The sequence below is a fragment of the Rhizobium sp. Leaf311 genome (assembly GCF_001423445.1).
GTDB lineage: Bacteria > Pseudomonadota > Alphaproteobacteria > Rhizobiales > Rhizobiaceae > Agrobacterium.
On record NZ_LMNZ01000004.1, the window covers coordinates 497445 to 609062 of the forward strand.

116 protein-coding genes (1 of these 116 cut by a window edge) are annotated in these 111618 nt (G+C 58.8%); 74 read left to right on the forward strand and 42 right to left on the reverse strand.

Translation table 11 applies throughout. The features are described from left to right. Positions 1-397: 397 nt before the first annotated feature. Entirely contained in the window at positions 398-976 is a 579-nt protein-coding gene (locus ASF69_RS08135; RefSeq protein WP_062586793.1) for a type 1 glutamine amidotransferase family protein, read from the reverse strand. A 98-nt stretch (positions 977-1074) separates the two neighbouring features. Further along, complete coding sequence (locus tag ASF69_RS08140; protein WP_062586794.1) at positions 1075-1563, reverse strand: GNAT family N-acetyltransferase; 489 nt, start codon at positions 1561-1563, stop codon at positions 1075-1077. 369 nt (positions 1564-1932) lie between these two features. Here ASF69_RS08140 and ASF69_RS08145 point away from each other — a divergent pair, with 369 nt between their 5' ends. After that, complete coding sequence (locus ASF69_RS08145) at positions 1933-2376, forward strand: DUF6389 family protein (RefSeq protein ID WP_062587227.1); 444 nt, start codon at positions 1933-1935, stop codon at positions 2374-2376. A 180-nt stretch (positions 2377-2556) separates the two neighbouring features. Here the strand turns inward: ASF69_RS08145 and ASF69_RS23055 are convergent, their stop codons facing one another. After that, entirely contained in the window at positions 2557-2712 is a 156-nt protein-coding gene (locus ASF69_RS23055) for a hypothetical protein (RefSeq protein ID WP_156462012.1), read from the reverse strand. Positions 2713-2887: 175 nt separating this feature from the next. Here ASF69_RS23055 and ASF69_RS08150 point away from each other — a divergent pair, with 175 nt between their 5' ends. Continuing rightward, entirely contained in the window at positions 2888-3391 is a 504-nt protein-coding gene (locus ASF69_RS08150; RefSeq protein WP_062586795.1) for a GrpB family protein, read from the forward strand. A gap of 196 nt (positions 3392-3587) precedes the next feature. Beyond that, the gene (locus tag ASF69_RS08155; protein WP_156462013.1) at positions 3588-4157 is read left to right on the forward strand and encodes a hypothetical protein; all 570 of its coding nucleotides are present in this window, start codon (positions 3588-3590) and stop codon (positions 4155-4157) included. Between the two features lie 292 nt (positions 4158-4449). On the opposite strand, the gene ASF69_RS08160 is transcribed toward ASF69_RS08155, so the two are convergent. Continuing rightward, positions 4450-5013: a TetR/AcrR family transcriptional regulator gene (locus ASF69_RS08160; RefSeq protein WP_062586797.1), complete on the reverse strand. Its 564-nt coding sequence runs from the start codon at positions 5011-5013 to the stop codon at positions 4450-4452. Between the two features lie 131 nt (positions 5014-5144). Here ASF69_RS08160 and ASF69_RS08165 point away from each other — a divergent pair, with 131 nt between their 5' ends. From ASF69_RS08165 to ASF69_RS08180, 4 genes are all read left to right on the forward strand, one after another. Next, positions 5145-5492, forward strand: coding sequence for a DoxX family protein (locus ASF69_RS08165; RefSeq protein WP_062587228.1), 348 nt, complete (start codon positions 5145-5147; stop codon positions 5490-5492). 67 nt (positions 5493-5559) lie between these two features. Then, positions 5560-6141, forward strand: coding sequence for a flavodoxin family protein (locus ASF69_RS08170; protein WP_062586798.1), 582 nt, complete (start codon positions 5560-5562; stop codon positions 6139-6141). Positions 6142-6337: 196 nt separating this feature from the next. Beyond that, positions 6338-6772, forward strand: coding sequence for a MarR family winged helix-turn-helix transcriptional regulator (locus ASF69_RS08175; protein WP_062586799.1), 435 nt, complete (start codon positions 6338-6340; stop codon positions 6770-6772). Between the two features lie 54 nt (positions 6773-6826). Then, positions 6827-7573, forward strand: a complete 747-nt coding sequence (locus ASF69_RS08180) for an SDR family oxidoreductase (protein WP_156462014.1) — start codon at positions 6827-6829, stop codon at positions 7571-7573. A gap of 185 nt (positions 7574-7758) precedes the next feature. Here the strand turns inward: ASF69_RS08180 and ASF69_RS08185 are convergent, their stop codons facing one another. Together ASF69_RS08185 and ASF69_RS08190 are read right to left on the reverse strand one after the other, a co-directional pair. After that, entirely contained in the window at positions 7759-8172 is a 414-nt protein-coding gene (locus ASF69_RS08185) for a helix-turn-helix domain-containing protein (RefSeq protein ID WP_062586801.1), read from the reverse strand. Positions 8173-8258: 86 nt separating this feature from the next. After that, complete coding sequence (locus ASF69_RS08190) at positions 8259-8777, reverse strand: hypothetical protein (protein WP_062586802.1); 519 nt, start codon at positions 8775-8777, stop codon at positions 8259-8261. A 133-nt stretch (positions 8778-8910) separates the two neighbouring features. On the opposite strand from ASF69_RS08190, the gene dmeR reads away from it, so the two are divergent. Together dmeR and dmeF are read left to right on the forward strand one after the other, a co-directional pair. Continuing rightward, complete coding sequence (gene dmeR / locus ASF69_RS08195) at positions 8911-9183, forward strand: Ni(II)/Co(II)-sensing transcriptional repressor DmeR (protein WP_062586803.1); 273 nt, start codon at positions 8911-8913, stop codon at positions 9181-9183. Positions 9184-9192: 9 nt separating this feature from the next. Continuing rightward, entirely contained in the window at positions 9193-10221 is a 1029-nt protein-coding gene (gene dmeF, locus ASF69_RS08200) for a CDF family Co(II)/Ni(II) efflux transporter DmeF (RefSeq protein WP_062586804.1), read from the forward strand. A 142-nt stretch (positions 10222-10363) separates the two neighbouring features. Here dmeF and ASF69_RS08205 read toward each other — a convergent pair whose 3' ends face one another. The 5 genes from ASF69_RS08205 to ASF69_RS08230 all read right to left on the reverse strand — a co-directional run bounded on the left by ASF69_RS08205 (position 10364) and on the right by ASF69_RS08230 (position 16861). Next, positions 10364-10642, reverse strand: a complete 279-nt coding sequence (locus ASF69_RS08205; protein ID WP_062586805.1) for a hypothetical protein — start codon at positions 10640-10642, stop codon at positions 10364-10366. Between the two features lie 222 nt (positions 10643-10864). Then, positions 10865-11962 carry a glycine betaine/L-proline ABC transporter ATP-binding protein gene (locus ASF69_RS08210; RefSeq protein ID WP_062586806.1) on the reverse strand — a complete coding sequence of 366 codons (1098 nt, stop codon included), beginning with the start codon at positions 11960-11962 and terminating at the stop codon, positions 10865-10867. After that, positions 11955-12863 (reverse strand): proline/glycine betaine ABC transporter permease, encoded by a 909-nt coding sequence (locus ASF69_RS08215; RefSeq protein ID WP_062586807.1) that lies wholly within the window; start codon positions 12861-12863, stop codon positions 11955-11957. Before ASF69_RS08215 ends, ASF69_RS08210 begins: the two co-directional genes overlap by 8 nt. 105 nt (positions 12864-12968) lie before the next feature. Further along, positions 12969-13982: an ABC transporter substrate-binding protein gene (locus ASF69_RS08220; RefSeq protein ID WP_062586808.1), complete on the reverse strand. Its 1014-nt coding sequence runs from the start codon at positions 13980-13982 to the stop codon at positions 12969-12971. Between the two features lie 779 nt (positions 13983-14761). Next, positions 14762-16861, reverse strand: coding sequence for a S9 family peptidase (locus ASF69_RS08230; RefSeq protein ID WP_062586810.1), 2100 nt, complete (start codon positions 16859-16861; stop codon positions 14762-14764). A gap of 240 nt (positions 16862-17101) precedes the next feature. Between ASF69_RS08230 and ASF69_RS08235 the strand changes: the two genes are divergently transcribed. The 3 genes from ASF69_RS08235 to ASF69_RS08245 all read left to right on the forward strand — a co-directional run bounded on the left by ASF69_RS08235 (position 17102) and on the right by ASF69_RS08245 (position 19393). After that, positions 17102-17503 (forward strand): DUF930 domain-containing protein, encoded by a 402-nt coding sequence (locus ASF69_RS08235; RefSeq protein ID WP_062586811.1) that lies wholly within the window; start codon positions 17102-17104, stop codon positions 17501-17503. 134 nt (positions 17504-17637) lie between these two features. Beyond that, complete coding sequence (locus ASF69_RS08240; RefSeq protein WP_062586812.1) at positions 17638-18561, forward strand: dihydrodipicolinate synthase family protein; 924 nt, start codon at positions 17638-17640, stop codon at positions 18559-18561. A 106-nt stretch (positions 18562-18667) separates the two neighbouring features. Continuing rightward, positions 18668-19393, forward strand: a complete 726-nt coding sequence (locus ASF69_RS08245; protein WP_062586813.1) for a polysaccharide deacetylase family protein — start codon at positions 18668-18670, stop codon at positions 19391-19393. A gap of 24 nt (positions 19394-19417) precedes the next feature. Here ASF69_RS08245 and ASF69_RS08250 read toward each other — a convergent pair whose 3' ends face one another. Then, positions 19418-20578: an AI-2E family transporter gene (locus tag ASF69_RS08250; RefSeq protein ID WP_113171201.1), complete on the reverse strand. Its 1161-nt coding sequence runs from the start codon at positions 20576-20578 to the stop codon at positions 19418-19420. Between the two features lie 111 nt (positions 20579-20689). After that, positions 20690-21550, reverse strand: coding sequence for a VOC family protein (locus ASF69_RS08255; protein WP_062586815.1), 861 nt, complete (start codon positions 21548-21550; stop codon positions 20690-20692). Between the two features lie 229 nt (positions 21551-21779). Here ASF69_RS08255 and ASF69_RS08260 point away from each other — a divergent pair, with 229 nt between their 5' ends. From ASF69_RS08260 to ASF69_RS08270, 3 genes are all read left to right on the forward strand, one after another. Next, a complete protein-coding gene (locus ASF69_RS08260) occupies positions 21780-22190 on the forward strand; it encodes a universal stress protein (protein ID WP_062586816.1) in 411 nt (136 codons plus the stop codon). Positions 22191-22324: 134 nt separating this feature from the next. After that, entirely contained in the window at positions 22325-22993 is a 669-nt protein-coding gene (locus ASF69_RS08265; RefSeq protein WP_062586817.1) for a hemolysin III family protein, read from the forward strand. Between the two features lie 93 nt (positions 22994-23086). Beyond that, the gene (locus tag ASF69_RS08270; RefSeq protein WP_062586818.1) at positions 23087-23581 is read left to right on the forward strand and encodes a GNAT family N-acetyltransferase; all 495 of its coding nucleotides are present in this window, start codon (positions 23087-23089) and stop codon (positions 23579-23581) included. A 57-nt stretch (positions 23582-23638) separates the two neighbouring features. Here ASF69_RS08270 and ASF69_RS08275 read toward each other — a convergent pair whose 3' ends face one another. The 3 genes from ASF69_RS08275 to ftrA form a co-directional block, all read right to left on the reverse strand. Next, entirely contained in the window at positions 23639-25153 is a 1515-nt protein-coding gene (locus ASF69_RS08275; protein ID WP_062586819.1) for a glycosyltransferase family 39 protein, read from the reverse strand. Further along, complete coding sequence (locus tag ASF69_RS08280; protein ID WP_062586820.1) at positions 25144-26238, reverse strand: glycosyltransferase; 1095 nt, start codon at positions 26236-26238, stop codon at positions 25144-25146. The genes ASF69_RS08275 and ASF69_RS08280 overlap by 10 nt, the downstream gene beginning before the upstream one ends. A 126-nt stretch (positions 26239-26364) precedes the next feature. Next, on the reverse strand, positions 26365-27381 hold the full coding sequence (ftrA, locus tag ASF69_RS08285; RefSeq protein ID WP_200939049.1) for a transcriptional regulator FtrA: 1017 nt from the start codon (positions 27379-27381) through the stop codon (positions 26365-26367). Between the two features lie 69 nt (positions 27382-27450). On the opposite strand from ftrA, the gene ASF69_RS08290 reads away from it, so the two are divergent. Continuing rightward, positions 27451-27858, forward strand: coding sequence for a rhodanese-like domain-containing protein (locus ASF69_RS08290; RefSeq protein ID WP_062586821.1), 408 nt, complete (start codon positions 27451-27453; stop codon positions 27856-27858). A gap of 84 nt (positions 27859-27942) precedes the next feature. Here the strand turns inward: ASF69_RS08290 and msrB are convergent, their stop codons facing one another. Further along, positions 27943-28353, reverse strand: a complete 411-nt coding sequence (msrB, locus tag ASF69_RS08295; protein WP_062586822.1) for a peptide-methionine (R)-S-oxide reductase MsrB — start codon at positions 28351-28353, stop codon at positions 27943-27945. 200 nt (positions 28354-28553) lie between these two features. Here msrB and ASF69_RS08300 point away from each other — a divergent pair, with 200 nt between their 5' ends. The 10 genes from ASF69_RS08300 to ASF69_RS08345 all read left to right on the forward strand — a co-directional run bounded on the left by ASF69_RS08300 (position 28554) and on the right by ASF69_RS08345 (position 36764). Then, positions 28554-30914 carry a putative monovalent cation/H+ antiporter subunit A gene (locus ASF69_RS08300; protein ID WP_062586823.1) on the forward strand — a complete coding sequence of 787 codons (2361 nt, stop codon included), beginning with the start codon at positions 28554-28556 and terminating at the stop codon, positions 30912-30914. Continuing rightward, the gene (locus ASF69_RS08305; RefSeq protein WP_062586824.1) at positions 30911-31330 is read left to right on the forward strand and encodes a Na+/H+ antiporter subunit B; all 420 of its coding nucleotides are present in this window, start codon (positions 30911-30913) and stop codon (positions 31328-31330) included. The genes ASF69_RS08300 and ASF69_RS08305 overlap by 4 nt, the downstream gene beginning before the upstream one ends. Then, a complete protein-coding gene (locus tag ASF69_RS08310) occupies positions 31330-31707 on the forward strand; it encodes a Na+/H+ antiporter subunit C (RefSeq protein ID WP_062586825.1) in 378 nt (125 codons plus the stop codon). The genes ASF69_RS08305 and ASF69_RS08310 overlap by 1 nt, the downstream gene beginning before the upstream one ends. A gap of 17 nt (positions 31708-31724) precedes the next feature. After that, positions 31725-33287 carry a Na+/H+ antiporter subunit D gene (locus ASF69_RS08315; RefSeq protein ID WP_062586826.1) on the forward strand — a complete coding sequence of 521 codons (1563 nt, stop codon included), beginning with the start codon at positions 31725-31727 and terminating at the stop codon, positions 33285-33287. Then, the gene (locus ASF69_RS08320; protein WP_062586827.1) at positions 33284-33763 is read left to right on the forward strand and encodes a Na+/H+ antiporter subunit E; all 480 of its coding nucleotides are present in this window, start codon (positions 33284-33286) and stop codon (positions 33761-33763) included. The genes ASF69_RS08315 and ASF69_RS08320 overlap by 4 nt, the downstream gene beginning before the upstream one ends. Beyond that, positions 33760-34149, forward strand: coding sequence for a cation:proton antiporter (locus ASF69_RS08325; RefSeq protein ID WP_062586828.1), 390 nt, complete (start codon positions 33760-33762; stop codon positions 34147-34149). The genes ASF69_RS08320 and ASF69_RS08325 overlap by 4 nt, the downstream gene beginning before the upstream one ends. Then, positions 34146-34487 (forward strand): monovalent cation/H(+) antiporter subunit G, encoded by a 342-nt coding sequence (gene mnhG, locus ASF69_RS08330; RefSeq protein WP_062586829.1) that lies wholly within the window; start codon positions 34146-34148, stop codon positions 34485-34487. Before ASF69_RS08325 ends, mnhG begins: the two co-directional genes overlap by 4 nt. Positions 34488-34904: 417 nt before the next feature. Then, positions 34905-35333 (forward strand): MucR family transcriptional regulator, encoded by a 429-nt coding sequence (locus ASF69_RS08335; RefSeq protein WP_062586830.1) that lies wholly within the window; start codon positions 34905-34907, stop codon positions 35331-35333. A 200-nt stretch (positions 35334-35533) separates the two neighbouring features. Next, positions 35534-35947: a hypothetical protein gene (locus tag ASF69_RS22725; RefSeq protein ID WP_082469659.1), complete on the forward strand. Its 414-nt coding sequence runs from the start codon at positions 35534-35536 to the stop codon at positions 35945-35947. Continuing rightward, the gene (locus ASF69_RS08345) at positions 35940-36764 is read left to right on the forward strand and encodes a DUF6456 domain-containing protein (RefSeq protein ID WP_062586831.1); all 825 of its coding nucleotides are present in this window, start codon (positions 35940-35942) and stop codon (positions 36762-36764) included. Before ASF69_RS22725 ends, ASF69_RS08345 begins: the two co-directional genes overlap by 8 nt. 12 nt (positions 36765-36776) lie before the next feature. Here the strand turns inward: ASF69_RS08345 and ASF69_RS08350 are convergent, their stop codons facing one another. Further along, positions 36777-37193: a SufE family protein gene (locus tag ASF69_RS08350; protein WP_062587231.1), complete on the reverse strand. Its 417-nt coding sequence runs from the start codon at positions 37191-37193 to the stop codon at positions 36777-36779. Positions 37194-37448: 255 nt separating this feature from the next. After that, positions 37449-37892 carry a DUF5330 domain-containing protein gene (locus ASF69_RS08355; RefSeq protein ID WP_062586832.1) on the reverse strand — a complete coding sequence of 148 codons (444 nt, stop codon included), beginning with the start codon at positions 37890-37892 and terminating at the stop codon, positions 37449-37451. Positions 37893-38369: 477 nt separating this feature from the next. Here ASF69_RS08355 and ASF69_RS08360 point away from each other — a divergent pair, with 477 nt between their 5' ends. From ASF69_RS08360 to ASF69_RS08370, 3 genes are read left to right on the forward strand one after another with little or no spacing between them, the layout of a single operon-like run. Beyond that, entirely contained in the window at positions 38370-39902 is a 1533-nt protein-coding gene (locus tag ASF69_RS08360) for a PAS domain-containing sensor histidine kinase (RefSeq protein ID WP_062587232.1), read from the forward strand. Beyond that, complete coding sequence (locus tag ASF69_RS08365; protein WP_062586833.1) at positions 39874-40821, forward strand: peptidoglycan-binding domain-containing protein; 948 nt, start codon at positions 39874-39876, stop codon at positions 40819-40821. Before ASF69_RS08360 ends, ASF69_RS08365 begins: the two co-directional genes overlap by 29 nt. Before the next feature lie 12 nt (positions 40822-40833). Beyond that, a complete protein-coding gene (locus ASF69_RS08370) occupies positions 40834-41178 on the forward strand; it encodes a DUF1491 family protein (protein WP_062586834.1) in 345 nt (114 codons plus the stop codon). Positions 41179-41288: 110 nt separating this feature from the next. Here the strand turns inward: ASF69_RS08370 and ASF69_RS08375 are convergent, their stop codons facing one another. The 3 genes from ASF69_RS08375 to ASF69_RS08385 all read right to left on the reverse strand — a co-directional run bounded on the left by ASF69_RS08375 (position 41289) and on the right by ASF69_RS08385 (position 45068). Then, positions 41289-41774 carry a chemotaxis protein CheW gene (locus tag ASF69_RS08375; protein WP_062586835.1) on the reverse strand — a complete coding sequence of 162 codons (486 nt, stop codon included), beginning with the start codon at positions 41772-41774 and terminating at the stop codon, positions 41289-41291. Further along, positions 41774-43717, reverse strand: a complete 1944-nt coding sequence (locus ASF69_RS08380; protein ID WP_062586836.1) for a HAMP domain-containing methyl-accepting chemotaxis protein — start codon at positions 43715-43717, stop codon at positions 41774-41776. Before ASF69_RS08380 ends, ASF69_RS08375 begins: the two co-directional genes overlap by 1 nt. A 373-nt stretch (positions 43718-44090) precedes the next feature. Beyond that, the gene (locus ASF69_RS08385; protein WP_244475423.1) at positions 44091-45068 is read right to left on the reverse strand and encodes a hypothetical protein; all 978 of its coding nucleotides are present in this window, start codon (positions 45066-45068) and stop codon (positions 44091-44093) included. Between the two features lie 704 nt (positions 45069-45772). Between ASF69_RS08385 and ASF69_RS08390 the strand changes: the two genes are divergently transcribed. After that, positions 45773-45991 (forward strand): hypothetical protein, encoded by a 219-nt coding sequence (locus ASF69_RS08390; RefSeq protein ID WP_062586838.1) that lies wholly within the window; start codon positions 45773-45775, stop codon positions 45989-45991. A gap of 32 nt (positions 45992-46023) precedes the next feature. Here ASF69_RS08390 and ASF69_RS08395 read toward each other — a convergent pair whose 3' ends face one another. The 6 genes from ASF69_RS08395 to ASF69_RS08420 form a co-directional block, all read right to left on the reverse strand. After that, positions 46024-46572: a hypothetical protein gene (locus tag ASF69_RS08395; RefSeq protein ID WP_062586839.1), complete on the reverse strand. Its 549-nt coding sequence runs from the start codon at positions 46570-46572 to the stop codon at positions 46024-46026. Beyond that, on the reverse strand, positions 46565-47152 hold the full coding sequence (locus tag ASF69_RS08400; RefSeq protein ID WP_062586840.1) for a DUF1214 domain-containing protein: 588 nt from the start codon (positions 47150-47152) through the stop codon (positions 46565-46567). The genes ASF69_RS08395 and ASF69_RS08400 overlap by 8 nt, the downstream gene beginning before the upstream one ends. Positions 47153-47345: 193 nt before the next feature. Then, on the reverse strand, positions 47346-48815 hold the full coding sequence (locus ASF69_RS08405) for a sorbosone dehydrogenase family protein (RefSeq protein ID WP_062586841.1): 1470 nt from the start codon (positions 48813-48815) through the stop codon (positions 47346-47348). Next, on the reverse strand, positions 48815-49249 hold the full coding sequence (locus tag ASF69_RS08410; RefSeq protein WP_062586842.1) for a DUF2231 domain-containing protein: 435 nt from the start codon (positions 49247-49249) through the stop codon (positions 48815-48817). The genes ASF69_RS08405 and ASF69_RS08410 overlap by 1 nt, the downstream gene beginning before the upstream one ends. Positions 49250-49422: 173 nt before the next feature. Then, positions 49423-50196, reverse strand: a complete 774-nt coding sequence (locus ASF69_RS08415) for a hypothetical protein (protein ID WP_062586843.1) — start codon at positions 50194-50196, stop codon at positions 49423-49425. Positions 50197-50650: 454 nt separating this feature from the next. Next, positions 50651-52828 (reverse strand): transglycosylase domain-containing protein, encoded by a 2178-nt coding sequence (locus ASF69_RS08420; RefSeq protein WP_062586844.1) that lies wholly within the window; start codon positions 52826-52828, stop codon positions 50651-50653. A 185-nt stretch (positions 52829-53013) separates the two neighbouring features. Between ASF69_RS08420 and ASF69_RS08425 the strand changes: the two genes are divergently transcribed. Further along, the gene (locus ASF69_RS08425) at positions 53014-53499 is read left to right on the forward strand and encodes a YcgN family cysteine cluster protein (RefSeq protein ID WP_062587233.1); all 486 of its coding nucleotides are present in this window, start codon (positions 53014-53016) and stop codon (positions 53497-53499) included. Positions 53500-53677: 178 nt separating this feature from the next. Continuing rightward, positions 53678-54451, forward strand: a complete 774-nt coding sequence (blaOXA, locus tag ASF69_RS08430; RefSeq protein ID WP_348271377.1) for a class D beta-lactamase — start codon at positions 53678-53680, stop codon at positions 54449-54451. A gap of 3 nt (positions 54452-54454) precedes the next feature. On the opposite strand, the gene ASF69_RS08435 is transcribed toward blaOXA, so the two are convergent. Genes ASF69_RS08435 through ASF69_RS08445 form a run of 3 tightly spaced genes read right to left on the reverse strand, consistent with a single transcriptional unit; the run spans position 54455 to position 55738 of the window. Further along, complete coding sequence (locus ASF69_RS08435; protein WP_244475424.1) at positions 54455-54790, reverse strand: type II toxin-antitoxin system YafQ family toxin; 336 nt, start codon at positions 54788-54790, stop codon at positions 54455-54457. Next, on the reverse strand, positions 54787-55062 hold the full coding sequence (locus ASF69_RS08440; protein WP_062586846.1) for a type II toxin-antitoxin system RelB/DinJ family antitoxin: 276 nt from the start codon (positions 55060-55062) through the stop codon (positions 54787-54789). The genes ASF69_RS08435 and ASF69_RS08440 overlap by 4 nt, the downstream gene beginning before the upstream one ends. Positions 55063-55120: 58 nt before the next feature. Continuing rightward, positions 55121-55738: a DUF2799 domain-containing protein gene (locus ASF69_RS08445; protein WP_062586847.1), complete on the reverse strand. Its 618-nt coding sequence runs from the start codon at positions 55736-55738 to the stop codon at positions 55121-55123. 272 nt (positions 55739-56010) lie between these two features. Here ASF69_RS08445 and ASF69_RS08450 point away from each other — a divergent pair, with 272 nt between their 5' ends. The 3 genes from ASF69_RS08450 to ASF69_RS08460 are packed head-to-tail and all read left to right on the forward strand — an operon-like array spanning position 56011 to position 59177. After that, positions 56011-58539 (forward strand): heavy metal translocating P-type ATPase, encoded by a 2529-nt coding sequence (locus ASF69_RS08450; RefSeq protein ID WP_062586848.1) that lies wholly within the window; start codon positions 56011-56013, stop codon positions 58537-58539. Continuing rightward, entirely contained in the window at positions 58536-58967 is a 432-nt protein-coding gene (gene cueR / locus ASF69_RS08455) for a Cu(I)-responsive transcriptional regulator (RefSeq protein WP_062586849.1), read from the forward strand. Before ASF69_RS08450 ends, cueR begins: the two co-directional genes overlap by 4 nt. A gap of 12 nt (positions 58968-58979) precedes the next feature. Continuing rightward, complete coding sequence (locus ASF69_RS08460) at positions 58980-59177, forward strand: heavy-metal-associated domain-containing protein (protein ID WP_062586850.1); 198 nt, start codon at positions 58980-58982, stop codon at positions 59175-59177. Between the two features lie 69 nt (positions 59178-59246). On the opposite strand, the gene ASF69_RS08465 is transcribed toward ASF69_RS08460, so the two are convergent. From ASF69_RS08465 to ASF69_RS08470, 3 genes are all read right to left on the reverse strand, one after another. Next, a complete protein-coding gene (locus ASF69_RS08465; RefSeq protein ID WP_062586851.1) occupies positions 59247-59495 on the reverse strand; it encodes a hypothetical protein in 249 nt (82 codons plus the stop codon). Between the two features lie 42 nt (positions 59496-59537). Next, positions 59538-59708, reverse strand: a complete 171-nt coding sequence (locus ASF69_RS23345) for a hypothetical protein (RefSeq protein ID WP_200939051.1) — start codon at positions 59706-59708, stop codon at positions 59538-59540. A gap of 65 nt (positions 59709-59773) precedes the next feature. Continuing rightward, positions 59774-61492, reverse strand: a complete 1719-nt coding sequence (locus ASF69_RS08470; protein ID WP_062586852.1) for a GH32 C-terminal domain-containing protein — start codon at positions 61490-61492, stop codon at positions 59774-59776. Between the two features lie 348 nt (positions 61493-61840). Here ASF69_RS08470 and ASF69_RS08475 point away from each other — a divergent pair, with 348 nt between their 5' ends. Continuing rightward, positions 61841-62299, forward strand: coding sequence for a hypothetical protein (locus ASF69_RS08475; RefSeq protein ID WP_062586853.1), 459 nt, complete (start codon positions 61841-61843; stop codon positions 62297-62299). 91 nt (positions 62300-62390) lie between these two features. Here the strand turns inward: ASF69_RS08475 and ASF69_RS08480 are convergent, their stop codons facing one another. Beyond that, entirely contained in the window at positions 62391-64169 is a 1779-nt protein-coding gene (locus tag ASF69_RS08480; protein ID WP_244475425.1) for a di-heme-cytochrome C peroxidase, read from the reverse strand. 205 nt (positions 64170-64374) lie between these two features. On the opposite strand from ASF69_RS08480, the gene ASF69_RS08485 reads away from it, so the two are divergent. After that, complete coding sequence (locus tag ASF69_RS08485) at positions 64375-65835, forward strand: protein adenylyltransferase SelO (RefSeq protein ID WP_062587235.1); 1461 nt, start codon at positions 64375-64377, stop codon at positions 65833-65835. Positions 65836-65891: 56 nt separating this feature from the next. Here the strand turns inward: ASF69_RS08485 and ASF69_RS08490 are convergent, their stop codons facing one another. Continuing rightward, on the reverse strand, positions 65892-66992 hold the full coding sequence (locus ASF69_RS08490) for a saccharopine dehydrogenase family protein (RefSeq protein ID WP_062586855.1): 1101 nt from the start codon (positions 66990-66992) through the stop codon (positions 65892-65894). A 122-nt stretch (positions 66993-67114) separates the two neighbouring features. Here ASF69_RS08490 and ASF69_RS08495 point away from each other — a divergent pair, with 122 nt between their 5' ends. Continuing rightward, entirely contained in the window at positions 67115-67546 is a 432-nt protein-coding gene (locus tag ASF69_RS08495) for an Lrp/AsnC family transcriptional regulator (RefSeq protein ID WP_062586856.1), read from the forward strand. Positions 67547-67561: 15 nt separating this feature from the next. Here the strand turns inward: ASF69_RS08495 and ASF69_RS08500 are convergent, their stop codons facing one another. The 3 genes from ASF69_RS08500 to ASF69_RS08510 are packed head-to-tail and all read right to left on the reverse strand — an operon-like array spanning position 67562 to position 69977. Then, positions 67562-67969, reverse strand: a complete 408-nt coding sequence (locus tag ASF69_RS08500) for a type II toxin-antitoxin system MqsA family antitoxin (protein WP_062586857.1) — start codon at positions 67967-67969, stop codon at positions 67562-67564. Between the two features lie 41 nt (positions 67970-68010). Next, complete coding sequence (locus ASF69_RS08505) at positions 68011-68274, reverse strand: type II toxin-antitoxin system MqsR family toxin (RefSeq protein ID WP_062586858.1); 264 nt, start codon at positions 68272-68274, stop codon at positions 68011-68013. A gap of 59 nt (positions 68275-68333) precedes the next feature. Then, positions 68334-69977 carry an alpha/beta-hydrolase family protein gene (locus ASF69_RS08510; protein ID WP_156462031.1) on the reverse strand — a complete coding sequence of 548 codons (1644 nt, stop codon included), beginning with the start codon at positions 69975-69977 and terminating at the stop codon, positions 68334-68336. Positions 69978-70274: 297 nt separating this feature from the next. On the opposite strand from ASF69_RS08510, the gene ASF69_RS08515 reads away from it, so the two are divergent. The 33 genes from ASF69_RS08515 (at position 70275) to ASF69_RS08675 (ending at position 102152) form a co-directional block, all read left to right on the forward strand. Next, on the forward strand, positions 70275-70811 hold the full coding sequence (locus ASF69_RS08515; protein WP_062586860.1) for a hypothetical protein: 537 nt from the start codon (positions 70275-70277) through the stop codon (positions 70809-70811). A gap of 73 nt (positions 70812-70884) precedes the next feature. Next, complete coding sequence (locus ASF69_RS08520; protein WP_062587236.1) at positions 70885-72147, forward strand: terminase family protein; 1263 nt, start codon at positions 70885-70887, stop codon at positions 72145-72147. A gap of 416 nt (positions 72148-72563) precedes the next feature. After that, the gene (locus ASF69_RS08525) at positions 72564-73172 is read left to right on the forward strand and encodes a hypothetical protein (protein WP_062586861.1); all 609 of its coding nucleotides are present in this window, start codon (positions 72564-72566) and stop codon (positions 73170-73172) included. A gap of 93 nt (positions 73173-73265) precedes the next feature. Beyond that, positions 73266-73574, forward strand: a complete 309-nt coding sequence (locus tag ASF69_RS08530; RefSeq protein ID WP_062586862.1) for a Dabb family protein — start codon at positions 73266-73268, stop codon at positions 73572-73574. A gap of 82 nt (positions 73575-73656) precedes the next feature. Next, complete coding sequence (locus ASF69_RS08535; protein ID WP_062586863.1) at positions 73657-74820, forward strand: phage portal protein; 1164 nt, start codon at positions 73657-73659, stop codon at positions 74818-74820. 155 nt (positions 74821-74975) lie between these two features. Then, a complete protein-coding gene (locus ASF69_RS08540) occupies positions 74976-75296 on the forward strand; it encodes a DUF6107 family protein (protein ID WP_062586864.1) in 321 nt (106 codons plus the stop codon). A 44-nt stretch (positions 75297-75340) separates the two neighbouring features. After that, positions 75341-75913: an HK97 family phage prohead protease gene (locus tag ASF69_RS08545; RefSeq protein ID WP_062586865.1), complete on the forward strand. Its 573-nt coding sequence runs from the start codon at positions 75341-75343 to the stop codon at positions 75911-75913. Positions 75914-75959: 46 nt separating this feature from the next. Continuing rightward, positions 75960-77231: a phage major capsid protein gene (locus ASF69_RS08550; protein WP_062586866.1), complete on the forward strand. Its 1272-nt coding sequence runs from the start codon at positions 75960-75962 to the stop codon at positions 77229-77231. 106 nt (positions 77232-77337) lie between these two features. Continuing rightward, complete coding sequence (locus ASF69_RS08555; RefSeq protein ID WP_062586867.1) at positions 77338-77907, forward strand: head-tail connector protein; 570 nt, start codon at positions 77338-77340, stop codon at positions 77905-77907. A 3-nt stretch (positions 77908-77910) separates the two neighbouring features. Further along, positions 77911-78246, forward strand: a complete 336-nt coding sequence (locus ASF69_RS08560; protein ID WP_062586868.1) for a phage head closure protein — start codon at positions 77911-77913, stop codon at positions 78244-78246. Further along, positions 78243-78644: a DUF3168 domain-containing protein gene (locus ASF69_RS08565; RefSeq protein ID WP_062586869.1), complete on the forward strand. Its 402-nt coding sequence runs from the start codon at positions 78243-78245 to the stop codon at positions 78642-78644. Before ASF69_RS08560 ends, ASF69_RS08565 begins: the two co-directional genes overlap by 4 nt. 46 nt (positions 78645-78690) lie before the next feature. Beyond that, positions 78691-79098, forward strand: coding sequence for a phage major tail protein, TP901-1 family (locus tag ASF69_RS08570; RefSeq protein ID WP_062586870.1), 408 nt, complete (start codon positions 78691-78693; stop codon positions 79096-79098). Next, positions 79098-79460, forward strand: a complete 363-nt coding sequence (locus tag ASF69_RS08575; protein WP_062586871.1) for a gene transfer agent family protein — start codon at positions 79098-79100, stop codon at positions 79458-79460. Before ASF69_RS08570 ends, ASF69_RS08575 begins: the two co-directional genes overlap by 1 nt. Beyond that, positions 79460-79678 carry a rcc01693 family protein gene (locus tag ASF69_RS08580; RefSeq protein ID WP_062586872.1) on the forward strand — a complete coding sequence of 73 codons (219 nt, stop codon included), beginning with the start codon at positions 79460-79462 and terminating at the stop codon, positions 79676-79678. The genes ASF69_RS08575 and ASF69_RS08580 overlap by 1 nt, the downstream gene beginning before the upstream one ends. A gap of 96 nt (positions 79679-79774) precedes the next feature. Further along, positions 79775-80353 carry a phage tail tape measure protein gene (locus ASF69_RS08585; protein ID WP_062587237.1) on the forward strand — a complete coding sequence of 193 codons (579 nt, stop codon included), beginning with the start codon at positions 79775-79777 and terminating at the stop codon, positions 80351-80353. Between the two features lie 61 nt (positions 80354-80414). Beyond that, the gene (locus tag ASF69_RS08590; protein WP_062586873.1) at positions 80415-81053 is read left to right on the forward strand and encodes a DUF2460 domain-containing protein; all 639 of its coding nucleotides are present in this window, start codon (positions 80415-80417) and stop codon (positions 81051-81053) included. Then, on the forward strand, positions 81050-81934 hold the full coding sequence (locus ASF69_RS08595; RefSeq protein ID WP_062586874.1) for a DUF2163 domain-containing protein: 885 nt from the start codon (positions 81050-81052) through the stop codon (positions 81932-81934). Before ASF69_RS08590 ends, ASF69_RS08595 begins: the two co-directional genes overlap by 4 nt. Beyond that, entirely contained in the window at positions 81931-82362 is a 432-nt protein-coding gene (locus ASF69_RS08600; RefSeq protein ID WP_062586875.1) for an NlpC/P60 family protein, read from the forward strand. The genes ASF69_RS08595 and ASF69_RS08600 overlap by 4 nt, the downstream gene beginning before the upstream one ends. Before the next feature lie 5 nt (positions 82363-82367). After that, complete coding sequence (locus ASF69_RS08605) at positions 82368-86171, forward strand: glycoside hydrolase/phage tail family protein (protein ID WP_062586876.1); 3804 nt, start codon at positions 82368-82370, stop codon at positions 86169-86171. Positions 86172-86204: 33 nt separating this feature from the next. Further along, positions 86205-86411 (forward strand): hypothetical protein, encoded by a 207-nt coding sequence (locus tag ASF69_RS08610; protein ID WP_062586877.1) that lies wholly within the window; start codon positions 86205-86207, stop codon positions 86409-86411. Between the two features lie 165 nt (positions 86412-86576). Continuing rightward, positions 86577-86843 carry a hypothetical protein gene (locus tag ASF69_RS08615; RefSeq protein WP_062586878.1) on the forward strand — a complete coding sequence of 89 codons (267 nt, stop codon included), beginning with the start codon at positions 86577-86579 and terminating at the stop codon, positions 86841-86843. 90 nt (positions 86844-86933) lie between these two features. Beyond that, positions 86934-87605 carry a response regulator transcription factor gene (locus ASF69_RS08620; protein ID WP_062587238.1) on the forward strand — a complete coding sequence of 224 codons (672 nt, stop codon included), beginning with the start codon at positions 86934-86936 and terminating at the stop codon, positions 87603-87605. Beyond that, positions 87595-88995 carry a HAMP domain-containing sensor histidine kinase gene (locus tag ASF69_RS08625; RefSeq protein WP_062586879.1) on the forward strand — a complete coding sequence of 467 codons (1401 nt, stop codon included), beginning with the start codon at positions 87595-87597 and terminating at the stop codon, positions 88993-88995. Before ASF69_RS08620 ends, ASF69_RS08625 begins: the two co-directional genes overlap by 11 nt. 108 nt (positions 88996-89103) lie before the next feature. Further along, positions 89104-89532 (forward strand): hypothetical protein, encoded by a 429-nt coding sequence (locus ASF69_RS08630; protein WP_082469687.1) that lies wholly within the window; start codon positions 89104-89106, stop codon positions 89530-89532. A 179-nt stretch (positions 89533-89711) separates the two neighbouring features. Continuing rightward, the gene (ccmI, locus tag ASF69_RS08635) at positions 89712-90848 is read left to right on the forward strand and encodes a c-type cytochrome biogenesis protein CcmI (RefSeq protein WP_062586880.1); all 1137 of its coding nucleotides are present in this window, start codon (positions 89712-89714) and stop codon (positions 90846-90848) included. Further along, the gene (ccmE, locus tag ASF69_RS08640) at positions 90845-91315 is read left to right on the forward strand and encodes a cytochrome c maturation protein CcmE (protein WP_062586881.1); all 471 of its coding nucleotides are present in this window, start codon (positions 90845-90847) and stop codon (positions 91313-91315) included. The genes ccmI and ccmE overlap by 4 nt, the downstream gene beginning before the upstream one ends. Further along, positions 91312-93303, forward strand: coding sequence for a heme lyase CcmF/NrfE family subunit (locus tag ASF69_RS08645; protein WP_062586882.1), 1992 nt, complete (start codon positions 91312-91314; stop codon positions 93301-93303). Before ccmE ends, ASF69_RS08645 begins: the two co-directional genes overlap by 4 nt. Positions 93304-93341: 38 nt before the next feature. Next, the gene (locus ASF69_RS08650) at positions 93342-93812 is read left to right on the forward strand and encodes a cytochrome c-type biogenesis protein (RefSeq protein WP_062587240.1); all 471 of its coding nucleotides are present in this window, start codon (positions 93342-93344) and stop codon (positions 93810-93812) included. A 137-nt stretch (positions 93813-93949) separates the two neighbouring features. Continuing rightward, positions 93950-95512: a Do family serine endopeptidase gene (locus ASF69_RS08655; protein WP_062586883.1), complete on the forward strand. Its 1563-nt coding sequence runs from the start codon at positions 93950-93952 to the stop codon at positions 95510-95512. Between the two features lie 131 nt (positions 95513-95643). Next, positions 95644-96402 (forward strand): response regulator transcription factor, encoded by a 759-nt coding sequence (locus ASF69_RS08660; protein WP_112961176.1) that lies wholly within the window; start codon positions 95644-95646, stop codon positions 96400-96402. 9 nt (positions 96403-96411) lie between these two features. Continuing rightward, the gene (locus ASF69_RS08665) at positions 96412-97821 is read left to right on the forward strand and encodes an ATP-binding protein (RefSeq protein ID WP_062586884.1); all 1410 of its coding nucleotides are present in this window, start codon (positions 96412-96414) and stop codon (positions 97819-97821) included. Positions 97822-97889: 68 nt separating this feature from the next. Next, positions 97890-100859 carry a bifunctional [glutamine synthetase] adenylyltransferase/[glutamine synthetase]-adenylyl-L-tyrosine phosphorylase gene (locus tag ASF69_RS08670; protein ID WP_062586885.1) on the forward strand — a complete coding sequence of 990 codons (2970 nt, stop codon included), beginning with the start codon at positions 97890-97892 and terminating at the stop codon, positions 100857-100859. A 174-nt stretch (positions 100860-101033) separates the two neighbouring features. Continuing rightward, complete coding sequence (locus ASF69_RS08675) at positions 101034-102152, forward strand: metallophosphoesterase (RefSeq protein ID WP_062586886.1); 1119 nt, start codon at positions 101034-101036, stop codon at positions 102150-102152. A gap of 51 nt (positions 102153-102203) precedes the next feature. Here the strand turns inward: ASF69_RS08675 and ASF69_RS08680 are convergent, their stop codons facing one another. The 3 genes from ASF69_RS08680 to ASF69_RS08690 form a co-directional block, all read right to left on the reverse strand. Then, positions 102204-104543: a PAS domain-containing sensor histidine kinase gene (locus ASF69_RS08680; RefSeq protein ID WP_062586887.1), complete on the reverse strand. Its 2340-nt coding sequence runs from the start codon at positions 104541-104543 to the stop codon at positions 102204-102206. A 184-nt stretch (positions 104544-104727) separates the two neighbouring features. Beyond that, the gene (pepN, locus tag ASF69_RS08685) at positions 104728-107376 is read right to left on the reverse strand and encodes an aminopeptidase N (RefSeq protein WP_062586888.1); all 2649 of its coding nucleotides are present in this window, start codon (positions 107374-107376) and stop codon (positions 104728-104730) included. Positions 107377-107684: 308 nt separating this feature from the next. After that, a complete protein-coding gene (locus ASF69_RS08690; protein WP_062586889.1) occupies positions 107685-108794 on the reverse strand; it encodes a methyl-accepting chemotaxis protein in 1110 nt (369 codons plus the stop codon). A 383-nt stretch (positions 108795-109177) separates the two neighbouring features. Here ASF69_RS08690 and ASF69_RS08695 point away from each other — a divergent pair, with 383 nt between their 5' ends. The 3 genes from ASF69_RS08695 to ASF69_RS08710 form a co-directional block, all read left to right on the forward strand. After that, complete coding sequence (locus ASF69_RS08695) at positions 109178-110116, forward strand: DMT family transporter (RefSeq protein ID WP_062587242.1); 939 nt, start codon at positions 109178-109180, stop codon at positions 110114-110116. A gap of 278 nt (positions 110117-110394) precedes the next feature. Then, positions 110395-111231: a hypothetical protein gene (locus tag ASF69_RS08700; protein ID WP_062587243.1), complete on the forward strand. Its 837-nt coding sequence runs from the start codon at positions 110395-110397 to the stop codon at positions 111229-111231. A gap of 339 nt (positions 111232-111570) precedes the next feature. Further along, positions 111571-111618, forward strand: the 5' portion of a protein-coding gene (locus ASF69_RS08710) for an AidA/PixA family protein (protein WP_062586891.1). It continues 489 nt past the right edge of the window; the window shows 48 of its 537 coding nt (coding positions 1-48); it begins with the start codon at positions 111571-111573; its stop codon lies beyond the right edge, outside the window.

Consider the following 111618-nt stretch of genomic DNA (forward strand, 5'->3'; position numbering starts at 1 on the left):
TGCGGTCGACACCGACCGCCTTGTTAGGGGTTACGAGCCCCAAGACCAGCCCGTTACGTCCGGTCTCGATGCAACCATAGGATAAGTGGGGACGAGAGGAAATGGCAATTTTTAGTAGGGTGCAGCCCTTGTTTTACAGCAGCATCAGTTTTTAAAACGGAAGCGCCCACTCGTGGAAACGGCCTCTGGTGGCCGGGGAGTTAGAAAGCCGCCTAAGAACGACCACCCTGACCTTTAGGCGCTAGCCTTGGACATGCGTCAGGGCCTCCCCAGCCATAGGGAGGCGGATGAACCTTTCGCCGCAAGACCGAGTGGCTCATGCCGGCTGCAACCATAGGAGATGCAGTCGTCCGGGGAAATGCCAAGTTTTAGAAGGCTGGGCCCGCAGCCGGCGGCCTCACTGCTTTGGGGGCAGATGCTCCGCCGCAAAAACGCCAAGCTCTGCCTCGGCTTCCGGTCCCCAGAGGTCCAGTGCTTTCAAAACTTCCGTTGCAAAGGTTACAGGCGAGCTACCCGGCGCGGTGACAACGCCCTTGTCGCTTACGGCTTGCGGCTGGTCAAGATAATGCTCGCGGCCCTGATATTCCTCGTATTTGCTGTGCGACTCCAGCGAGTTGCCGGTATGGGAAACGGTGTTCAGCACACCGGTTCCGGCCAGTGCGCTGGCGGCGGCGCAAATGCCTGCCACCACGCGGTGCTGGGCGCGGAAGCGGTGAACGAGATCGGTCAGATCGGGCGCATTGCCCTTTTCCCAGATCAACCCGCCGGGAATGACCAGCGCGTGAACGGTCTCCGGGTCGAGTTCATCGTAGGCCATGTCAGGCGTGACATTGAGCCCGCCCATGGAGGTTACGGCTGCGCCATCCGGCGAGGCGGTGACGATATCGACGCCGAAATAACCCCGCGCCATTGCCGTCAGCACGGCGGGTTCCCAATCACCGAATTCCTCAGTCAGAGCCAAGGCGATACGAGGCATTATCTTCTCCTGCAATCAACCACGCTTGCGACATTAAACAGAAAAGCTGGTCTGCAAAAAGTCTGAAACCGTCTGAACGGTTCCGCTTCGCGGCTGATTTACGCCAGCGCCTGCATGAAGCGCATACCGGTTACGGGGCGTGGCACGAAATCCATGTTTTCGTAGAATTTATGCGCGGCGAAGTTGCCGGTGGCTGCACCGACCGAGAGAAAATCGCAGCCGCAACGCCTGGCCACATCGCGCGCACGCGCCACCAGATGCTGGCCGGTGCCATGGCCACGATGGCCATCGCGCACGAAAAGATGGTGCAGTTCCATGCCGCGGCGGCCTTCCTGTGCGCGGTACAGCGGCAACAGAATGGCGTATCCGATCAGCTCGTCATCCGCCTCGGCCACCAGCGCGGTAATCCACGGTATCTGGCCGAAAAGGTCTCGCTCCAGCTTTTCCGGCGTAATCGCCGAGGCATCGCCATGATGCGCAGCCAGAAGCATGATCATCTCGTTGAGCTGGGGCAGGTCCGCCTTGCGTGCACCTCTGATGGTGACAACCGGCGGTCTCGGCAAAGTCAGAAGGCTGTCTTCGGTCATTTTCGTGTCCTTCGGGTTCTCGTTTTTGCCGTCAGGACGTTTGAAAACAACAAAGCCGCCTGACGGCGGCTTGTTGACAAAATGATCTGTCGAGCCGCCCTTAAAGGAAGGCCCAAAAATACGTGCAGGAAATGGGTGCGCGTGCGGTGATCATGGATGTTTCAATGCGCCGGAATCGGAAAACTGTCAAGTGGGATTTCGGCTGCGTGGTAATTGCAAGGCGTCAGCGTTGCGCCAACACCGGACATTGCGGCTACAGCAAAACTCCCTATTCTGCGACGTTGCAAAAGTCAGGAAAACAATTGTCGCTTTGATTGGGAATTTTGCGACACAAGACATGGTGAAGGATTGGAAATGAGACAAGCTGGAATGACGGCGGACGAATACAAAACTGTGCTTCAAAGCATTTTACAGGTTCATTCCCAGCTGGCTTTGGAACATCTCAACGCCATAAAGCACGCCCTTCCGCAGAAAGCGCGACAGGTCATGGTGGGAGTTCATCCGGGACAAAGCGAGGAAGGGTTCTTCGATATTGTCGTCCACTTAGAGGGGCCTGACCTCTATGTGCTTGACAAGGCGATAGAGCGACACCGATTGCTATTTGAAGTTAAATGCATCGACGGTCAAATGCGGCCCGATGTTCCCATGTTCGACCCGGACGAAGCTGCCTTTTCCGTGAACGATGTCATCGTGGATATCTGCATGGAGTGGATTGAAGGCCTTTGGCAGCGCCTTGGCGGCCTCGGTCTACCAGCCTTCGTTTTTGGAGAGGAAGGATATGGAACTGTGGAGAGCAAACCGTTGCTTCCTTGAAAATCATGAAGCGTTGTCGCGGAAACCCTTGTCATCGTCGACAGATCGGCCGCATCGAATTCCAAGCGGAATTTCGGTCGCGAAACTCAGGTGCAAAAACGGGAGTTTCGCGCCCGATTTTTCCGACGGCGAATGACCGCATTGGGCCAACCGCGGACATTGTGCCCTTGATGGATTTCTTTAGCCACCGAGCTTCTGCGCGAGGTAAGTTCCCGCGAAACCTCCGCATCCCGCCGCGACGCACTGCACCCAAAAATCACCGTAGAGAGCGCCAGCAAGAAACACTGAAAGCCCGGAGACAATGCCGCCTAAAACACTTGGCAAATGCTTAGTCATTTAACCTCCAAATGCCAATTGACCTGGAAGAGCTTAGCTCAACTTTTGCTCTAAACAACTCATTTGTCCGCTTTGGGCCACTTGCAGACGTCGGCCTTGCGCCAACAACGGACTTTGCCGGCTTTGACATAGAAGTTATTTTTGCGCATGAGTTCGACGTGTCAGGGAAAATGAAATGGCACTTACCAGTCAGATAACGCCATACAACGAACAGTGGCCGTCCATGTTTCTTGCCGAAAAGCGGCTGATTGCTGACGTCTTCGGGTCCGATCTGATTGAAATCCACCATGTCGGCAGCACTGCCGTCGTAGGATTGTGGGCAAAGCCAGAGATCGACCTATTGGTCGAAGTTCGCGAGCAAACAAATCAGGTCGAGCGCGATCAGTCGATGGTTTCATTGGGATATGTTCGCGGCTCAAACCTGTCACACGGGCACCACTTCTATCGTAAGGATGTTGATGGGGTAAGAACGCACAAGGTCCATGTCTGCTTGACTGGCCATTGGCAGATCGAACGCATGATAGGCTTCCGAGACCTGTTGATCGACAATGCGAAGGTACGCCAAGAATATCAGCGATTGAAGCTTCATTTAGAGGCCTCTAATCGCGATGGCATTGCGGAGTATCTCGCAAAGAAAGCTCCCTTTATCGATGATTTGATGGGGCCAAGGCCTGAATAGTCGGGCGAGCTGAAGTCCGCCGGGCCAACTGCTGCTTCGGCAGTATCGCGCCGATCGCTGACACCTCAAACCTCTCACGCAGCCCCTGCCGACCGAATTTGGGACTAATTCGACCTTGAGATATACCGTTCAGGGCATTTCCCTTTGATACTGGATTATATCCACAAGAGTTGGAGAAGTAGGAGACGATACTTGCATGCTAAAAATGATTGCGGCGGCGGCTGGATTGCTCATGATCGCCGTCTTTTTCGTTGGCGTCGAACTGGACCATCGAGAGCATGAAACGAAGATGATGCCCTTCATCAAACAAAGTCCTTCCCCTCAGGTCATGTTCAGAAATCCATTCGCCTGTGGGGAGTGCGATGTTGAGATTTTTGAAATGGGAGCGGCAGAACGCATTGATGAAATGCGCAAATTTTGCAGTGCGCGTTTCGGCCTCAACAATCTGCGCGCCTGTCACGCAATATTTGCGGAGAGGCAGCGGCAGGTTCGCAGCCAAATGCAGTCTTTGGCAGCTATCGACATTGTCGCTGAATCATTCATAAATTCAGCGAACATAGAGAATGGCAGCAATCTGGTCGCGCTTCCCGTCGATAGAAAAGTGGCCTTGACCGAATGTGCGGTCCCCCTCAAAGCCACTTGGCGGAATGATGCTGACAATATCCGGCGCGTAAATATCCATTGCAATGATGCAGGCAAGCCGGGATCACTGCCGTGGGATATCAGCCTACCTGTTAAAGGCAATGTCGGTGCGCCCGAGAGATGAAGGATCCAGCCCGCATTGCGTCCCCCTTTTTGAACATGTCACCGTCCGACTTCTGAGTCGGGCTTCCAAAAGTCGCCGTTGCCCTTCTCGCCCATCTCAGACAATCAGGCCTCGTCCTGCAATGTCCGCAGCGGGCCAAATGCAGGCGTCGGCCCTGCGCCTGTTTTGGTGGGTGGGAGCGCCTAGCACGTCGATGGCATCTGGGAATGCAGGCGATATTCCCGCTGCGCTTTCGCCCGCAACAGTCGACATGCTTCGTGTTAGCGGCCGTCCTTGGTGTCAGGTGAATGGGTCAGCCAAACATGGCAACGACATGCCTTACTCGCTCGTCGCGGTGCGTTGCCCTGATCCGGCCATGGCGCTCGAGTTCCGCCAATCCGTGTAGCGCAGCCCAAAAGGACTCGGTTGCTATCTCAGCGTTAGCGCAAAATGGCACCACGACCGCCATCATGGCCCCGAACGTATCGCGCAGAACCTGGGGTGTATCGGACTTGGCAAACCGAAGGCCGCTCGGCAGAACGAACATGGCTTCGTATAGAGCTGGTCTTTCAAATGCGAACTGAAGGTAAGCGGTGGCAACGTCCAAAATCGCATCGGTCGGATTTGCATCTTGGCGAACCGACGCCCGCAATATCGGTCCCAGCTCTCCAAACCCTTCTAGCGCGACCGCCCCGACGATCGCGTCACGATTTACGAAATGCGTATACAGGACAGGCTGACTGTATTCGATCTCCTGTGCAAGGCGTCGGACTGTAACCGAACCCCAGCCATCTCGTTCGGCAAGCATGCGTGCAGCGGCGATGATCCGCTTCTCCCGTTCCGCTTTCTCCCGCTGTTTCCGATCACTGATACCCACTGGCTTACCTCTGCTTTGACGGCAATAACTTAGCAGCAAGATTTAATTTTAGCAAAGATTGACAATATAGCGTTGCTAGAAATATGTTCATCGCTATCGTCACATTGACGATTTCACCATTAGGATATGTCATGTTCACCCTGATATCGTTCTCGTATGAGAATCTGGCGACGCTTGCTTCCGCTTTCGCGTTCCTTGCAGGCGGCGTCATCAATGCGACAGCTCTTAAGCCGATACGAGAAGAATTTGTCCGTTACGGTTTCCCATGGTGGTGGTGCTGGGTCACTGCACTGCTGGAACTTTTGACGGCCTTTCTCCTTGTCATAGGCTCGACATTCGCAATCGGCGCAGCGCTTGGGGGCTGCATCATGGTCGCCGCAATCTTCGCTGTGATCCGGGCGCGGGACTTCCGTCGTATCCTGCCGCCAGCAATCTTCCTGCTGCTGCTACTGGTCGCGGTCGTCATCCAGATTTCATAGCCTCAACAAGAAGACGTCATTCTCAACAACGATTGAAGCATCAAAACCCACGGCCAAGGAGCCAGTCATGACCACTCACTCATCCTCGAACACCGTCGTCGTCTATCATTCAGGCTACGGACATACACACCGCATGGCAGAGGCTGTCGCCGAAGGAGCCGGAGCGGCTCTCCATGCCATTGATGCTGAGGGCAACCTTTCGGAGGACGGATGGGCGGCACTCAATGCCGCCGATGCCATCATCTTCGGCGCACCCACCTATATGGGAGGGCCGAGCTGGCAGTTTAAGAAGTTTGCGGATGCATCCTCGAAGCCTTGGTTCTCCGCGCAATGGCAGGATAAGGTCTTTGGAGGTTTTACAAACAGCGCCAGCCTTAACGGCGACAAGCTGAACACGCTGCAATACTTTGTTCTTCTCGCGGGGCAGCATGGTGGCCTGTGGGTAAGCCTGGGCATCAAACCATCAAATACCAAGGCATCCCAGAGAGATGATGCAAACCGGATGGGATCTTATATTGGCCCTATGGCGCAATCAGATGCCGACGCGGCACCGGAAGAGATGTCTGTCGGTGATCTTGAAACTGCTCGCCTCTACGGGGTCCGTGTTGCTGGTATTGCACGAAAGCACAAGTCAACCGAGTTTGCATGATATCGTGCTAACCAATCCGAAGCGCCTCCCGCGTGTTAGCGCGCGGAAGGCATGGGCTTCGGGGCCGAAAGTCCGCTGAAGGCCAGTTGCTGCCTTGGGCGCTTGGCACCACGAATGTTCATCACATACATTTATGGAATGCCAATTCCAGGGCACATGGCTTACGTCTTTCCAGCAGACATGCTTAATACCGGGAATGACAGAACCTACGCCTGAACAAATCGAAAAACTCGCCACCGCCTTTGAGCGCTTTACCCGTCGCTTCAAGGTCGCGGAGGCGGCGGCAGTCATGCAAAACTCGCTCAATCCCCTCGATATTCAGGCGCTTCTTTTCATCGATGATCATCCCGAGTGCAATCTGGGGGATGTTGCCCGCCACCTTCAGGTCGCTCTGACAACAATGTCGTCTTCGGCGGACCGGCTGGTCCGTCGGGAGATGATTGAACGGCAACGGCCGGAGGCAAACCGCAGGTCGGTGGCTTTGACGATTACAAGCAAGGGGAAGCAAGCGGTTGCAGGCTACGTCGATGGATATCGAGCATCCTGCAAAGCGATGCTGCAGGCACTCGATGCCGTTGAGCAGACCGAATTTCTGAGGCTCACCCAACAAATCGCAAAATACGAAGGTTGAATAATACGAATTTCGTAGTATGTCTCTGGCATCGAAATGATCAGGGATATCGTCATGAACAACACATCGCCCACTGCGCTCGTTACGGGAGCAAACAAGGGTATTGGCCTCGCCATAGCGCGGCAACTTGGGGCCGCCGGGCACAGGGTCTGGCTGGGATGCCGTGATATCGCACGGGGTGAGGTGGCAGCTCGCGAGCTGCGAGGAAGCGGGATCGATGCCCGTGCAGTACAACTAGACGTCACGGATGATGCGAGCGTTTCCAACGCCGCCAAAACTATCGAGCGTGAGGTTGGGCATCTCGACGTTCTCGTCAACAACGCCGGGCTGATGTTTGGTCCACCTCCCTCGCTTGCCGAGGAGTCAATCGACGAGATGCAGCGGATGTTCAACACCAACGTATTCGGCGTGATGCGCGTCACTCAAGCCTTCCTGCCGCTGTTGCGCAAATCGAAGGCGGCCCGGATCGTCATGATGAGCAGCGGCCTGAGTTCATTGACGGATGCCTTGGATATGCGCAGCGAAACATGGACGGTCGGTTTTGGCGGATACTGCGCCTCCAAGACTGCGCTGAACATGTTGACCGTCAAGCTCGCGAAGGAACTGGATCGGGAAGGGATCAAAGTCAACGCGGTAGACCCCGGCCTGACATCGACCGATATGACAGGCAACGGACCGGGTCACTCACCCGAAGATGGCGCACGTCCCGCATTCGCTCTAGCAACAACCCACGCATATGGACCTACCGCAGGCTTCTACGCTTGCGCGCCATCAGGCGAACTTGTGCAGAAGAATTGGTAATACACATTCAGCGATTACAGGATGCGGGCCGACGGGTTCCGCATCACGTCTAAACCAGCGCGACAGGCCGCAAATCGACCGTTTCAATTGTTGATTGCTTCCCGGGCGCGAGGCACGACTATTTGCAGGCCAGTTTCGATCGCGTGTTTCTGAAAGTGTCCACAAGGCCCCCCTCAGGTGCTGTGTCAGTGCTCATGCTCGCACAAATCGTGGTTGGATAGCGCCCGAATGACGTAGCAGTCCTCGATGGAATGGCCATCGCAGTGGGAGACGATGCGTTCCAGTTCGAGTTCCAGCTTTTTAAGTTTGGCGATCTTTTCGCGCACGGTTGCCAGATGGTCTGCGGCGATGCGGTCTGCGCCGTCGCAGGGCATTTCGCGGTGCTGGCTGAGGGCGATGAGTTCGCGGATGGCATCTATGGTCAGGCCAAGGTCGCGGGCGTGGCGCACGAAGGCCAGCCGTTCCAGATCCGACTTCTCATAGCGGCGCTGGTTGCCTTCCGACCGGTCGGCGGCACGCAGCAGGCCCATCTGCTCATAATAGCGGACGGTCGTCACCTTGACGCCGGTTCTTCTGGAAAGATCTCCGATAGAATACATGGTCTCTCCTCATATCTATAGCTTCTGTAGATATAGCTACGGGGAGAGAACTTCGCAATCGAGCAATTGTCGAATAACGCCCAGCCTTAGGCGGCCTGCATGGCAGTGTCCTCTTCCGCACCGCCCGGGGACCGGGCCGTCTCGTCTATGCCGAGCGCGCGTCTAATCGCTTCCTTGATTTCTTCCTCTATTTTCGCGCGCTCCTCAGGTGGTAGCGCCGCCAGTTTTTCTTCAGACAGGTCCATCTCACCCAGCAATCTGGCCCGTAGTTTCTCTGCGGGGCTCATATCCGAGAATGTCAGAAACTCTGTGACGAGCTCTTGCGATTTGACGTCGAGTGCCTTCTGCTTTTCTTCCAGGGTCTGCGGTTCGTTCTCTTTTTCCAGAGCCGTTCTGGTATCGATGTCCCACATAAGGGCTGAGATCGAGTTGGGTGTCACATATGTCGAATCGTCCAGCAGGGACACTGGCCCGCTTCTTTCGGTCGTCTGTGATGTCTGCTCTTCCAAAGCCAGCTGAAACCCTGCGCTTGAGTCCTGCTCCGCATTCTGGCCCGTGTATCCTGCATAAAAAAAGTCAGCCGAAGAGACTGGATAAATGGTCATGCTCACTCTCCCATGATTGTTTCCGGGTTGCATTATTCCAGAGTTGGCTTGCGTAAAGGTTGTGTCGCGGAGGCGTTGCATTCCTGATTAGAGCATATAGTATACCCCCCTATCCTATATTGCGGGAGGCTGCATGACGCACACCATTGAGAACAAGGACAAGCTGCTGGCGCGTATTCGCCGTCTGAAAGGGCAGATGGAGGCGGTGGAGCGGGCGCTTGAGGTTGGCAAGCCCTGTGGGGAGGTACTGCAATTGCTGGCATCCGTGCGGGGCGCTCTTTCCGGGCTGACAGGGGAGGTGATGCAGGACCACCTGCATGAACATGTGCTTCACGCCGAAAATGACGAAGACCGGGCCCGCGCTGCGCAAGAGCTGGCACAGGTTCTCAAGACCTACATCCGATAGAGGTGCTCCATGAAGGTAACGACAGGTAATCCGTGCTCTCACGGGGCCCACAGCCATGGTTTTCTGGGTCAGGATCACGCGCGAAACGAGCGCCGGGTATGGACGGTAATTGCCTTGACGACCGCGATGATGGTGGCAGAAATTGCCGCCGGGAGCTGGTTCGGCTCGATGGCGTTGACGGCGGATGGCTGGCATATGGCGACCCACGCGGGAGCGATGCTGATTTCGGCTCTCGCCTATCTCTATGCGCGCCGGCAAAGCAAAAATTCCCGGTTCACCTTCGGCACAGGCAAGATCGGCGATCTCGCGGGTTTCGCAAGTGCCATCGTGCTTGGCGTCGCAGCTGTCATGATTGCGTGGGAAAGCCTGCTGCGCTTCTTTGCGCCTGTCGCCATCGATTTCAACCAGGCCATTGCCGTCGCCGCTATCGGTCTCGTCGTCAATCTCGTCAGCGCATGGCTGTTGAAAGACGATCACCATCACGGCCATGATCATGGTCACAGTCATGGGCACGGGCACTCACATGGCAGTCACGCACATCATGGCGATCACGCCCACCACGGCGCTCACGCACATCGCGGTGCTCATGCCCATGGCGACCATGCCGGCAAGGATAACAATCTGCGCTCGGCCTATCTGCACGTCCTCGCAGATGCGTTGACGTCGGTTCTGGCAATCGTCGCCCTGCTTCTGGGCAAGTGGAATGGATGGTCCTTCCTCGATCCGGCCATGGGCATTGTCGGCGGCCTTGTCATCGCGCGCTGGTCCTTCGGGCTTGTGCGCTCCACCGGCGCCGTGCTGGTGGATGCCGTTCCGCAGGCCATGGACCTCTCCACGAAAATTCGCAGCAGCGTTGAAACGGGAGAAGAGAGGATTACCGATCTGCACGTCTGGCAGGTTGGGCCGGGGCATCATGCTGCCATTGTGGCCATCGATTCCACCGCGCCAAAGGCGGCTTCATTCTATCGGCAAAAGCTGAAGGCAATCCCGGAATTGTCGCATGTCACGGTTGAGATCAACGGACTGAGCGGGGCTTGAAGACGTTCCGAGCAGGGCCTGCAAGCGGTATTTTCGAAGGGGGGAGCCGGACGTGGCGGCGCTTCGAAAATTAATCGGATATTAACGATAAACGGTTCTGTTGACGCGGCGAAAGCAGGGATGCTTTCGGCCTGAGCAGTGATCAATGTTCGGTATAGGCCTGACGAAACCAGGCGCTGTCCGCCTCGGAGCCGATATCGATAGATGCTTGTGCCGAAGACGTTTCGGAAACCGCATCGTTCTTGACTGTCCACAGGACGTTTGCGAGCGAGGTGGATTCCAGAACGTTGACAAAGGAAATCCTGCCGCCGCCAAGGCCCGCCTGCTGTTGCTCGGGAACGACCGTTTCTGCCGTTCTCTTTTCAATATGCTGGGGGCGGCTGTGGTGAGGCGAGCCGCCAATGTTGTTGTCGATATTCATTGCGAAACCTCTTTCAGGATCGATTAACGATTTATTAACCGCCGAAGCTTGCGCGAGGCTTGCGTCTTGATGTTTTGGGCGCGTTCTACGCTTGACAGACCCAAAACCAGTGCTTCGTTTTTGCATTTTAGGGGCTTGCCAAATGCCAAAAATGCCCTGTGGGCCGATTCCCTAACGTAAATCGCCCTCCGCAACGTGAGTCGCGGAGGGCGATCGGTAGAATCAGGCGATCTTCTTTTCAGTTTCGTCCGTCAGGGCCGGTTCCGTCTCGGCTTCCGACTCCGGCCGCTCCGCATCCTGCGTGGCGGGTGTGACCATGGCGGCCACCAGTGTCTCGATACCGATGCTGCCCACCGGCTCGCCATCTTCATTCACCACATGGGCGGTGGTTTCGTTGGCGTCCGTCATGTCGCGGGCAATGGTTTCCAGCGTATCGGTTTCGGCAACCGACATGCCTTCCGGCTTGCTGGTCAGGGGTTCCATGACCGTCGTTGCCTGAAGCACACGCCCGCGGTTGACGTCGCGGACGAAGTCGCTGACATATTCATTGGCTGGATACTGGATGATGCTCTGGCCGTCCCCCTGCTGCACCATCTCGCCGTCCTTGAGGATTGCAATATGGTCACCAAGGCGCAGTGCCTCGTCCAGATCGTGCGTGATGAAGACAACCGTCTTCTTCAACTCCTGCTGAAGATCGAGCAGCATGGTCTGCATGTCCACGCGGATCAGCGGATCGAGTGCCGAATAGGCCTCGTCCATCAACAGAATGTCGGCATCGTTGGTCAGCGCACGAGCCAGGCCCACACGCTGCTGCATTCCGCCGGAAAGCTGGTTGGGATAATTCTCCTCGTAGCCATCAAGCCCGACACGGTTCAGCCAGTAGCGACCCTTTTCAAGGCTTTCCTTGCGCGAAACGCCCTGAATATCGAGGCCATAAACGCTGTTTTCCAGAACGGTGCGGTGCGGCAGCAGGCCGAATTTCTGGAACACCATTGCTGTCTTGTGGCGGCGAAATTCCCGCAGGCTGGATGTTCCCATGGAGCAGACATCCTGTTCGCCATACAGGACTTCGCCTGCGGTCGGCTCGATCAGCCGGTTGATGTGGCGGATCAGCGTCGATTTGCCGGAGCCTGAAAGACCCATGACCACCGTAATCTTGCCGCCGGGCATGGTGATGTTGATGTTGTTGAGGCCCAGCACATGGTTGTGCCTGTCGTTCAGCTCGGTCTTGCTCAAACCGTTTTTAACGGCTTCGAGGTGCTTCTCGGGATGCTTGCCGAAGATCTTGTAGAGAGACCGGATTTCAATGTCCTTAGCCATGCTGCACCTCGCGGTATTTCTGCAAACGCTTTCCGAATGCCTGGCTTGCGCGGTCGAACATGATGGCGATGGCCACCAGCGCAAAGCCGTTCAGAAAGCCGATTGTGAAGAACTGGTTGTTGATGGCCTGAAGTACGTTCTTGCCAAGCCCGCCGACGCCGACCATGGAGGCAACGACGACCATGGCGAGCGACATCATGATGGTCTGGTTGATGCCGGTCATGATGGTGGGCAGCGCCAGCGGCAGCTGCACATTGAACAGCTTCTGGGTGTTGGAAGAACCGAAGGCGTCCGCTGCTTCCAGCGTTTCCCGGTCCACCATGCGAATGCCAAGGTTGGTCAGGCGGATCATCGGCGGAATGGCATAGATCACCACTGCGATCAGCCCCGGTACCTTGCCGATGCCGAAGATGACGACGACCGGGATCAGGTAGACGAAGCTCGGCATGGTCTGCATCACATCCAGGCCCGGATTGATGAAGCGCTGCAACCGTTCGGACCGCGCCATGAGAATGCCAAGCGGCAGACCGATGGCGACTGCGATCAGCGTTGCAATCGCGACAATGGAGAGCGTCGTCATCGCATCCCGCCATAGGCCGACGGCGCCGATGAGGCACAACGAAACGGCGGTGCCAAGCGTGATGCGCAAGCTGCGTCCGGCCAGATGGACCAGCGCCAGCAGGCCGAGGAAGATGATGATCCAGGGCGTCTGCGTGAAAAAGCGTTCGGATGAATTCAAAAAAAGCTGCAGCGGGTGCGTGACGACATCGATGACATCGCCATAGCTGCGAACGATATCGCGGAATCCGTCATCGATGGACTTGCGCGCAACCCGCATGGTGCTGTTGCCAATGGCCGGAAACTTGCACAGCATATCCGGCAGAACATTACAGAGGGCCATTATTGTTTTTTTCCCTAAGGTGTTGATGGAAGGGCTTGTGGGTATGGGCATCCACAGATGGGAAGGCCGCGATGTCTCGCGGCCTCGGCTCATCTCATCTTCTGATTAGATCGAAGCCTTGATCTTCTCGGCCACTTCCGGCGAAACCCACTTCGTCCAGATATCCTCGTGGTTTTCGAGGAAATAGGCGGCACCGTCTTCGTTGGTGCCCTGGTTTTCGTCCATCCACGCCAGGATCTTGCCAAGCGTGCCATTGTCCCACTGGCGCTTCTTTACATATTCGGCAGAAGGACCTGCCTTTTCCGCAAATTCCTTGGTCACGACAGTGAAGACATCTGCGACGGGATAGGCATTCGGCTTTGGATCGGCGCAATCGGCCTTGGCGATGCAGTTGTCATAGGCCTCGCGGTCGAGTTCAACGCCATCGTCAAGCTTGACCATGTCGTATTTGCCCATGATGGCCGTTGGAGCCCAGTAATAGCCGAGCCAGCCATGCTTCTTTTCGTAGGCGTTGGAAATGGAGCCATCGAGGCCCGCAGCAGAGCCGGTATCGACAAGGGTGAAGCCCTTTTCACTGGCCTTGCGCGCCTTGAAGAGATTGGCAGTCGTTGGCTGGCAGCCCCAGCCGGGCGGGCAACCGAAGACAGCGCCCTTGCTGGCATCTTCCGGTGCCGGGAAGAGTTCGGGATGCTTCAAAGCATCTTCCACGGTCTTGATATCGGGATGTGCGTCAGCCAGATATTTCGGAATCCACCATCCCTCGATGCCGCCATCGCTGAGAATCTTGCCTTCCTGAATGAGCTTGCCGGACTTGATGGCTTCTTCATAGGGAGCACCAAGCGTATTGACCCACATTTCAGGCGCCATGTCCGGCTGGCCTTTTTCGTTCATGGAGGTGAAAGTCGGCGTCGTGTCGCCTGTCACCACCTCGACGGTGCAGTCGTAACCGTTCTCCATGATGAACTTGTCGACATACGCCGCGACGCCCGCAGACGCCCAGTTCATTTCAGCGATCGAGATATTGCCGCAGTCTTCAGCGGCGTTGGCGGTACTTGCGCCAGCAGCGGCGGCAAGTGTGAAGCCCGTGACAAGAATGGTCGAGGCGAGGAGTTTCTTCATGTGTAAGACCCCCAAGTCTAATGCAGTGTTTATGTGAGGCATACCGGGGCACTGCAAAGCCCGGCCTGCCGAAGCGTTGGCGCGACATCAAGACGATACCGCTGCCAGAACGCAGAGCTAAAGCCATGGAGCATCGACATCGCCAGCGGTTGCCTGCGAAAGCTCCAGAGCTAAATGACATGCGCGGAAAGACGAAAAAGAATTCGTCAAAGAAAAGCCGCATAGACGCAACGAAGAGTGCCGCAGTCACCGCGGCGAAAAAGCGCATAAATATGTCAACGAGTTCTATAATACGGCGAGAAGATGATATTGCAACGCAAAATGCCGCATTGCTGCCATGCAGGGTTCCGCGGAACCATTTCGAAGGTTTTGTAATACTTGTAAAATACGGAGATTTACTGAAGAAAATTACGGATAGACTGGATTAAAAATGAAAATTCAATTAATGATAAATATATATCGTAAGTAGCTATGGTGCCGATTTTTTGTGGAAAAAAATCTCAAAAAAGGCATTTCAGCGAGTATTTTTCTCCCGTGCCTCCCCGATTGCGTCATCCTCGGGCCTGTCCCGAGGATCTAACCACACGTCTGCGGATGAGACTTGGCAGATGCTTGGGTCAAGCCCGAGCATGACCACGATAGAGATCCGTCATTCCGGCGCTGAGCCTGAATCCAGTCAGCCCAAGTTCTTGTGCTGGAAGACCTCTTCTCGACGCGCAGACGCGTGTCGGATGGACCCCGCATCAAGTGCGGGGTGACGTGGGTGGGTTCAAGCAGGCTTAAACCGCCGCCTTGCCCGCCACCTTCAATGCAAACGCATATTCAAACGCAATCTCCTCAAGGCGCTGGAAGCGACCGGATTTGCCGCCATGGCCTGCCGACATATTCGTTTTTAGCAGAATGGGGGCGTCACCCGTGGTGTGCTCGCGCAGCTTCGCCACCCATTTGGTCGGCTCCCAATAGGTCACGCGCGGGTCGGTCAGGCCGGAAATGGCCAGAAGCGGCGGATAGGCTTTCGCGCCGACATTGTCATAGGGGCTGTAAGAGGCGATCCACTGATATTCCTCTTCCGATTCCAGCGGATTGCCCCATTCAGGCCATTCCGGCGGTGTCAGCGGCAGGGTGTCGTCCAGCATGGTGGTGAGAACATCCACGAAAGGAACGGCGGCGATGATGCCCGCGAATTTCTCCGGTGCCATATTGGCAACAGCGCCCATCAACATGCCGCCCGCAGAACCGCCCTCGGCAATGATGCCGGAATAGGAGGTGAAGCCCTCCTTTACCAGATGGTCGGCGGCGGCGATGAAGTCCTTGAAGGTGTTCTGCTTGTGCTCCATCTTGCCGTTTTCATACCACTCGAAGCCCTTGTCCTTGCCGCCCCGGATGTGAGCGACGGCATAGACGAAGCCGCGATCGGCCAGCGACAGATTGTTGGTGCTAAACGATGCCGGGATGGAAATGCCATAGGCACCGTAGCCATAGAGAAGGCATGGGGCAGAGCCATCCAGCGGCGTATCCTTGCGGTAGAGCAGCGAGACCGGCACAAGCGCGCCATCATGCGACGTCGCCATGACGCGGCGGGTCACATAATCTTCCGGATTGTGACCGGAGGGCACTTCCTGCGTCTTCAGCAGTACGCGTTCGCGCGTCACCATGTCGTAATCGAACAGCTGGCTTGGCGTCGTCATCGAGGAATAGCTGAAGCGGATGACATTGGTGTCGTATTCCGCCGCCCCATGCAGGCCCAGAGAATAGGCTTCCTCATCGAAGGCAACCGAATGCTCTTCGCCGCTCACGCGGTCGCGGATGACAATGCGTGGCAGCCCGTCACGGCGCTCAAGCCAGATGAGATGGCGGGCATATGCATCGATGGAGAGAATCAGGCGACCCGGCTCATGCGGTACGACTTCCGTCCAGTTTTCCTTGCCCGGCGCCGTCACCGGCGTCTGGCAGATGCGGAAATCCTTGGCGTCGCCATCATTGGTCAAGATATAGAAAACATCGCCGCCCTCACACAGCGAATATTCGATGCCTTCCTCGCGCTCGGCTACGATCTGCGGTTCTGCCGTCAGGTCTTTGGTCGAGAGAAGGCGATATTCGCTGGTTTCGTGGTCGTGGATGTCGATGAAGATGAAGTCGTCAAGCACGGATGCGCCCACACCCATGAAGAAGCCGGGGTCTTTCTCCTCATAGACCAGCCGGTCGGAGGATTGCGGCTCGCCGATGATGTGATGGAAGACCTTGGAAGGGCGGTGGTTCTCATCCTGAAGCGTATAGAAGAAGCTCTTGCCATCCGGAGCCCAGGCCCCGCCGCCGCCGGTGTTCTCGACAATGTCATCCAGATCCTTGCCTGTGGCCATCTCACGGACGCGAAGCGTATAATATTCCGACCCCTTGTCGTCATAGCCCCATATGCCGCGATTGTGATCGCTGGACTGGTCAAGGCCGGACAGGCGGAAATAATCCTTGCCCTCGGCTTCCTTGTCGCCGTCAAGAAGAACGTGCTTTTCGCCACCACCGCGCGGCGTGCGGAAGTAATGCGGCTGTTCGCCACCCGTCACGAAGAGGGTGCCATAGGCATAGGGGCCATCATTGACCGGAACGGAGGAATCGTCCTGCTTGATGCGGCCCTTCATCTCCTCGAAGAGCTTTTCCTGCAGCGGTTTGGTGTCGGCCATTGCCGCTTCCATATAGGCGTTTTCCGCCTCCAGATGGGTGCGGATGGCGGGGTCCAGCAGGGTGGGGTCCTTGAACATCGCCTGCCAGTTATCGGCCCTGAACCACGCATAGTCATCGTTGCGGGTAATGCCGTGATGCGTATCGCTCTGCGGCTTCTTTTCGGCAACGGGCGCTGCGGGCAGGTTTTTGAAAATGGACAAAGTGAAACTCGCTTTCATGAAGACATGGGTCTGCGTGAACCAAGATGTAGAGTGGCGTTCAAGGTCGATCAAGGTGGAAAACTAAGGTGGATCGACAAGGGCAGGGCACAATTTGGTCTGCTTTCGATCACATTCTCCCACTAGATCGCAAATCACACACGTAAGTGCAGATGGTGGCAGGCGGTAGCCTTGCTCCCAGCGCATCAAAACAAGAAGAAACGAAAAGCCCGACAGGATCTCATGGACAAGCTTCTCCCCGTTGCCCTTCTCGCAGCCTTCTCCGGTTTGACAATGGCCATCCCGGCCCATGCGGTCGATGCCAATATTCTGCGTCAGCTCAATGCTCTTGCTCCCGAAGAGCGCCTTGAGCAACGCTGCGATATCGAGGCCATGGAGCGCATTGCCAAGGAGCAGAAGGGAATGAAGCCGGACAAGGTCATCGCCTATGCCTTCGGCGACCCGGACGTTGCATCCGACAGTATCAAGGCAACCGGTGCCGTTTTCAGAAGCGGTGGCGAATGGTATCGGCTGCGCTACAAGTGTCAGATCACGCCCTCGACGCTCGGTATCCGCGATTTCGATTACAAGGTCGGCGACAAAGTGCCGGAATCGCAATGGGCCAAGCATTATCTCTATGATTGAAAGTTGACCGCTGCGGCGACAAAGGGTCGATGTTGCCGATAAACAACGATATCTAACTGATTTCATATTGTTATTGCCGACTGCTCATTTACTGGTAATCCTTGTTTCAGAGGGATTGAGCAGGGGCGGGGCGTATGGATCTGAGTTTTGGCGGGCTTTCGGCATTTCCGTTGACGCCGGCAGATGCCGAGGGGCATGTCGATGTCGAGGCCGTTTCGCGGCTGGTTGAAAGACTGGATGCGGCGCAGGTGGATAGTATCGGCCTGCTCGGTAGCACCGGCAGCTACGCCTATCTCTCACGCGAAGAGCGGTTGCGCACCATCAAGGCGGCGGCTGAAACCCTGCAGGGGCGCAACAGACCATTGCTTGTCGGCGTGGGTGCGTTGCGCACGAGTGATGCGGTGGCGCTGGCAAAGGATGCGGAGGCCGGTGGTGCGGACGCCCTGCTTCTGGCACCGGTTTCCTATACGCCACTGACGCAGGAAGAGGTCTATCACCATTTCGCAGCCGTTGCTGGCGCAACGAACCTGCCCCTTTGCGTCTACAACAATCCATCCACCACGCATTTTTCCTTTAGCGATGAGCTGCTGGTGCGGCTTGCCTATATTCCGCATATCCGCGCAGCGAAAATGCCGACTGTACCTGATATGGCCTTCAGCCAGGAGCTGGAGCGTCTGCGGCCAAGGCTGGGCGAGGGCTTTTCCATCGGCTATAGCGGCGATTGGGCCGCTTCCCAGGCAACCATGGAAGGTGCCGATTGCTGGTACAGCGTCATCGGCGGTCTGCTTCCGGTTCCAAGCCTTCGCCTGTTGCGTGCCGCACAGGCCAAGGACAAGGCCGAGGTCCAGCGGATCGAGCAATATTTCCAGCCGCTCTCTTCCCTTTTCAAGGAACTGGGCAGCTTTCGTGTGGTCTATGCGGCGGCCAATCTGTTGTCATTGACCCATCTTCAGCCGCCACTGCCGGTCATGCCGCTCAGCGTCAGCGATTGTGCACGGGTGGAAGAGGCGCTGGCAAAGCTTGCCGAACTGGACGGCCTGCCACCAGCCACGCCATAATTTCGGCGGTTTACGGGCAGAGTGCAACGCATTATGTGGACGTCATGCGGCGGTTTTGCGCGAGGCATCAGCGCCCTGTTTCAATGGTTCCTCGAAGGCGTCTGACATGCTGAAGATATTCACTCTCGTTCCGGTACTGGCCGCCCTCGCATCTCCGGCTCTTGCTGCATCTGGCCTTGTGGAGCCAAGCTTGAAGATGCAGCCGGGAAAGGCTGCCGCACCCCGCGTCGCCATCACGCTCGATGCCTGCATGGGAAAGACCGATTTCAGGATTCTCGATACGCTGGTCAACGAGAAGATCCCCGCGACAATCTTCGTGACGGCACGGTGGCTGGCGCATAATCCGCAGGCCCTGGCGGTGATGCTGTCGCATCCCGATTTGTTCGAGCTGGAAAACCACGGCGAAAATCACATTCCGGCGGTCGACAAGCCCGTTTCCATCTATGGAATCGCTGCGGCAGGCTCGACGGCGGCCGTTGAGCAGGAAGTGGAGGGCGGTCGTCTGGCCGTTGCCGCCGCCACCGGTCATCAGCCCCAATGGTTTCGAGGCGCAACCGCGAAATATACGGCGTCCTCCATCGCCACCATCAATGGTCTTGGCGAACGCGTCGCTGGCTATTCCGTCAATGGCGATGGCGGTTCGCTGCTGGGAGCGGGCATGACGGCAAAGCATATTGCATCGGCAAAAGACGGTGATGTGGTGATTGCCCACATCAACCAGCCAACCCATGAGGCCGGAGAGGGTGTGGTACGCGGCCTGCTGGCGCTCAAGGCGCGCGGCGTCATCTTCACAAGGCTGGATGATCCCGCCTTCAACGCCCCTTCGAACTGATCAGGCAAGCCGCCTCACAGCCCATCAGGAAGGCAGGTTCGGTACGACCTTGCGTGACGGGAAAAGCTCGCGCGCGATGGTCATGCCGATAAGAGACAGAGGCAGCGCCAGCATGGCGCCAGCGGCACCCCACATCCATGTCCAGAAGATGATCGCAACGAAAACCAGGAACGGGTTGATTTCCATGTTCTTTCCGACAACAGCCGGAAAGGCGAGGTTCTCCATCAACAGGTGGATGGTGAAGAATATGATCGCAGGTAATAGCCCCAGAAGCAGGCTGTCATGGGTCAGGATGCCGCCAATCGTCAGGGCAAGCGTCATGGCGGTGATGCCGAGAAACGGCACGAAGCTGGAAAGAAAGGCAAACAGGCCCCACAGGAACGGCATGGCGAGCCCACCGGCATAGGCGATGATGACCATGGTCACTCCGAGACCCGCATACATCAGCGACGCCGTGGCGAAATAGGAGCTCAGCACATGCTCGATCGACCCTATGGTGCGTATCGTGCGAAGACGCTGGTGACGCTGCGGAAACGCCATGATGACGGCTTTGCGCAGCCGCAAACGGCTGTAGAGAAACAGCAGCAACGCTGCAAAGAACACCAGCCCCTGGACAATGGCGGGTGTCAGATTGGCTCCCACCACGGTCAGGATATCGCCGCTTCTTGAGATCAGCGATTCCAGCGAGATCGAACTCATGCTGAAGGTTGCGGCGGAAAAATTCAGCCAGCGCAGGCTCTGCAAATAGGGCACGAACCTGTCTATCGCCTTCTCGACGATGCCCGGTCCTTCGGATGCCAGTGTGGAAAGCGGGTCGATCAGCGAATTGATGACGACGAAGAACACCAGCGCGACCGCTGATGACAGGATCAACGCCACCGCAAAGCCCGGAATCCCGTAAGAATTCAGCTTGGTGGCAGCGACACCCAGGATCATCCCCACAACAATGGCCATGACGATTGGGATAAGGATGATCGACAGCGAGTGGATGACGCCCATCAGCACGATGGCGAACAGGCCGACAATCGACCAGGCTACGGCAACATCGAGAGCCTCTCGCCCAAGCGGCTGCTGACTACGCTCGTCATCATGCGCAGAGGCTAACGCCCCGCGCAACACCGGGTCCTTATGGTCAACGGCGGCTGCGGCCGCCTGCTTTCGATTGCTGATCGTCTGGTCGTTCATCTGGCAGTCCCCCATCAGGGCGTATAACGCGCGATGTGACCGGGTGTTCCCGCCTGAAAAAGATTTAGGCGAGCACCATTTTTCAGCGCTCGCCTGACTGCCTTTGTGGGCCTATGCGGAAAGCTTTAGGCCAATGCCCCATGGGTCTTTTACCGCAATGCCGTCACTTTGCCGCTCGGTTGCTATTTCCAGCCTGTCGAGGGCGGAGACTGCGCTATCCAGTGCGGATTTTTCGTTGAATTTTAACGTGTAACCGGCAAGCCCTGTCATGTTCTCGCTGCGGGCTTGTGCCCCCTTGCTGTTCCATATGTTGGCGGCGACGTGGTGGTGATAGGCGCCGGAACCGAAAAAGCTTGCGCCCGGATATCGCGCCATGACCTTCAGGCCCAGAACGTCCTGATAGAAAGCATCGGCTTGCGGAAGATTGCCAACCTGCAGGTGGATGTGCCCGATGGCGGTTCCCTCTGCGGCCTTGGCAAAGGTTGCCTTGGGCGCGCTATCGTAAAGCTCCTGCAGGTTCAACCGCAGCGTGGACATGCTGACGGTTCCGTCTGGCTGGTAGCTCCACTCGTCCGGTGAGCGGTCGCGGTACACCTCGATGCCGTTGCCTTCGGGATCGGCAAGATAGATGGCCTCGCTGACCAGATGGTCCGAGGCACCTTGCAGCTCGACATTGTGATGCACGGCATGGGCAAGCCAGAGCGCCAGATCAGCACGGCTCGGCATCAGGAATGCGGTGTGAAACAGGCCCGCGGCCTGTCTTGGCGCGGTCATGGCATTGCCGGATGTTGTCAGCGTCAAAAGCGGCTGGCCGCCAACGCCCAGTATTTGACCGCTCGGCGATGTCTCGATGACGGAAAGACCGATGATGTTCTGGTAGAACTCCGAAACGCGGGGCAGGTCTCGCACCACCAGTCGTGCCTGGCCGACATAGGCGGGGCGCGTCAGCGCAAACAGTTTATCTTCACTCATTGCTGCACTCCAAAAAAGATTGGCCAGTCAGGCGATATTGGCCAGCACTATGCGCGCTCGCGATCGTTCAGCAAAGATAGCTGTTTGGCGATGCAGCGTGCGCTATTTGTTGACAATAAAAAAGGGGTGACACTTGACGCTGATCAACTCTCTTGCTGACGAGGAATGTCAGAAAGAGGATAATCTCGGAAGCGCAAAGGGTGTTTTCGAGTTTGAAGGGAGAATGGCGATGTACAACAAAATCCTCGTTCCAATCGATCTGAGTTCGCCGGAGAGGGCAGAGGCAATCCTGAAGAAAGCAGAGGAGTTGCTGGATGCGACGGGCCATATCGTCCTCCTCAACGTGGTGGAAGACCTGCCGATCTATCTGACAATAGACCTGCCGATGAACATCCTCGAAAACGCTGTCGAGGACGCCCGCAAGAAATTGAATTCCCTCAAATTAAAGTCTTCCCGCATAAGCGATGTGGATGTCCGCAGCGGCTCGCCGGCGCGCGAGATACTGGCGGCTGCGGAAGATTTGAAGACCGATCTCATCATCATCGCATCGCACAAGCCGGATCTGAGCAACTATTTCATCGGCGCAACTGCCGACCGCGTGGTGCGCCATGCCCGATGCCCGGTGCTGATCGATCGCTAGACCTGACAAATGCCAGTGCCGAGATAGACTTTTGCGACAGGCGTGAATGCAAAGTGATCGTCTTTCGCAACTGTTGTCTTGTTCCTGTCTGATATTAACGGCATGATCGCATTATTGATGTGCGAGAACAGATTATGAGCGAAGTTTGGCGCTTTGGCCGCCGGTATGATCTTCCAGAAATCGTGGCGGATGGCATTGTGCATGGCGTGGGCATTGTTTTTGCGCTGATCGGTGCGACCGCGCTGATCTTCTATGTCACGCTGTGGGGAAGCCTGAGCGCGATTGCGGCAGTCTGGATCTACGCGCTTGGGCTCGTCCTGTGCCTGTCGATTTCGTTCACCTACAACATCTGGCCGCACTCCAATGTGAAGTGGTTCCTGCGCAGGCTGGATCATTCGGCCATCTTCATTCTCATCGCCGCGACCTACACGCCCATTCTCCAGCGCGGCATCGAGGAGCCCCTGATTGCGGTCACGCTGGCCGGAATCTGGATTGCAGCAATCTCCGGTATCCTGTTGAAATGCTTCTTTCCCGGCCGGTTCGACCGCCTGACCATCCTGCTTTATCTCGGCATGGGCTGGAGCGGTGTCATGGTGGCGGATCGCCTGTCCTATCATCTGCCGCCGCTCAGCCTGTGGCTCATCGTCATCGGCGGCATCATCTATTCCATGGGCGTCATCTTCCATGTGTGGGAGCGTCTTCGCTTCCAGAATGCCATCTGGCACGGCTTTGTCGTGGTTGCTGCTGCCGTGCATTACACGGCTGTGATGACAAGCTTCAGCATGGCCCCCGTCACCGCGTAGACGTCACCGCATAGACGTCACCGCGTAAAACCGCTGCACAGCTTCGCGACTTGCTCTATGGTGGCCGCGATTTGATTTGCAGCGGATATCAGCATGACCATTCAACTACGCGACGCCACCGTCGAAGACCTTCCCGGCATTATGGACATCTATAACGACGCGGTGCTGAACACCACGGCGATCTGGAACGAGATCGTCGTTGATCTCGATAATCGCAAGGAATGGTTCAAGGCCCGCAAGGACCGGGGTTTTCCGGTCATCGTCGCCGCTATGGACGGTCAGGTCACGGGCTACGCATCCTACGGCGACTGGCGCGCGTTTGATGGTTATCGGCACACACGCGAACATTCCATCTATGTCCACAAGGATGCACGTGGCCTCGGTCTCGGCAAGCAGCTGATGCAGGCCCTGATCGATCACGCCAGAAGCAATGACGTGCACGTCCTCATCGGCGCCATCGAATCCGAAAACCTGGCCTCCATCCGTCTGCATGAGGCCATGGGCTTCCGCATTGCCGGTCGCTTTTCCGAGGTCGGAACGAAGTTCGGCCGGTGGCTCGACCTGACCTGCATGGAACTCAAGCTTTAGATTGCTGGATGTTCAGTCCCATGGTCGAATGGCTTGTCGTGCTCGATGGAGGGCTCGTTATGACATTCCCCGTTGCAGGAGGCGGTACTTCGATAAGCTGATGCCGGTGTCTCTGTACCCTGAGGTATCAACTTTGCAGGTGTCATCGACCAGCAGGTAGGGGCCCATTCCAGACTTGCTATCGTCAAGACTGATCTTGTGGTGGCGCTCCAGATATCCGTGGAGCGCCCAATCTTCAAAGCCAGCGCCGCAGGTCGTGACGACGTTTTCGCATGCACCATCGGAAGCGCAAACGCGGGAGGCGATTTTCGATGCGTTGGCGATGGTGTCTGCATCGACGCCGGGGCGGCCGATATTCACAGCGACAAGCAAGATGCTGAGCACAAGCAAAGTATAGAGCGAAGACAGAAGCCGCCGCCGGGACACTACATCAAGCGCGCGCAGTGCTCGCATGACAGCCGGCACTGAGACAACCGCGAATGCCGATGCGAAGTAGGCAAGCGAGGGGTTAAAGTAAAAGCTGGCGACACGCGGGCTGACAAGCAGTGGCAGCGATGCCGAGAATCCGACGAGCGCCAAAAAGACCGCGTTGCGCAGTCGCGCAGGCTTGTAGGTCTTATCTCTCACAGTCTGAGATCCCCACCGCCTGTCGCATAGAAAAATAATTAGGGCAATGACGGCAGGATAAGCGTTGACGCGCAGAAATGCGCGCACGGCGTTCCATTGACCACCGCGAGTTCCACGTTCCCCACTGAGGCTAGGCAGCAGCTGGATCGATAAATAGCGCTGGATCGCATCCCGTGCGCCGTCTAGCTGCAAGAGTAGAGCGAAGAAAGCTGCAACAGTTGCCGTTATTATTATCGTATCGAGCAACACCCGTATCAGGGTGGGTCGACGGAACACGATCCAATAGATCGCCGGTGTGGCAACTGGAAAGAGGCCGACCGGACCTTTCGTCATCAGTGCCAGTGCCACGAAGAACCCTGCCAACATCATGATGATCAAACGTGACGCAGAATTGCGATCACCAGATTGGTCGTAGGACTTGACGATGCAGTAAATGGCCAGGGACGTGAATACGATCAGAAGGTTTTCAAGCATCCCGTTGGTGAAAGCCCAACTCATGCGACCTGCAGCCAGCGCCATCGTCAAAGCCAGAGGGCCAGCGAGACGGAGCTCGGGATCGTTGGCGTGCAAGCTTTGCCAGATTTTCAGCAGGATGAAGCCGCTGGCAATCAGAGTGGCAAGTGAGAAGCACTTCTCGACGAGTATCGTATCTCCGAAAAGTCGGAAGCCGATTGATTGCAGCCACATCATCAATGGCGGATGTTCGGAGAAAACCGGGAACAGGGTCTTGGAGAATTGCAGTTCCCAAGGAGAGCCATATCCTTCAGAAAGGTTGCGCGCTATGCTTGCGTAGATTGCACCATCGAAGAAAAACGACTGGTGCACCAGCTCGCGCATGACCAGCAGGCAGACCAGAATTGCGAGAATGATCCATAAAGGCTTCGCAACCTTACGGGATGTATCGCCAGAAACGGGCCAATCTGGCCTCGCACGCCTCACTTCCATATGAACCTGCTCGCAATCACGAATTTCCAGACTGTATCAATCGCGATGCCCGCCAGCGTTGCGAGTAACACCACGTGGAAAAGGCGTTCATATGCGATGGTCGCCGCCGATACATTGGCGACGATACCAACGGATGACACGAGCAGGAACTTCACATAGCCCCAGAACTTGTTCCAGCCGCGCAGTCGCCGATCCTGAAATGTCAGCAGGTTGTTGAGCAGGAAATTGCTGGTGGCGGCAACTAGCGTCGCTACGGTCTGTGCCGCGATGAACGGCATTGAGAATGCAAGCGCAGTGTAGAGTATGGCCAGATGTACAAAGAGGCCGGACCCGCCGACGAACAGGAAGGAAATCAAACTGGCTGGCAGTATTCCGCGGGTCATCTTGCTCAGCAGGAACGTCACGAATTTCCATATGACGTAGCTATCGAGCTTCGATTCGCCGTTGAGCCGGGCACCGAAATCGAAAGGCACCTCAGCGTGCCGCAACTCCTTGTACGAGTAGAGGATGTCCAGTAGCAGCTTGAAGCCGGGATCGCCAAGGCGCGGGGCAACCTTCAGGAATGTATCGCGGCGAATGATGAAAAAGCCCGTCAAGGGATCGGCCAATTGGCGGCCGAGCACGAAGCTGCTCATCCAATTTCCGACCTCGGAAAGGGTGTTTCGCAACGGCGAAAGCGCATCTACTTGACGCTCACTGCCCAACTTGCGCGCAGCGCTGACAATATCAAACTTGCCCGTCTGCAGGCAGTCGACCATTTCCTTCACGACCTCCGGGTCGTGCTGGCCATCGACATCCATCACGCACAGCAAGTCACCCTTTGCCGATAGCATGCCTTGAATGCTCGATTTTGCCAGGCCACGATCCTGTAAGCGGGTAATGATCCGGATGCGCGGATCATCAGTCCCATAGTCAAAAATCTTCTGCGCAGTTCCGTCAGCCGAATTGTCGTCGACGAAAATGATCTCCCAATCGGCATCGCGAAGCGCTACGCGCGTGCGCTCGATGAATGGGATGACATTTCCCGCCTCGTTAAATGTCGGAGCGATAATCGAGATTCGTCCAGCTAGCACGGCGTGATCCATTCTGAAATTCTGACCGCAACTAGCAGGTCGCGGGGTCGAAATCCAGTGGTGTACAACCCCGCCGCGAACATACGACGGCGACTGCTTTATTGAATGGCAAACTCGATGCCTCACCGGGTTTTGGCGCTAAACGTAGGCCACCGCCTGCGTCCCGAATCCCTCGCGATAGGCGGCGGGCGTTGTCGAAAAATGCTGGCGGAAATGGTGGCGCAGGTTGGCTGCTGTTCCAAGGCCGGTGTTTTGCGCAATCGCGTCCATGCCGAGCCGTGATGTTTCCAGCAGGTCTTTTGCCTTCGACAGTCTTTGCAGCAGCAGCCATTTGGCGGGTGTCGTGCCCGTTGCGGCCTCGAAACGCCGCAGGAATGTGCGGCTGCTCATGCCGGCCATCCTCGACAGGGTTTCAACCGTGTAGGGCCGTGTCAACTCCGCTCGCATGGCGTCCAGCACGGGGCCAAGCCTTGCTTTTTCGTGGTTTTCGGGAACGGCCTTGTCGATGAACTGGGCCTGGCCGCCATCCCTGTGCGGTGGCACGACCAGCCGCCGGGCAACCATGTTTGCGGCCTTCGTGCCAAAATCGCGACGAATGAGGTGCAGGCACAGATCGATGCCCGCAGCGCTTCCCGCAGATGTCAGCAGACTGCCGCCATCGACATAGAGAACGTCAGGCAGAACCTCGATGGCTGGGAACCGCGCCGTCAGGGCATCGGTATAGCGCCAATGGGTCGTGGCCTGTCTGCCATCCAGAAGCCCGGCTGCGGCCAGAACGAAAACACCGGAACAGATGGATAAGAGCCTTGCGCCTTGGTCATGGGCACGACGAAGGGCCGCACAGAGTGCCGCCGGGACCGGTTCATCCATGCCGCGCCAGCCCGGCACGATAATGGTTCCGGCCTGCTCGATCAGTTCAAGCCCGCCATTGGCCACGAACCGCACACCGCCGGTGGCGCGCATTTCGCCTTCATCGATGCCCGCCACGGCAAAGCGATACCAGTCCTCGCCCATTTCCGGTCTGGCCAGTCCGAAGACCTCGACGGCCACACCGAATTCGAAGGTGCACAGCCCATCATAGGCAAGGGCAACGACAAGGCGGTTGGTTGAGTGGGTGGTGTGATCGTTTGGCATGATCTTTACGATATATGGCATTCATGCCATCTGCCAGCAGTTTCTTGAGCGCGGTAGTGTGCGTCAGTTCCAACACTCGGAGAGGCATTCATGAGCACCGTATCAGATATACAGGCCGCACCGCCGCAGGCTGTCATCGACCACTTTTCCCGCCTGCTTTCCATGGAAACGGATTGCTGGGACGTGTCCTTTGCCATGGAGCAGGGCGATCAGGATTTCGTCCTTCTCCATGTTGTCGGCTCGGCAGAGGTCTTTGCCCGCAGGCACATTCCCGGTGCCATCCATCTGCGCCATGGCGATATGACGCCAGAGCGGCTGTCGCCGTGGCCAATGGAAACCCTGTTCGTGGTCTATTGCGCAGGCCCCCATTGTAACGGCGCAGATCGCGCAGCACTTGCGCTTGCGCGCCTTGGGCGTCCGGTCAAGATCATGCTCGGCGGAATGACCGGCTGGGAGGATGAAGGCTTCGCTTTTGCGGGAAGTGCTGCCGCCGCGTAATCCTCGGCTCCTTCGGCTTTAAAAAGCGGACAGCAAAAAAGCCGCCTCGCTTTTCAGGCAGGGCGGCTTTCGTTTGGCTTCAACTCAGTCCTGCGGCTCGAACACCATGGAATGGCCGTTGATGCAGTAGCGCAGGCCCGTGGGCGGTGGGCCGTCCGGGAAGACGTGACCCAGATGGCCGCCGCAATTGGCGCAGCGGATTTCCGTGCGCACCATTCCAAAGGCGGTATCGCGATGCTCTGTCACGGCGTCGGCCTTGACCGGTTCGAAATAGCTTGGCCAACCGCAACCGGCATCGAATTTCGTGTCGGAAATAAACAGCGGCTCATCGCAGGCGGCGCAACGATAAAGCCCTTTCTCCGTGCTATTCCAATAGGGCCCGGTAAAGGGACGTTCCGTGCCATGTTCCCGCAGAATGTGAAACTGCTCTGGCGTCAGCTCTTCGCGCCACTGCGCATCGGACTTGGTGATTTTGGGAGATTTGAGATCGCTCATCGGGAGATCCTTTCGTTTGTCCCTAAGATAGGATCGTCGCCGCCCGGTTAAAAGAGGAAAGGTCTTCGAAGAGCCTGTTGTTGGGGATAAAGACCTTGTTACTGGCCGCATATTCGAAAACGGTTGAGGTATATGTCGCCTTGGCCTAATTGAAAGGCAACGAGATAAAGCCGTAACCGACGGCAGGGCTGGGAGAAAAGATGATTGCCAATGTCACGTCGCTGACATTCGTTGTGCTGTTTTTGCCGTTTATGACAGCATTGTGCGCCCCGCTGGCAGTCGCAAAACTGGGACGGAATGGCGCATGGCTTCTGGCGCTGGCCCCCGCACTGGCTTTCGTCCATTTCCTCGGCTTCGTGCCGGAAATTGCCGCAGGCGAAGTCGTCACGGGCGGCTATGCCTGGGTTCCCAGCTTTAATTTAAGCTTTTCATGGTTCCTCGATGGCCTGTCGCTGACCTTTTCCCTGCTCATTACCGGCATCGGCACGCTCATCGTGCTTTATGCCGGCGCTTATATGAACGGACATCCGCAGCAGGGACGCTTCATGGCGTTTCTCCTGCTCTTCATGGGCGCAATGCTCGGTGTTGTCGTGTCGGACAGCCTCCTGATGCTCTTTGTCTATTGGGAACTGACCTCGATCACGTCTTTCCTGCTCATCGGCTTCGATCACCGCCGCGAGGCATCCCGCCGGGCCGCTTTGCAGGCGCTTGTGGTAACAGGGGGCGGCGGTCTGGCGCTTCTGGCGGGCCTCATCTTCATCTGGAACATCAGCGGCACGACGCAGCTTTCCATGCTGGTCCACGGCGATGATATATTGCGCCAGAGCCCGTTCTACTTCGCCACACTGCTGCTGGTCCTTGGCGGTGCATTTACCAAGTCGGCGCAGTTTCCGTTTCATTTCTGGTTGCCCAATGCCATGGAGGCACCGACCCCGGTTTCGGCCTATCTTCACTCTGCCACCATGGTCAAGGCAGGCGTCTATCTGCTCATGCGGCTGAACCCGGTCATGGGCGAAACGGCTGCCTGGGAAATCCTTCTGCCCTTCTTCGGCGGGCTGACCATGCTGACGGGCGCATTCCTTGCCATCCGGCAGACGGATCTCAAGCTGATGCTGGCCTATACCACCGTGTCATCGCTCGGCCTGCTGGTCATGCTGGTCGGCTTTGGCTCGGAACATGCCATTGAAGCGGCAGTGCTTTATCTTGTGGCCCACTCGCTGTTCAAGGGCGCACTGTTCATGGTCGCAGGGATCATAGACCATGAGGCGGGCACGCGGGATGTTACGAAGCTTGGCGGTCTGCGCAAGGCCATGCCCAACACTTTCATCGCGGCATTGGCCGCCGCCCTTTCCATGGCGGGCCTGCCACCCTTCCTGGGCTTTCTGGCGAAGGAAGAAATCTATTATGCGCTGGCGCATCCCGATCCTCGCTCCATTCTCTTTACCGTTGTTGCCGTGGTTGGAAATGCGCTGATGCTGGCGGTCGCCTTTGCGGTTGCGCTAAAACCCTTTGTCGGCAAGCCCTCGAAAACGCCGAAACATGCCCATGAAGCGCCCGTTCTCATGTGGCTCGGCCCTGCCACATTGGCGTTCGGCGGCCTCATCGCTGCGCTGTTTTCCGGCGCCTTTCACGCGGTCGTCTCGGTTCCCACGGCCTCGGCCATCGCAGGCGAAAATCGTCCGATGGATATTTCTCTCATTCCGCATATCGGCGTGCCACTGGCACTGTCGCTGTTCACAGTCGCGCTGGGGGTGATGGTCTATACCAAGCTTGCCACCGCCCGCCACCATGTGACACGGGCGCTGCTGGCCGCCGGGCCGGGCCCGGATAAAGCATTCGATGCCGTCATGCGCGGCCTCGTCAGGCTGTCCTTCTCCATCACGCGGCTCTTGCAGCCGGGCAAGCTGGAATTTTACGTCACCGCCACCTTTGCCATTATCGCGCTTGTGCTGCTGGTGCCGATGTATGCCTATGACGAGTTCCCGGCCATGCCCGCCTGGCCGGGTGGCATTCAGCTGCATGAAGCCGCCTTCGTCGTCATCGCCGTCATCGGTCTTGGCGCCGTGCTCACGGCATCGAGCCGCCTGAGCGCTATCATTGCGCTTGGCATTCAGGGTTTTGCTGTCGCCGTGCTTTTCCTGCTGTTTGGCGCGCCGGATCTGTCGTTCACGCAGTTCATGGTCGAAACCCTGTCGGTCGTCATCCTGACGCTGGTCATGACGCGACTGCGGCTGTCGCCTACCGATCATCGTCACCGCGGGCAGAAGCTGCTGGATGGAACAATCGCGCTTGCCTGTGGCACGGGCTTTGCGCTTCTCTTGCTGAAAGCCACCGAGCAAACCTTCAACAACAGCCTCAGCGACTTTTTCGGTGCCTATTCGAAGGTCATCGCGCATGGCAACAATGTCGTCAACGTCATCATCGTCGATTTTCGCGGAACGGACACGCTGGGTGAGATTGCCGTGGTCATGGTCACCGGGCTTGCCATCCTCGCGCTCATCCGCATCCGCACAGGTGGCAAACCCTTGAAGGGTGAGCAAAAAGGGGAGGGCAAGGCATGAACACGGTTATCCTGCGCACCGTCGCCCCGGTCATTACCAGCCTCATGGTTCTGTTTTCCATTTTCGTGCTGTTGCGCGGCCATAATGAGCCCGGCGGCGGGTTCATCGGCGGGCTGATCGCGGTTTCGGCCTTTGCAATTTACGGCATCGCCTATGGCGTTGAGGCCGTTCGCAGGGCCATCATCTTTCATCCCCTGTCCATTTCCGCTTTCGGTCTGCTTGTGGCAACGCTTTCCGGCATGGTCTCTGCTTTCATGGGCGTGCCCTTCATGACCGGGCTCTGGATTTATCCAAGCCTGCTGGGCGTCGAAGTGCCGCTCGCCACCGTCATTTCCTTCGATATCGGGGTCTATCTGGTTGTCGTCGGCGGCTTCACCTCCATTGCGCTTGCACTGGAAGAAAGGGATCGTGACTGATGGAACCGGTTTTTTCGATCCTTGTCGGACTGTTTTTCGCAGCGGGCATCTATCTCATGCTGTCGCGCCATAGCGTGCGCCTGTTGCTGGGCATCGCAATCATGGGCAATGCCGTCAATCTGCTGCTGCTGACCGCAGGGAGGCTGACGCGCGAAGTGCCGCCCATCATCGGAGCAGGGGAGGATGTGCTGGCCGCAACCACGGCCAACCCGCTGCCTCAGGCGCTCATCCTGACAGCCATCGTCATTTCCTTCTGCTTCTTCTGTTTTCTGCTGGTGCTGGTCTGGCGGGCTTTCCAGGAATTGAAAACGGATGACACCCATGAAATGCGCGCAGCGGAGCCGGTTCGTGAGCCGCTTCCGCCGCTCGGATATTGAGAACGGATTAAATACCCATGGCCGCTTCCGGTTCTCCAGCCATCGATCTTTCCGCAGCCCTCGTTGCGCAGACGACACCGCTTGCCGACTGGCTGATCATTCTGCCCGTCGCGCTCTGCATCGGCCTTGGTGCTGTGCTGATGATGGTGCGTCACTCCACCCGGCTTCACGCAGCCATCGCCATTGCCGGGTTGCTGGCGCTGGTGGTGATCGATGCGGCCCTTCTGTGGAAGGTGGCGACAGATGGACCTTTCACCATGGTCATGGGGCGCTGGCTTCCGCCCTTCGGCATCGCATTCACGGCGGATCTTACCGGAACGGTGCTTGCGCTGGCCGGTGCGCTCGCAGCGCTTGCCTGCGCGGTACACGCCCGCGCCGAAATCGATGAAACCGGCAGACGCTACGGCTTCTATCCCTTTCTGATGCTGCTGATGGCCGGCGTCACCGGCGCGTTTCTGACCGGCGACATCTTCAACCTCTATGTCTGGTTCGAAGTGCTGCTGGTCTCTTCCTTCGGCCTCATCGTGCTGGGCTCGACCCGGGAACAGATCGACGGCGCATTGAAATATGCGGTGCTGAACCTCATCGGTACCACGCTGTTCCTCATTGCCGTCGGTTATCTCTACGCCATCTTCGGCACGCTCAACATGGCCGATATCGCAATCAAGGTCACGCAGGCGGATCAGCAGGCGCCCCTGATGACGCTGGCGTCGCTGTTTGCACTGGCATTTGCCATGAAGGCGGCGGCCTTTCCGGTCAACTTCTGGCTTCCGGCGTCCTATCACACGCCGAAGATTGTCGTTTCCGCGCTGTTCGGCGGCCTTTTGACCAAGGTTGGCGTCTATGCGTTGCTGCGGGTGATGATCATGCTCTTTCCGGTTCAGCGGGAAGAACTGAGCCTCGTCATCGCGGCCGTGGCTGTTCTGACCATGCTTTCAGGCGCGCTGGGTGCGCTTGCACAGAACGACCTGCGGCGAATGCTGGGCTATGTCGTCATCTCCGGTATCGGCACCATGATGGCCGGTGTGGCGATCGGCTCACCCTCGGCCGTGGGCGGAGCGGTGTTTTACGCTCTCAATTCCGTCGTGGTCATGACAGCGCTCTACCTCGTCATTGGTCACGCAGCCCGCATCGGCGGAGCATGGACGCTGTCGGACCTCAGCGGCCTCTATGGTAAGGCGCCATGGTTTTCCGCCATGACGCTGGCCCTGTTCTTTGCGGCCTCCGGTCTGCCGCCTTTCTCCGGCTTCTGGCCAAAGGCAATGCTGACCAAATCCGCCATCGATATCGGCGCATGGTGGCTGGCGGCGGCAATTCTGGTGTCCGGCTTCCTTTGCATGATTGCGCTCGCCCGCGCATTCCTTCTGTGTTTCTGGCGTCCGTCTCCCGCCGGCATGAAGCAGGTTCCAGCCGTCGCCAATCCGCCGGGCCTGATGCCTGTCGTTGGACTGACGCTGCTGGTCGTTCTCTTCGGCCTGTTTCCGGAAAGCATCATCACGCTCAGCCAGCGCGCCGCAGACGGCCTTGCCGACCCCGCCGCCTATATCCGCTCGGTCTTTCCGCAAGGAGCCATCCGATGAAGCTGTTTCTTCCGGGCTTGCTGTTCACCATCGTCTGGCTGGCCATATCCGGCAGTTTTACGATCCCAAACCTCATCTTCGGCATCGTGGTCGCTGCCCTGTCGCTTTCGATGGTGCGTCACCAGTGGAGCGAGAGCAGCACCTATTGGCGGCGCGCTCCGGCAATCCTCTTCCTCGCCGTGTTGTTCCTCAAGGAGCTTGCCCTGTCGGCATGGACGGTGGCCAGACTGGTGCTCACGCCTAAAATGGAACTGAAGCCCGGCATTTTTGCCTATCCGCTGAAGCTCGACACCGATTTTGAAATCACCCTGCTTGCCAATCTCATCACGCTGACGCCCGGTACCTTGTCCGTCGATGTGTCCGAAGATCGTTCGAAACTTTACGTCCACGCGCTCGATTGCAGCGATGTCGAAGCGACGAAGCGTTCGATTGCCGATGGATTCGAACGGCGAATCATGGAGGCGTTCCGCAAATGACACCCGAAACCCTTGTCTCCTTCGCCACAATTTTTGCCTCGGCCATTCTTTCCGTCGCCTTCCTGCTGACCGTTTTTCGCGTCGTCGTCGGTCCGACCTTGCCAGACAGGGTTGTGGCGCTGGATATGCTTGTGGGGATCGCCATCGGCTTTTTGGCCGTCATCGCCATCCGTACGGGTTACAAGCTGTATGTCGACATTGCCATCTCGCTTTGTCTCGTGGGCTTTCTCGCCACAGTTGCGTTTGCGCGTTTCGTTCTGTCGCGAACGCCGGGTCCCGAGCACCGGGGCAGGGAGGTTCTGGATGGCACGGATATCGTCTCCCCCAAGGCCGCTGCCAGACGCGCCAAGGCGCCAAGCAAAGCAAGAAGGAAACCTCGGTCATGACCTGGTTTACTGCCATTCCCGTGGTTTTTCTCCTTACGGCAGGCGCGTTTTTCTCACTGACTGCCGCCATTGGTATTAACCGGTTTCCAGACCTCTATACTCGGATGCACGCTGCCTCCAAGGCAGGAACTGTCGGTTCAGGACTTCTTCTTCTTGCCGTGGGTATAAACGCGCTCGACGTTTCTATTTTGGCGCGTTCTCTGGCGGGTATCTTTTTTGTTGTGTTGACCGCCCCAGTATCTGCACATTTGCTTGCGAAAGCTGCCCACAAAGTGGGATATCGCCTGGCTGATGTAACCACTTTGGATGATATGGAAGCAGACCGGAAGTTGAACTGACGTTATTTCTCACGCATCGACTTGATCAGCGATCAGACATACATCCTTATTTTGTTACCTGTGATTTTTTATAGATAGAATAGGCCGTTTTTCGTCTCAATTATTCCGAAATAATAATTGGACTTTTTTTGGTTTGGTGCTATCCACGTCAGGTAAAGTAGATGATGTTGATTTGCGTCTTACGTTATAGATATTCCGGTTGGGCATTTGAATAATGGCTAATCTAAGTTCTCGCGAGAATATCGGGATATATCTGGCGTTTCACGCAGTTGTTGCAAGAATTTTTCTCCGCATCTTTATAGATGTAATGGGGAATAAGTTTTCACAGCAGACGCAAATCAGTGGGCTGGGTTAACTTCGTTTCACGTGCAGGCGGTCTGTCCGTTGCTTGTGAAGACATGAACAGGAGACATATAAATGACGGAAACTACATACGGCGGCGCTCAAGATCTGCTGGTCGAGCTGACTGCGGATATCGTTGCTGCCTATGTTAGCCACCACGTCGTTCCGGTTACGGAGCTTCCCGGCCTTATTTCCGATGTGCACACGGCGCTCAGCGGCACCTCCACCCCAACGGTAGCTGCCGTTAGTGTCGAGAAGCAGAAGCCAGCGGTCTCCGTGCGCAAGTCGGTTCAGGATGATCAGATCATCTGCCTGGAATGTGGCGGTTCGTTCAAGTCGCTGAAGCGTCACTTGACAACGCATCACAGCATCACGCCGGAAGAATATCGCGAGAAGTGGGATCTTCCAGTGGACTATCCAATGGTCGCACCGGCCTATGCAGAAGCGCGTTCGCGCCTCGCCAAGGAAATGGGCCTGGGCCAGCGCCGCAAGTCCGGCCGTTGATCTGTCATATTGCTGCATCAAGAAAGCCGGTCCCTGTGACCGGCTTTTTTTTATGGCGTATTGCGCCAGAATAAGAAAATAATCCTTAATTCGTAGGTCATTTGGCTCGCCACCTTGTGATTTCGCGATTTCATTTGGTGGATTGCGGCAGTTAAATGCTTGGTGTATGAATTAATTCCTATTTCACCAGGAGTTACGATATGTCCCTCAGTTCAGATCCCTGCGAGAGCGCTTCCCCCCATCCCCCATATAGAATGCAAGACGGCTCTTTTTCGCCATTTGTGCCTGCTGAGCACCGGGTTGTGTGCCAGCGCGTGCGTGAAATCACCTATCAAGCCTTCGCGGAGATTGCTGGTCGCGATGCGCTTCGTCGCAACAGCCGTCACGCCATGCTGCACATCCGCCAGATCGCTCTTTACGTCTGCCATGTGACGCTGTCTCTTCCCATTGCCGATCTTGCCCTCTGCTTCGGTCGCGATCGCTCCAGCGTCAGCATTGCCTGCCAGCGCGTTGAGGATCTGAGAGACGACGAAGGATATGATGCTTTCGTCGATAGCGTGGAAGAACAGGTAAAGCCACTTCTTGAAACGTTGCGGGGAGGTGGCGATGCTTAAGGATCAGAAAACACCGAACCAGACCATCCACAACGGGCTCATCAGGCTGCTGCGGCTTCTTGGACGTCGTTCCGCAATCGTCAGGGATAGCGGCATCTATGTCGAAGTCGTCATCGATGAGAGCACAGAGGCTAGGCGGATCGAACGCCCCGTTCTGGAAGAAGGGCTATCGGCTGGCTTGCTGCGCGTTGATAATGGCAGGCTCACCGCACAGGAAACAGCCGCAGCCTTTCTGCGCCGCGCCATGGTGAAGGAGCGCGACGAAATCTTTCAGGAGCAGCATCGCCGCTGTGACGTCGCGGCGGTCGAGAGCAAAGGTGTGCGGCAGACCGTGCGCCGCAACGACCTCTCTTCTCCCTTGCTGGCGCTGGGACGGCTGAAGGATCGCGGTGGAGAAAGCTTCTTTCCTGCCGAAGCGGTGGATGCGGGCGAAAGACTGGCGCGTGATTTTCATCGCGGTCAGCTCAGTCCGCGGGTCACGGCTTCCTGGGAGCCCAGGGTCGCAAGCCGCGTCAAGGGCCACAACAACGCCGCACAGGACTTGAGCGACAGCGCCATGGCGGCGCGCCTGCGTTTCTCAAAAGCAGCCGAGGCCATGGGGCCTGAACTCTCGGGCGTCGCAATTGACGTGTGCTGCTTCGAGAAAGGTCTGGAGCTTGTGGAGCGCGAAAGGCAATGGCCGGTGCGTTCTGCCAAGCTCATGCTCAGAACCGCGCTTCTTGCGCTCGCCCGGCATTATTCGCCACCGCCACCGGCAAACGCCCATAGACGGCAGAGCCACCATTGGGGCGCGCAGGACTATCGGCCGCTGCCATGAACGGTCGAGGCCTCAGGCGGCCAGCACCTGCGCTTCGGCACGAATGCGGTTGACCATGGAGCGCAGCCCGTTGGCTCTCTGGGCCGACAGGTGCTCCACAAGGCCGATCTTGCCGAAGATCTCGATGGCGTCGAGCTTGGCAATTTCGGAGGCGTGCTTGCCGGAATAGACGGCCAGCACGATGGCGACGAGGCCGCGTACGATATGCGCGTCCGAATCGCCCTCGAACGTCAACACGGGATCGGCGGCGCCATCGCTGTGGCTCACGACCCAGACCTGGCTTGCGCAGCCCTGCACCTTGTTGTCGGCGGTCTTCTTTTCCTCGGCGAGGTCAGGCAGCGCCTTGCCCAGCTCGATCACATAGCGATAGCGATCCTCCCAATCATCGAGAAAGGCGAAGTCGTCCATGATCTTGTCGAGAGAAGTCATCGGTCCGGTATCCATTGTCAAAGCTGCGTCCATCATCGTCATGTCGTGCCCAGCATTGCCATGCAAAGGACGCCTGCGCTGCATATAGGCCAAGCGTGGTGCGAATTGAACCGTTGGAGTAACGAAAAAAAGCCCTGCAACGACGCAAATCGTGCAGGGCATGGCACTTGGCCAACGAGGTGGGCAGTGAGGCGGCCCATGATCGAGCCGCAAGGGGGGATGCAAATCCTTGAGATGGGGAAGCGGGGAGGTCGATCAGGGTGCAGGGCGGCGCTGTGGCATCGGAACGTAGGGCTGCGACTTGATAACGGTACCGGTCCTCAAATCGTCACTGTCCTGCGCCACGACGCTTTCCAGCGCCGGTGCACTCACGCTGCTTTCGACAGGTTCGGCAGCAATGGCAAGCTTTTCGTCGGGGTTGGTGCCAGCCAGCTGGGCATCGATCAGCTGATAGGCGACCTTGGCACCCTCACGCGCCCTTTCGCCCAGTGCATGAAATGTCTCTGCGCCCTTGACGCAAACATCCGGCTTTTCAACGCAGATGGCGCTGACATAACGGTAGGCTTCGCTGGCAGCCGAAACGGCGCCTGCAACGTTCATCTGTGATGTCGGGGAATTGCTGTTGTCGGAGCCGCCGAAATAGGAGAGCGCTACCAGCACCAGCGAAAAGAAGATCGATGACTTGATCAGAAACCACATTCGAAACTACCCCGTTCAATCGTCGCCCTTTTCGGGTCGTCCGTGTTGCCCTGTTCTCCGGGCTTGAAAACATCCTAGAATCGACAGACCAATAGCTCTTTGCAAAAACCGGCGAAATTTAATTCAAATTGTATCTATTTGTTCCGTCGCAGGACGAAGATCGGCATTTCACTCGAAGTTTAACGGTCCATGTTAAGCATAATTGCGGCGGCACCCCGCAATTGCAGGCGATAGCGCCGCCCACACCTGCCACAAAGATTAACGCAAAACGAAAAATATAACAAATTCCTTCGCTTACCCGCTATTAACCATGAAAGACGAAGTCTGGCTCAAATGCCCCGAAATGGGATTCCACGGTGTTTTACCCGGGGTTGCGCGGGCAGCTTTTAGCCTTTCCTTAAGCCGCACAGCCCTATTGTCGGCCATGGTTAAGGGCGCTCACGCCCACTGGAATGCGGTGTTCAAGTCTTGCGTCAGATTACGGAAAAAACGATTGCGGCGATTGATCATGCCATCGGCATGTGGCTGTCACGCATGGAGGAAGACGCCAGCGTCAGAACCGCTACGGTTCACTCGTTGCGCCGCGTCGTGGCTTTTGGCCTGACTGCGCTGTTCGTTGTCCCTGCGGTTTTCTGCTTTGCCTTTTCAGCCTCCGTCGCCCTGCCGCTGGGTGTCGCAACCGTCGTTGCTGTCTTTCTTTCTGTCGTTGCCGTCCTGCTTGCCCTTGGCAGACCACGCAAATCCGAGGATGCCGTTATCGAGCAGGCCACGCGGGATGTGGTGCCAGCCAGCCAGGTTCCGGGCCTGCTCCTGACATTTGATGAGCACGGCGTCGTCAAAGGCGTGTCGGGTCGCGATCTCAAGCAGTTTCCCAAGCATTTCCAGGACTGCACCGGCCATCTCTTCGCCGAACTCGTGCATGTCTCGGATCGCATCGCGCTGATGCAGGCATTTGACGATTTGCGTCAGGGCGGCGATTGCGCCCTTGCAGACCTTCGCTTCGAAAACGCCATTGGCGCGCGCCACACCCAGTTCATTCATGCCAGAATGGACATGACGCCAACACGCGACCAGACCGGAAGGCTCGTTGGTGTCGTGGGCCAGTTGCGCGATATTACCGAAAAGGAACTGCTGCGAAGCGAGATCGCCCGCAAGGCAGAAGAAGCCGAATCGGCCAATGATGCGAAATCGCGTTTTCTGGCTGCCGTCAGCCATGAGCTGCGCACGCCGCTCAATGCCGTGCTCGGCTTTTCGGATATCCTCGCCGGTGAATATTTCGGCAAGCTGGAAAATGACCGGCAGCGGGAATATGTCTCGCTCATCCGTCAGTCTGGCGCGCATCTTCTCTCCGTCGTCAACACCATGCTGGATATGAGCAAGCTGGAAGCGGGCCGCTATGAGCTGCAGATGGAGCCTTTCCGCATTGGCGATGCCATCGCCACCTGCGAGGGAATGCTGGGCCTTCAGGCAAAGCAGAAGGGCCTCACGCTCACAAGCCGTATCCAGCGCGATATGGGTGAAGTGGTCGCAGACCAGCGCGCCATTCAGCAGGTTCTGATCAATCTTGCCGGCAATGCCATCAAGTTTACAGAATCCGGTGGTGTAGTATCGATGGATGCGGCGCTCGAAGGCGGTATGCTGAAGCTCTCCGTCAGCGATACCGGCATCGGTATTGCCGCAGACAAGATCGCGTTTCTGGGCCAGCCTTTCATGCAGGTTCAGAACGAATATACCCGCCGCTACGAAGGAACGGGTCTCGGGCTTGCCCTCGTCAAGGGGCTGGTGGAACTGCATGGCGGAAGCTTTGCAATATCCAGCCGCGCAGGAGAGGGGACCGTGGTCACCATTCTGCTGCCAGCCGATGGCTCCGGTCGTACGCATGGTGCAGACCAGGACAACGCCATGGTCACGGCGGAATTTCCCCCGCGCCTCAAGCAGCAGCTTGGCGGTTCGGACATGAAGATGAAGGAGGATGTTGCGGATGGCCGCGCCAAAGCGAAAATCGCCTAGGAAAGCACCCGCCCGAAAGGAGCCGGGTTTCGTTTCCGTGGCGGCCCGCGCCGTCGGACAGCAGGTCTTGCGTCATCCGAAACTTGTCGGCGGCTGTGCCGCCTTTTTCGTCGTGTTCGGTTTTGTGGCAGCCAATGCGCTCTGGTACCAGCCCGGGCACCATCCCTCGCCATTTCTTCGCACGCGGGATGAGGAAAATCCAAACGGCATTCCCGGCTACCGTCTGGCAACGGGCCTTGGCGAGCATGGCAATGTCACCACCTTCCGCATTGAACGCCCGACGGACAATGCGCCAGCGCAAGCCCAGACGCCTGCTGTGGCCGCGCCTGCCCAACCTGCCGCTGCCAACAGCCAGCTTCCCGCAACGCACCAGCCAACCGAACTCGTGGCCGAAATCCAGCGGGAGCTTGCCCGTCGCGGCCTGTATGAAGGTCCGGCCGATGGCGTGCCGGGACCCTTGACCACAGCCGCCATTCTGTTTTTCGAAGAAACGGTCGGCATGGAGCAGACGGGCGAACCGACAAGCCGCGTGCTTGCGGCCATGAAGATCGACAGTGCCACCACCGTCGCGGCCATTCCAAAGGCCTTGCCGAAGGATCGCCCGGCAGAACCCAATTCGGGCGGCGTGGCCGTGGATCCTGTCGCGGCGGCCATCCGCAATGCCGAAGCTCAGACGCCGAAGGCGCAGTCCGTCTCGCTGACATCTGGGGGCAATTCCAAGCCGGCCACGAAGGACCTGGTGGCGAAGATCCAGCAGGGTCTCGTCAACATTGCCTATGCCGACGTCAAGGTAGACGGGATGGCAGGCGAGCAGACACGCACCGCCATCCGCAATTTCGAAAAGCACTATCGTTTGCCGGAAACCGGCGAGCCAAACGAAGCGGTGCTGAAAAAGCTGAAATCCATCGGCGCGCTGTGATAATGCGTAAGCATGCGCGTTAAATCCGAAATCTTCGTCTCCGCTCTTGTCCGCCGTGTTTTTTCCGCCGGTGATTTTGCCGCCATTGAGGTCAGGGGCGCGGATGCCGCTGGTGCCGTCTTCATCCGCCAGCGCCTTCGCAACGGGCTGGAAAATCTCTACGGCCCCGCACCGCAAAGCTTTTCCGATGATGGTGATGATGCGCAGGACCGGCGGTTCGAGCAGCGCCTGATGCTGGCGCAGGCGCAGGATGTCGCGGCATTGCTGGAACGGGAGCGCCGTTTCGATAGCGATTTATGGGTGGTCGAGGTGGAGACGGACAGCGTGGACGGTTTGTTCACCGTCGTTTCGCAATAGGCATCAGGGGGTGCGGATATCCGCCGGATGTCGGGCGCAAGGCCGGACGCTGAAAAGCAGGGAAGGGGGCCGGGAAACCACAGCCCAACCTTCATTCGGTCATCGAGCGATCAGGCCGCGCTTTGCGAATCCCAGTTATCGGGGTCCGAATTGGCGAAGATGGCATCGAGGTTGAGGAAGCAGATCATGGTCTTGTCACGGGCAAAAATGCCTTCGGCATAGCCGGTCGTTGCAAGACCTGCTGTGGCCGGAACCGGCTGCAGATCCGCTGCGGACACGGTCAGAATATCTGACACGCGATCCACCATCATGCCGATCGTCTTGCCCTTGACGCTCGTTACCACGATGGCGCTGCGCTCCGTGGCTTCAACCGGCGGCATTCCAAGCTTGGAGGACAGGTCGACAATCGGGATAACCGTGCCGCGCAGGTTCATGACGCCAACCACTTCTGGCGGCGTATGCGGCAGTGGCGTGACCGGAGCCCATCCGCGAATTTCGCGGATGGAGGTGGTGCGAACAGCAAATTGCTGTTCGTTCAACATGAAAGCGATGATTTCGAGCGCGTCGTCTGCGCGAAGGATAGGTCTATTATCCATCAAAACTCTTCCCAGTTCGTTTTGGAGACATCAAGCGCGGCATTGCCGGAGAAGGCAGCCGAGATTTTGCGGCCAAGTGCCCGGGCAGGGGAGGCCGATGGGCGCTCATTGTGCGAGACGGCCCGAGGTGTATTCGACGCGGCAGCATAGCCGCTATCGGACAGTTTGAACTGCGCCAGAAGCTGGTTGAGCGATTGCACTTCGCTGGCCAGTCCGTGGCTTGCCGCCGTGCTTTCTTCCACCATGGCCGCATTCTTCTGCGTATCCTGGTCCATCTGGTTGACGGCAGTATTGATCTGCTGGAGTGCGGAGGACTGTTCCTGCGCGGATTCAGCGATGGCGGCCACGTGGCGGTTGATTTCCTGCACTTCCGTCACGATGGTTTCGAGCGCCGTACCCGTCTCACCGACAAGCTGCACACCCTGTTCAACCTGCGTGTTGGAGGTTGTGATCAAGCTCTTGATATCCTTGGCCGCATTGGCGGAGCGTTGAGCCAGTTCACGCACTTCCTGGGCAACGACCGCAAAGCCCTTGCCGGCTTCACCCGCGCGGGCGGCTTCAACGCCAGCATTCAGCGCCAGAAGGTTGGTCTGGAAGGCGATTTCGTCGATCACGCCGATGATGTTGGAGATCTCGCCAGAGGACTTTTCGATCTCGTTCATGGCGGTAACCGCCTTGCGAACGACCTCGCCAGACTGTTCGGCACCCAATTTCGCACGGCTGACCAGATGACCGGCTTCCTGCGCGCGGCGTGTGGCATCCTTGACGGTGGTGGTGATCTGTTCCAGCGCCGCCGCTGTCTCTTCCACGGATGCGGCCTGCTGCTCGGTGCGCTTTGCCAGGTCGTCGGCCGCAGCGCGAATTTCATTGGCACCGGAATCAATGCCACGTGCATTCTGCGCCACGCGGGTCAGCGTCGATTGAAGCTGTTCTGCCGTGGTGTTGAAGTCATTGCGGATGCCATCAAGCGTCTGGGCGAAGGGCTGGCGCAGACGGTAGGTCGTGTCGCCTTCGGCAAGCTTGGAAAGGGCGGAGGCGAGACTGTCGACCGCAAATTGCACGGCAGCCGATTCCTTGGCCTTCTGTTCCTCGCGCTCGATCCGCTCCTGCTCCGTCAATGAGCGATTGGCCTCGGTCTCACGCTCCAGCCGGCTGCGCTCGATGGCGTTTTCGCGGAAGACCTGAACGGCGGCAGCCATCTGGCCGACTTCATCCTTGCGCTCGATGCCGTCGATGGCGGCGCCGGTGTCACCCGCCGCCAGGGAGGCCATACGCGCGCGAAGGCGGGCGATCGGTGCCGTGATGCCATGGGTTGAAATGTAGAGACCAAGCGCCACGAGAAGCGCAGACATCAGCAGGATGCCGATGAGGCCGGACATGATGGTGCTATCCGTGTTACCGCTCAGCTCACTGCTTCTATCATTGATGGTCTTGATGAGCTTTTCCGTAACCGCGGTGATTTTGGGCGAGACTTCGCCGACCTTGGCCAGCACGGCCAGTGCCGATTGCTGGGCCTGCTCACGCTGACCGGCCTGCGCCTGGGAAATGACCGTGTTGATCATAGTCTCAAGTTCGGAAGCACCCTTGAGGATGACCTGGGTGTCCTCTGCGCCCTCGGGAACGAGCTTTGCGATCTGCGACTGACGCTCGTCCATCTGCTTGAAATTGTTTTTGCTCACCTTGACCGCATCCGCAAAAGCCTCGCTTGCGGGATCAACCATCGACATGCGCAGGGTCTGCATCGCCAAGCCGTTGATGTTGCCGCTGGTGCGGGCATTCAGCACAGCCGAATAGGCGTTGTGATCGATGAAATAGCTGTAATCATTGTCGGTGTGCTTGTACTGCCAGCTGACATATCCCAGCCCGGCTATCGATGCCACGCTCATTGAGGCGATGACAGTAACAACCTTCGCTTTAATCGTAGCATTTTTCAAAAATGACATTGTGCCCTCACGGCAATATTCGTACCGCCTGGGCGGTCATCAAGACATGAATCATCATCGCGCGTAGCCATCCATCATAGGGCGCAGGCGTTCAACAGATTGCAATCCTCCAGGATGGCGCTCCTCCGCCTGGTCTACTCACTCCGTTTTGCAACCAGAGTGTGCGGTACGACAATTCTACGATTTGTCTAAATTTATTCTTACTTTTTTATGCAACTACTTGCCGTAACGTAAGCCTGTCTGGCGGGTTGGACTGAGTGACAGATGTCACCCCACGCCGCCAGGTAAAGGCAGGCGTCTCAAGCGTATGGCAGTGAGGGGCGGCGCCTTGAGACAGCTATTCTGCGTCCGTCTTTCAATGTCCCGCGGGGGATCAGCGACGGACAACCAGCTTTTCGGCGGGGATTCTTTGCTCGCGGCCTTGCCGTTCGGTATCGTCCGGGTTGACCGTATAGAGGTCCGCACGGCGCCAGCTTTCGATGCGATTTTCGCACTGAGCAGGATCGAGCTTTTCCAGCATGATTTCCGCGCCCGTCATGTCGCCATTGCGAGCCTTCAGATGCGGATAGAAGCATCCCAGCACAAAAGCCGCATCGGCGAAATCCATACCCAGGCCTATCAGTGTGGTGGCAAGCTGCTGGCCGGAAATATCCAGCATCACCCGTTCGGAAAGCAGATGGCTGGCCGAGAGGCAGTCTGAAAGTGCCTTGGCAAACTGCCGGGCATTACGCTCACGGGCAAAACGCACCAGAAGCGCTTCCTGCACCTCTGTCAGGCGCAGCGCTCCCAGGGTATCGCTGTGCGGGCGGTTGAGATGCTGCGCCATGGTGCGAAGCTGCTGGCGCAATTCTTCTTCGCGCTCGGCAATCGTCTTTTGTACCGGCTGCGAGGGGGACGCCGCCTCGCTGTCCTCTACAGCAGGCCTTGCCGGTGCCTGGCGTGAATGGCGCAGACCGACAAGAGTATCGATGACGGTGGGCGAAAGATCATCCCGGCGCACAATGGTTCTGGCATGTGCCCCACCCTGCGTCCGTGCCACGGCGATCAGGGTTTCGTCATCCAGCGCCTTGGAGGAAATGAGAAAAGGAGCCGATAGGCCGATGGGCTGGCAGGCGATGAAAAACGCGACCGCAGAAGGGACGTTGGGATTTTGCGACAGGGCCGCAACGGCTTCGCGCTTCGCTTCCGGCGTGGATGCGGCGAACAAAGGCATGAAGAGTTCCGCAAACTGGCGGAGCTCGGACTTGGACGGATGCGAGAGCCCTTCGAAACTAGACACAGTGGCCATTAACACCACATCTTTCTTCCTCTCGGCGCTCGGCCTTTCTAATTCTCGAAACCGGTCGGTCAACGCAATACCCAATGTGACGCAAAACAAAACGATCCGTTCAAGTTAGAGCAAACGTGTTGACGCCCTGTTAACCAGCAATGGCGCAAAGCGATTTTTTTCACTTACGCACAGTGAATTTTTAATAAAATAATTTTTTTGACGATTTTTGAGATCTGGCGAATTAGCACAACCACGCCGCTAGCGGGAACCCGCCGCCCATGCATAGCACGGATTGGCGAGTCCCTAACCGCTATCATGGCGGCTAAATGCCTTTAAACATGAGATAAATGTCACCCGTCAAACATGATTAAGTAGAAATTTTACCCCTGATTTCTTCGAGTTTTCAAATTTTGTTACCAAATACAACCACTTAAAATTCTTCTGAAAGTTGTATCCACAGTGCTGAAAATTTATCCTTTCAGTAATATTTCCATAAACATTTCAATTTTAACGGATTATATTTTGGCTTCAATATATTAGCATTAATATATGATTAACCTTCGCATGGTTCTAATCCGTAGGCAGGCTTCGGATTCGATGCTAGATTCAGGGTGCGACATCTTGCGTACCAGATTTCAAAGAGTCTAGCGCAGCCGCCATGTTACGTCCCCCATGCCAGTCTGTGGACTGGAGATGCACAATGTTGTGGTGATGGCATTCCCGCGTGTCGCTGATGCGTCCGCGTCTATTCAACAATCAAGCGTCATGCCTGAGAGGAGAAGACCATGGCAGACATAATCTCATTTTACGCGGCATGGCGCCGCTACAATAGCCAAGGTGATAGGCACACCAGCCACAAGGTCGTCAGTGGGCCGGCACAATTGCTGTTTTTTACCGGCGTCCGCTATGAGCGGCCCGTGATCGACATTCAGCTCGGCGCAAAGAAGAAGCCCCGAAAGCGCAAGCCGGTGTCCGTCCAGACCGATACGGCAATCGTTTCCTGACGTTATCTGCTGCGTACTAAGCGCCTGTCAGGTCACGACCAGGGCGTCTGCTCACACTTGGCTTCTCCAAGGAAACGTTCTGCTTCTTCGATAAAGCTTGGCTGCGGTACCATCGTTCGCAACACGGCATAACCCTTGTCCTGGCTCGCTTCGACGAGGATCGATTGCGAGAGACCCTCGGGCTTGGCCTTGCGGATCGCCGCCAGTTGAACCTGGTTTGCCACCAGAATATCCAGCTCCCCACCAGCCGACGTCCGGTCGTTCATGCTGAAGACCTCGTTTGAGGCGCTGTCGAAAATGGCGACGGACCAGAAGGGGACAGCCCCGAAGCCCGCCAGTCGCACCGGCTTTTCCGTGATGTCGAATGTGCAGACCGCGACGCGCATGAAGGGATCGCCGCTGCCGAGTTCGGTTTTTTCCCGCTTGTCGTCCAGAAGGTGAAACTTGTGCGCAGCGCCTTCCGCCACGGCGCGCGTATAGGCATCCCGGTTGGAAAAATGCGGTGTCGACAGCAGAATGACGAGGTGAAGCACCGCCGCTCCCACCAGGCCGACGAAAACGGCAAACAGGACCTTAAGCATCGCCGCACCCTGTCTTCTGGATGTCCGGCATCTTGATGTCGATGAGACCCGTGCTGCCCGCAACGGGCGTATCCAGCAGCGTCAGCACCAGCTTGAAATCGCCTCGCGGCGGCACGGCCAGCCAGTTGTAGGTCTGCGCGCTTGAAGCCACGCTGATATTCATGCCACCCTTCGCCCCATGCAAGAGAGTGCGGGAGTTGAGCGCGACCGGGCGACCGGTGCCGTCATCCAGCAGATTTCCCTGCTGGTCGGCTGCGTAGAGCGTCCAGAAGCGAGAGGGAGGCACCGTTCCGGAAAGCTGGTAGCGACATGCGCCCGACAGGCGCTGCCCGCCCGCATCCACCGAGGCGGTGAAGCTCAAACCTTCGGCGGTGCCATAGAGCAGCTTGCCGGAATCCGCCCTGTGCGATTTGGCATAGGGATCAGCCTCGATCGTCTGCGCCTCGGGAAATGCATCCCAAACGCCGATCCTGATCGAGCCAAATCCATCTGTCGCTTCCAGGGCCGCAAGCGTGGAAAGAATGCCGCCGCCAAAGGCGATGATAAGCGAGATTGCGACAAGAAATGGAACTCGAAACACGCTGTTTTCCCGTTTTGGAACAGGTCAGGGTTAGCATTGATTTCGATCCGGGGAAATGGGGGCTTCGCTTCCAAAGCGCAGCTATCCCAATCTCTTTGCCGCTTTTGAATGTCCTTCGTCGCACTCTGTTCAGGAAATTCAAAAGGCGCGGGTGGGGACCGCGCCTTGGCTTTTTCGTGCTCGCTTCGGGAAGCTAGGGCTGGATTGCCGGTGCCGAAGGCGCAGCCGGTACTGCCGGTTGAGAAGCGGGTGCTGATGCTGGCGCTGCGGCTGGCGAGGCCGGGCCGCTGGCAGAAACATCATCCGTCGCAACAGGTGTTGGCGTTACCGTTCCATCCGCTGCGGCGACACGCCAGACTGCGTTGCCGGCATCATCGGCGACCAGCAGCGCACCGGTTCCATCGATGCCGACGCCCACCGGACGACCGCGTGCCTTGTCGCCCTGAATGAAGCCGGTCACCACATCCTGCGTCTTGCCCGCAGGCTTGCCGTTTTCAAACGGCACATAGGTCACGCGGTAGCCATTGAAGGCGTTGCGGTTCCAGCTGCCATGCTCGCCGATAAAGGCGCCGTTGGCATAGGGGGCTGGCAGGGCGGAGTTGAGCGAGAAGGTCAGGCCGAGCGCCGCCACGTGACTGGACAGGGCGTAGTCCGGCTTGATGGCCTTTTCGACCATGTCCGGACGCGGCGGATAAACGCGGGCATCCACATGGTTGCCGTAATAGCTCCACGGCCAGCCGTAGAAGGCGTTTTCCTTCACCGATGTCATGTAATCGGGAACGAGGTTTGGCCCCAGCTCGTCACGCTCGTTGATGACGGCCCAGAGTTCCTTGCTTTCCGGGTTGAAGGCAAGGCCATTGGGATTGCGCAAGCCAGACGCAAACAGCTTGAACGCACCAGTCTGGCGGTCCACCTGAAGAATGGCCGCGCGGTTCTTCTCGGCCTCGATGCCATTTTCCACGATGTTGGAATTGGAGCCGACCGAGACGTAGAGCATCGTGCCGTCTGGGCTCAGTGCCAGATCCTTGGTCCAATGGTGGTTGATGGGGCCGCCGGGCAGCGGCGTCAGGATCTTCGGCTCAGCCGTGATCTCGTTCTGACCGAGCTCGTAGGGATAGGCCATGATGTTGGAGGAGGTGGCAACATAGAGCGTGTTGTCTGCAAAGGCGACGCCGAAGGGCGAATCCAGCTTCGTCAGAAGCTCATGGCGCTCGTCCACGGTGCCGTCGCGATTGGTGTCGCGCAGAAGCGTAATGATATTGCTCGGCTTCTGCTCGCCGGTCTCGCCATGCGCAATCGACATGATCCAGCCGCGAATGATGTCCTTTGGCCGGGATGGGGGCTCGCCAGCCGGTGCCCGCGACTGCACAACCAGAACATCGCCATTCGGCAGCGTGTGCAAGGTGCGCGGGTTGACGAGATCCTTCTGGTAGAGCGTGATCTTCAGCCCTTCCGGCACTGTTGGCGTCTCGCCATCCTTCCAGCCGATGACCTCTGCAACCTTCAGGTCTGGAATGAGATTTCTGGAGGGCTCAGGCAGCACGGGATCCGCGCCGATCTGCTGCGACGGATCGAAATTGCCGTCCTGTCCGCTGCAGGCAGGCAGAATGACGGGAACGCCGCTCAAAAGCGCGGCGGACAGAAGAATTCGCGAGCTTACCATCATACTCTCCAGGCCAGACGTGCATATTTACGGGAAGACGCCGTCACCGCCATGAGCGAAACAGCAAATGTGACCGCCGAAAGCAGCAACCCATAGGGCACGACCGCCGTCCAGCCATCACCGGCATGGACAAGGCTGTTGGCGAAAGCCAGCACCAGCATCACCAGAAACAGAATGATAGCGAGAAAAGACGACCGCATGGGCCGCGTGCGTTTCCGCAACAGATCCAGCAACCCGGCCACAACAGCCAGCCCGCCAAACACCAGCCCGGCAAACAACAACCAAGCCGAAAAATTCAGCCACATCAGGTTACCGCTCTGCCAGAAAGCAATGTCCGTACAAAGCGCCAGCGAAAAGCACACGAAGGGAAATGGTACAAAGAAGAGTTGAAATGGGTAGGCAGAGGACTCTCTGCGAGACGAAATGTCATTCATGGAGAATTCCCCGAAACTCACGACGAAAAAACGGTCGACGATGGTCGACCTCGGGAAATCAACGGTTTGAAAAGGATTTAGTTGCAGCTCAACAAATATGGCGCCAGCAACAAACAGAAGCCCGCGCGGTCATATCTCCGATCCAGCGAAGGCAAAGGGTTGGAACCTTTCTGTTAGATCCTGACCAGGGGGACGGTGCGCAGAAAATCTTGTTGCGGCGTGCAGTCGGACGGAAAGTCTCCAAACTGCCGTATTGCCAACAGCTCGAAACGCATTCCGCGTAGGCTCCAGTTGTAGGAGTTCAATTCGTTTCCAACTCTTACGAACAAAACACTGTGAAAAAACGAGACATCTGCGTCTTTGAAACCCGGCTTCGTTGTATAGATCGAAAGGCCACGCAGATCGATAAGCTGGGAGATTGCCTCGTTGTCCCCATCTCTGACGAGACAAAAAGGGTGCGTTCCTGCGATTGATGTTGCAGACATCGCCAACGCCACGGCATTCGTCAGCGACCAAATCGCGACAGCCGAAGGGCAGATCATCAGATAAAAGCCAGCACGTTGAATACGCGGCGCTTGGCGTGGGTTCACCAATAGCAACAAGGAACTGATAATTGCGGTGATCAGTGCGAACCCGTGCACAAAAGTCATACTGAAGCCACCGGCTGCAAATACCGCGGTTACGAGCGTGCCGACCGAACCAATTAACCCGGTTGCAATTGAGAGCAACGCTGCTTGCCAATACCGCAGGCTGAGAGACGTAAACCTTATAAGCAGCACAGTGCCCAAGGGCATGAGTGGAGCAAATGCGGCGCAAGCCACAAAAGCTATGAATGTCAGCTCGACCGCAGATAAGGGGGCAGTATATCCGAATACCAAAAAGGTGGAAAAATTAAAGCACCCCACCGCTATCAACAAAGCCATAGAAAAAAGCGCTATCAGCGACATCGAAAACCGTAACGAAAGAAAAGGTTCAGACAAATTAAACAGTAAAATATTGTTTATTCTCTATTGGACGACCTCAGGTCCTGTCAAGAAAGTATGGCGGCCATATCTTAGCTGCAGCTGCAGCTGAAGCAAGCAATGCTGCGAGGGACTTTCGGGTTTTTCAAGTTGGCTTTGGTGGAGTGACGGTCCCGATCCCGTGGATGAGAGAGTCCTCGTGCAGGAAAACGCCATCGTAGCCTTTGCCGTTTCCGGCAGTACCGTCGCGTCTTACCTGGGTGATAGACGGCCAAACTCCCAAAAAAATGCCGAGCCAAGACCTCGCCAAACCGCCAACAATTGCTTTCAAACGCACAGATCGAGACTTATCGAAAATCTCCTTAGGCGTTCGCTATGTGTATGTCCCAACCCATAACAGTTGGAGCTTTTCGACGATCGAGAACTTCGTCAACGGGACCTACCGCTTCACACCATCTCCACCAACATCCGCAACCTTCTGCACCGTAATCGTCGGGGCTGACGCCTCCTTCAACTTCTTGCCGATGGCGCGGATGACGCGGGTGGCTTCGGCAGAGAGGGCGCGGGGGCGGGTGAGGGCTGGCAGGGCATTGGCGTCTGTCGATGCTACTTCCGCACCGGCGGCGGGCTGTGGTCGCGAGCCGGATGGCAGCGGGTTCTGGATGCCGGGAATGGGGCGCAGTTCCATGCCCTGATGGGCATAGTCCATGAGCCGCTTGAACGTCATGGCGGGCAGGGCGCCGCCGGTCATGTTGTTCATGGAGGTGAAGTCGTCATTTCCGAACCAGACGGCGGTGGTGTAGTTGCCGGTAAAGCCGACATACCATGCGTCGCGGTAGGATTGCGATGTGCCGGTCTTGCCGCCCGAGACGATGCCATTGTCGAGTGCGCCCCGCCGCGCCGTTCCCTCAACGGGGATCGTCACCAGCATCCGGTTCATCTTGGAATTGGCCTCTTCCGAAAGAACGCGCTGCGCAGGCGGCTCATCACGGTCGAAATCGTAGAGAACCGTGCCTTCGTAATCCAGCACCTGCTCTATGCCGTGGCGACGGGCCTGCATACCGCCTGCCGGAAACACGGCATAGCCGGTGGCCTGATCCAGCACGGTCACTTCCGATGTGCCGAGCGGAATGGTCTTGTCTGTGCGAAGCGGCGTTGCAACGCCCATGGCCTTGGCCGTATCGGCAATAATCTGCGTGCCGAGCACATCCTTGGCAAGCCGCACGGGCACCGTGTTGTAGGATTTGGCGAGTGCTGTCTGCAGCGTCACCTTTCCCGCATAGGAGCGGCCGTAGTTCTGTGGCGACCAGCCGCGCCAGGTCACCGGGGCGTCGGAAATCAGCGTTTCCGGCTTGTAGCCCTTCTCCATGGCGGCGGAATAGGTATAGACCTTGAAGGACGATCCGGGCTGGCGAAGGGCGGCTGTCGCGCGGTTGAACTGGCTTTCGCCATAGTCACGACCGCCGACCATGGCGCGAATGCCGCCACGATTTTCGATCATCACCATCGCGCCCTGCTTGACCTTGTAGCCTTCACCGAATTCGCGAAGGCTGCCTTCCATGGCCTGCTCGGCAGCCTGCTGCAGGCCGGTATCGAGCGTGGTGCGAACCATGACCGTGTGGTCCTTGATCTTGCCTTCCTTGGCCAGCCGCTGCACTTCGTCAAAGGCCCAGTCGAGGAAATAATCCGGCGCCTTGACATCTTCGCGGTCGATGACGGTTGCCGGGTTGCGACGCGCGCCAACGACCTGACCTTCGGTCATCAGTCCACCCTGCACGAGGTTGGAGAGAACCGTATTGGCACGGGCGCGCGCTGCCGGAAGGTTGACGTGCGGTGCGTATTTTGCCGGTGCCTTGAACAGGCCGGCCAGAATGGCGGATTCCGCCAGCGTCACATCCGTCAGGTTCTTGCCGAAATAGAATTGCGCTGCCGCCGCCGCGCCGAAGGTGCCGCCGCCCATATAGGCGCGGTCGAGATAAAGGCTGAGGATTTCCTTCTTGGACATGTTGGCTTCCAGCCACAGCGCCAAAAAGGCTTCCTTGATCTTGCGTTCCAGCGAGCGCTCATTGGTCAAAAACAGGTTCTTCGCCAGCTGCTGGGTCAGCGTGGAGCCACCCTGCACGACGCCGCCTGCGCGGGCATTCTCGCTCATGGCGCGGGCAAGGCCGATGAAGTCTATGCCGAAATGTTCGAAAAAGCGCCGGTCTTCGGTGGCCAGGACAGCCTTGATGAAATGATCCGGCATCTGGTCGATCGGCACGGAATCTTCGTGGATAATGCCGCGATGGCCAATCGTGTTGCCGTAGCGGTCCAGAAAAGTAACAGCGAAATCACCGCGATAGCGCCAGTCCTTCTTCGTTTCCTCAAAGGCGGGCAGGGCCAGCGCCAGCATCAGCACGGTGCCGGCGGTGCCAACCGTCAACGCATCATCGGCGATGTTGATGAGAAATTTCTTCCAGCCGCGGACATGCAGTTTGCGCGAGGCAATCGTAACCTCTTCCCAGAAGTCGAAAACGCGGGATGCGGTTGTCCACAGGCCGGAATCGATCCATGAATCGATCCGCAGCAGAATATGGCGTTTGCGGCGCGCCGGTTTGTTGTTGTTGTCTTCCTGCACCTGAAACGAATTCCTGTTCGATATGGCGAGCGGATGCTTGACGCAGCAACCTTGCGCGGGTCATTCCCTCACCACCACTCTGCCAGATTTAAGGATTATCTTATAATCCGACAGATTGCGATACGACAAAACGGGCTATGCCATGTTGCAGCCCGCCGGTGCAAAATGAAATGGAAATGTTAACGATGAGTGACGCGCCATTCTGGAAAACCAAAACGCTGGCGCAAATGAGTAACAGCGAGTGGGAAAGCCTGTGCGATGGCTGCGGTCTCTGTTGTCTCAACAAGCTGGAGGATTGGGATAGCGGGGATGTGGTCTTCACCTCTGTCGCCTGCCAGTTGCTGGATGGAGACAGCTGTCAGTGTTCGGATTATCCGAACAGGCGCGACACGGTGCCCGATTGCATCCAGCTCAGCCTCAAGCTCGTCAATGAGATCGGCTGGCTGCCGCCGACCTGCGCCTATGCGCTGGTGCGCGATGGCGAGGACCTTTACTGGTGGCACCATCTCGTTTCCGGAGATCGTGAGACGGTGCATATTGCGGGCATTTCGGCGCGCGGGCGGACCGTCAGCGAGCTTGATGTCGAGGTGGACGATTTCGAAAACTACGTCGTCGACTGGCCCTTGACGGTGGGAGACGAACCTTTGGCCCAGCAACCGGAGCAGGCTTGAAGCAGGCGTGCCTGTGAGGGCGGCGGGGCAGGGTGCGACGGCGGTCCTATTCCTGCCGCATCGAGCCATTAATGCGCTCCCATCTTTTCTTATGCCCGATACCGGCTATGATGTATGGTCGGCAAGTCAAGGATCATCTATGCGCAATCGTTTCGCGCTTTTTCTGCCCATATGCCTGATGATCATGGTCGCGCCCGCGCGTGCTCAATCATTGCCGCCCTTTGAATGCACCTTCGTCACGTCGGTGGAAACAGGAGCGGTCATTACCCAGCAGGGAAGCTGCGACAAGCGGGCCTCTCCGGCCTCCACCTTCAAGGTGCCTCTGGCGCTGATCGGCTATGAGTCCGGTATACTGCTGGATGAATTCAATCCCGTCTGGGAATGGAAAAAAGGCATGGAAGCGCCGCCAGCCGCGCGCAAGAAAGTCGATCCAACGACGTGGCAGAAGGAATCCGTGCTCTGGTACTCGCGTGAAATCACCAGCCGTCTGGGGCAGGAAAAGTTTTCAGCCCTCGTCAAGAAACTGGGCTTCGGCAATGCCGATGTGGCCGGTGACGCGGGCGAAAACAACGGCCTGACCGATGCCTGGCTCGGCACCTCGCTGCAGATTTCGCCCGTCGAGCAGATCGGCTTCATGCGCAGGCTTCTTGCCAACAACCTGCCATTCTCGCGCGATGCGCAGAACAAGACCAAGGCCATCATTCCTGTTTATGATGGTGCCGAGGCCTGGAGCGCGCATGGCATAACCGGCACCGGCAACCTCAAGACCCCCGATGGCAAACCCGATCCCGACCGCCCCTTCGGATGGTTCGTTGGCTGGGCAGAACGCGAAGGCCAACACATCGTCTTCGTCCGCTTCCGCGTCAACGACAAGCCAACCGACATCCCCATGGGGCAGGTCGTCCGCGACGAATTCCTGCGCGATATACCGCGCTTCTCGGTTCATCGTTAGGCTCTATCGAAAAAGTTCGGAATGGGTGCCCGCGCGCGTAAAGACGACCAGATTGCTGGGCCCATCTAGCCTGTAGATCAGCAGAAAATCACCGCCAATGTGACATTCACGAAAGTCGCGCCATTCTCCGGTCAGTTCATGGTCGCGAAATTGTGCAGGTAGCGGCGCGTCATTGGCGATGAGAAGGATGAGGACTTCTTTCAGCTTCACCATGTCGAAGCGGCCGGAATCATTGAGCCTCTTCCAGTCTTTCAGGAACTGTTTGGTAAAGTCGCACATGCGCGGCACTGTCGTGCGCTTCTGTGCCGCCCCTGTTGCCCCATCCTTTTTGCCCTTCACTTATCCTCGCTATCCAGCGCATCGTGCAGGGCCTGCGATGTCTTGAAGCGGCCATGTTTTCTGGCGGCAATTTCGCGGGCCTCCTCCATGGCGGCCAGCGTTTCTGCATTTGGGCGCGTCAGCTCGATCGGTAAAGCCTTTTCGCGGGCAATCCGGGTCAACATCATGCGCATGACATCGGAAACTGTCAGGCCAAGGCTGTCAAGAACAGCCGTCGCATCGTCCTTCAGTTCTTGGTCTATACGCGCCCTGACATATGCATTCGCAGTCATGAGCTTACTCCTTTGTGCCCATTATGTAGCTCAATTGGGCATCACGTTCAAGCTACGCTCAATAGCCGCCACGATACATCGGCGCGTTCGGGTTCTGGCGGAAATAGGCGAGGTCGCGTTCGGCGTCCTGGAGGTCGTAGCCGAGATCATCGGCCTCGCGGCGGGCGCGGCTGCGGTCCCGCTCCAGATCGTCTATCCGGTCGCGGATGCCGCGGCGGTCCTTGTCCTCGGCCTTTTTCAGGTCTTCCGACAGGCGGTCTGCCTCCGACTCTCGCGAGCTTATGTCAGAGCGCAATGAATCGATGCGTGAACGCAGGTCGTAGACCCGCTTTCCGAGGCTGTAGCCGCGCACGAAGTCTTTTTCCATCTCGACCGGGCAGACATTGTTGTATGCACCGCCGCCTTCTCCGTGGGATGCGCCACTGAGCGGGGTGCAGAAGCGTTTGATGCCGGTCTGGTAGCCCTGATACCATTGCGTCTGGTTTGGCGTGGCACCGCTTTTGGAACAGGATCGGACATGATCTGCAAAGCGGCTCTGGGGCTCATATCCGGCTGCGCCATCCGTGTCGCCGACCACCGTCCAGTCAGCCACGCGGCATTCTTCCTTGGACATGGTGCCGCATGAAGCAAGTGTCATCATTCCGGCAGCCATGCCGGCGAACAAGAAGAAACGCATATTGAACCCCCGTTAATATTCGTTAACGGTTTTAAGCATAGATCGTTTTTTTATTCCAGATAGTCCTCGAATATATTGAAATATCTAATTTAGAATATTATTGCGACGCGATAATAAAGTATTGAATTGATTTATACAGGGATGCGGCGGCTTTCTTAGCCTTAAGGTCGCAGCTCGCACCCTCGCCAGGAGAAAAGCTCCAAAGAGCGCAAAAGCCGCTTGACCTTCCCATGATGGTAACCATTACAACGGCTCGTGAAAGGGGAAATCCCATGAACGAGACCATCAAGACGTTGACCCAGGCCGAACCGATCTCCCTGTCCGTGGACGGGATGACCTGCGCGTCCTGCGTGCGGCGCGTCGAGACTGCCGCTGGCAAGGTGCCGGGTGTCGCGACAAGCTCGGTCAATTTCGCCACCAGAAAGCTGACCGTTGAGGCTGCCGATGGCTTTTCGGCAAAGACGCTTGCCGCTGCCGTCAAGAAGATTGGCTATGAGGTTGTGCCCGAACGGCATGAACTCTTCGCAACCGGGCTGAAAGGCCCGCAGGATGCGGCGCGGCTGAAAGCCGTGCTGGAGGCGGTTGCGACGACGCTCAATGCCGAAGTTGATGAGGCTGGCCATGTTACCGTCGAGGGCATGGGGGGAAATCGCGAAGGCGAGATGCTGGTTGAGACGGCAAAGGCCGCTGGCTTTGCGCTGGCAAAGCAGAAAAAGCCGCACCATGGCGAAGCCCATGACGACGCTGCCGCAGGCCATGACCATACGCATCACGCCGGTGATGAGGTTCGTTTGAAGCGCGACCTGACCGTCGCTGCTATCCTGACGGCACCGCTTTTCATTCTGGAAATGGGCGGTCATCTCTATGCACCCATGCATCATTGGCTGATGGGCGTCATCGACGTCCAGAACCTCTATTACCTCTATTTCCTGCTGGCGACGGCGGTCATATCAGGGCCGGGTCTGCGGTTTCTGAAAAGCGGCATTCCGGCTTTGCTGCGCGGCGCGCCCGAGATGAATTCTCTGGTTGCCCTCGGCGTCAGCGCGGCCTACCTCTACTCTCTGGTGACGACCTTTGCGCCGGGCCTGCTGCCGGAAAATGCCCGCCATGTCTATTACGAGGCGGCGACTGTCATCGTCACGCTCATCCTGTTCGGGCGCCTGCTGGAAGCGCGCGCCAGTGGCAGAACCGGCGATGCCATCCGCAAGCTGATGACGCTTCAGGCAAAGACCGCGCGGGTGGAGAGAGACGGGCAGACAGTGGATATTCCCGCTGATGAGGTGAGGGTTGGCGATATCGTCATCATCCGCCCTGGCGAGCGTCTGCCCGTGGATGGCAAGGTCGTGGAAGGCTCGTCCTTCATCGATGAATCCATGATCTCGGGCGAGCCGGTGCCGGTGGAAAAAGCGCTTGGCGCATCCGTTACGGGCGGGACCATCAACAAAAACGGCACGCTGAAATTCCAGGCAACCAAGGTCGGCGCCGATACGATGCTGTCGCAGATCATCCGGCTGGTGGAGCAGGCGCAGGGCGCAAAGTTGCCGATCCAGCTTCTGGTGGACCGCGTCACGGCGCTGTTCGTGCCTGTCGTCATTGCCATTGCAATCCTTACATTCATCGTCTGGGCAATGTTCGGGCCTGAGCCTGCCTACACCTTTGCGTTGATCAATGCGGTCGCAGTTCTCATCATCGCCTGCCCCTGCGCCATGGGGCTCGCCACGCCGACATCCATCATGGTGGGCACCGGCAGGGCTGCGGAACTGGGCGTGCTGTTTCGCAAGGGAGAAGCCCTGCAATCGCTGCGGTCTGCCGATGTGGTTGTCCTCGACAAGACCGGCACGGTGACCAAGGGAATGCCTGAGATGACCGATCTCATTGTCGCAGATGGCTTTGATGAGGGAGAGGTTCTGTCGCTGGTCGCTGCCGTTGAAAGCCGCTCGGAACACCCCGTTGCCGAGGCAATCGTTGAGGCAGCAAAGACAAGAAACCCTGCGGTAGCACCGGACCGGCAGCCGACCATCACCGCGTTCGAAAGTCTGACTGGCTACGGGATTTCGGCGACGGTCGATGGCAGACAGGTCGCGGTGGGCGCAGACCGGCTGATGGTCAAGCTCGGACTGTCGGTCAAGCCTTTCGCGCAGGACGCACAGCGTCTGGCTGACGAGGGCAAGACGCCGCTCTATGCCGCCATCGACGGCAGGCTGGCGGCCATCATTGCAGTGGCTGATCCCCTGAAGCCATCGAGTGCGGATGCAATCCGTTCCCTGAAAAATCTCGGTGTCGAGGTCGTCATGGTGACCGGCGACAATGCAAGGACCGCTCAGGCCATTGCCCGGCAGGTGGGCATAGACAGGGTTCTGGCCGAGGTGTTGCCGGAGGGCAAGGTGCAGGCCATCGAAGATCTGCGAAAGGGCGAAAGAAGCATCGCTTTCGTTGGAGATGGCATCAATGACGCACCGGCGCTTGCCCGGGCCGATATCGGTATCGCCATCGGTACCGGCACCGATGTGGCCATTGAAAGCGCCGATGTCGTGCTGGTGAGCGGAGACCTTGTTGGCGTGGTTCACGCCATGGAAATGAGCCGTGCCACCATGCGCAACATTCGCCAGAACCTGTTCTGGGCCTTCGGTTACAATGCAGCACTCATTCCGGTGGCCGCTGGCGTTCTCTATCCCGCCTTTGGCATCACGCTTTCTCCCATGCTGGGGGCGGGCGCCATGGCGCTGTCGTCCGTCTTCGTGCTGGGCAATGCTCTGCGGTTGAAGAGGGTTGCGATCTCAGACCGAAAGGATGCGCTATGAATATCGGGCAAGCCTCTCAGGCATCGGGCGTTTCCGCCAAGATGATCCGCTATTACGAGCAGATCGGCCTTATCACGCCAGCCATGAGGACAGGCAATAATTATCGCACCTATGGCGATCAGGACATCCACAATCTGCGCTTCATAAAACGGTCCCGCACGCTCGGCTTTTCGCTGGAAGAAACGGAAACGCTGCTGAAGCTGTGGCGCGATAAAGGCCGGGAAAGTGCTGCCGTCAAAGACATTGCGCTTGCCCATATTGCCGATCTGGAGCGCAAGATTGCGGAAATGAAGGGCATGGTGAACACACTATCCCACCTTGCCCATTGTTGCGGCGGCGATAACCGGCCCGATTGCCCGATACTGGACGACCTGGCCGGGACCGACACGCCGGTTCATCCAGGAACAGACATCAAAGTTAAGCGCTGAAAGGAAAGACCTATGACATCAATATTTTCCGTACCCGACATGACATGCGCCCACTGCGAAAAGACGGTGCGCGGCGCGCTTTCGGAAGCACTTCCCGGCGCTGACGTCACGGTCGATCTGGCAACGCACAGGGTGACTGTCGCGGGCGATGCCGATGCGGCTGAGGCGGCCATGCGTGACGTTGGCTACAGCCCGTCCCGCATCGACTGAACGCATAAAAAAAGCGGCGGGACCATCGGTCCTGCCGCCTTCCAATAACCAGCTGTTTAAGATCGGGGTTTACACCTCGTCGAAAGCGCCGCCTTCGCGGGAAGGGTTGCGGTCGATGACGCGCTCTTCCATATCATCCGGCAGGGCCTCGTCGCTTTCCTGATAGGCGTCGTCTTCGCTTTCGGATTCTTCCTCGCGGAGTTCCTGCTCAACCTGCTGTGAAAGCTCGCCGTCCGCAGGCAGGTCGTCTACCTCGAGATCAACCAGATCCTGATCGAGGGCATCTTCGTTTTCTGTGAGCGGGGTACGCGGGTCCATGATGGAATTCCTTTTGATTACAGGGATTTGGTCAGCAATGCGTCAGGATTGGGTAGTAGCGAACACGATCATCGTCATGTAGATGACGAAGGCCATGATGCCGATGGCGGCGATGACGAGGATAATGCCCTGGCCAGCGCGCTTCTTCTCGCCCTTGTTCTCGTTCGCCTCAGACGGAAAGAGAATGGGATCGGTTTCCTGTATCTTGGTCATGAAGCTCTCCTGTGTGTCGTTCTATTGTTAAGAGAACGGTAAAACACGCGGAATGTTCCTGACGCCTATTGCTTGAGCGACCAGATGGTGGCGTGCGCAACTGCACCTTCGGTGGTTTTCAGCGTCGCCGACCGCACCGGCTCGAAGCTGGCGATGCGCTTAGTGCCGACATAGCGCCCGTGATCCGCAAACACCTCGATTGAGCCATAATCGATGAAGATGCGCAGCCGGAACGGACGCGCGCCCTGCGAGATATAGCGCGGCGAGGTGGCATCGCTGCTGCCATCCTCATGGCGAATCCAGAGGCCGGTTTCATCGCAGACGACGCCGAGCCTGACATCGGGATGATCGAGCTCCAGCTCGAAGGGAAGGCCGGGTTTGGTGAGCTCGAACAGAAGCTCGACAGCGCCGGTGGGGAACTCCACCTTTTCACCGGCGGCCAGTCTGGTCCGGTCGAGAATGCGGTGGCGTAGGCTTTCCGCCGCACCAATCGGCGGTGTCAGCAGGGCGCCGTTGGAGAAATGAATGCGGCGTGGAAGCGTCATGGCCGTTGGGAAATCGATTTCCGGTGTTGCATCCGCCCAGTTGGCCAGCCAGCCAATGCCGACAATGGTATCGCCATCAAGGAAAGCCTGAAAGGCGTAGTTGTCGGTGCCGAAATCCAGCTCCTGCCCGAATTCCTTGACGAAAGTCTTGCCATCGAACCAGCCGACATCGGCCATGGTGAGGTTCTTGCGGCCGGTTGCAGCATCTTCCGAATGCATGAGGCCGTAGGTCAGCACCCAGCGGGTGGAGCGGGAATTGGCGGGACCATCGAGCGGCAGAAGGCAGGGGCACTCTATGGCGGTTGTCTTGTAGCGCGTTTCCACCCACAGCTTGCCGACATAGGTCCAGCCAGAGGCGGCTGTCGGATCCTGCGTTTCATAAAGAAGGATCACCCCGCCGCCATCGCTCTGGCTGCCCAGAAGCATTTTCCACAGCCCGTCCGGGCCGCGCACCACATAGGGATCACGAAAATCAGGCGTCAGTCCCTGCCCATCCGGGCGGTGGCCCAGGATTACATCTGCCTGACCGGCCATGATGAGGTCCGAGGATGTTGCGGTCAGCTGAATCTGCTGTTCGGGTACGCGGTCCTGCACCTGCTCGGTAAAGAACACGCGGATGCCGGTGCCTTCGACCAGCGGAATGGTGGAGCCCGAATAGGCACCGCCGCGCTTGTCCGGTCGGGTGGTGAGGTCTTCGGATGGGAAGAGGAAGATCGGCAGATGCCGCCAGCGCAGGTAATCCGAAGACACCGCATGGCCCCAATGCATCGTGTTCCAGCGCAAGCCGTGCGAATAATGCTGATAGAACAGGTGCGGGCGTCCCTCGAAGCGGCCAAAGCCGTTGGGATCGTTCATCCAGCCGAAGGGTGGGCGGAAATGGTAGCTATCCGGCAGATCAGGCGCGGCATTATCAGGCTTGGTATGGACCACGGTAATGCCGGTTTCCAGCACATCCGAGGCCGTGAACCAGTAGATCACCGAGACTGCTGTGGTGACGGTATCGTAGCTGAGCTCAACCCGCCCGCCGCCGAACACCTGATAGATACGGAAGTTGTATTCATCGACATTGGTGGAGGAGACTTCACCGAACTTGCCATTGTGATTGGAGAAGGACACCGAGCCCGGTTCCTCCGCTTTCTTCGCCTTCAGCCACACATGGAAGGTCGCATTGACCGGAAGATCGGTTTGGATGGTGCGGATTGCGCTTTCGATCTCTACGGGCAAGGCGGTATCGTTCATTCCCACTTCCTTTCATGTCTGTGCAACAACAGCATAGGAACGAAAGTGGCAGGTTAAAGTTCATCCGCAACAACAGACGTGGCGCTGGCTGGTGCGCGCACGGGCACCGCCAGCCAGATCGCGCCGAACACATGCCAATGTGAATAGAGGTGCAAGCACAACCGGACGGACTTGCTTCCGCCGCGGGAAATGCCGTCTGTCTTTAACGATTTTGAGGTGAGATGCCCGGTTTTCAGGGTCGTAAAGTTAATTCTAATTTATTTATAGTTGAAATTATCTGTTAATCAATGCACCCTCGCCATTGCCCGCCCGCAGAAATTGGGCACTGATTCGGCTGGGAGCGATGAGATGACGGCTTTCCGTTCAAGAACCGCGATTGCGACCCTATTGCTGTGTTGTGCCGTTCCGGCAGCGACGCAGGCAGGCAGTGTTGGCTGCGGCCCGCAAGAGGCCGAACAGGCTCAAACGCTTCACTATACCGTGTCGCAAGGCCAACGAATGATTGCCCGTTCGTGGTTGCAGGCGATGAAGCCGCCGACTGACCGCAGCTTTGACGCCGCTGGTCTAGGCCGGTTCGGTTTTGAGCCAATGGATAGGCGTTCGGCAAGTCTGCGATCCGGCTTCAAGGGTGAGGAAGCGGTGTCCCCGCCCATGGCAAATGCCGCCTGCATCGACTGCCAGCCACCGCAGCTTGCTTCATCAGATGCGGTAGCGCTGCCGGTGAAGGATTTCAAATCCCTGGATTTCCAGAGCCTTGTCGCCGATATGAAAAACCGCAAGCTTGCCATAGCAAGTGCGGCTTTCTAGGCACGAGCGAACTCGCATAAATATTACGGGTACCGCACGGTCCCCATCGCCGCCGGGAGGCCGGGGCAGGGAAACCGTGCCGGTCCGCGGCTCAAAGGGTCTTCAAATATTCCAGCAGGGCGCGCTTTTCCGCATCCGGAAGGGTCGTGCCAAATTCATGACCACAGCGGCTGTTGCCGGAGTTACGGTTTTCACAGCCGGTGGTGACGGTTGTTGAGGAAACACCGCTTTGCGTGGACGCAAGGCCGACCTTTTCAATGTCATAATCGCGACCGACATTGAATTGTGCCGGGCGTTCGGCGGCGGGTTTAAGCAGGTCCGCCAGTGTCGGCACGGAGCCGTTGTGCAGGTATGGTGCTGTTGCCCAGATGCCCTGTATCACCCGCGATTCATATTTGAAGGCCGTCGAGCCATCCGGTGCCGTCTTCTTCATGACGGTGCGGCCTTCACCGCGCGACCTTGGAAAGGCTTCCTTCAGTTCACGCAGGTTGCTCGGCAGCCGCAGTTCCGGAATGCTGGCGGTCTTCGCGTCCGCGGTGGGGGCGGCGGCCTTCAGCGATGCGCCGTTTTCGCGGGTGTCCAGCAATATGCTGCCATAGTGCTGCAGGATGCTTCCCGCCACCGCAACGGTGAGGATGTCGATAGATGGCTCCGTCTTGCCCAGCTTGTCGTTCAGGAACGGGATACGGGCTCCCTGCATGACGCCTGTCGAGGCGGTCCAGCTCATCACGTCGTACTGGCGGCTGTCGGTGCCGACATCCAGAATGGGTGTCCTCCACGTCTTGTTGAACAGACGCGATTTACCCGGCTGGATGCTATGACAGTCCGCGCAGCCATTGTTGCCGGTGCGGTTGAAAACCACAGCACCCTGGGCCGCCAGTGCCTGATCGACCGGGAAGGGGTATTTCGGCGGTCCCATTTTCTTGATCAGGCCTTCCAGTGTGGAAAGCCCGCTGAAATTGACGGAATTGCCAGCCAGATAATCATAGCCCAGCAGCGACCATTTTTCCTTCTTCGGTGCAAATTCTCCAAAGACGCCATAGACTTCGCCAACATTGCGGGCGAGGCCCAGGAGATCGCTGCCATTGGCGGCAAAGCCCGGCCACTGCGTGTAATCCTGAATGGCGGCGTTCCAGAGGAACGGATAGCGCACCGGTGCATCCGCAGGCTTGATATTGGCAACCAGAAGATTGGAGGGGGGCGGGCCGATATCCAGACCCGTCAGGCGGTTGAAGATCATCCCGACCGCATCCAGACGGCCAACGCCCCAGTTTTCATGCGGCACGCCATTGGCGACGATGGCGTTGAAACGCTGGGCCCAGAGCCGGAAGTCGGTCTCCAGCCATGCAAGGCTATTGGGGTCCTGATATTCGGTGCCAAGCACCTCCTTCGCGAAGGCATCGAAAGCGGCCTTGTCATTGGCAATCGTCTGTGTGGCGGTGTTTATGTCCACCAGAAGGCCGTGAAAATCAACGAGTGCGGGTCCTCCATCGATGCGGTAGCGCGTGCCGGACACCGCAATTTCGCGGGTGTGGCAAGCCGAACAGGTCATGCCGACCATTTGCTGCGGGCCATCGCCTGTTACCGGAAAGCCGACAGGCAAGCCAGAAGATGGTCCCGTCATGGGCAGATATCCATAGCGGGTCAGGCCATCAGCCAGAAAGCTCGTTCCATCCGGCCGCTTCAGCGCCTGCAACCACGACAGAGGCATCAAGCGCGAGCCCTGATCCTGCGTGTAGTATGAATTACGGGTGGTGGCGTTCCAGTTGCTGCCCTGATCCGCGTAGACGATCTGCTGCGCCGACGAAGGCGCGGTAAGACAGATGGACAGAAAGCCAGCCGCCAATATCGGTGAAAAACCTGATTTCATATGCATTTGCCCCACACAAACCCCGATGGAAATTGAAAACGGATACTGCTAGCACTGGTTGTGTAATTCAATTGTGATTAATGGGTTGTAATCTTTCGCAGGTTCGCGTCATCTTGCACGAAAAGGCCCGACCTTTGCGGTCCCGGTACCCTCGAATTTGCGGTTGCCTGTCCCCATATGAGTGGAAACAGGGAGAAAACCCGTGATCCGTTTCGACAATTCCTATGCCCGCCTGCCGGAGCATTTTTCCGCAGCAGTCCTGCCAACGCCGGTTGCAGCACCCTTGCTGATTGCCTTCAACCATGAGCTTGCGCAGGAGCTTGGCCTCGACCTTTCCGGCGTTGACGACGCAAGGCTCGCGGCAATTTTTTCCGGCAATGTGGTGCCTGCGGGTGCCGAGCCGCTGGCCATGGCCTATGCGGGCCATCAGTTCGGCAATTTCGTGCCACAGCTGGGCGATGGCCGGGCGATCTTGCTCGGCGAAGTCATTGATACCAATGGCAAACGCCGCGACATCCAGCTCAAGGGGTCCGGCCCGACGCGCTTCTCACGCCGGGGCGATGGAAGGGCCGCACTCGGTCCTGTCCTGCGCGAATATATCGTTTCCGAAGCCATGCACGCGCTCGGCATTCCCGCAACACGGGCGCTGGCGGCGGTGGCGACGGGAGAGCGGGTGCAGCGGGAAACCGGTCTGCCCGGTGGCGTCGTGACGCGTGTTGCGGCAAGCCATATTCGCGTCGGCACCTTTCAGTATTTTGCCGCGCGTGAAGACACCGACGCCATCAAGGCGCTGTGTGACTATGTGATCGAGCGGCATTATCCGGAGGTTCGGGCGGAGCCGAAGCCCTATCTTGCGCTGCTACAGGCGATTGCTGCACGCCAGCGCGAACTCATATGCCGCTGGATGATGGTGGGCTTCATCCACGGTGTCATGAACACCGACAATGTCGCGATTTCGGGCGAAACTATCGATTTTGGGCCTTGCGCCTTCATGGATGAATATAATCCTAACAAGGTCTTCTCCTCCATCGATGCGCAGGGGCGTTATGCCTATAACAACCAGCCCGGCATTGCCCAATGGAACATTGCGCGGCTGGCGGAATGCCTGCTGCCTCTTCTGGACGACGATGAGGACAAGGCGGTGGAAGAGGCCAATGCCGTGCTTGCCGAATTCGCCGAGGCCTTCCCGAAGCTCTGGCTTTCCGGGATGCGCAAGAAGCTTGGCCTGACAACGCAGGACGATGCGGACGGCCAATTGGTGCAGGATCTGCTCAGCCTGATGCACCGTTCCGAAGTGGATTACACGCTGACGTTCCGCAGGCTATGCGACGCCGCCGATGGAAACGCGGAGCCGTTTCGCGGCATGTTCATAGACCTCGCCGGTGCCGATGAATGGCTGGCCCGGTGGCGCCAGCGGGCTTGGCAGGAAGCAACGACCGAAAGCGCGCGGGCGCAGGCCATGCGGGCGGTCAATCCCGCAGTCATTCCCCGCAACCACCGTATCGAAGAGGTGATTGCGGCGGCGGTTGAAGACGGCGATCTTGAGCCGTTCCACGCCATGCTGAAGGCTACCGCGCGGCCCTATGAAGAGCTGCCGGAATTTGTGGTTTACGCTCAAGCGCCCATGGGGCATGAGCGGGTGTTTCGGACGTTTTGCGGGACGTAATCATGGGCGGGTGCCCGAGGGTGGGGTAAATCCTACCCTCAGGCACTGCTGCAAAATCAACCCACCTTTGCCAGACTTTCCTTTGGCGCGTAATACTGGCCGAAGCGGTTGGCAAGGAAGTCTGCCAAGCCGATATCCTCCTGTTTGACAAAGCCTTTTTGCGGCAGCTTGTCCTGCGCCAGAAGGTCGAGGACCGTGGTGATGCCGGCGGCGGTGGTGATCTGGATTGCGCTCATCATGCGGCCAGAGACCGGTCCGGCGTAGACCTTGTGGGCATAGGTCTCCTGCATGAAACGTCCATTCTTCGTGCCGCAAACGGTAACGAAGACGATGACGACATCCTGCATGGTGGCGGGCAGGGCATTTTCGAACAGGTCTTTCAGCACATCACGCCTGTTGCGCAGGTTGAGGTCGTTGAGCAGGGCCTTCATGATGGAAACGTGGCCGGGATAACGGATGGTGCGGTAATTCATGGTGCGCACCTTGCCTTCCAGCGTGGCGGCAAGCGTGCCAAGGCCACCCGAGGTGTTGAAGGCCTCGTAGGTCATGCCGTCGAGCGAGAATTCCTCGCGTTCTTCGAGTGCAGGAACGGCGGTAAGGCGTCCCTCGACAATGGCTTCGCAGGGCTCGATATATTCGTTGATGAGCCCGTCCGTGCTCCATGTGAGATTATAATTCAAGGCGTTGGACGGATATTGCGGAAGCGCGCCGACGCGCATCCGCACGCTGTCCAGCTTGTCGAAGCGGGCGGCAAGATCTGCGGCGACGATGGAGATGAAGCCGGGTGCAAGGCCGCATTGCGGGATGAGCGCGCATTCGGCGGTTTCGGCAAGCTTCTTGACCTTGCGGGTGGATTCGACGTCTTCGGTAAGGTCGAGATAATGCGTGCCGACGGCAACGGCAGCTTCGGCAATGCCGGCAGTGAGGTGGAAGGGTGCTGCCGACAGCACGGCGAACTTGTCCTTCAGCAAAGCCTGCAGGCCAGGGCGATCGGTGATGTCGACGATCTCGGTATCGATGCGCTCATGGCCCGGAATATTGGCAAGCTGGTCTGCAGAGCGGTCCGCAACGGTGACGCGGTAATCGCCGGTCACGGCCAGCATCCAAGCGATTGCAGAGCCGATATTGCCTGCACCGATAATGACGATGTGTTTCATTTTTGTCCCCTCGCGATAATGCACTGAGGTACCATGATGCCGCCAATTCGCGTCGATTCGTAGCTTCACACTGTGCAGATTTACCCGTAAGATTGACCAGATCGCCAACAGGATTGTGCATTATGCCGATAAGCGAAAAAGACCGGGCGCTGCTGTCGCTGCTGGCCGAGAATGCGCGGATGCCGGTGGCTGAGCTGGCGCGCAAACTTGGGCTTTCCCGCACCACCGTGCAGGCGCGTATCGAGCGGCTGGAGGCGGAAGGGGTGATTGCGGGCTATGGCATCAGGCTTTCCGACAGCTATCTTTCGGGGCTGGTGCGGGCACATGTGCTGATTACGATCGCACCAAAAGCTTTGGCGGGCGTGACAGCCGCGCTTGCGGCGACCAAGGAGGTGACGACGCTGCATTCCGTAAGCGGCAGCTTCGACCTCATCGCCATTCTGACGGCACCGTCGATTGCCGATCTAGACCGGCTGATCGATGGAATCGGTGCGCTTGATGGCGTGGAGCGGACCCTGTCTTCGGTGATATTGTCGACACGGATTTCGCGGTGAGGTGGCGTGTCAGGGCTATGCCCGCTTAAGCTCCTCAAGTTCCTCCGGGTGCTTCTCCAGCACGCGGAAGAGATTAATGACGGCAGCCGTAGGCGTAACCTTGCCGGTTTCATAGCGCGAAAAGGCATTGTGCCCGCCACCGGTAATTTTCGATGCTTCCAGCTGATTCATTCCCAGCTTTTTACGGATGCGCCGTAACTCCTTACCCGTGGAACGGCGGGCTTCCAGTACGAGTGCATCACTTGCCTCGGCGTAGCGCTCGGCGCTTTCAGCATCAAACTCGATTTCGCCGCAGACCGGGCAGCGAAAGCCGGAAAGGCCTTCGATCTCGATAACCAGTCCATGATGTTCGATGCGGTGGGTTTCGTTTGAAAAGGCGGACATTTCTGCGCCAGAATCGCAGCACATGCAGATATCGCTCATGACTCCAACTCCTTGAATTGTATAACCAATGCTCCGTTCGTTCAGAGCGTCAGCTTGATATAGGCCCTGCCGCCGGGGGTATCCGCATAATAGACATCCTGCCAAACAGTGGTGTCGCTGTGGGTCGTCATCGACTTATAGAGACACTTTGCATTGAGCCCGCAGATGACGTCGATCATTTCGCCAACCGTGAGTTCCATACGCCGCCCGCCATCGATTGCGGTCTTGGTGAATACTGCTGCGCGCCGTTCTTTTACGATGGCGATGATCGTCTTTAGATCATAATGGGCGAGCCGTTTTTCCATACTTCATATTACCCTTAAGGGGTAATTTTGCAAGATGGCGCCGTTGTGACGACTTGGCTTTATACCGGGTCCATACTGCCGCGCCTTGCCTTGAAGAACATCTTCAGGCGCTGGATTTCGGCGGGGCTCCAGCCCTGGGGCTGGGTCACTTCCAGCCATGCGTCTATGTAATGTTCGGGCGCATAGACGTGGCCGTAACCCATGGGGGCGGTGGTTGCGGCGGCGACATCCAGCAGCAATTGCAGGGAGGTGACGACCGGGAACCAGTGGAAGGATGAGGATACGTCACGGCCGCGCGGCTGCTGCATCCATTCCGGACGGCGATAGACCGACGATGTTTCGAAGAAGGTGACGGGATCGCTGGCATATTGCAGATAGACGATGCGCATGGGCCCCCAGGGCTTGTCCGGCATCTGGGCGCTGGAATACTGATCGGCAAAGCGGATGACCGAGGAATCCCGGAACTTCGGCAGCCAGTAGGGCGTGCCCGGAACACGCCCTGATGTGGCCATACGCCATGTGGGGCTGGAAAAGGGCGGGCCGCTCCAAAGCGCGCCCTCAAAGGGATCGGCCAGAACATCGTAAAGATCGGAGGATTTCTGGCTGTTGAGCGCGCCGAGGCTTAACCCATGCAGATAGAGCTTTGGACGGGTTTCCTTCGGCAGTGTCGTCCAGTAGCCGTAGATGGCTTCAAACAGGGCGCGGGCCGTTTCCACGCCGTAATCCGGCTCTGTCAGAAGGGCGATCCAGCTGGAGAGATAGGAATATTGAACGGCGACGCTGGCGACATCGCCTGAGTGGAGATATTCAATTGTATCAAGGGCTTCCGGGTCTATCCAGCCGGTGCCGGTGGGCACAACGACAAGCAGGGTGGAGCGCGCAAAACCGCCACTGCGCTTCAGCTCCTCCAGCGCCAGTGCGGCACGCTCTGCAGGCGTTTGCCCGGAGTTGAGACCCGCATAGACGCGGATCGGCTCCATGGCCGGGCGACCGGTAAAGGCGGAAATTTCGGCGCTGTGGGGGCCGGTTGCCACGAATTCACGCCCGCGCCGACCGAGCGATTCCCACGACATGAGCGAGGCTTCGCTGCCGGTTTTCATGGGGTCCGAAGGGCGGGGCACATCCGGCTCTATGAGGCTGTCCACCCGCTTCAACGAGCTGTCCAGGAAGCGCAGGCCGATATCCACCACAAGGCCGTTGAGAAGCAGTACCGCGATGACGCCAGCGGCGGCGATGCCGACGACATTGGCCAGACGGCGCGGCAGAAAACGGCGGCTACGCAGGGCAAAAAGCCGCCGCACAATCTGGAACAGCCGCCCAAAGCCAATAAGAAGCCCGGCGACACCAACCGCAATGGCCCCGGTCTTTATGCGGTGGGCGCTGTCCAGCGGATCAAGCTCCATGAGGGCGCGGATGGAGTTCTGCCATGTTGCGGCCTGCCAGAGAAAGCCGATGGCGGCGACCAGGGCCGCAAGCGAGACGACGAAGAGAATGCCGCGCTTGTCATGCCGCGAGGGTTGCGGCAGGCCGAGATAGATGGCGACATGCTTTGCCAGAATGCCGATGAAATAACCGATGGCGAAGGAAAAACCGCACAGCACACCCTGCATGACGAAGGTGCGCGGCAGCAGGGACGGTGTGAGCGACACGCAGAGCAGCACCGTGCCAAAGACGATCCCCGTGCTGGAAAGCGGCGTGACCAAGCGTCTGATCCATCTCAATATTTCTGTCCTTCGCCGTTGTTTAAGAGATCAGTGTAATATGCGCGAGAGAGGCGTGGAAGAAGTGCACGGAATAAATTTCGCCTATCATAGGAATTTAATCCTTGACGGCGTGACGGTCTTCGGGTAGTGTTCAGATACAGTCGGAGAAGTGCGGATGGAGCGGGGGCTTGGGGACTTGTGATCCCTTCGGCCATGGTCTTCAGGCCTCACCCTTTGCCGGATGTGAACGCGACGTAATGCATTTGCGGCTTCGTTGCGCTTAGGTGGAAGATAACCATGACATTGATGACGAGTGACGCGCTCTCGCTTGACGGCGAGTGGCCGCAAAGCCGTGTCTATGACGCGCGGCTGGTGGTGCTGGAGATGAAATCCGTGCCGCAGGAGCGACCAGCAGATATGCGGCCATCCGGCTCCATTGACGGGCCGGACGGGTTGTGGCGGCTGCTGAACGAGATGACGGCGGAGATGCGCGAGCAGTTCCGCTTTTTTCGTGACTTGCGCGAAGGGGCGGACGGCGCGCTGGATGCCGCCATAGACGATGGGGCGGGGAAGACGGCGCGGGCCGATGTGAAGGCCGCGACCGACGCCATGTCGCTGATCGTGCGCACACTTGAGAAGATCGACACGCTGCAACGGCAACTGGCCCGCGACCGCGAGGTGGCTGCCGAGAGCGAAGCGGACAACCAGAGCTATGAAGAGGCTGTGGCCTTCTTCCAGAGGCGGATCGATGACCTCGTCGAACAGAAAGTGCGGGCAAGACTTGCAGATGCCGGTCTTTCGCCGGAGGGGCCGCAAGCTGACGGGCGAGAATGAGGCGGGACGGGCATTGCTGGCACGTCGCGGCAACGACGGCGCAGAGCTGCGCGCCCAAGAGATTGCAAAAGGCATGACGGAAGCGCTGGCCGAAAGACACAGGAAGCAGTTCGTGGCGCGGTTGAACCGCGACTGGCGGTTCGTTGGCAGCATGGCCCAGCAGCCGCCAGAGGGCGACTGGCGCAACTGGCTGCTGATTGGCGGGCGCGGCTCCGGCAAGACGAGGGCGGGGTCCGAGTGGGTGCATCTCATCGCATCGCATGGCGAACATTCCGAGCTGCGGATTGCGCTGGTGGCGGAAACGCTGGGAGATGCCCGCGAGGTGATGATCGATGGCGTCTCCGGTATCTGCCGCGTGGCGCGGTTCAGACGACCGGAATTCGAGCCATCGCGCCGCCGGTTGATCTGGCCAAACGGGGCGATGGCGCAGATATTCTCGTCAGAAGACCCCGAAAGCCTGCGTGGCCCGCAATTCCACTTCGCCTGGTCTGACGAGTTGGCGAAATGGCGCTACGCCCAGGAGACCTGGGACATGCTGCAGTTCGGGCTGCGCCTGGGCGACAAGCCGCGCCAGCTGGTGACGACGACGCCAAGGCCGATCCCGCTCTTGAAGGCGCTGATTGAAGACCCGGCCAGCCGGACGGTGCGGATGCGCACCACGGACAATGCCTCAAACCTCTCGCCGGGGTTCATCGACGCCATGATGAAACGCTATGGCGGAACGCGGCTGGGGCGGCAGGAGCTGGACGGTGAGATTATTGCCCAGCGGGACGACGCCCTGTGGAAGCTGGCCGATCTCGAAGCCATCTTCGACCCTGCGCCGCCGCCTCCACTGGCGCGGATTGTCGTGGCCGTTGACCCGCCAGCGGGAAGCGGCGAGGGCTCCTGCTGCGGGATCGTGGTGGCGGGTATCGGCATTGACGGGACGTTCCGGGTTCTTGCGGATTGCTCCGCCGAGGGCGCCACGCCTGCCGGTTGGGCGCGGGCGGTGGTGGCAGCGTTCCGGCGTTTCGAGGCGGACCGGGTGGTGGCGGAAGTCAACCAGGGCGGCGAAATGGTAAGCGCCACGCTGAGAAGCATCGACGCCAACCTGCCGATATCAATGGTGCGGGCCAGCCGCGGCAAGTTTACCCGCGCCGAGCCGGTGGCAGCGGTTTATGAGCAGGGCCGGGTGCGGCACGCGGGAAGGTTTCAGAAACTCGAGGAGCAGATGACCGACTTCGGCCCGGATGGGTTGTCTTCGCGAAAATCGCCCGACCGTCTGGATGCCCTTGTCTGGGCGCTGACGGCGCTGGCGATGGAGACGATGGCCGAGCCAAGAGTACGGGGAATCTAGTGTGGGGGATGTGAGGGCTGGAAACGAAAACGCCCGGTACGCTGTGTAGCGTCACGGGCGATTGTTCAGTCCGGACATGCTGTAGGCAGCATGTCGACTGCCTTACTTTTTCGTAGACTGGGCAGGCTTCTGCTGGGAGCCCATCTCACGCATTTGCCGCCATTCGCTTTCGATACGATCGTAGGTGGTCTGCGGAATAGTCGCTGTCATGGCATTCCTCCTTCGCGGGTTTGGCGCAGCTTTTGCGCGGTGTGAAACAGAGTAAGCGGGCGAAAGTTCCTTAATTCAAGGTAAAATATTCTCTTAAAACGGTTCGCACGAATTAAAATCGATTAGGATTTTTTCAAATCGATTTAGGTTGCAAAGAACCCCTGGGGAAAACGCTCATTTAGGAGCGTCATTTCGGAAAGGTGACAATGGTGATCAACAGGCAACGCTTTTTTGCAGAGATTCGCGACAACCCGTTTCCCGAGAGGTTGAGCGCACGCCAGGTGGAAGGGACCGAGCTTGTGCTTGATGAATTCGAAGCCCGCGCCCCCGGCGGCGACCTCAGGCAGCTGGCCTATATACTCGCCACGGCTTTTCACGAGACAGCGCAGACAATGCAGCCGGTGCGCGAAACACTGGCCGCCAGCGACGACGCGGCGATCCGCATTCTGGACCGTGCCTTTGCAACCGGAAGGCTGGGGCAGGTGCGGACACCCTATTGGCGGCGTGACGCAGACGGCAAAAGCTGGCTTGGCCGCGGGCTGGTGCAGCTGACGCACAAGCGCAACTACCAGACCATGTCCGATGTCATCGGCGTAGACCTCGTAGCACAGCCGGAACGGGCGCTGGAGCCGCAGGTTTCCGCCGCCATTCTCATCGAAGGAATGCTGCGCGGAAGTTTTACCGGGCGGCGCCTTTCGCAATATTTCGACGCCAGCCGCGCCGACTGGGAAGGTGCCAGGGCCATCATCAACGGCAATGACCGCGCCGCATTGCTGGCGGGATATGGCCGGGCTTTTCACGCCACATTGACGTGATTGCAAGCCGCGACTGCCAGCCGCTCGGATTGCACCGGAGGCGGCGGGATGATAGGCGGTTGACGCTCACGCGTTCCCAAGACAGGTGTTTTGATGATCCGCCATATCGTTTTCTTTACCGTACCAGAGGCCAACCGCGACGCGGTGCGCAAGGGGCTTTCGGGGCTAACGGCCATCTCTCACGCGCAAAAGCTTGAGATTGGCGAGAATGTGAAGCGGGACCAGTGGGGCAATTCGGTCGATTTCATCGTCTATGGCGAGTTTGAAAGCGAAGAGGCGCTTGCCGCCTACAAGGCAGACCCGGCCTATGAACTGTCCACCAATACGGTGAAGCCCTTGCGGGAAACGCGCGTTGCCGCCGATTTCGATAGCGACAAAGCAACCAAGACGCCTATCCGGTAACACAAACAGGACCATGTGAAGCGACCCGTCACCCGTCTGCAGCCGCAGCACGGGCTAAAGGCGTTTGTTGAAGGATCATTCCATGAGATTTTCTCTTTCCCTGCCGTGGCGGCGCCCGGCGGAGCGTGATGCCGTGCCCGAAAGAAAGGCGTCTGGCGGCTTTCTGGCGCTGTCCGGCGACATGGGCCGGGCCCATTGGTCCGGGCGCAGCTATGCGGCACTGGCCCGCGAGGGCTTCATGCGCAACCCCGTTGCCCACCGTGCCGCCCGCATGGTTGCGGAAGCTGCGGCCTCCGTCAGCTGGCTGCTCTATGAGGGCGACAGGGAAATTGGCGAGCACGCGCTGTTGCGCCTGCTTTCCCGCCCCAATGGGCATATGAGCGGGCCGGATTTTCTGGAGGCGCTTTACGGACACTTGATGCTCTCGGGCAGCGCATTCATCGAGCCACTTGTGGTCGATGACAGATTGCGGGAGCTGCACCTTCTGCGGCCAGACCGCATCAGCATTGTCGAAGGCGGCGATGGCTGGCCCGCGGCTTTCGACTACCGGGCCGAGGGGCGGGCGGTGCGGCGCATCGATGCCGACCGCGACGGGCTGGGCCTGCTGCATCTGAAACTGTTCAACCCGCTGAGCGACCATGAGGGATTTGCTCCGCTTTCGGCGGCGGGGGCAGCGCTTGATCTGCATAATGCCGCCAGTATCTGGAACAAGCGGCTGCTGGACAATTCCGCCCGCCCTTCCGGAGCGCTGGTCTACCAGCCCAAGGAAGGCGGCAATCTTTCCGCCGACCAGTATGAGCGGTTGAAGCGCGAGCTTGAGGATGGCTATGCGGGCGCGGTGAATGCAGGCCGCCCGCTGCTTCTGGAAGGCGGGCTGGACTGGAAAAGCATGGGCCTTTCACCCAAGGACATGGACTTCATGGAAGCCAAGAACGGTGCGGCCCGCGACATTGCGCTGGCGCTGGGTGTGCCGCCGATGCTGCTGGGCATTCCCGGAGACAACACCTTTGCCAACTATCAGGAGGCCAACCGGGCCTTCTACCGATTGACGGTGCTGCCGCTGATCGGCCGGACCGCCGCAAGCTTCTCCGCCTGGTTCTCACCGCTGTTTGAAGGCGCGTTGCGGCTGGAGCCTGACCTCGACAAGATTGCCGGGCTTTCCGGCGAGCGCGATGCGCTGTGGGCAAGGGTAGGGGCTGCGGCGTTTTTGAGCGATGACGAGAAGCGCGAGGCCGTCGGTTACTAGGGCGCGTTGAATCAGTTTGTGAAGATGCGCAATCCATCTGTGAGGATTTCGCCCCAACCGATTCTGAAGATTCAAGGAAAAGCGCACAGCACGGCTGCTGGCGTGTGGCGCGCCCGCTGCACAACCATATTCACTCTAACCCGGAATGATTACCCATGTCTGAATTTGCCAATGAAGGCGGCATTTTGGCTGCGCGCTTTACCGGCGCGGTGGCGGGTGCCGGGGTTTCGCTGATCTATCTGCTGCCGCAAACCCACCGCGAAGCGGCCAGCCGGTTTCTGACCGGGCTGGCCTGCGGCATGATCTTCGGCGGGCCTGTGGGCCTGTGGATCATCAAGCGGCTGGAGATTACCGAGGGGCTTTCGGGGCAGGACATCATGCTGACCGGATCTGCTGCCGCCAGCCTTTGCGCCTGGTGGGGGCTTGGCGTGATGGCGCGCCTGGCCGAGCGTTACGCGGGCCGCCCCAAGCCCTGAGCTGATCCGCCGCAAATTCCCTTAAAACATCGCAGGAGATTTTCATGCACGCTTATCGCGGGCCACGCCCCGCCACGCGCAAATTTGCCAGCCTGGAGCTGCGCGGCATCGCCGGTGACGGCGTGTTTTCAGGTTATGCCAGCGTCTTCGGCGAGGTGGATCTGGGCCGCGACGTGATCGAGCCCGGCGCATTCCGCCGCTCGCTTGAAGAGCGCGGCGCGTCCGGCATCCGGATGCTTTACCAGCACGACCCCGCCCAGCCGATCGGGGCATGGCGCACCATTCGCGAAGACGAGCGCGGCCTGTTCGTCGAGGGTGTGCTGGCGCCGGAGGTTGCCAGAGCCAGAGAAGTTCACTCGCTGATGAAAACAGGCGCGTTGGACGGGCTTTCCATCGGCTTCCAGACCGTGCGTGCGGGCAAGGCCGCGCGTGGTGGCATTCGCCGCATTCTGGAAGCCGATCTCTGGGAAATTTCCGTCGTGACCTTTCCCATGCTGCCATCCGCGCGGGTTTCCAACGTCAAGCAGGCGAGGTACTTCCGCGACCGGGAGACCGAGCTTGTGCGCACGATGCGCCGTGCGGCCAAAAGCCTTGCCGACAGCAGCTTCCGGCGTTGAGCCGCCGCGCTCCTTCACACCATCCACCACAACAGAGGAAGACCCCATGACAGAACAGACATTGGCCCATGCAAACCTGCAGGCCGTGGCACCGCAGATCAAGGCCGTGCCGGAAACGATGACGGCGGCTTTCGATGATTTCATGGAGGCCTTCGAGGCCTTCCGCGAAACCAATGACCAGCGGCTTGGCGACATCGAGCGCAAGATGACCAGCGACGTGCTGACCCGCGAAAAGCTCGACCGCATCGACAAGGCGCTGGATGAAAACAAGCAGGCGATGGACGAGCTTTCGCTGAAAAAGGCGCGTCCGGCGCTGGGCAGGCGCGGCGCGACATCGGCGCAGGCGGATGAACACAAGACGGCCTTCGAAGCCTATATCAGGCGCGGTGACGAGGGCGCGTTGCGCGAGCTGGAGGCCAAGGCCTTTGCCGGGAGCGCGGGTGCCGATGGCGGATTTCTGCTGCCGACGGAGACGGACAGCGAGATTGGCAAGCGCATGGCGGTGGTTTCGCCAATGCGTGCGCTGGCGACCGTGCGGCAGGTTTCTGGCGCGGTGCTGAAAAAGCCCTTTGCGCTGGCGGGTCTTTCCACCGGATGGGTGGCCGAGACCGCGGCGCGCCCGCAGACCAACACGCCGCAGCTTGCGGAAATGTCCTTCCCGACCATGGAGCTTTACGCCATGCCGGCGGCAACGCAGGGCCTGCTGGACGATTCCGCGGTCGATATCGAGGCATGGATTGCCGCCGAAGTGGACGTGGCCTTTGCCGAGCAGGAGGGAACCGCCTTCATTTCCGGCGATGGTGTGAACAAGCCGAAGGGCGTGCTGGCCTATGAAACGGTTGCCAATGCCTCCTATGCCTGGGGCAAGATCGGCTATCTCGCAACCGGTGCGGCGGGAGCCTTCGCCTCCACCGGGCCGCTGGATGTTCTGATCGACACGATCTATTCGCTGAAAGCCGGGCATCGCCAGAATGGCAGGTTCCTGATGAACCGCAAGACCCAGGCGAGCTTGCGCCGCTTCAAGGACACGACCGGCAATTACATCTGGCAGCCGCCAGCTTCTGCCGGTCAGGCTGCGGCGCTGATGGGCTTTCCAGTGGCGGAAGCCGAGGACATGCCGGACGTGGCGGCCAACAGCATGGCCATCGCCTTCGGTGATTTCCGTGCCGGATATCTTGTCGTGGACCGCACCGGCATCCGCATTCTGCGCGACCCCTATTCCGCCAAGCCCTATGTGCTGTTCTACACCACCAAGCGTGTGGGTGGCGGCGTGCAGAATTTCGAGGCGATAAAGCTGGTGAAATTCGCCGCAAGCTGACGCGTCCGCGCCAGCTTTCAACGCAGGCGGTGCGGCGCGACACTTCCCGAAAGGGAGGGTCTGACAGCCGCACCGTCGCAATCGACAGGCTATTTCCGGAGAGATCATGACCTACGCCACACTGACCCCGCCGCAGGCGGAGCCGTTGACGCTTGCCCAGGTGAAAGAGCATTTGCGGCTCGATGGCAGCGATGAGGATGCGCTTCTGCTCTCGCTGATAAAGACGGCGCGCGACCATCTGGAGCGCCAGACCGGGCTGTGCCTGACGCAGCAGAGCTTCCGCCTCTATCTGGACGCATGGCCCGATGGCGATGTGATTCAGATTGCCAAGGGGCCGGTGCAAACCATCGAAAAGATTCTGGTTTTCGACGATGCGGGTGACCCGACCGACATCAGCGGCATTGACCGGATGCTGGATGGCGAGGCGCGCCCGGCGCGGCTGTGGCTGCGCCAGCCACCTTTGCCGGGACAGCCGCTCAACGGGATCGAAATCGACTTCACCGCCGGTTTCGGACAGAGCGGTGTCGACGTGCCGGATACGCTCAAGCGCGCCATGCTGATCCACATCGCCCATATGTTTGCCTTTCGCGGGGCGGTTTCGCCCGCCGACCAGCCAGCTGGCGTGCCGGCAGGCTATGACCGGCTGATCGGGCCGTTCCGGCGCATGGGGCTGTGAGCCATGAACCTGACCTTTCTCGACCCGGGCAATTTGACGGCACGGCTGGAGCTTGAGGCACCCGAGGAAACGCCGGACGGACAGGGCGGTGTGACGCCGGGGTGGCGTCAGCTTCGGCAGCTCTGGGCGGCAATTGAGCCCGTCTCTCAGACGTCTCTTGAGCGGGCATCCGCCGATGGCGTGACCATCACCCACCGGATCTGGGCAGCGTTTCGCACCGATATCGCCGCCGGGATGCGGTTGAAAAAGGGTGCGCGCATCTTTGCCGTCATCTCCGTGATCGATCCCGATGAGACCGGCCGCTTCATTGTCTGCCGGTGTGAGGAGGAAAGCCGATGAAGGCGGCGAATGCATTGCTTCAGGCCATTCACGCCCGGCTTGCCTCTGACGCTGCGCTGGTGGCGATGGTGGGCGACCGGGGCATCGTCGACCGGCTGCTGCCGAGGCCGGTTCTGCCCTGCGTGGTGTTTGGCGACATGGAAAGCCGCCAACTTTCCGCCGACACGCCCCCGGGCGAGGAGCATCTGCTGACAATCGAGGTGTGGAGTGCCGCAGGCGGGCGAAAGATGGCGCAGGACATTGCCCTGCGGGTGCTGACCCTGCTGGACGATGCCCCGCTGGTGCTAAGTGGCAATATTGCCCTCGTCAGCCTGTTTTACCGCTCCAGCCGTTCGGTACGGGAAACCAAATCGAAGCCGTTCCTGACCGAGATCCGCTTTCGGGCGATCACGGAATAGGCAGTGCTTCTTCAAGACCGACCAAGACCAAAAGAAAGGACAGGCCATGGGGGCGCAGAAGGGAAGAGACCTGCTGCTGAAGATCAACAATTCCGGGACATTCGTAACCATTGCGGGCCTGCGAACCAAACGGCTGGCATTCAACGCCGAGAGCGTGGACATAACCGACAGCGACAGCAGCGGGCGCTGGCGCGAATTGCTGGCCGGTGCCGGTATTCAGCGGGCCGGGGTGACGGGCTCGGGCATTTTCAAGGATCTGCAGAGCGACGAGCTGGTGCGCGCGCAGTTCTTCGCCGGGAATATTCCCACATGGCAGATCATAATTCCCGCCTTCGGCACGATTTCCGGCGCGTTCCAGATCACCGCGCTGGAATATTCCGCGCGCCATGACGGCGAGGTGCAGTTTGAAATCGCGCTGGAATCGGCTGGCGCGCTGACCTTTGGAGCGGCGTGATGGGGGCGGCAAATTTTGGCCGCGCCAACCGCAGGCGCGGCGAAGTGGAAGCCATGCTGGATGGCGAGCGGCGCATATTGTGCCTGACGCTGGGAGCGCTGGCCGAGCTTGAGACGGCCTTTGCAGCCGACGACCTGACCGATCTGGCCGGCCGCTTTGCCAGCGGACGCATGAAGGCCGCCGACATGATCCGCGTCATCGGGGCAGGGCTGCGTGGCGCCGGCAACCTGTTTAGCGACGACGAGGTGGCGGCCATGAGCATCGATGGTGGAATTGCCGGTTACGCAACGATCGTGGGAGACCTCCTGACCGCGACCTTTGCCGGAACCGGCACCGAGGGGCGGCAACACGCTTCCCCCTGATGGCCGCAGCGGGCCCAGACCAACGCCAGGACATCAAGCCCTTTCCCTGGGGGCAGGTGATCCATGCGGGGCTGAGCCTGCTGCGGCTTCCTCCAGCTGTCTTCTGGGCGCTGACGCCAGTGGAATTCTTCGCCATGACCGGCGGGATGCGCCCGCACGACACAACAATCGACCGGCCCGCGCTGGAAGGGCTGATGCGCCTGTTCCCGGATGGGTGAGCGCGGCGGGTGGCGTATGTCCTTTCCTTCCGCCAGGCCAAAACGACCGCAATTTCAAGAGGCTGAACAGCCGCGTTGAATCAGAAAGGCAAGCCCATGGCAGATGATACGAATTTGGCCGACCAGCGGGATGATGCGGAGGCGCTTGTTTCTGTTATGGACGATCTGGAGCGGCGCTCGCAACGGTTCGGCTCTGCGCTGACCTCTGCCCTTCAATCTGCGACGGTGGGTGGAAAGGGGTTGGACAGCGTGTTGCAGGGGCTGGCGACGAAGTTGTCGAATATTGCCCTGAGCGCCGGGCTGAAGCCGCTGGAAAACATGCTGTCTTCTGCCGTCGGCAACCTGACATCGGGGGCCGGTTCTCTGTTTGCCTTTGCCAAGGGCGGCGTACCGGGGCGGGTGACGCCCTTTGCCGATGGCGGCGTCGTTTCCAGCCCGACCTTCTTCCCGATGGGAGGCGGTACGGGCCTTATGGGAGAGGCAGGCAGCGAGGCGATCCTGCCGCTCAAGCGCGGGGCAGACGGTTCGCTGGGCGTGGCGTCCTCAGGTGGCGGTGGCGGCACGCAGATCGTGTTCAATGTGACGGCCAGTGACGCGGCAAGTTTCCGCCGCAGCGAAGGGCAGATTTCCGCAATGCTGGCCCGCAGCGTGGGCCGGGGACAGCGCGGCCTGTGAGCGGAAGACGGCGCGGCAGACCGTGACCGGAGCTACAAAATAGGATCAGGAATTCAAGCCTATGGCAGCATTTCATGAGGTGCGCTTTCCATTACGGTTGGCGCTGGGCACAAGCGGTGGTCCGGTGCGGCGGACCGATATCGTCAACCTTTCCAACGGGCGCGAGAACAGGAACCAGAGGTGGCGCAATTCCCGGCGCGCCTATGATGCGGGTTCAGGCGTGCGCTCCGTTACCGACCTCTATGCCGTCCTGTCCTTTTTCGAGGCGCGTGGCGGACAGCTTTATGGCTTCCGGTTCCGCGATCCTGTCGATCACAGCTCCTGCCCGCCGCTTGCCACCCCCACGGCGATGGATCAGCGGATTGGGACGGGCGATGGATCAACCGCGCGATTTCAGCTGGTCAAGACCTATGACGACGCCGGTGGCGGCTGGACGCGCATTATTTCCAAGCCGGTGAGCGGCACGGTGGTCATTTCCGTCAATGGTTCGGCGGTTTCCGCCTCCGCCTTCACCACCGACCATGAAACGGGAATGGTGACCTTTGCCCAGGGGCAGGTGCCAGCCGCAGGCGCAGCCATTCGCGCCGGGTTCGACTTCGACGTGCCGGTGCGCTTCGACACGGATCGTATCGATGTGAGCCTCGCCAGTTTCGAGGCGGGGCGCATTCCTTCCATTCCACTGGTGGAGATATTGCCATGAAAACCGTGCCCGACGACCTTGCCGACCACTTGGCGGGCGAGGCGACGACGACCTGCCATTGCTGGAAGGTGAGCCTGCGCGACGGCTCTGTGCTGGGATTTACCGAGCATGATACGGCGCTGACATTCGATGGCGTGACCTACCTTGCAGCAAGCGGCTTCCAGACCAGTGAAAGCGACAGCGAGACCGGCCTTTCGGCCAGCAGTGGCGAGGTGGCGGGCGGATTTTCCAGCGAGGCGATTTCCGAGGCGGATCTGTCCGCTGGCCGCTTCGACGGCGCGCGGGTGGAGCTCTACCTCGTCAACTGGAGCGACCCTGCGCAACATATGCTGCTGAAGGTGCGAGAAATTGGCGAGGTGACGCGTGCAGGCGGCTCCTTTACCGCAGAGTTGCGCAGCCTTGCCCACCGGCTGAGCCAGCCGCAGGGCCGCGTTTACGCAAGACGTTGCGATGCCGCACTTGGCGACGCCCGTTGCCGGGCTGACCTGAGGGCGTTTCAGGCAACGGGAACCGTGGTGTCCGTGGATGCTGCCGGGCGGATCGCCGTTTCTGGACTTGGCGGATTTGCGGAAGGCTTTTTCCGGCAGGGCAAGCTGGTCTTTGCGGGCGGGGCCAATGCCGGGCGCGGATTTGATCTCGACGATCACGCGTTAAAGGATGGGGTGGCGACATTGAGCTTCTGGCTGCCGCTGGAAACGCCGCCGAAACCGGGGGACGCCTTCCAGGTGACGGCGGGATGCGACAAGAGCTTTTCCACCTGCAAGGCGAAGTTCGCCAATCATCTCAACTTCAGGGGTTGTCCGCATATGCCGGGCGCGGATTTCGCCTACTCCTATGTCACGAGCCGCACGCAACATGACGGCGGAGCACTTTTCCAATGAGCGCGACCGGTGAGAAGGTTCTGGCGCTGGCCGAAGGCTGGATCGGCACGCCCTACAGACATCAGGCAAGCCTGAAGGGCGTGGGTTGCGATTGCCTTGGGCTGATACGAGGCATCTGGCGCGAGCTTTACGGAGACGAGCCGGAACTGCCGCCACCCTATGCGCGCGACTGGGCCGAACGCAGCGGGGAGGACCGGCTGATGGCGGCGGCCATGCGGCATTTCCAGCCAGTCGAGGCGGCGAATGCGCAGCCGGGCGACATGCTGCTGTTTCGCTGGCGGGCAGATTATGCGGCCAAGCATGTGGGCATTCTGGCGGATGCCGATCACTTCATTCACGCCTATGAAACCGCGCAGGTGCTGCGCTCGGCGCTGGTGCCTGCGTGGCGCAGGCGCATCGCCGGTATTTTCCGTTTTCCCGAGAGGTAGGCCGCATGGCAACCCTAGTTTTTCAGGCGGCGGGCGCTGCCATCGGCAGCATTTTCGGTCCTGTCGGCGCAATGATTGGCCGTGCGGCAGGGGCGCTGGCGGGCGGTGCCGTGGACAACGCGCTTCTGTCTTCATCGAGGACGGTGACGGGCTCGCGGCTTTCCACCGCCCGCCTTCCGGGCGCGGACGAGGGGGCTGCGATCGCGCGTGCCTATGGAACGGTGCGGGTTGGCGGCACGCTGATCTGGGCCACACGCTTTGAGGAAAGCGTGACGCGCGAACGGCAGGGCGGCAAGAGCAGCAGCAGTAGCAGCAGCACGACGGTGGAGACCTTCCAGTATTTCGCCAACATTGCCGTTGGCCTGTGCGAAGGCGAGGCTGCGATGGTGCGGCGGGTGTGGGCGGACGGGCAGGAGCTGGACATAACCGGCATCGAAATGCGCTTCTACCCCGGCAGCGAGACGCAGCTGCCCGATCCGCTGATCGAGGCACGGCAGGGGGCGGGCAATACGCCCGCCTATCGCGGCCTGTCCTATGTCGTGTTCGAGCGGCTGCCGCTGGACAGTTTCGGCAATCGTATTCCGCTGCTTCACTTCGAGGTTCTGCGGCCCATCGGCAAGCTTGAGGGGCAGATCAAGGCGGTGACGGTGATACCCGCTGCGACCGAGCACGGCTATGCCACCATTGCGGTTTCCGAGCGGTCGGGGGCGGGCGAAAGCCGCATCCTCAACCGTCACACGCTTTCGGCTGCGACCGACTGGCAGGCCTCCATCGACGAATTGCAGGCGCTGTGCCCTAACCTTGAAAGCGTGGCGCTGGTGGTGTCCTGGTTCGGCACCGACATGCGCGCGGGCGATTGCCGGATTTTGCCCGGTGTGGAGGTTTCCTATCGCGACCGGGAAAGCGCCCGATGGTCCGTTGCCGGCATGACGCGCAGCAAGGTGAGGCTGGTCAGCCGCAGGGATGGCGGCCCGGCCTATGGCGGCACGCCCAGCGATGCCAGCGTGTTGCAGGCAATTGCCGACCTTAAGGCACGCGGCCTGAAAGTGTGCCTCTACCCCTTCGTGATGATGGATGTGCCTGAAGACAACGGGCTTGCCGACCCATACGGCAAGCCGCAGCAGGACGCCTATGGCTGGCGCGGCAACATAAGCTGCCATCCGGCGGCGGGGCGGCCCGGCAGCGTTGACCGCACCGCAACGGCACGAACCCAGATTTCCGACTTCTGCAACCGCGCCGACGGATATCGCCGCATGGTGCTGCATTATGCGGCGCTGGCGGCACAGGCGGGCGGGGTGGACGCGTTTCTGATCGGCTCCGAATTGCGCGGATTGACGCGGGTGCGCGACGAGGCAAACGCCTTTCCCTTTGTGGAAGAGCTGGTGCGACTGGCGGGCGATGTGCGCGCCATCGTGGGTGGTTCGACCAGACTGACCTATGCCGCCGACTGGAGCGAATATTTCGGCTATCACCCGGCAGACGGCACGGGCGATGTGTTCTTCAATCTGGATGCGCTGTGGGCAAGCCCGAATATCGATGCTGTCGGGATCGACAATTACATGCCCCTGTCCGACTGGCGTGATGAGGACATGCTGGGCGCAAACCCTGACGGTTTTGTCGGGCCTGATGATGCGGCGGGCTTTGCCCGCAACATCGAGGCTGGCGAGGGGTTCGACTGGTACTATGGCAGCGACGCAGAGCGGGCGAGCCGGACGCGCAGTCCTATCGCGGACGGGTTGAAGGGCAAGCACTGGATCTTTCGCAACAAGGATTTGCGTGGCTGGTGGCAGAACCGGCACTATGACCGTATTGGCGGAGCAGAGCGCACCACCCCCAGCGCATGGATGCCGGGCATGAAGCCCATCTGGTTTACCGAGCTTGGCTGCCCGGCCATCGACAAGGGGGCGAACCGCCCGAATGCCTTCATCGATCCGAAATCTTCCGAGAGCGGTTATCCGCATTTTTCCAGCCGGATGCGCGCCGACAGCCAGCAGAGGCGTTTTCTGGAGGCGCATCACGACCACTGGTCTGGGTCCTTGCCACCGGCGGGGATGGTGGATGCAGGCAGGATTTTCGTGTGGACCTGGGATGCCAGACCCTATCCTGCATTCCCGCAGGACGGTGCCACCTGGAGTGACGGCGCAAACTGGCGCACCGGCCATTGGCTGAACGGCAGGCTGGGGGCAACGACGCTGGCAGACCTGATCGCGCGTGTGCTGCGCGAGCACGGCTTTGAGGATTTCGACGTTTCCGCCGTCAGCGGAGATGTAACGGGCCATGTGCAGGCCGATGTGACCTCTGCCCGCAGCCTGCTTGAACCGCTGTTAGAGGCCTTTCAGGTAGATGTCATCGAAGATGGCGCGACGTTGCGTTTCGTGTCGCGCGGTCGTGCTGCGGCGAAAACCAAGGTTGTTTCCGCCTTTGCCGATGTCGAGGATACCGCGCTGTGGACCGAAGTACGCGGACATGACAGCGATTTTGCCGCCGAGGCGGTGCTGACGGCCTACAACCCGTCGCTGGACTATGAGACGGCAAGCGTACGATCCCGGCGAATTGACCATGCCGGAAACCGCGTATTGCGATATGATCTGGGCGCGGTGCTGCCGCAGGAGACCACGCAAAGCCTTGTGGAAGACCTGTTGCGCGACAACCGTCTGGCGCGGCGCAGCATACGCTTCTCGATTTCGCCAGCCGAAATCGCTCTTGATCCCGGCGACTGCGTGGAGCTGGAGGGCGGGCCGACCGGTCGGTTTCTGGTTCGCCGCATCGAGGATGGCGATGTTCGGCGGATCGAGGCGCGGGAATTTTCGCCCGCTTCGATCACCATTGCTTCAGAGGCGGAAGCGCCGCGCAAGACCGCGCTGAGCGGTGCTTCCAGTGGCTTCGATCCCGATCTCGTGCTGATGGACCTGCCGCGCTACGAGGTGGGCGAGGCGCAGACATTTGCGAGGGCTGCGGCCTTTGCCAAACCCTGGCGGCGCATGGCGCTTTCAGCCTCTGGTGCAAGCGAAGGATATCAGGCCAGAGCCCTGCTCGACCAACCCGCCAGAATAGGTGCGCTGGCGAGTGCCCTTCCTTCGGGTTTTTCCGGTCGTTTCAACGGCTTCGGCGCAATCGATGTGACGCTGCCTTATGGCGATCTGTCATCGGCGGCCGACATTGCCGTGTTGAACGGTGCAAACCGCATTGCCATCAGAAGCGCAAGCGGAGCCTGGGAAATTGCCGCCTTCGCAAATGCACAGGAAGTGGAGCCCGGGCGCTGGAGACTGACCCGGTTGCTGCGGGGGCTGGCGGGCACCGAGGATGCCATGGCGGCGGGGGCTGGCGAGGGCAGTGAGGTTGTGGTGCTGGATGCAAGCGTGGTTGCTATGGGTGTGCGCACCGATGAGCGCGGCCTGCAACTCAACTGGATACTGGAGGCGGCAGGGGCGCAGATATCGCAGATCGGCCCCTTTGCCTTTGCCGGGGGAATGCGGGCCGAAACGCCCTTGGCGCCGGTGCATCTGCGCGGTGTGCGAACAGAGGCGGGCATCCAGCTGACCTGGGTGCGGCGCGGGCGCGTGGATGCCGATGGCTGGGATGCCGCCGATATTCCACTGGACGAGGTAAGCGAGCGTTACCGCGTCGAGGTGCTCTCGGGCAGCATCGTGAGACGCAGCATGGAGGTGAGCGAGGCCGCCTGCCTTTATGCGGCCAATCACGAAATGGCCGATTTCGGTGTCGCCCAAAGTGTTCTTTCTGTCCGGGTGCGCCAGCTTGGGCGGGCGGTGCCGCTTGGCATTGCCGCGCGTGCGGACATTCCAGTTTGATCTTCCCGATACCATCAAGCGAAAGGAAAAACGATGGACAACATGAAATCCTGGTACCAGTCGAAGACCGTCTGGGGTGCGCTGATTGCGGTGCTGGCACCGCTGTTGCATGTGGTGGGGTTGAACCTGCCGACCGGTATTGAAGAGGAGCTTGCGGAAGGGCTGGTCACCGTTGCCGGTGGCGTGGGCGGACTGGTTGCGCTCTATGGACGCCTCAGCGCAAACAGCATCATCCGGTAACGCAGGACGCACACATGGCGGTACGCGTTTTGCGTGCTGCCATGTGTAGCCGTCTTCGGCGCAGGGTCCGCCCCACATTCATTTGCCATTCAGACGCTTTGCGATACATATTCAACCAGAGTTCGTTTCGACGTGCATCCCGATTGGTCTGTGGAAGTTTGTGTAATGGCATCACCTCTCATCATAGCGACGCTTGCAGCCGGTCTGGCCGGTTTCCCTGCGCCGCAGGCTGATGGGCAGACGCAAAGCGGTGGCGCGCTGCGTTACGTGGCAAGCGATTGTACCTCTGCGGTCTCCCGCGTGGTACGGGAAACGGGCGGCCAGCTTCTTTCCGTATATCCCTCCAATGACGGCCAGAATTGCGTCGTGACCGTGCTGGTTCAGGGCAATGGCGAACGGCCCCGCAAGGTAACGATGCGCGTGCCCATGTAGGCGTCGCCATTCCGCAAATTCTCATGTAAACATGATCTGGAATGACCATCGCACTGCAGAAGCGATGTATGGAATGAAAAGGGACTGATGATGCGCATTCTCGTGGTCGAGGACGATACCAACCTCAATCGACAGCTGACCGACGCGTTGAAAGAAGCGGGTTATGTGGTCGATCAGGCCTTCGACGGCGAAGAGGGGCATTATCTCGGCGATACCGAGCCCTATGACGCCATCGTGCTCGACATCGGCCTGCCGCAGATGGACGGCATTACCGTTGTGGAGAAATGGCGCGCCAGCGGCAAGGCCATGCCGGTTCTCATTCTGACCGCCCGCGACCGCTGGAGCGACAAGGTTGCCGGTATCGATGCGGGCGCCGACGACTATGTGACCAAGCCGTTCCATGTGGAAGAAGTGCTGGCGCGGGTGCGTGCGCTGATCCGCCGTGCTGCGGGCCATGCATCCTCCGAAATCGTCTGCGGGCCGGTGCGGCTCGACACCAAATCGTCAAAGGCGACCGTCAACGGCGCGACGCTGAAGCTGACCTCGCACGAGTTTCGTCTGCTCTCCTATCTCATGCACCATATGGGGGAGGTCGTTTCCCGCACCGAGCTGGTCGAGCATATGTATGATCAGGATTTCGATCGCGATTCCAACACCATCGAGGTTTTTGTCGGACGTCTGCGCAAGAAGCTCGGCGTCGATCTGATCGAGACCATTCGTGGTCTTGGCTACCGGATGCAAGCGCCAGCAGATGCGAAGTAATTCACTCACCGCTCGCGTTCTGCTGCTGGCGTCGGCCTGGTCCGCGCTGGCGCTGGTGGTGATTGCGGTGGTGATTTCGACACTTTACAGACAGGGCGTGGAGCGAAGCTTTACCGACCTTCTGCGCGCACAGCTCTACAACGTCATCAATTCCATTACCGTTTCCAACGAAAACACGCTTGCCGGAAGCCCGCAGCTGGGCGACCTGAGATTCTCGCAGCCCGATACCGGCTGGTACTGGGTGGTGGAGCCGCTGGGCAATTTCCAGACCGCGCCGCTGGTTTCGTCCTCGCTTGGCGTTGCGACCCTGCCGGTTCCGGGCATTCTGGATGTGCCCTTCGACAACCGCTATGAGCGCTATTACGTTGTCACCGACGAGGCGGGCAACCGCGTGCAGGTGGCAGAAACCGAAGTCGTGCTGGACGGTGAGGGCAGGGCGGCGCGATTTCGTGTGACCGGCAATCTCAATGTCGTCGAAGACGATGTGCGCGATTTTTCCAACAGCCTTTATCTGGCGCTGGCCGTGTTCGGGCTGGGAAGTCTTGTCGTCAATGGTCTGGCGATTCTCTACAGCTTGCGACCGCTGGACCAGGCGCGCGTTGCGCTGGGCAAGATACGCGGCGGCGATGCCGAAAGGTTGGAGGGTGACTTCCCGCGCGAAATCCAGCCGCTGGCAACCGAGATCAATGCGCTTATCGAAAGCAACCGCAGGCTCGTGGAGCGGGCGCGGATGCAGGTGGGCAATCTGGCCCATTCGTTGAAGACGCCCATTGCCGTGTTGCTGAACGAGGCCCGCACGCTGGACACGCATCACGGAGATCTGGTGCGCGGACAAGTGGATGCGATGCAGGCGCAGGTTCAATCCTATCTTTCCCGCGCCCGTATTGCGGCGCAGCGCGGCTCTATCCTTGCGCGTGCCGAGGCCGAACCCGCGCTGGAGCGGCTGGTGCGCGTGATGCGCCGCCTCAACCCTGACAAGACATTCGAACTGGACATGCACCAGCCTGCAACCGTGCTGGCGATGGAGCAGCAGGATCTGGAAGAGGCGGTGGGCAATCTGCTTGAAAACGCCGCGCGGTTTGCAACGACAAAGGTGGTTGTGACGGTGATGCCGGGCACGCATCCGTCTTCCGACCCGGACGTTACCCGCAGGTTCTGGGTAACGCTTCTGGTGGAGGATGACGGGCCGGGACTGGAGCCGGAACAGATTACCGAAGCCATGAAGCGCGGCAGGCGACTGGACGAGAGCCGCCCGGGAACCGGGCTTGGCCTCTCCATCGTCAGCGAGGTGGTTTCTGAGTACCACGGCACCTTTGCCATGTCGCGCAGCGCCCTTGGCGGGCTGAAAGCCGAATTGCTGCTGCCGGGGCTTTCGAAAGAGCTTGCATGACGGCCAAAAACTGGCAAGACATTTCCTGATGAATGACCGCGCCAGGATGGCGCGTTGATAAGGAGTGTATTCTTGGTTGACGTGATGGGCAAAGCCGGATTTGCCGGGATGAACTCCAGTTTTATGCGCCCTGCCGTGCTGTCGCTGATCTGCCTTTCGGTTCTCAGCTCCTGCACGAGCTCAAACACCCGCACCGCCGGTGGTGGCCTGCTGGGGCGCAGCGGCGCGTCTGCAACACCCTATATTTCCGCGCTCCAGGGCGGTATCGTCGGACGCAGCGGCCTGCAGATGGACCGGAGCGATTTCAACAAGGCGCTGGAAGCAGAATACAAGGCACTGGAGACAGCGCCGGGCGGGCAGGCTGTGGTCTGGGGAAGCGGCGATACGCGCGGCGAAGTCATCGCCAACGCGCCCTACCAGGTGGGCAACCAGAATTGTCGCCAATATACCCACAGTCTGACGGTGGACGGCAAACCGGCCAAGGTGCGCGGCGCCGCCTGCCGCAACACAGACGGAACATGGACGCCGCTGACCTGAGCCTCCTTGACGTATGTCAAGGCAAGCCGGGGCCGCGTCGTTCACAACGCTTGAACATGGGCAGGATGTGCCGAAGCTTTGGCGTGTAAGCGACGCCGCTTGCGGCATACTGCCTCAAATTCACGTCATCCCGCCGCGGCTTGTTTCAAAGCGGTGCGCATTCGAGTAATTGAAACGGCATGTTCTGGATTATCATCGCCCTGTTGACGGCGGCCGTGGCCATCGTTCTGACCTATCCGCTGATGCGCAATCGAGGCGTATCCGACACACATCACAATGGTGAAGTCGCTGTCTATCGCGATCAGCTGGCGGAGTTGCAGCGCGAGCGCGAGAGCGGGCTGATCGGGGAGACGGAGGCGGACTATGCGCGGGCGGAAATCGGCCGCAGGCTTCTGGCAGCCGCTTCCGCCGATACCGGCAAAAAGGCGGGCGTCACGTCCCGCCACAACGCGCTGGCCAGCATCGTGACGCTGATTCTGCCGCTGACTGGGCTCTGTCTTTATCTCTACATGGGCAGCCCCAATATGCCCGACATGCCGCTTGAGGCGCGTCTGGAAAAGCCCGGCAATGACATGAACCTGATGATTGCCAAGGCGGAACGGCATCTGGCGCAAAACCCCGAAGACGGTGCCGGATGGGATGTTCTGGCGCCAATCTATTTGAAGACAATGCGCCTTGGCGATGCCGAAATGGCATTTCGCAACGCGATCCGCCTGCGCGGCGAAAATCCGCAGCGGCTGACGGGGCTTGCCGAAACGCTGATTGCCGCCAACCAGGGTATCGTCATCGAGGATGCGCGCACGGCGCTTGAGACCGCAGAAAAGACGAGCCCCGGCAATCCGCGCGTTCGCTTCTATCTGGCGCTGGCGCTGGAGCAGGCGGGCAAGATGAATGAGGCGCGCAGCGCCTTTGCGGGGATATTGAAGGATTCGCCAGAGGGTGCGCCGTGGATTCCCCTTGTGCAGGCGCATTTGCAAAATACCGGCGGCGATGCGGCCGCGCCTGCAAAGGCGGCGCCTCCAGGCGGCCCCACGCAGGAAGACATGGCCGCTGCCAGCGCGATGTCACCGGCAGATCGTCAGGCCATGGTGGCTGGCATGGTGGAAAGTCTGGATGCACGCCTGAAGGAAAACCCTGACAATTTCGAGGGTTGGATGCGGTTGGTACGATCTTACGCGATGTTGAAGAACGAGGACAAGGCGCGCGCGGCGCTGGCCGAGGGTCTCAAGACTTTTCCGCCTTCGGGAGAGCAGGGCAAGCAGTTGCTGGCGCTGGCACAGCAGCTTGGCGTGAATGCGCAGGGAGTGGCACAATGACCCGCAAACAGAAGAGACTGGCGATCATTGGCGGCGGCGTCAGTTTCATCATGATTGCTGCATTCCTTGTCATGTTCGCCTTCGGCCAGTCGATTGCCTATTTCTACATGCCGGGCGATCTCGAAAAGACGGCCGTGGCGCCGGGCACGCGCATTCGTCTTGGCGGTCTGGTGGCGGAGGGCTCTGTCAAGCGCGGGGATGGCCGCACGGTCAGCTTTGCGGTGACGGATGGCGGGGCGAGTGTGCCGGTGAGCTATACCGGCATTCTGCCGGACCTGTTTCGCGAAGGGCAGGGCGTGGTGACCGAAGGCACGTTTGATGCTGCGACCCACGCCTTCATTGCTGACAGCGTGCTTGCAAAGCATGACGAAAACTACATGCCGAAGGAAGTTGCCGACCGCCTGAAGGACAAGGGCCTGTGGCAGAAGACCACTGATGGTGCGGCCCAGGCGGGAGCGGTGAAATGATTACCGAAATCGGACATTACGCACTGGTTCTGGCGCTTGGCGTGGCGCTTGTCGTATCCATTCTGCCGGCAATCGGCGCGCGCCGAAATGACAAGGCGTTGATGGATATGGCGCCCGTGGGCTCTGTGCTGCTGTTCCTGCTGGTGGGCATTGCCTTTGCGTCATTGACGCACGCCTATGCGATCTCCGACTTCTCGCTGAAGAATGTCTTTGAGAATTCCCACTCGCTGATGCCGATGATCTACAAGCTGACGGGCGTATGGGGCAATCATGAAGGCTCGATGCTGCTCTGGCTGTTCATTCTCGTCCTGTTCAGCGCAATGGTCGCGGTTTACGGCCGCAATCTTCCCGATACGCTGCGGGCCAACGTGCTCTCAGTGCAGGCATGGGTAACGACCGCGTTTCTGCTGTTCATTCTGCTGACATCCAACCCCTTTGAGCGCCTCTCGCCCGTTCCGGCGGAAGGACAGGATCTGAACCCGGTCCTGCAGGATTTCGGTCTGGCGATCCATCCGCCGCTGCTTTATCTCGGCTATGTCGGCTTTTCCGTGTGTTTCTCTTTCGCCGTTGCAGCCCTTATGGAGGGGCGCATCGATGCGGCCTGGGCACGCTGGGTGCGGCCCTGGACGCTGGCGGCCTGGACCTTTCTGACGGCAGGCATTTCGATGGGCTCCTACTGGGCCTATTACGAACTGGGCTGGGGTGGCTGGTGGTTCTGGGATCCGGTGGAAAACGCGTCCTTCATGCCATGGCTGGCGGGCACGGCGCTGCTGCATTCGGCGCTGGTGATGGAAAAGCGCGAAGCACTGAAAATCTGGACCGTGCTTCTGGCGATCATGACCTTCTCGCTGTCGCTGCTCGGCACCTTCCTGGTGCGCTCCGGCGTGCTGACCTCGGTTCACGCTTTTGCGACCGACCCGAGCCGCGGTATCTTCATTCTTTGCATTCTCATGCTTTTCATCGGCGGGGCCTTTTCGCTTTTCGCCTGGCGCGCACCGACCCTGAAGGCGGGAGGTCTGTTTGCGCCGATTTCGCGAGAGGGTGCGCTCGTTCTCAACAACCTCATCCTGACCGTCTCGACCGCGACCGTGCTGATCGGCACGCTCTATCCGCTGGTGCTGGAAACGCTGACGGGTGAGAAAATCTCCGTGGGTGCGCCGTTCTTCAATCTGACTTTCGGCCTGTTGATGATCCCCATTCTGATCGTAACGCCTTTCGGGCCCATGCTGGCCTGGAAGCGAGGCGATCTCTTAGGCGCGTTTCAACGCCTGTTCGTGGCAGCGGCTCTTGCCGCACTGGCCGGGCTCACGCTCTGGTATGTCGAAAATGGCGGGCCGGTACTGGCCGCTCTCGGTATCGTTGCCGGTTTCTGGCTGATCTTCGGGGCGCTCGCCGACCTCTGGTACCGGGCGAACTTTGGCAAACTGGCGACAGGCATCGCCTGGCGGCGCCTGAAAGGCCTGCCGCGATCCGCCTTCGGTACGGCACTCGCCCATATGGGGCTTGGCGTGACCGTTCTGGGCATCGTCATCGTCACGACATTCGAAACCGAAACCGTCGTTGAGATGCGTCAGGGCATGGTTGTCGATGCGGGCGGCTACAGCCTGACCTTTGACGGTATTCGCCACCATGTCGGCCCCAACTATACCGAGGATCGCGGGCATTTCACTGCCCGCAAGAGCGGTGTCGAGGTCGCGGATGTATGGTCTTCCAAGCGGCTCTACACGGCCCGGCGGATGCCGACAACGGAAGCTGGCATCATGACCTTCGGGCTTTCCCAGCTTTACGTCTCGCTGGGCGACCCCATGGATGATGGCGGGATCGTCGTTCGCATCTGGTGGAAGCCCTTCATTCTGTGCATCTGGGGTGGCACGGTGTTGATGATGTTTGGCGGCTTCGTGTCGCTTTCCGACCGACGCCTGCGCGTGGGCGCGCCCACGCGGAAAGCCAAGGCAGCAAAAGAGCTGCCGCTTGGAGCAGCGGAATGACGGTGCGCGCTCATCCCACCCCATGGCGCTCCACCGGCATGTTGCGCCGATGCCTTGGACAAATCGCGCTCGTTCTCGGGCTGTTGCTGACCGCTTTGCCTGCGGTGGCGTTCAACCCCGACGAAGTTCTATCCGACCCTGCACTGGAAGCACGCGCACGGGCGCTGACCGTGCAGTTGCGCTGCATGGTGTGCCAGAACCAGTCCATCGACGACAGCAATGCCGAGCTGGCGCGGGATCTGCGCGTGCTGGTGCGCGAGCGATTGACGCAGGGCGACAGCGATGAGGCAGTTATCGATTACGTGGTTTCCCGTTACGGCGAATTCGTTCTGCTGAAGCCCCGTTTCAGCATGAGAACGCTTGCACTGTGGGGGGCGCCCGTGGCGCTGATCCTGATCGGGGCTGCGGCTGTTTTTGTTTTTGCGCGGCGCAGGGTGGCTCTTCCGGAAGGCAAGGCGCTGACGCCGGACGAAGAGGCGCGCATTCGCGATCTTCTTGAAAAGCCGTAAGGCGGTTTAACTAACATTACTGATTTTTCATTCGCCAGACACTTCGCTGTAAGGTGAAGCCACCTATATCTCTTCTCATACGCCGCTTCCCCGGATGAACGGGGCTACAGTCTGAATGAAGAAAGAAGGTAAATTCCATGTCTAATTCACAAAACGGACGTTCCTCGTTGAAGACCATCCTCAAGTCTTCCGCCGTTGGTGGCCTTGCGGCCCTAATGCTGACGACCGGTGTGGCAGGCCCGATCGCTCATTCTTTTGCAGCGCCGGTTGAAGTGACCGCGCCACAGGTGCCAAGCTTTGCCAATGTGGTCGATGCTGTCTCTCCTGCCGTTGTTTCGGTGCGCGTACAGTCCAACGTGCAGCCCGCTTCCGATGACAACAGCAACTTCTCGTTCAACTTCGGCGGACGTGGTCTCGACCAGCTGCCTGACGATCATCCGCTCAAGCGCTTCTTCAAGGAGTTTGGCGGACCGGGTGCCGGTGAGGACAAGCGCGCCGACCGTGGCCCGAACCGCCACCGCGACGGCAAGGGCCCATTGCGCCCGACCGCTCAGGGCTCAGGCTTCTTCATCTCTGAAGACGGCTATATCGTTACCAACAATCACGTCGTCGATGACGGTTCTGCCTATACGGTCGTGATGAACGACGGCACGGAACTGGACGCCAAACTGGTTGGCCGTGACCGCCGCACCGATCTTGCCGTGCTGAAGGTGGATGTGAACCGCAAGTTTACCTATGTGCAGTTTGCCGATGACAGCAAGATCCGCGTCGGTGACTGGGTCGTGGCCGTGGGCAACCCCTTCGGCCTTGGCGGTACGGTGACATCAGGCATCATTTCTGCCCGTGGTCGCGATATCGGCTCCGGCCCGTACGATGACTACCTGCAGATCGATGCTGCGGTAAACCGTGGCAATTCGGGTGGTCCAGCCTTCAACCTCAATGGCGAAGTCATCGGCATCAACACTGCGATCTTCTCGCCATCCGGCGGCAATGTCGGCATCGCCTTTGCGATCCCTGCTTCCGTTGCCAAGGATGTGGTGCAGGATCTGATCAAGGACGGCAAGGTTGAGCGCGGCTGGCTGGGCGTGCAGATTCAGCCCGTCAGCAAGGATATTGCCGAGTCGCTCGGTCTTTCCGAAGCAAGCGGCGCGCTGGTGGTTGCCCCGCAGGCAGGCTCTCCGGGCGACAAGGCCGGTATCAAGCAGGGTGACATCATCACCGCGCTGAACGGCGACCCGATCAAGGATGCCCGCGATCTTTCGCGCCGCATCGGTTCGCTTGCGCCCAACAGCAAGGTCGAGCTTTCGCTGTGGCGCTCCGGCAAGTCTCAGTCTGTCACCGTGACGCTGGGCGACCTCGCCAGTGACGATGCCTCCAAGGCGACGGCAACGCAGAATGACGACCGTGGCGGTCAGTCATCCAGCGAAAAGGTGCTTTCGAGCCTCGGCCTTTCGGTCGCACCCGCTGAGGACGGCGCCGGTCTTTCGGTAACCGATGTCGACCCTGACTCGGATGCTGCGGCACGTGGCCTCAAGGTCGGTGAGCGGATCACCTCGGTCAACAACCAGCAGGTCGCCTCTGCTGGCGATGTCGAGAAGATCCTCGAACAGGCCAAGAAGGACGGTCGCTCCAAGGCGCTGTTCCAGATCCAGACGGAGGATGGCAGCCGCTTCATCGCTCTGGATATCGACCAGGGCTGATAGGTTCTGGAGGCGGGAAGGGGCCAGACCTCTTCCCGCCTTTCTCCATATGCGATGCGGACCAGTGCCGTCCCGTTGCGGCTGTTGCGATGACGACGGCTACGCCCCTTCACCATCTTCGGAGAAACACCATGGAAAACAAGGCAAAGGAACCGGTTTGCGCATCTGTTTCCGGTTGTGTGGTTGACGCGGAGAACGCTATTGTCCCGCACATGAAGATTCTTGTTATCGAAGACGATCTGGAAGCCGCCGCCTATATGACCAAGGCATTCCGGGAAGCGGGCATTGTGGCCGACCACGCCAGCGATGGCGAAAGCGGCCTGTTCATGGGCGTCGAAAATGCCTATGACGTGATGGTCATTGACCGCATGTTGCCCCGTCGCGATGGGCTTTCCGTCATCAGCGAATTGCGCAGGCGCGGGATCGAGACGCCGGTTCTCATCCTGTCTGCGCTGGGCCAGGTGGATGACCGCGTGACCGGACTGCGGGCGGGCGGCGACGACTATCTTCCCAAGCCCTATGCCTTCAGCGAATTGCTGGCCCGTATCGAAGTGCTGGGCCGCCGCAAGGGCAAGCCCGAGCAGGACATGATCTACCGCGTTGGAGATCTGGAGCTGGATCGGCTTTCACACGACGTGCGCCGTGGCGGCAAGGAAATATTGCTGCAGCCCCGCGAGTTTCGACTTCTGGAATATCTGATGAAGAATGCCGGGCAGGTGGTGACGCGCACCATGCTTCTCGAGAATGTCTGGGACTATCACTTTGACCCGCAGACCAATGTGATCGACGTGCATGTGTCGCGCCTTCGCTCCAAGATCGAGAAGGACTTCGACAAGCCCTTGCTGAAAACCATTCGTGGTGCGGGCTACATGATGAAGGATGAGGGGTAACTCCGCCTCATGGCACGTCTGCGTCTTCTGTTCGGCTCGACAGCGGTGCGCCTTTCGGCGCTTTACATCCTGCTGTTTGCGCTCTGCGCTGCCTTTCTGGTGTTTTACGTTACCGCCCTTTCAGAGGGTTTGCTGAACCAGCAGACGCGCGACGCCGTTCAGCAGGAGGTCAACGATGTGCAGCGCGTTTACAATCGCGGCGGCATCAACCCGCTTTTGCGGATGATGGAACGCCGCGCCCGTCAACCAGGTGCAAGTCTTTATGTGATTGCCGGGCCGAATGGCGAGATACTGGCGGGCAACGTGGCCTCCGTGCAGCCCGGTGTGTTCGATAATGAGGGCTGGACCGAGTTTCCCTTCCGCTACGAGCGGTATTCGGAAAATGGCGATAGCGTCAAACATCTCGCCACCGCAAATATCTTCGTTCTCGACAATGGCCTGAGAATTCTGGTCGGCCGCGATCTGGGCGAGCCGACGAAATTCCGTCTGCTGGTGCGAAACGCCTTGATGGTGGCACTTGCCATCATGGGCAGCGGTGCTGTCCTGATCTGGTTTGCCATCGGCCGTAATGCGCTCAAGCGGATCGACCGCATGTCTGATGCGACAAAGAAGATCATGGCGGGCGACCTCTCGCAGCGCCTACCGCAAGGGCGCTCCGGCGATGAATTCGACCGGCTCTCTGGCTCGCTCAACGCCATGCTGGGGCGTATCGAGAAGCTGAATGAGGGATTGCGGCAGGTTTCCGACAATATTGCCCATGACCTCAAGACCCCGCTGACGCGCCTGCGCAATAAGGCAGCGGACGCGCTGGAGGACCGTGACGAGAACAAGCGCCGTGCCGCACTCGAGGGCATTATCGCCGAATCGGACCAGCTGATCCGCACCTTCAACGCCTTGCTGATGATCTCCCGCGTCGAAGCAGGCTCCATCGCCGCCGAGATGACTGATGTTGATGTGTCGGCAATTGCCGAAGACAGTGCCGAGCTTTACGAACCGGTGGCCGATGAAGAGGGTCTGACGCTGACCGCGGATATCACCCCCGGCCTGATCGTGCAGGGCAACCGCGAACTGATCGGCCAGGCGCTGACCAATCTCATCGATAACGCCATCAAATATGCCGACGGCCACGGCGGCGGCAAGACGCTTGCCGTGCGGCTTGCCCGGCAGGATGGCAGCATCGTCTTGTCTGTGGCGGATGACGGGCCGGGCATACCGGCGGACAAGCGTGCGGAGGTCATCAAGCGTTTTGTCCGGCTGGATGAAAGTCGTTCCAAGCCCGGCACGGGGCTTGGCCTTTCGCTGGTGGAAGCGGTGATGGAACTGCATGGCGGTTCTCTGCGCCTTTCAGACACCAACCCCGACAACAGCGAAGCCCCGGGGCTGACTGTTTCGATGGTTTTTCCGATCTCTACACCGTAAGGTCGTACCCAAAAACAATGAGGCTGATTCCGTGAGGAAAAAGCATTCAGCGTATAGGGAGAGAGACGGTGAACGAGGCAACGACTGCCGAAAGACAACTGGACCAGGTTCAGCCGGGCGTAATCCGCGCCTTTACCCAGACGGAACTGAAATCCGTTCTCTCCACCTTGAAGGACATAGGGAGGAACGAACCTGCCGTTGCTGATCTTCTTGCCAGCGAAAGACCGTTGAAGGATTTCATAGCCCAGGCCTTCACGCTGTCTCCCTATTTGCGGGATTCAGCTGTCGCCGATGAGGGGCTGCTGACGCTGGCAATCTCTCGCCCTATTGACGAAACGCTCGCCGCCCGGGTGAAGGACGCGCGTGACAGCTGGCGCCCGGACGATGGGGGCTCTTATCCATCCGAGGCAGAGGTGATGACGCGTCTGAGGACCGCCAAGCGACGACTGTCCTTCATTGCCGCGCTGGCCGATCTGGGGCGGATATTCGTGGCGCGCGACACAACCCGTTGGCTGAGCGACATGGCCGATGCCAGTCTCGCCGCGGCAATCGACCACCTGCTGGTCTCCAGCCACCAGAGCGGAAAGCTGACGCTGAAATCCATGGAAACGCCCAGCGAAGGCTCCGGCCTCATCGTGCTAGGCATGGGCAAACTCGGTGCTCAGGAGCTGAATTACTCATCCGATATCGATGCTGTCGTGTTCTTCGAGCCATCTGCGGAAATCGTGGCCGATCCTCTGGATGCGCTGGAAACCTTCGGGCGCATGATGAGAAAGCTGATCCGCATCATGCAGGAGCGCACCGCCGATGGCTACGTGTTCCGCACCGACCTGCGCCTGCGTCCCGACCCCGGTTCGACGCCCCTTGCCATTCCCGTCGAAGCGGCCCTGACCTATTATGAGGGCAGGGGCCAGAACTGGGAGCGAGCCGCCTATATCAAGGCGCGACCGGTGGCAGGTGACATCAAGGCTGGCAATAATTTCCTGCGCGAACTCACACCCTTCGTCTTCCGCAAATATCTCGACTATGCGGCGATCGCCGATATCCATTCCATCAAGCGACAGATCCACGCCCACAAAGGCCATGGTGCCATTGCAGTGAAGGGGCACAACGTCAAACTTGGTCGTGGCGGTATTCGCGAGATCGAGTTTTTTGCGCAGACGCAGCAGTTGATAGCTGGCGGGCGCATGGCGCCGCTGCGGGTACGCTCCACCCAGGAGGCGTTGGCGGCGCTGACGGAGGCCAAGTGGATCGATGCCAGCACCCGCGACAAGCTGACGGAAGCCTACTGGTTTTTGCGTGAGGTTGAACATCGCATCCAGATGGTGCGCGACGAGCAGACGCATATTCTGCCCGATACCGAGGCGGAACTGAAGCGCATCGCCTTCATGCTGGGCTTTGCCGACACCAAGGCATTTTCCGAAAAGCTGGAAGAGGTGCTGCGCCTGGTGGAGCGCAAATATTCCGCGCTCTTCGAGCAGGAGACAAAGCTGTCCGGCGAGAGTGGAAACCTGGTCTTTACCGGCCAGAAAGACGATCCCGATACGCTAAAGACGTTGGCGCGGCTTGGCTTCGAAAGGCCCGAATCCATGTCGGGCGTCATCCGCACATGGCACAATGGGCGCTACCGGGCAACGCAATCCGCCGAGGCGCGGGAGCGGCTGACCGAACTGACGCCCGATCTTCTCAAGGCATTCGGCGAAAGCAAGCGGGCCGATGAGGCGCTGTTGCGCTTCGATAATTTTCTGTCCGGTCTGCCCGCCGGCATCCAGCTTTTCTCGCTTCTGGGCAACAATCCGCTTTTGCTTTCGCTGCTGGTCACGATCATGTCGTCGGCGCCACGTCTGGCTGACATCATCGCCGCGCGTCCGCATGTCTTCGACGGTATGCTTGATCCGGCGCTCATGACGGAAATTCCGACGCGAGACTATCTGTCCCAGCGGATGCACGGTTTCCTCAGCCCGGCACGACACTATGAGGACATTCTCGACCGCTTGCGGATCTTCGCCGCCGAACAACGTTTTCTTATCGGCGTACGGCTGTTGACCGGCGCCATCCGAGGGGAGGTGGCCGCACGAGCCTTCACGCACCTTGCGGACCTCGTCATCGAGGCCGCAGTCAATGCGGTCCTGGCGGAAATGGAAGCAGCCCACGGAAAATATCCCGGTGGCCGCGTTGCCGTCGTGGGCATGGGAAAGCTTGGATCGTTCGAGCTGACGGCGGGCTCCGATGTCGATCTGATCGTTCTCTATGACTATGATGATGCGGCGAGCGAATCCGACGGAGCAAAGCCGCTCGACGCGTTAAGATATTACACGCGCATCACGCAGCGGCTGATTTCCGCTCTCTCAGCACCAACCGCCGAGGGCGTGCTCTACGAAGTGGACATGCGCCTTCGCCCCTCCGGCAACAAGGGTCCGGTGGCGACACGCATCTCGACCTTCGAGAAGTATCAGCGCGAAGACGCGTGGACCTGGGAACATCTGGCGCTTTCCCGCGCAAGGCTGATCTGCGGCGAGGCGTCCCTGATCAAGGACGCCGAGCGCATTATCGCAGATGTTCTTGCCCAGAAGCGGGACGTGGCAAAAATCTCGACCGACGTGGCGGAGATGCGCAAACTGATCGGCGAGGAAAAGCCGCCAGCCAATATCTGGGATTTCAAGCTGATCCCCGGCGGTCTCGTTGATCTGGAATTTGTCGCCCAATATCTGACGCTGGTTGCACCTGCAAAGGGGCTTCCGCCGCATGTCGCCGGTGAAAGCACGGCGGATGTCTGGAAGCGTGTGGCAGCAGGTGCGATGGAGCCGCAGACCTATGACGACTGCATGGCCGCACTCAATCTCTTCACCGAACTGTCGCAGATCATCCGTCTGTGTATCGACAGCGACTTCGAACCGAAGGAAGCACCAGCCGGCCTGATCGACCTCGTCTGCCGCGCCGGCGATTGCCCCGATATCAGCACGCTGGAAGGCGAGGTAAAACGCCTGTCGAAAACGGTTCGCAAGGCATTTTCCGCTGTGGTCAAGGATGGTGGGTAAATAGCAACAAAACACCCTTCGCTTCCTGTACGGGCTTTTGCAGCCGTGCGCTAAAATCGCTGGACGAGCACTCTTTTCCTGAAGGGCAAGCACATGACGGATCAATCCTGCCGTTGGCGGATTGATCCGTTGGCGCGGTGCGTGCGTAGAGACAATAAACATAAAGGCCCATTCATGTTTCATCTCATATTCGGAATTCCCTGGCTGGTTGTCGTCCTCAGATTTCTCCAGCCGCTGCCCTGGCTGTTTTCCGTCAAGGCCGTCATCGCCATAATCCTTCTGGTCGCGTCGCAGTATCATCTGGTCAACCGCATTTCGTCTGGATCGGTGTTTTCGCCGGAGTTTCTTCGACCGCTCGTCATCGTCTTTAATGTGCTGATGGGAACGATCCTGCTGCTGGCATTGATGCAGATCGCGCTCGATATTGTCTCTCTGCTGCTGATGCCGTTCAAGGGACATTTTCCTGCGGTGCCGGTGGGATTGCGCTATGCAATGGGGCTGGCAGCGCTTGGCCTTGCAGGTTTTGCTGTCAGCCAGGCAATTCGTGTTCCGCCGCTCAAGGATATCGATGTCGCGATACCTGGCCTGCCGCCCGCCTTCGAGGGCTATCAGATGGTGCAATTGACGGATCTGCACATCAGCCGACTGTTTGACAGTTCCTGGTCAAATGAGGTCGTTGCTCGCACCAACGCGCTCAACGCCGATCTCATCGTTGTCACAGGCGATCTCATTGACGGAAGCGTGGAGGCGCGGACATCAGACATTGCGCCACTGGCGAAGTTGAAAGCGCGGGACGGCGTCTTCACCATTCCTGGAAACCACGAGTATTTCTTCGGCTACGAAGAGTGGATGGCCTATTATCAGGGCTTGAACATGACCACCTTGGCAAACAGCCATACGGTCATTGATCGGGGTGGCGAAAAGCTTGTCATTGCGGGTGTGACCGACCTGTCTTCCACCAGAACCGCGTTTCCTGCGCCTGACGTTGCCGCCGCCATCAGTGGCGCGCCAGCCGGAGCACCTGTCATTCTTCTCGACCACCAACCGATGATGGCTGAGCGCAACGCGCAAAAGGGTATTGCGCTCCAGCTGTCCGGTCACACCCATGGCGGTATGGTCTGGGGTCTGGACAGGCTGGTGGCACGCGCCAACAACGGCTACGTCTCAGGCTTCTACAAGGTGGATGGAATGCTGCTCTATGTGAACAATGGCACCGCACTGTGGCCGGGCTTTGCGCTGCGCCTGGGGGTACCATCAGAGTTGACGCGCATTACGCTTCGCAGAGCACCCTGACAAACAGCGGCGCGCCCCGTTTTCATGAGGGGCGCGCCATTTTGAATGCTGTCAGGCGCAGCCCGCCGTGGTTTCCGCGTGAGGGATCATCAGGGCGACGACCGTGCCCTTGCCCTCGCAGGAGCGGATTTTCATCGTGCCGCCATGCAGCTTGATGAGCGAGCGGGAGATGGCGAGACCAAGACCTGAACCACCCTGGCTCTTTGCATACTGGCTCTGAACCTGCTCGAAGGGCTGTCCGATCTTGTTGATAGCGGTCGAAGGGATGCCGATGCCGGTATCTGCGATCGTCAGCATCAGTCCTTTTTCATGAACATGGGTACGCAATTCGACGCGCCCGCCCGTTCCGGTAAACTTCACAGCATTCGACAGAAGATTGAGCATGATCTGCTTCATGGCACGACGGTCGACCGCCATGTGCATATCGTCGCAGACACGCTTCTGGATGGAGATGTTCTTCTGCGCGGCCTGAATGGCGGTGAGGCGTAACGTTTCCTCGACCAGCGGCGCAAGATCGACCTTCTCGCGATTGATGCGCATGTGGCCCGCTTCAATCTTAGACATGTCGAGAATGTCGTTGATGACGTTGAGCAGGTGCTTGCCGCTGTCATGAATATCGCGGGCGTATTCGCTGTATTTGGGAGAGCCGACAGGGCCGAACATCTCAGCCAACAGGATTTCCGAAAAGCCGAGGATGGCATTGAGCGGTGTGCGAAGCTCGTGGCTCATATTGGCCAGGAATTCCGATTTGGCAGTATTGGCTGCTTCCGCCCGTTCCTTTTCTGCCTGATAGTTGGCGTTGGCAGCAGAAAGCTCGGTCTTCTGGCGCTCCAGCTTGTGACGCGAAGCAGACAGGTCACCGATCGTTGCCATCAGCCGCTTTTCGGAATCGCGTAGTCGCTCCTCATGGCGTTTCAGAAGGGTAATGTTGGTGCCGACGGATACGAGGCCGCCATCACGGGTGCGTCTCTCGTTGATCTGGAGCCAGCGGGCGTCGGCAAGCTGCACTTCCGTTGTGCGAGACAGTCCAGACTGGTCCGGATCGGCCACGCGCCGCTCGACCACAGGACGGCAGGCTGCGGCATTGACGACGGAGCGTTCCGTGCCTGCTACCAGCACACTATCGGGCAATCCGTAAGCCTGCTGGAAGTGAGCATTGCACATGACCAGACGGTCGTTCTTGTCCCAAAGCACGAAAGCTTCCGATGTGCTTTCAATTGCGTCTGCAAGCCGTTGATCGGCTTCCGCATAGCGCTGCGCCAGACGATGCTGCTCGGTAACGTCCATCGCGATGCCGATGACGCGTGGGCCATTGGATGTGTGGATGACCTGAGCACGGGCGCGCAGCCAGACGTAGTGACCATGGGCATGGCGCATACGGAAGATCTGGTCGATCTGGCGCAGGTCACCGCAGCCAACGGAGCGGGCGAGTTCATAGAGGTTGCCGTCTTCCGAATGCATCATGCGGGCGGCGTCGCTGAAGGAGAGGGGCTCCGTTCTGGGAGGCAGCCCGAGAATTTCATACAGCGATGTGGACCAGAACATGCGACGGGTCGAAAGATCGAAATCCCAGAGGCCGCAACGACCGCGTGACAGTGCCGTTTCAACGCGCAGATTGGATTCAAGGAAGATTTCGTCAGCCGTGCGCGCGCGCTTTACCTGCATATAATAGGCATAGAGAATGACCAGCAGGATTGCGGAAATGCCGGTGAACAGCGTCACGTTCAGCGCAACTTCACTGCGCCAGAAGCTTCGTATCGGCTGCAGCGACCGTGCCGCGATGATCATGCCGCCTTCCGTGCCGAGTGGCAGCATGGTGGCGTAGTGCGGCGTGCCTTCGATGTCGGTTTCGATGGTGCCCGGCGCACCGGGGAACCGGCGGACAATGGCAATCTCAGGAAGAAGATTGGTGAGCGATGTGCCGAGATAGATTGCGGCATCATTGCCGAGCCCGCCGAAAATGCGGCCATCAATGCCTGCCACCAGAAGCAGGGTGTCGTCATCGAGGCTGCCCGCCGGGAAGGACCGGCGCAGACGCGCTTCTGCCGCAGCACGATCCTGCAGGGCAAAGAGGCTTTCGGCGCCGTTGAAGGATGCCTTGGCAGCAAGGGCAGAAAGCGCCGTCGCCTGCCGCGCCGATTCCTCCATGCGCCCGGACTCAGCGACGATGCCAAGCATCCGCGAAGCCGCGACGACAATGAGAAAAGCCAGAATGAGAATTGGAATGAGGCGCTTGAGCAGCGTCTCCAGTTGTGGAATCTGCAGACCGCTTCTGAAAGCTGAGGCGAACGCCATCAGAGTCCCAGCAAGCTTCTCGCCCCATGCAGCAACATCAACAAATTTGGCATACGAGCGCTCATCGCCCGCAGTCGCCCGCCGCACGTCCGTCATTATCCCGCCTTGATGTCCCTCGTTAATTCGAAGCGCCGCCGCTCGAATCTGACACCAGTGAATCAAAGCTGATTCGGCTTGTCCAGAGCTTGAGGTTAAAAGAATTTTAACCCTTTGAACCGACTCCGTATTTTTTTGGGACAGGTTTGGCGACCTTTAAGAAAGCCGCCAAACTGACGTTACGTCAAGCCTTTAGCACGCGTTCGACGATGTCGCGAACGTCTGTCGAGAGGGCAGGAGACCGCTCGATCGTGGTCAATGCCGCGCGGGCGTGATCGGCCCGAACAGGCTCCAGCGACCGCCATGAGCGCATGGATGTGAGGATGCGCGCGGCAAGCTGCGGGTTGCGTTTGTCGATTGTGACAATCTGCTCCGCCAGGAAGCGGTAGGCTTCGCCATCTGCACGGTTGAAACCGGTCGGATTGCCGAATGCGAATGTGCCGATGAGCGAGCGAACGCGGTTCGGATTGGTGCCGATGAAGTGCTTGGAGCCGATCAATGCCTTGATGCGGGCCAGCGCATCGCTGCCTGGAATTGCCGCCTGAATAGAAAGCCACTTGTCCAGCACGAGTGCATTGTCTGCAAAACGGCTTTCGAAGCTGGAAAGCGCCTCTTCGGTTTCGCGAGCATTCGGGAAACGCTGCGTCAAGACGCTGAGAGCATGGGCAAGATCGGTCATGTTGCTGGCTGCGGAGAAGGCCGCAGAGGCGCGCTCCGGCGTCTGTTCCGCAAAGGACAGATAGCTCATGGCAATGTTGCGCAGCGACCGGCGACCGGCGCTCTGTGCATCCGGCGAATAGGCACCCTTGTCTTCAAAGCTGGTGAACAGCCTCTGGAAGGTTTCAATGCCTGCCTTGGCAATTGCCGTCATCGCAGCGTTGCGGGCCTTGTGAATGGCTTCCGGATCGTTGTTGCCGCCAATTTCGCGGGCAACATCGGCTTCGCTTGGAAGCGACAGGGCCTGGGCGCGGAAGGCGGGCTCCAGACTGTCATCCGCTGCAATTTCAATCAGCGTTGCGATGAAGGCCGGGTCGAATTCGACGTCATTGCCGTTTCGAACCGCGTCCGTCGCCTTGACGAGATTTGGCATGGCCAATGTCGTCAAGGCCTGCCAACGCGAGAACAGATCGGTATCGTGGCGCGCGATCTGCACCATGTCCTGCGCCGATTGCTCGAGGTGCAGGTTGATGGGAGCCGAGAAACTGCGGTTGAGCGAGAGGACAGGGCGCGATGAAATGCCGGAAAAGGTAAAGGTCTGGCTGCGCTCGGTCAGATGCACGACGCCATCCCTGTACTCGCCGCCTTCAACCTTGGAAGGCTGGGCAATCTCACCGTTTTCAAGAATGAGAGCGAGGGAGAGGGGAATGTGCAGCGTCTGCTTGGCACTTTGCCCTGGCGTTGCCGGAACAGTCTGTTCCAGCGACAGCGTGAAGGTGGACGAGCCCGCGTCATAGGTGGTGGAGGCGCTGACGAGCGGTGTGCCGGCCTGCACATACCAGCGGAAGAACTGGCTGAGATCGCGGCCGCTTGCATCCTCGAAGCACTTGATGAAATTCTCAACCGTCGAGGCTTCACCATCGTGGCGCTCGAAATAGAGATCCATGCCCTTACGGAAATCCTGCGCACCCAGAATGGTGGCGATCATGCCTGTGATCTCGGCACCCTTCTCATAGACCGTCGTCGTATAGAAGTTGTTGATTTCGCGGTATTTATCCGGCCGTGGCGGATGCGCCAGCGGACCGCCATCTTCCGGGAACTGCTCCGACTTAAGGTGACGCACATCAGCGATGCGCTTGACCGGGCGCGAGCGCATGTCGGAGGAAAACTCCTGATCGCGATATACGGTCAGGCCTTCCTTCAGGCAAAGCTGGAACCAGTCACGGCAGGTGATGCGGTTGCCTGTCCAGTTATGAAAATATTCATGCGCAATGATGCGCTCGATATTGGCATAATCGGTATCGGTCGCGGTTTCAGGATCGGCAAGGACGTATTTGTCGTTGAAGACGTTGAGGCCCTTGTTCTCCATGGCGCCCATGTTGAAATCGGACACGGCCACAATCATGAAGATGTCGAGGTCGTATTCGCGGCCGAAGCGTTCCTCGTCCCATTTCATCGAGCGTTTGAGCGCATCCATGGCATAGGCCGCACGCGGCTCCTTGCCATGCTCGACATAGATCTTTAGCGCGACATCGCGGCCCGACATGGTGGTGAAGGTGTCTTCGACAAGGCCCAGATCGCCAGCCACGAGCGCAAAGAGATAGCTTGGCTTGGGATGCGGATCGAACCAGGCGGCGAAGTGGCGGCCTTCGTCATAATTGCCGCCGCCGAGGAAGTTGCCGTTCGACAGAAGGAAGGTGTTGCCTTCCTTGGCGGCAATGATGGTGATGGTATAGGGGGCCAGAACGTCAGGGCGATCCGGGAAATAGGTGATGCGGCGGAAGCCTTCGGCCTCACACTGGGTGCAGTAGACGCCGTTTGTGCGATAAAGCCCCATCAACTGCGTGTTGGTTTGCGGGTTGATGTAGTTCGTCACGCAGATTTCGAACGGCGTTTCTTCCGGCAGGTCGCGGATCGTCAGGCTGTCCGGCGTCGCATCATATTGCGCCGTAGACATTTCAATCTGGTCCAGCAACAGGCCAGACAGCGTCAGTTCGTCGCCATCCAGAACCAGCGGGGCCGACTTGTCCGCGCCTTCGCGCCTATGAAAGATCAACCGTGCTTCGACCTTGGTATTCTCAGGATCGAGTTCGAATGTGAGGTCAACTCGTTCGAGAACGAAATCGGTTGGGCGATAATCCGCCAGGTGAACGATCTGGCCCGTGTCTGTTCGCATGACTATCCCTGAATGAACCTTGTCTGCCACGATTCAGGTTTCATGCCGGATGATCCCTGAAAGTAAAATTGAAAGAGAGTCACGTTCATGTGAAATTCACAAGACATGATGTCCTGCGTATCGCCTCGCCAGACCAAACGGTTCAATGAGGATCAATGAATTTGTCTCGCAAGAACGCATCTTTCCATTAAATGTTGAACGATTACTGAAGTTGTGGGGGCCACAGGCGATTATATTACGATAAACTAGTAGATTGGTTAGCAATTTTATTACAAGCCGCCCTGCTACATCGCTGATCGCCGCCATTCTCAGCCCTTCAGGCCCAGGCTTGTGCGGATAGCCTCATCATTTTCTGTCTGCTGAATGACGACACCGTACCATCCAAGGCCATCGTAATCTTCGTAACCGAACGTCTTGGCAAACGCGACGATGGCATTTCCGACATAATAGCTGCCGCGCATGGCGTTCGATGGGTTTTTCAGGGGATATTGCGTGAAGCGCAGGGATGGGTCGCTGCTGGCGATGACACGCAGGTCGCTGTCCAAGAGCAGCACGACGGTCCGCTCCGCGACCGATGGCGAAAGATTGGCTTCCTTCTCGACGATCGAGCGTCCCTGTTCCTGCCAGTCGAAAAAGACGCCAAGCGTGCCGAGCAATGCGCCATCCGTCTTGCCGCCCTGACGTATACCGGTTGCGTAGACAAGCACATCTCTGCTGTCGTGCAACGGGCTGCTTTTCACCTGATCGACCACATATTCGTCGCCGCTACGGCATTGCGAGGCCGCCGCAAACCAGGGCTCGATGGCCATGCTGCGCCCGGCAAGATTGCGCTGGTATCGCGGATTGGCAGAAGCGACCACGACGCCACGCTTATCTGTCATGACAAGATCGATATAGACCGTATAGAACCGGCTGATCACGCCAAGTCGCTCCGCGGCAAAGGCGATGTCGGCATCATCCTTGCTTTCCAGCGCCTGCCAAAGCGCCGTGTCCGTTGCCCACCAGCGAACGTCTGCGGTGCGCTCGAACAGGTTTCTGACGATAAGCTGCACCAGCGTCTGCGCCATATCCATCAGGCGCACACCCTCCATCTCTTCAACCAGCGCTTCCGCCATCTGGCGGCTGAGGCCGATGCGACTGAGAACGGTGTGTTCGAAGGTGGAGGAAATATCGGAGGCGATCTGCGCAAGCCGCTGAACTTCGTTCGCGACAACAGAAAAGCCCTTGCCCGCTTCACCCGCTCTTGCCGCTTCGATCAATGCATTGATGGCCAGCAGCCTGATTTGTTTGACGATGTGGCTGTTGTCCATACTAAACCGTCGCAAATCGGTCGACATGCCGTCCGTGACCACACGCATTGTGCGCGGCGTTGCGGGTGGAGCGTCATTCTCGGCAATTCTCTGCACATTATGGTTCATGGATTCGTCAATTCTGAAATGGAGTTTGCGATTATTGGCGGAAATACGGGGAGGTTGGGACTGTGTGAACTATTGAATGATAGAATTTAGAATATAATTTGGTTAAAAATTGGTTGTTATAGGTTGTAATTTATTTTTCGTTTGCAAAATCAGCGCCGCTTTTTAATGCGTCACTTGCTTATATTTAAAGCAATTACCTAAAACTATCGCATTTCCGTAGATTAGCAGATGATTGCGTGAGCGCAATCACGAGGCCGGACTGGTCGAAAGTTCGTTCAAGGGTAGACTTCGATCTGCTATCTATTAGAAAAGACGCGCGGGACCATGCTTGGCCTGTGGAAATGAAACCGGTTCACAGCCGCAACCGTTGAATGTTCGTTCTTATGAGTGCCGCCCCCTATAACCCCATCCGGGGCATAAGCTTCAAGCTTGTTTCCGTCGCCTTTTTCCTCGTGATGCAGACCTGCATCAAAGCCGTCGGGCCAGATGTTCCCGCGGGCGAAATCAGCTTCTTTCGCTCCATCTTCGCCATCCTGCCCATTGTCATCTATCTTGCCTGGCTGCGAAATCTTCGAAGCGCCTTTCACACCGACAATGTGTTCGGACATTTCAAGAGGGGGCTGCTCGGTATCCTCTCGATGATCTGCGGATTTTACGGGCTGACATTGCTGCCCCTGCCGGAGTTTATCGCGATAGGCTACGCCTCTCCACTCATGGCGGTGGTATTTGCTTCGCTTATTCTGGGCGAGTCGGTTCGCGTCTACCGCTGGTCTGCCGTCCTAGTGGGCATGAGCGGCGTTGTCATCATCCTGTGGCCGAAGCTGACGCTGTTGCAGGAGGGCGGTTTTGCGGCAGGTGAAGCGGTCGGCGCGCTTTCTGTTCTCCTGGGGGCGGTGCTGGCCGGTCTGGCCATGGTGCAGGTCCGTCAGCTGGTGGTGACTGAAAAGACGCCGACCATTGTGCTGTACTTCTCATTGACCGGGACGTTGCTGTCTGCTGTCAGCCTGCCATTTGACTGGGCGTGGCTCGATCTCAATCAAACCATTCTGCTGATTTCCTGCGGCGTTGCCGGAGGCATAGCCCAGATTTTTCTGACCGAAAGCTATCGCCACGCGGAAGTATCGACAATCGCGCCGTTCGAGTATTCCTCAATCCTGTTCGGCATCGCCGTATCGTATATTTTGTTTGGCGACATCCCGACGACAACTATGTTGATCGGCACGGCCATCGTCATCTCTGCCGGAATTTTCATCATTTTCAGAGAACACCAGCTGGGGCTTGCGCGTAAAGCCGCCAAAAAGGCTTCTACCCCTCAAGGTTGACGCATAAAATGACTAAAATACCACCAGACTACAACCCGATGGATTTTTTTTCATTTTAATCAAACCATTATTCAATTCCTGAATGAACGTGGTATGGAGGGAAACGGGTATTTAAGGCAAATTTCTGGGTGGCACATCGTGTTTGGGGTAAAACGCGGAATGGCAATTTGCGCAAAGCTACGCTCGAAGCGCAGTTCATGTATGCAATTGCAACATAGTCGGGCGGCCAAGCGTCGCCAAGCTGCAAATTCATGCCCATCATTTTTGTGGGGGTGGTCATGACATTTACATATTCGGAACTGGTTGCGCATCCGCGCCTGCTGGATGCGATCCGCCAGCTTGCGCGCAATCTTCGCGTTTCCTTCAATGAAAACCCTCGCATCGCCCGCCTGCTTTCCGCTCATCAGAAGTGGATGCTTACACAGGCTGGCATGGCGCTGAACCTCGAAGCGGGTCCAAGCGGGTTTACAGTGGCGGAGTTTCGCGAACTTGTAACAGCCAATGGCATCGCCAGCCGCAACACGGTTCAGAACTATCTCGATCAGCTGGAAATCTATCGCTATGCCGAGAAAGTCGGTCCTACGGCTGTGCGTCCGCGGCGATATCGGGCGACCGCCGTGAGCGAGCAGGCGATGTTGATGTGGTATGTCGCCAACCTGTCCGCGATCGATGGGCTGGATGGCGGTTCGCGAGCGCTCGAGTTGCTCTCAAAACCGCACCTGCTGGCAAAAGCACAGCCGCGCGCCGCTCGCAAATGCCTTCTCGACAGAAACTGGGTGGAGCCGCCCGAGCGCATCGGTCTGTTCCTCTGGACAGAAGCGGGCGCGCTTGTCATGGACGAATTCATCAGCCGCATAGAGGATGCCGAGGGCGATTGCGATCGTATCGATATCGGCTATGTCGATGCCCGCGCTCTCGCAACCGAATTCATGATGTCCCGCACCCATCTCCAGCGTCTTCTCAACAAGGCGGCAGAGCAGGGCACGATGGGCTGGCATGATGAAAGCCTGCGCAGCGGCATGTGGTTCTCCCGCGACTTCCTGGACGAGTACTGCAAATGGCAGGCCATCAAGTTCAAATACGTCAATGATGCATTTCTTGACGCTCAGGCATGACCGGATGCTTCCGCGGCCGCGTTGAACCGAACGCGGCCGCTGCAAATCTGCGTTCGCCGGCCAATCCTTTTTCGCGACGACTTCGAGATGGCCGGTGGGATCTGGCTGCTGGCTGACGGGCGGTCATGCCAAGCAGCCTGCGCGCTCACCGCAACCGAAGCGTTTCCGACGCGCAAAACTTTCAGTCCAGAAACCAAGGCGATCTGATCGGCGCTGGAAATAATCCGGTAATCATACTGCTTGCCTTTTTTTGGCTTCCACATAAGGTTGCATTGACTAAGAGAAAACAACCTATAATTATCTCGCCTGTTGATATTGCCCTCAAGGAGCCATCGCAGAATGAGTAATGTTATTGATATTGAAATCGTCGTGGATGTTAACAACCTC

Bases quoted from the DNA above. Each gene is read 5' to 3' on its own strand.
- ASF69_RS08540 (WP_062586864.1), top strand. From the start codon at position 74,976: ATGTCTGAATTTGCCAATGAAGGCGGCATTTTGGCTGCGCGCTTTACC.
- ASF69_RS08255 (WP_062586815.1), bottom strand. From the start codon at position 21,550: ATGAGTGAAGATAAACTGTTTGCGCTGACGCGCCCCGCCTATGTCGGC.
- ASF69_RS08520 (WP_062587236.1), top strand. From the start codon at position 70,885: ATGACGGAAGCGCTGGCCGAAAGACACAGGAAGCAGTTCGTGGCGCGG.
- ccmI (WP_062586880.1), top strand. From the start codon at position 89,712: ATGTTCTGGATTATCATCGCCCTGTTGACGGCGGCCGTGGCCATCGTT.
- ASF69_RS08145 (WP_062587227.1), top strand. From the start codon at position 1,933: ATGACGGCGGACGAATACAAAACTGTGCTTCAAAGCATTTTACAGGTT.
- ASF69_RS08590 (WP_062586873.1), top strand. From the start codon at position 80,415: ATGGCAGCATTTCATGAGGTGCGCTTTCCATTACGGTTGGCGCTGGGC.
- ASF69_RS08365 (WP_062586833.1), top strand. From the start codon at position 39,874: ATGGCCGCGCCAAAGCGAAAATCGCCTAGGAAAGCACCCGCCCGAAAG.
- ASF69_RS08565 (WP_062586869.1), top strand. From the start codon at position 78,243: ATGAAGGCGGCGAATGCATTGCTTCAGGCCATTCACGCCCGGCTTGCC.
- ASF69_RS08305 (WP_062586824.1), top strand. From the start codon at position 30,911: ATGAACACGGTTATCCTGCGCACCGTCGCCCCGGTCATTACCAGCCTC.
- ASF69_RS08580 (WP_062586872.1), top strand. From the start codon at position 79,460: ATGGCCGCAGCGGGCCCAGACCAACGCCAGGACATCAAGCCCTTTCCC.
- ASF69_RS08620 (WP_062587238.1), top strand. From the start codon at position 86,934: ATGCGCATTCTCGTGGTCGAGGACGATACCAACCTCAATCGACAGCTG.
- ASF69_RS08155 (WP_156462013.1), top strand. From the start codon at position 3,588: ATGCTAAAAATGATTGCGGCGGCGGCTGGATTGCTCATGATCGCCGTC.
- ASF69_RS08610 (WP_062586877.1), top strand. From the start codon at position 86,205: ATGGACAACATGAAATCCTGGTACCAGTCGAAGACCGTCTGGGGTGCG.
- ASF69_RS08345 (WP_062586831.1), top strand. From the start codon at position 35,940: ATGCTTAAGGATCAGAAAACACCGAACCAGACCATCCACAACGGGCTC.
- ASF69_RS08495 (WP_062586856.1), top strand. From the start codon at position 67,115: ATGCCGATAAGCGAAAAAGACCGGGCGCTGCTGTCGCTGCTGGCCGAG.
- ASF69_RS08240 (WP_062586812.1), top strand. From the start codon at position 17,638: ATGGATCTGAGTTTTGGCGGGCTTTCGGCATTTCCGTTGACGCCGGCA.
- ASF69_RS08440 (WP_062586846.1), bottom strand. From the start codon at position 55,062: ATGACTGCGAATGCATATGTCAGGGCGCGTATAGACCAAGAACTGAAG.
- ASF69_RS08595 (WP_062586874.1), top strand. From the start codon at position 81,050: ATGAAAACCGTGCCCGACGACCTTGCCGACCACTTGGCGGGCGAGGCG.
- ASF69_RS08690 (WP_062586889.1), bottom strand. From the start codon at position 108,794: ATGAACCATAATGTGCAGAGAATTGCCGAGAATGACGCTCCACCCGCA.
- ASF69_RS23055 (WP_156462012.1), bottom strand. From the start codon at position 2,712: ATGACTAAGCATTTGCCAAGTGTTTTAGGCGGCATTGTCTCCGGGCTT.
- ASF69_RS08405 (WP_062586841.1), bottom strand. From the start codon at position 48,815: ATGGTAAGCTCGCGAATTCTTCTGTCCGCCGCGCTTTTGAGCGGCGTT.
- ASF69_RS08150 (WP_062586795.1), top strand. From the start codon at position 2,888: ATGGCACTTACCAGTCAGATAACGCCATACAACGAACAGTGGCCGTCC.
- ASF69_RS08605 (WP_062586876.1), top strand. From the start codon at position 82,368: ATGGCAACCCTAGTTTTTCAGGCGGCGGGCGCTGCCATCGGCAGCATT.
- msrB (WP_062586822.1), bottom strand. From the start codon at position 28,353: ATGAGCGATCTCAAATCTCCCAAAATCACCAAGTCCGATGCGCAGTGG.
- ASF69_RS08170 (WP_062586798.1), top strand. From the start codon at position 5,560: ATGACCACTCACTCATCCTCGAACACCGTCGTCGTCTATCATTCAGGC.
- ASF69_RS08350 (WP_062587231.1), bottom strand. From the start codon at position 37,193: ATGACTTCTCTCGACAAGATCATGGACGACTTCGCCTTTCTCGATGAT.
- ASF69_RS08600 (WP_062586875.1), top strand. From the start codon at position 81,931: ATGAGCGCGACCGGTGAGAAGGTTCTGGCGCTGGCCGAAGGCTGGATC.
- ASF69_RS08570 (WP_062586870.1), top strand. From the start codon at position 78,691: ATGGGGGCGCAGAAGGGAAGAGACCTGCTGCTGAAGATCAACAATTCC.
- ASF69_RS08275 (WP_062586819.1), bottom strand. From the start codon at position 25,153: ATGGAAGTGAGGCGTGCGAGGCCAGATTGGCCCGTTTCTGGCGATACA.
- ASF69_RS08210 (WP_062586806.1), bottom strand. From the start codon at position 11,962: ATGGCTAAGGACATTGAAATCCGGTCTCTCTACAAGATCTTCGGCAAG.
- ASF69_RS08505 (WP_062586858.1), bottom strand. From the start codon at position 68,274: ATGGAAAAACGGCTCGCCCATTATGATCTAAAGACGATCATCGCCATC.
- ASF69_RS08310 (WP_062586825.1), top strand. From the start codon at position 31,330: ATGGAACCGGTTTTTTCGATCCTTGTCGGACTGTTTTTCGCAGCGGGC.
- ASF69_RS08650 (WP_062587240.1), top strand. From the start codon at position 93,342: ATGTTGCGCCGATGCCTTGGACAAATCGCGCTCGTTCTCGGGCTGTTG.
- ASF69_RS08135 (WP_062586793.1), bottom strand. From the start codon at position 976: ATGCCTCGTATCGCCTTGGCTCTGACTGAGGAATTCGGTGATTGGGAA.
- dmeF (WP_062586804.1), top strand. From the start codon at position 9,193: ATGAAGGTAACGACAGGTAATCCGTGCTCTCACGGGGCCCACAGCCAT.
- ASF69_RS08625 (WP_062586879.1), top strand. From the start codon at position 87,595: ATGCGAAGTAATTCACTCACCGCTCGCGTTCTGCTGCTGGCGTCGGCC.
- ASF69_RS08235 (WP_062586811.1), top strand. From the start codon at position 17,102: ATGGACAAGCTTCTCCCCGTTGCCCTTCTCGCAGCCTTCTCCGGTTTG.
- cueR (WP_062586849.1), top strand. From the start codon at position 58,536: ATGAATATCGGGCAAGCCTCTCAGGCATCGGGCGTTTCCGCCAAGATG.
- ASF69_RS08535 (WP_062586863.1), top strand. From the start codon at position 73,657: ATGAGATTTTCTCTTTCCCTGCCGTGGCGGCGCCCGGCGGAGCGTGAT.
- ASF69_RS08370 (WP_062586834.1), top strand. From the start codon at position 40,834: ATGCGCGTTAAATCCGAAATCTTCGTCTCCGCTCTTGTCCGCCGTGTT.
- ASF69_RS08380 (WP_062586836.1), bottom strand. From the start codon at position 43,717: ATGTCATTTTTGAAAAATGCTACGATTAAAGCGAAGGTTGTTACTGTC.
- ASF69_RS08680 (WP_062586887.1), bottom strand. From the start codon at position 104,543: ATGACGGACGTGCGGCGGGCGACTGCGGGCGATGAGCGCTCGTATGCC.
- ASF69_RS08165 (WP_062587228.1), top strand. From the start codon at position 5,145: ATGTTCACCCTGATATCGTTCTCGTATGAGAATCTGGCGACGCTTGCT.
- ASF69_RS08265 (WP_062586817.1), top strand. From the start codon at position 22,325: ATGAGCGAAGTTTGGCGCTTTGGCCGCCGGTATGATCTTCCAGAAATC.
- ASF69_RS08250 (WP_113171201.1), bottom strand. From the start codon at position 20,578: ATGAACGACCAGACGATCAGCAATCGAAAGCAGGCGGCCGCAGCCGCC.
- ASF69_RS08315 (WP_062586826.1), top strand. From the start codon at position 31,725: ATGGCCGCTTCCGGTTCTCCAGCCATCGATCTTTCCGCAGCCCTCGTT.
- ASF69_RS08180 (WP_156462014.1), top strand. From the start codon at position 6,827: ATGAACAACACATCGCCCACTGCGCTCGTTACGGGAGCAAACAAGGGT.
- ASF69_RS08320 (WP_062586827.1), top strand. From the start codon at position 33,284: ATGAAGCTGTTTCTTCCGGGCTTGCTGTTCACCATCGTCTGGCTGGCC.
- ASF69_RS08215 (WP_062586807.1), bottom strand. From the start codon at position 12,863: ATGGCCCTCTGTAATGTTCTGCCGGATATGCTGTGCAAGTTTCCGGCC.
- ASF69_RS08545 (WP_062586865.1), top strand. From the start codon at position 75,341: ATGCACGCTTATCGCGGGCCACGCCCCGCCACGCGCAAATTTGCCAGC.
- ASF69_RS08560 (WP_062586868.1), top strand. From the start codon at position 77,911: ATGAACCTGACCTTTCTCGACCCGGGCAATTTGACGGCACGGCTGGAG.
- ASF69_RS08500 (WP_062586857.1), bottom strand. From the start codon at position 67,969: ATGAGCGATATCTGCATGTGCTGCGATTCTGGCGCAGAAATGTCCGCC.
- ASF69_RS08260 (WP_062586816.1), top strand. From the start codon at position 21,780: ATGTACAACAAAATCCTCGTTCCAATCGATCTGAGTTCGCCGGAGAGG.
- ASF69_RS08185 (WP_062586801.1), bottom strand. From the start codon at position 8,172: ATGTATTCTATCGGAGATCTTTCCAGAAGAACCGGCGTCAAGGTGACG.
- ASF69_RS22725 (WP_082469659.1), top strand. From the start codon at position 35,534: ATGTCCCTCAGTTCAGATCCCTGCGAGAGCGCTTCCCCCCATCCCCCA.
- ASF69_RS08660 (WP_112961176.1), top strand. From the start codon at position 95,644: ATGGAAAACAAGGCAAAGGAACCGGTTTGCGCATCTGTTTCCGGTTGT.
- ASF69_RS08575 (WP_062586871.1), top strand. From the start codon at position 79,098: ATGGGGGCGGCAAATTTTGGCCGCGCCAACCGCAGGCGCGGCGAAGTG.
- ASF69_RS08465 (WP_062586851.1), bottom strand. From the start codon at position 59,495: ATGGACCCGCGTACCCCGCTCACAGAAAACGAAGATGCCCTCGATCAG.
- ASF69_RS08450 (WP_062586848.1), top strand. From the start codon at position 56,011: ATGAACGAGACCATCAAGACGTTGACCCAGGCCGAACCGATCTCCCTG.
- ASF69_RS08665 (WP_062586884.1), top strand. From the start codon at position 96,412: ATGGCACGTCTGCGTCTTCTGTTCGGCTCGACAGCGGTGCGCCTTTCG.
- ASF69_RS08585 (WP_062587237.1), top strand. From the start codon at position 79,775: ATGGCAGATGATACGAATTTGGCCGACCAGCGGGATGATGCGGAGGCG.
- ASF69_RS08555 (WP_062586867.1), top strand. From the start codon at position 77,338: ATGACCTACGCCACACTGACCCCGCCGCAGGCGGAGCCGTTGACGCTT.
- ASF69_RS08395 (WP_062586839.1), bottom strand. From the start codon at position 46,572: ATGCTTAAGGTCCTGTTTGCCGTTTTCGTCGGCCTGGTGGGAGCGGCG.
- ASF69_RS08300 (WP_062586823.1), top strand. From the start codon at position 28,554: ATGATTGCCAATGTCACGTCGCTGACATTCGTTGTGCTGTTTTTGCCG.
- ASF69_RS08415 (WP_062586843.1), bottom strand. From the start codon at position 50,196: ATGTCGCTGATAGCGCTTTTTTCTATGGCTTTGTTGATAGCGGTGGGG.
- mnhG (WP_062586829.1), top strand. From the start codon at position 34,146: ATGACCTGGTTTACTGCCATTCCCGTGGTTTTTCTCCTTACGGCAGGC.
- ASF69_RS08695 (WP_062587242.1), top strand. From the start codon at position 109,178: ATGAGTGCCGCCCCCTATAACCCCATCCGGGGCATAAGCTTCAAGCTT.
- ASF69_RS08140 (WP_062586794.1), bottom strand. From the start codon at position 1,563: ATGACCGAAGACAGCCTTCTGACTTTGCCGAGACCGCCGGTTGTCACC.
- ASF69_RS08530 (WP_062586862.1), top strand. From the start codon at position 73,266: ATGATCCGCCATATCGTTTTCTTTACCGTACCAGAGGCCAACCGCGAC.
- ASF69_RS08335 (WP_062586830.1), top strand. From the start codon at position 34,905: ATGACGGAAACTACATACGGCGGCGCTCAAGATCTGCTGGTCGAGCTG.
- ASF69_RS08325 (WP_062586828.1), top strand. From the start codon at position 33,760: ATGACACCCGAAACCCTTGTCTCCTTCGCCACAATTTTTGCCTCGGCC.
- blaOXA (WP_348271377.1), top strand. From the start codon at position 53,678: ATGATCATGGTCGCGCCCGCGCGTGCTCAATCATTGCCGCCCTTTGAA.
- ASF69_RS23345 (WP_200939051.1), bottom strand. From the start codon at position 59,708: ATGACCAAGATACAGGAAACCGATCCCATTCTCTTTCCGTCTGAGGCG.
- ASF69_RS08645 (WP_062586882.1), top strand. From the start codon at position 91,312: ATGATTACCGAAATCGGACATTACGCACTGGTTCTGGCGCTTGGCGTG.
- ASF69_RS08445 (WP_062586847.1), bottom strand. From the start codon at position 55,738: ATGCGTTTCTTCTTGTTCGCCGGCATGGCTGCCGGAATGATGACACTT.
- pepN (WP_062586888.1), bottom strand. From the start codon at position 107,376: ATGCGAACAGACACGGGCCAGATCGTTCACCTGGCGGATTATCGCCCA.
- ASF69_RS08475 (WP_062586853.1), top strand. From the start codon at position 61,841: ATGACGGCTTTCCGTTCAAGAACCGCGATTGCGACCCTATTGCTGTGT.
- ASF69_RS08490 (WP_062586855.1), bottom strand. From the start codon at position 66,992: ATGAAACACATCGTCATTATCGGTGCAGGCAATATCGGCTCTGCAATC.
- ASF69_RS08390 (WP_062586838.1), top strand. From the start codon at position 45,773: ATGGCAGACATAATCTCATTTTACGCGGCATGGCGCCGCTACAATAGC.
- dmeR (WP_062586803.1), top strand. From the start codon at position 8,911: ATGACGCACACCATTGAGAACAAGGACAAGCTGCTGGCGCGTATTCGC.
- ASF69_RS08205 (WP_062586805.1), bottom strand. From the start codon at position 10,642: ATGAATATCGACAACAACATTGGCGGCTCGCCTCACCACAGCCGCCCC.
- ASF69_RS08615 (WP_062586878.1), top strand. From the start codon at position 86,577: ATGGCATCACCTCTCATCATAGCGACGCTTGCAGCCGGTCTGGCCGGT.
- ASF69_RS08425 (WP_062587233.1), top strand. From the start codon at position 53,014: ATGAGTGACGCGCCATTCTGGAAAACCAAAACGCTGGCGCAAATGAGT.
- ASF69_RS08220 (WP_062586808.1), bottom strand. From the start codon at position 13,982: ATGAAGAAACTCCTCGCCTCGACCATTCTTGTCACGGGCTTCACACTT.
- ASF69_RS08270 (WP_062586818.1), top strand. From the start codon at position 23,087: ATGACCATTCAACTACGCGACGCCACCGTCGAAGACCTTCCCGGCATT.
- ASF69_RS08190 (WP_062586802.1), bottom strand. From the start codon at position 8,777: ATGACCATTTATCCAGTCTCTTCGGCTGACTTTTTTTATGCAGGATAC.
- ASF69_RS08630 (WP_082469687.1), top strand. From the start codon at position 89,104: ATGAACTCCAGTTTTATGCGCCCTGCCGTGCTGTCGCTGATCTGCCTT.
- ftrA (WP_200939049.1), bottom strand. From the start codon at position 27,381: ATGCCATATATCGTAAAGATCATGCCAAACGATCACACCACCCACTCA.
- ASF69_RS08655 (WP_062586883.1), top strand. From the start codon at position 93,950: ATGTCTAATTCACAAAACGGACGTTCCTCGTTGAAGACCATCCTCAAG.
- ASF69_RS08280 (WP_062586820.1), bottom strand. From the start codon at position 26,238: ATGGATCACGCCGTGCTAGCTGGACGAATCTCGATTATCGCTCCGACA.
- ASF69_RS08175 (WP_062586799.1), top strand. From the start codon at position 6,338: ATGACAGAACCTACGCCTGAACAAATCGAAAAACTCGCCACCGCCTTT.
- ASF69_RS08550 (WP_062586866.1), top strand. From the start codon at position 75,960: ATGACAGAACAGACATTGGCCCATGCAAACCTGCAGGCCGTGGCACCG.
- ASF69_RS08290 (WP_062586821.1), top strand. From the start codon at position 27,451: ATGAGCACCGTATCAGATATACAGGCCGCACCGCCGCAGGCTGTCATC.
- ASF69_RS08470 (WP_062586852.1), bottom strand. From the start codon at position 61,492: ATGAACGATACCGCCTTGCCCGTAGAGATCGAAAGCGCAATCCGCACC.
- ASF69_RS08700 (WP_062587243.1), top strand. From the start codon at position 110,395: ATGACATTTACATATTCGGAACTGGTTGCGCATCCGCGCCTGCTGGAT.
- ccmE (WP_062586881.1), top strand. From the start codon at position 90,845: ATGACCCGCAAACAGAAGAGACTGGCGATCATTGGCGGCGGCGTCAGT.
- ASF69_RS08480 (WP_244475425.1), bottom strand. From the start codon at position 64,169: ATGAAATCAGGTTTTTCACCGATATTGGCGGCTGGCTTTCTGTCCATC.
- ASF69_RS08675 (WP_062586886.1), top strand. From the start codon at position 101,034: ATGTTTCATCTCATATTCGGAATTCCCTGGCTGGTTGTCGTCCTCAGA.
- ASF69_RS08245 (WP_062586813.1), top strand. From the start codon at position 18,668: ATGCTGAAGATATTCACTCTCGTTCCGGTACTGGCCGCCCTCGCATCT.
- ASF69_RS08525 (WP_062586861.1), top strand. From the start codon at position 72,564: ATGGTGATCAACAGGCAACGCTTTTTTGCAGAGATTCGCGACAACCCG.
- ASF69_RS08375 (WP_062586835.1), bottom strand. From the start codon at position 41,774: ATGGATAATAGACCTATCCTTCGCGCAGACGACGCGCTCGAAATCATC.
- ASF69_RS08460 (WP_062586850.1), top strand. From the start codon at position 58,980: ATGACATCAATATTTTCCGTACCCGACATGACATGCGCCCACTGCGAA.
- ASF69_RS08410 (WP_062586842.1), bottom strand. From the start codon at position 49,249: ATGAATGACATTTCGTCTCGCAGAGAGTCCTCTGCCTACCCATTTCAA.
- ASF69_RS08515 (WP_062586860.1), top strand. From the start codon at position 70,275: ATGACATTGATGACGAGTGACGCGCTCTCGCTTGACGGCGAGTGGCCG.
- ASF69_RS08355 (WP_062586832.1), bottom strand. From the start codon at position 37,892: ATGTGGTTTCTGATCAAGTCATCGATCTTCTTTTCGCTGGTGCTGGTA.